At 55.5% G+C, this 115,343-nt stretch carries 106 protein-coding genes (2 of these 106 only partly in view); 58 read left to right on the forward strand and 48 right to left on the reverse strand.

The genetic code is table 11. The features are described 5' to 3' along the window. The 3 genes from C4S59_RS11800 to C4S59_RS11810 form a co-directional block, all read left to right on the forward strand. On the forward strand, positions 1 to 1,040 hold the 3' portion of the coding sequence (locus tag C4S59_RS11800) for an ABC transporter ATP-binding protein (RefSeq protein WP_103910702.1). Its footprint begins 793 nt before the window's first position; only the last 1,040 of its 1,833 coding nucleotides appear in the window; the start codon falls outside the window, past its left edge; it ends in the stop codon at positions 1,038 to 1,040. Positions 1,041 to 1,094: 54 nt separating this feature from the next. Further along, the gene (locus tag C4S59_RS11805) at positions 1,095 to 2,315 is read left to right on the forward strand and encodes a class I SAM-dependent RNA methyltransferase (RefSeq protein WP_103910703.1); all 1,221 of its coding nucleotides are present in this window, start codon (positions 1,095 to 1,097) and stop codon (positions 2,313 to 2,315) included. 90 nt (positions 2,316 to 2,405) lie between these two features. Next, a complete protein-coding gene (locus C4S59_RS11810; protein WP_103910704.1) occupies positions 2,406 to 2,906 on the forward strand; it encodes a L,D-transpeptidase family protein in 501 nt (166 codons plus the stop codon). 27 nt (positions 2,907 to 2,933) lie between these two features. Here the strand turns inward: C4S59_RS11810 and dalA are convergent, their stop codons facing one another. Next, complete coding sequence (dalA, locus tag C4S59_RS11815) at positions 2,934 to 3,512, reverse strand: divisome-associated lipoprotein DalA (RefSeq protein WP_103910705.1); 579 nt, start codon at positions 3,510 to 3,512, stop codon at positions 2,934 to 2,936. A gap of 174 nt (positions 3,513 to 3,686) precedes the next feature. Between dalA and C4S59_RS11820 the strand changes: the two genes are divergently transcribed. Then, positions 3,687 to 4,289 carry a L,D-transpeptidase gene (locus C4S59_RS11820; protein WP_103910706.1) on the forward strand — a complete coding sequence of 201 codons (603 nt, stop codon included), beginning with the start codon at positions 3,687 to 3,689 and terminating at the stop codon, positions 4,287 to 4,289. A gap of 149 nt (positions 4,290 to 4,438) precedes the next feature. Then, entirely contained in the window at positions 4,439 to 4,633 is a 195-nt protein-coding gene (locus C4S59_RS11825; protein ID WP_103910850.1) for a ferrochelatase, read from the forward strand. Between the two features lie 116 nt (positions 4,634 to 4,749). Here C4S59_RS11825 and hemH read toward each other — a convergent pair whose 3' ends face one another. Both hemH and C4S59_RS11835 read right to left on the reverse strand, forming a co-directional pair. Further along, a complete protein-coding gene (hemH, locus tag C4S59_RS11830; RefSeq protein WP_103910851.1) occupies positions 4,750 to 5,814 on the reverse strand; it encodes a ferrochelatase in 1,065 nt (354 codons plus the stop codon). Between the two features lie 56 nt (positions 5,815 to 5,870). Beyond that, on the reverse strand, positions 5,871 to 6,692 hold the full coding sequence (locus C4S59_RS11835; protein WP_103910852.1) for a methyltransferase domain-containing protein: 822 nt from the start codon (positions 6,690 to 6,692) through the stop codon (positions 5,871 to 5,873). Positions 6,693 to 6,707: 15 nt separating this feature from the next. On the opposite strand from C4S59_RS11835, the gene C4S59_RS11840 reads away from it, so the two are divergent. The 4 genes from C4S59_RS11840 to C4S59_RS11855 are packed head-to-tail and all read left to right on the forward strand — an operon-like array spanning position 6,708 to position 8,991. After that, positions 6,708 to 7,436, forward strand: a complete 729-nt coding sequence (locus C4S59_RS11840) for a ComF family protein (protein WP_103910707.1) — start codon at positions 6,708 to 6,710, stop codon at positions 7,434 to 7,436. Between the two features lie 28 nt (positions 7,437 to 7,464). Further along, the gene (gene grxC / locus C4S59_RS11845; protein ID WP_103910708.1) at positions 7,465 to 7,722 is read left to right on the forward strand and encodes a glutaredoxin 3; all 258 of its coding nucleotides are present in this window, start codon (positions 7,465 to 7,467) and stop codon (positions 7,720 to 7,722) included. Continuing rightward, a complete protein-coding gene (locus C4S59_RS11850) occupies positions 7,719 to 8,558 on the forward strand; it encodes a carbon-nitrogen hydrolase family protein (protein WP_103910709.1) in 840 nt (279 codons plus the stop codon). Before grxC ends, C4S59_RS11850 begins: the two co-directional genes overlap by 4 nt. Next, positions 8,551 to 8,991, forward strand: coding sequence for a MarR family winged helix-turn-helix transcriptional regulator (locus C4S59_RS11855; RefSeq protein ID WP_200813215.1), 441 nt, complete (start codon positions 8,551 to 8,553; stop codon positions 8,989 to 8,991). The genes C4S59_RS11850 and C4S59_RS11855 overlap by 8 nt, the downstream gene beginning before the upstream one ends. Here C4S59_RS11855 and ubiG read toward each other — a convergent pair. After that, complete coding sequence (ubiG, locus tag C4S59_RS11860) at positions 8,988 to 9,731, reverse strand: bifunctional 2-polyprenyl-6-hydroxyphenol methylase/3-demethylubiquinol 3-O-methyltransferase UbiG (RefSeq protein ID WP_103910711.1); 744 nt, start codon at positions 9,729 to 9,731, stop codon at positions 8,988 to 8,990. The two genes, C4S59_RS11855 and ubiG, sit on opposite strands and share 4 nt — an antisense overlap. 49 nt (positions 9,732 to 9,780) lie before the next feature. Between ubiG and pip the strand changes: the two genes are divergently transcribed. From pip to C4S59_RS11890, 6 genes are all read left to right on the forward strand, one after another. Then, positions 9,781 to 10,761, forward strand: coding sequence for a prolyl aminopeptidase (gene pip / locus C4S59_RS11865; RefSeq protein ID WP_103910712.1), 981 nt, complete (start codon positions 9,781 to 9,783; stop codon positions 10,759 to 10,761). Positions 10,762 to 10,874: 113 nt separating this feature from the next. Next, on the forward strand, positions 10,875 to 11,870 hold the full coding sequence (locus C4S59_RS11870) for an ABC transporter permease (RefSeq protein WP_103910853.1): 996 nt from the start codon (positions 10,875 to 10,877) through the stop codon (positions 11,868 to 11,870). Further along, entirely contained in the window at positions 11,867 to 13,039 is a 1,173-nt protein-coding gene (locus tag C4S59_RS11875; protein ID WP_103910713.1) for an ABC transporter permease, read from the forward strand. Before C4S59_RS11870 ends, C4S59_RS11875 begins: the two co-directional genes overlap by 4 nt. Positions 13,040 to 13,042: 3 nt before the next feature. After that, positions 13,043 to 14,692, forward strand: a complete 1,650-nt coding sequence (locus C4S59_RS11880) for an ABC transporter ATP-binding protein (RefSeq protein ID WP_103910714.1) — start codon at positions 13,043 to 13,045, stop codon at positions 14,690 to 14,692. A gap of 69 nt (positions 14,693 to 14,761) precedes the next feature. Next, positions 14,762 to 16,306, forward strand: coding sequence for an ABC transporter substrate-binding protein (locus C4S59_RS11885; RefSeq protein WP_103910715.1), 1,545 nt, complete (start codon positions 14,762 to 14,764; stop codon positions 16,304 to 16,306). A gap of 124 nt (positions 16,307 to 16,430) precedes the next feature. Continuing rightward, a complete protein-coding gene (locus tag C4S59_RS11890) occupies positions 16,431 to 17,048 on the forward strand; it encodes a TetR family transcriptional regulator C-terminal domain-containing protein (protein ID WP_103910716.1) in 618 nt (205 codons plus the stop codon). A 52-nt stretch (positions 17,049 to 17,100) separates the two neighbouring features. Here the strand turns inward: C4S59_RS11890 and C4S59_RS11895 are convergent, their stop codons facing one another. From C4S59_RS11895 to C4S59_RS11930, 8 genes are all read right to left on the reverse strand, one after another. Further along, complete coding sequence (locus C4S59_RS11895) at positions 17,101 to 18,096, reverse strand: ABC transporter substrate-binding protein (RefSeq protein ID WP_103910717.1); 996 nt, start codon at positions 18,094 to 18,096, stop codon at positions 17,101 to 17,103. A gap of 45 nt (positions 18,097 to 18,141) precedes the next feature. Continuing rightward, entirely contained in the window at positions 18,142 to 18,993 is an 852-nt protein-coding gene (locus tag C4S59_RS11900; protein ID WP_103910718.1) for an ABC transporter permease, read from the reverse strand. Continuing rightward, positions 18,990 to 19,937 (reverse strand): ABC transporter permease, encoded by a 948-nt coding sequence (locus C4S59_RS11905; RefSeq protein WP_103910719.1) that lies wholly within the window; start codon positions 19,935 to 19,937, stop codon positions 18,990 to 18,992. The genes C4S59_RS11900 and C4S59_RS11905 overlap by 4 nt, the downstream gene beginning before the upstream one ends. A 1-nt stretch (position 19,938) precedes the next feature. Then, a complete protein-coding gene (locus C4S59_RS11910; protein WP_103910720.1) occupies positions 19,939 to 20,715 on the reverse strand; it encodes an ABC transporter ATP-binding protein in 777 nt (258 codons plus the stop codon). 45 nt (positions 20,716 to 20,760) lie between these two features. Beyond that, positions 20,761 to 22,215 carry a dihydropyrimidinase gene (hydA, locus tag C4S59_RS11915; RefSeq protein WP_103910721.1) on the reverse strand — a complete coding sequence of 485 codons (1,455 nt, stop codon included), beginning with the start codon at positions 22,213 to 22,215 and terminating at the stop codon, positions 20,761 to 20,763. A 55-nt stretch (positions 22,216 to 22,270) separates the two neighbouring features. Further along, positions 22,271 to 23,521 (reverse strand): Zn-dependent hydrolase, encoded by a 1,251-nt coding sequence (locus C4S59_RS11920; protein WP_103910854.1) that lies wholly within the window; start codon positions 23,519 to 23,521, stop codon positions 22,271 to 22,273. A gap of 185 nt (positions 23,522 to 23,706) precedes the next feature. Next, complete coding sequence (preA, locus tag C4S59_RS11925) at positions 23,707 to 25,011, reverse strand: NAD-dependent dihydropyrimidine dehydrogenase subunit PreA (RefSeq protein WP_103910722.1); 1,305 nt, start codon at positions 25,009 to 25,011, stop codon at positions 23,707 to 23,709. 3 nt (positions 25,012 to 25,014) lie between these two features. Further along, a complete protein-coding gene (locus C4S59_RS11930) occupies positions 25,015 to 26,349 on the reverse strand; it encodes an NAD(P)-dependent oxidoreductase (RefSeq protein WP_103910723.1) in 1,335 nt (444 codons plus the stop codon). Here C4S59_RS11930 and C4S59_RS19505 point away from each other — a divergent pair. Further along, positions 26,349 to 26,534 carry a hypothetical protein gene (locus C4S59_RS19505; protein ID WP_146064534.1) on the forward strand — a complete coding sequence of 62 codons (186 nt, stop codon included), beginning with the start codon at positions 26,349 to 26,351 and terminating at the stop codon, positions 26,532 to 26,534. The genes C4S59_RS11930 and C4S59_RS19505 overlap by 1 nt on opposite strands. Here C4S59_RS19505 and C4S59_RS11935 read toward each other — a convergent pair. The 3 genes from C4S59_RS11935 to C4S59_RS11945 are packed head-to-tail and all read right to left on the reverse strand — an operon-like array spanning position 26,520 to position 30,246. Beyond that, complete coding sequence (locus tag C4S59_RS11935; protein WP_103910724.1) at positions 26,520 to 27,893, reverse strand: phosphomannomutase; 1,374 nt, start codon at positions 27,891 to 27,893, stop codon at positions 26,520 to 26,522. The genes C4S59_RS19505 and C4S59_RS11935 overlap by 15 nt on opposite strands. Before the next feature lie 34 nt (positions 27,894 to 27,927). Continuing rightward, entirely contained in the window at positions 27,928 to 29,097 is a 1,170-nt protein-coding gene (locus tag C4S59_RS11940) for a glycosyltransferase (protein ID WP_103910725.1), read from the reverse strand. Between the two features lie 3 nt (positions 29,098 to 29,100). Beyond that, a complete protein-coding gene (locus C4S59_RS11945; protein WP_103910726.1) occupies positions 29,101 to 30,246 on the reverse strand; it encodes a polysaccharide biosynthesis/export family protein in 1,146 nt (381 codons plus the stop codon). A gap of 228 nt (positions 30,247 to 30,474) precedes the next feature. Between C4S59_RS11945 and C4S59_RS11950 the strand changes: the two genes are divergently transcribed. Next, the gene (locus tag C4S59_RS11950) at positions 30,475 to 32,799 is read left to right on the forward strand and encodes a hypothetical protein (protein WP_103910727.1); all 2,325 of its coding nucleotides are present in this window, start codon (positions 30,475 to 30,477) and stop codon (positions 32,797 to 32,799) included. Here the strand turns inward: C4S59_RS11950 and C4S59_RS11955 are convergent. Beyond that, positions 32,789 to 33,847, reverse strand: a complete 1,059-nt coding sequence (locus C4S59_RS11955) for a glycosyltransferase family 4 protein (RefSeq protein WP_146064536.1) — start codon at positions 33,845 to 33,847, stop codon at positions 32,789 to 32,791. The two genes, C4S59_RS11950 and C4S59_RS11955, sit on opposite strands and share 11 nt — an antisense overlap. Before the next feature lie 205 nt (positions 33,848 to 34,052). Here C4S59_RS11955 and C4S59_RS11960 point away from each other — a divergent pair, with 205 nt between their 5' ends. From C4S59_RS11960 to C4S59_RS11970, 3 genes are read left to right on the forward strand one after another with little or no spacing between them, the layout of a single operon-like run. Next, the gene (locus C4S59_RS11960) at positions 34,053 to 35,495 is read left to right on the forward strand and encodes a mannose-1-phosphate guanylyltransferase/mannose-6-phosphate isomerase (protein ID WP_103910729.1); all 1,443 of its coding nucleotides are present in this window, start codon (positions 34,053 to 34,055) and stop codon (positions 35,493 to 35,495) included. Continuing rightward, a complete protein-coding gene (locus C4S59_RS11965; RefSeq protein WP_103910730.1) occupies positions 35,467 to 36,504 on the forward strand; it encodes an acyltransferase family protein in 1,038 nt (345 codons plus the stop codon). The genes C4S59_RS11960 and C4S59_RS11965 overlap by 29 nt, the downstream gene beginning before the upstream one ends. Continuing rightward, entirely contained in the window at positions 36,486 to 37,574 is a 1,089-nt protein-coding gene (locus tag C4S59_RS11970) for a glycosyltransferase family 4 protein (RefSeq protein ID WP_103910731.1), read from the forward strand. The genes C4S59_RS11965 and C4S59_RS11970 overlap by 19 nt, the downstream gene beginning before the upstream one ends. Here the strand turns inward: C4S59_RS11970 and C4S59_RS11975 are convergent. Beyond that, on the reverse strand, positions 37,516 to 39,015 hold the full coding sequence (locus C4S59_RS11975; protein ID WP_103910732.1) for an oligosaccharide flippase family protein: 1,500 nt from the start codon (positions 39,013 to 39,015) through the stop codon (positions 37,516 to 37,518). The genes C4S59_RS11970 and C4S59_RS11975 overlap by 59 nt on opposite strands. Before the next feature lie 139 nt (positions 39,016 to 39,154). On the opposite strand from C4S59_RS11975, the gene C4S59_RS11980 reads away from it, so the two are divergent. From C4S59_RS11980 to C4S59_RS11990, 3 genes are all read left to right on the forward strand, one after another. After that, the gene (locus tag C4S59_RS11980; RefSeq protein ID WP_103910733.1) at positions 39,155 to 41,332 is read left to right on the forward strand and encodes a GumC family protein; all 2,178 of its coding nucleotides are present in this window, start codon (positions 39,155 to 39,157) and stop codon (positions 41,330 to 41,332) included. A 74-nt stretch (positions 41,333 to 41,406) separates the two neighbouring features. Beyond that, positions 41,407 to 42,078 carry a sugar transferase gene (locus C4S59_RS11985; protein WP_103910734.1) on the forward strand — a complete coding sequence of 224 codons (672 nt, stop codon included), beginning with the start codon at positions 41,407 to 41,409 and terminating at the stop codon, positions 42,076 to 42,078. Between the two features lie 3 nt (positions 42,079 to 42,081). Beyond that, positions 42,082 to 42,987 carry a glycosyltransferase family 2 protein gene (locus C4S59_RS11990; RefSeq protein WP_103910735.1) on the forward strand — a complete coding sequence of 302 codons (906 nt, stop codon included), beginning with the start codon at positions 42,082 to 42,084 and terminating at the stop codon, positions 42,985 to 42,987. Here C4S59_RS11990 and C4S59_RS11995 read toward each other — a convergent pair. Further along, on the reverse strand, positions 42,932 to 43,729 hold the full coding sequence (locus C4S59_RS11995; protein ID WP_103910736.1) for a sulfotransferase family protein: 798 nt from the start codon (positions 43,727 to 43,729) through the stop codon (positions 42,932 to 42,934). The two genes, C4S59_RS11990 and C4S59_RS11995, sit on opposite strands and share 56 nt — an antisense overlap. 112 nt (positions 43,730 to 43,841) lie before the next feature. On the opposite strand from C4S59_RS11995, the gene C4S59_RS12000 reads away from it, so the two are divergent. Further along, complete coding sequence (locus tag C4S59_RS12000) at positions 43,842 to 45,221, forward strand: hypothetical protein (RefSeq protein WP_103910737.1); 1,380 nt, start codon at positions 43,842 to 43,844, stop codon at positions 45,219 to 45,221. Here the strand turns inward: C4S59_RS12000 and hslU are convergent. From hslU to regB, 10 genes are all read right to left on the reverse strand, one after another. Further along, a complete protein-coding gene (hslU, locus tag C4S59_RS12005) occupies positions 45,183 to 46,490 on the reverse strand; it encodes an ATP-dependent protease ATPase subunit HslU (RefSeq protein WP_103910738.1) in 1,308 nt (435 codons plus the stop codon). The two genes, C4S59_RS12000 and hslU, sit on opposite strands and share 39 nt — an antisense overlap. A 30-nt stretch (positions 46,491 to 46,520) precedes the next feature. After that, positions 46,521 to 47,078: an ATP-dependent protease subunit HslV gene (gene hslV, locus C4S59_RS12010; RefSeq protein WP_103910855.1), complete on the reverse strand. Its 558-nt coding sequence runs from the start codon at positions 47,076 to 47,078 to the stop codon at positions 46,521 to 46,523. 149 nt (positions 47,079 to 47,227) lie between these two features. Next, complete coding sequence (gene trxA / locus C4S59_RS12015) at positions 47,228 to 47,548, reverse strand: thioredoxin (protein ID WP_103910739.1); 321 nt, start codon at positions 47,546 to 47,548, stop codon at positions 47,228 to 47,230. Between the two features lie 66 nt (positions 47,549 to 47,614). Next, positions 47,615 to 50,971 carry a double-strand break repair helicase AddA gene (gene addA, locus C4S59_RS12020; protein WP_103910740.1) on the reverse strand — a complete coding sequence of 1,119 codons (3,357 nt, stop codon included), beginning with the start codon at positions 50,969 to 50,971 and terminating at the stop codon, positions 47,615 to 47,617. Then, positions 50,968 to 53,910, reverse strand: coding sequence for a double-strand break repair protein AddB (gene addB / locus C4S59_RS12025; protein WP_103910856.1), 2,943 nt, complete (start codon positions 53,908 to 53,910; stop codon positions 50,968 to 50,970). The genes addA and addB overlap by 4 nt, the downstream gene beginning before the upstream one ends. Next, positions 53,910 to 54,572 (reverse strand): nucleotidyltransferase family protein, encoded by a 663-nt coding sequence (locus C4S59_RS12030; RefSeq protein WP_234994751.1) that lies wholly within the window; start codon positions 54,570 to 54,572, stop codon positions 53,910 to 53,912. The genes addB and C4S59_RS12030 overlap by 1 nt, the downstream gene beginning before the upstream one ends. Positions 54,573 to 54,579: 7 nt before the next feature. Then, complete coding sequence (locus C4S59_RS12035; protein ID WP_103910742.1) at positions 54,580 to 55,554, reverse strand: aminoglycoside phosphotransferase family protein; 975 nt, start codon at positions 55,552 to 55,554, stop codon at positions 54,580 to 54,582. Then, complete coding sequence (gene tsaE / locus C4S59_RS12040) at positions 55,551 to 56,021, reverse strand: tRNA (adenosine(37)-N6)-threonylcarbamoyltransferase complex ATPase subunit type 1 TsaE (protein WP_103910743.1); 471 nt, start codon at positions 56,019 to 56,021, stop codon at positions 55,551 to 55,553. Before tsaE ends, C4S59_RS12035 begins: the two co-directional genes overlap by 4 nt. A gap of 54 nt (positions 56,022 to 56,075) precedes the next feature. After that, entirely contained in the window at positions 56,076 to 57,584 is a 1,509-nt protein-coding gene (locus C4S59_RS12045) for a PAS-domain containing protein (protein ID WP_160006852.1), read from the reverse strand. Positions 57,585 to 57,656: 72 nt separating this feature from the next. After that, a complete protein-coding gene (gene regB / locus C4S59_RS12050; RefSeq protein ID WP_103910745.1) occupies positions 57,657 to 59,072 on the reverse strand; it encodes a sensor histidine kinase RegB in 1,416 nt (471 codons plus the stop codon). 87 nt (positions 59,073 to 59,159) lie between these two features. Here regB and C4S59_RS12055 point away from each other — a divergent pair, with 87 nt between their 5' ends. Both C4S59_RS12055 and C4S59_RS12060 read left to right on the forward strand, forming a co-directional pair. After that, positions 59,160 to 59,777, forward strand: a complete 618-nt coding sequence (locus C4S59_RS12055; RefSeq protein WP_103910746.1) for an SCO family protein — start codon at positions 59,160 to 59,162, stop codon at positions 59,775 to 59,777. A 40-nt stretch (positions 59,778 to 59,817) separates the two neighbouring features. Next, on the forward strand, positions 59,818 to 60,393 hold the full coding sequence (locus tag C4S59_RS12060; RefSeq protein WP_200813216.1) for an ActR/PrrA/RegA family redox response regulator transcription factor: 576 nt from the start codon (positions 59,818 to 59,820) through the stop codon (positions 60,391 to 60,393). A gap of 1 nt (position 60,394) precedes the next feature. Here the strand turns inward: C4S59_RS12060 and C4S59_RS12065 are convergent, their stop codons facing one another. Continuing rightward, positions 60,395 to 61,039: a hypothetical protein gene (locus C4S59_RS12065; protein WP_146064537.1), complete on the reverse strand. Its 645-nt coding sequence runs from the start codon at positions 61,037 to 61,039 to the stop codon at positions 60,395 to 60,397. 272 nt (positions 61,040 to 61,311) lie between these two features. After that, positions 61,312 to 61,905: a hypothetical protein gene (locus C4S59_RS12070; RefSeq protein WP_103910749.1), complete on the reverse strand. Its 594-nt coding sequence runs from the start codon at positions 61,903 to 61,905 to the stop codon at positions 61,312 to 61,314. Between the two features lie 144 nt (positions 61,906 to 62,049). Here C4S59_RS12070 and ahcY point away from each other — a divergent pair, with 144 nt between their 5' ends. Beyond that, positions 62,050 to 63,438 (forward strand): adenosylhomocysteinase, encoded by a 1,389-nt coding sequence (gene ahcY / locus C4S59_RS12075; RefSeq protein ID WP_103910857.1) that lies wholly within the window; start codon positions 62,050 to 62,052, stop codon positions 63,436 to 63,438. Between the two features lie 242 nt (positions 63,439 to 63,680). Further along, the gene (locus C4S59_RS12080; protein ID WP_103910750.1) at positions 63,681 to 64,022 is read left to right on the forward strand and encodes a DUF2853 family protein; all 342 of its coding nucleotides are present in this window, start codon (positions 63,681 to 63,683) and stop codon (positions 64,020 to 64,022) included. 217 nt (positions 64,023 to 64,239) lie between these two features. On the opposite strand, the gene C4S59_RS12085 is transcribed toward C4S59_RS12080, so the two are convergent. Genes C4S59_RS12085 through tsaD form a run of 4 tightly spaced genes read right to left on the reverse strand, consistent with a single transcriptional unit; the run spans position 64,240 to position 66,979 of the window. Then, a complete protein-coding gene (locus C4S59_RS12085; protein ID WP_103910858.1) occupies positions 64,240 to 64,665 on the reverse strand; it encodes an EVE domain-containing protein in 426 nt (141 codons plus the stop codon). Then, complete coding sequence (locus C4S59_RS12090; RefSeq protein WP_103910751.1) at positions 64,665 to 64,934, reverse strand: YciI family protein; 270 nt, start codon at positions 64,932 to 64,934, stop codon at positions 64,665 to 64,667. The genes C4S59_RS12085 and C4S59_RS12090 overlap by 1 nt, the downstream gene beginning before the upstream one ends. Further along, complete coding sequence (locus tag C4S59_RS12095) at positions 64,935 to 65,897, reverse strand: NAD(P)H-dependent glycerol-3-phosphate dehydrogenase (protein WP_103910752.1); 963 nt, start codon at positions 65,895 to 65,897, stop codon at positions 64,935 to 64,937. Beyond that, complete coding sequence (tsaD, locus tag C4S59_RS12100; protein ID WP_103910753.1) at positions 65,894 to 66,979, reverse strand: tRNA (adenosine(37)-N6)-threonylcarbamoyltransferase complex transferase subunit TsaD; 1,086 nt, start codon at positions 66,977 to 66,979, stop codon at positions 65,894 to 65,896. Before tsaD ends, C4S59_RS12095 begins: the two co-directional genes overlap by 4 nt. Before the next feature lie 100 nt (positions 66,980 to 67,079). Between tsaD and C4S59_RS12105 the strand changes: the two genes are divergently transcribed. From C4S59_RS12105 to C4S59_RS12125, 5 genes are all read left to right on the forward strand, one after another. Then, a complete protein-coding gene (locus tag C4S59_RS12105; RefSeq protein WP_234994752.1) occupies positions 67,080 to 67,790 on the forward strand; it encodes a uroporphyrinogen-III synthase in 711 nt (236 codons plus the stop codon). A 53-nt stretch (positions 67,791 to 67,843) separates the two neighbouring features. Beyond that, complete coding sequence (locus C4S59_RS12110; protein ID WP_103910755.1) at positions 67,844 to 69,337, forward strand: mitofilin family membrane protein; 1,494 nt, start codon at positions 67,844 to 67,846, stop codon at positions 69,335 to 69,337. A gap of 10 nt (positions 69,338 to 69,347) precedes the next feature. Further along, the gene (locus C4S59_RS12115) at positions 69,348 to 70,850 is read left to right on the forward strand and encodes a heme biosynthesis protein HemY (protein WP_103910756.1); all 1,503 of its coding nucleotides are present in this window, start codon (positions 69,348 to 69,350) and stop codon (positions 70,848 to 70,850) included. A 279-nt stretch (positions 70,851 to 71,129) separates the two neighbouring features. Continuing rightward, entirely contained in the window at positions 71,130 to 71,798 is a 669-nt protein-coding gene (locus C4S59_RS12120) for a sugar transferase (protein ID WP_234994753.1), read from the forward strand. 37 nt (positions 71,799 to 71,835) lie between these two features. After that, complete coding sequence (locus tag C4S59_RS12125) at positions 71,836 to 74,049, forward strand: polysaccharide biosynthesis tyrosine autokinase (RefSeq protein ID WP_146064538.1); 2,214 nt, start codon at positions 71,836 to 71,838, stop codon at positions 74,047 to 74,049. On the opposite strand, the gene C4S59_RS12130 is transcribed toward C4S59_RS12125, so the two are convergent. Further along, complete coding sequence (locus C4S59_RS12130) at positions 74,050 to 75,063, reverse strand: GDP-mannose 4,6-dehydratase (protein ID WP_103910758.1); 1,014 nt, start codon at positions 75,061 to 75,063, stop codon at positions 74,050 to 74,052. A gap of 166 nt (positions 75,064 to 75,229) precedes the next feature. Here C4S59_RS12130 and C4S59_RS12135 point away from each other — a divergent pair, with 166 nt between their 5' ends. Continuing rightward, entirely contained in the window at positions 75,230 to 75,658 is a 429-nt protein-coding gene (locus C4S59_RS12135; RefSeq protein ID WP_146064539.1) for a hypothetical protein, read from the forward strand. Positions 75,659 to 75,720: 62 nt separating this feature from the next. Here the strand turns inward: C4S59_RS12135 and C4S59_RS12140 are convergent, their stop codons facing one another. Continuing rightward, the gene (locus C4S59_RS12140) at positions 75,721 to 76,476 is read right to left on the reverse strand and encodes a metallophosphoesterase (RefSeq protein ID WP_234994754.1); all 756 of its coding nucleotides are present in this window, start codon (positions 76,474 to 76,476) and stop codon (positions 75,721 to 75,723) included. A gap of 207 nt (positions 76,477 to 76,683) precedes the next feature. On the opposite strand from C4S59_RS12140, the gene C4S59_RS12145 reads away from it, so the two are divergent. From C4S59_RS12145 to msrA, 4 genes are all read left to right on the forward strand, one after another. Next, positions 76,684 to 78,774: a YjbH domain-containing protein gene (locus C4S59_RS12145; RefSeq protein ID WP_160006855.1), complete on the forward strand. Its 2,091-nt coding sequence runs from the start codon at positions 76,684 to 76,686 to the stop codon at positions 78,772 to 78,774. Next, complete coding sequence (locus C4S59_RS12150; RefSeq protein ID WP_160006858.1) at positions 78,771 to 79,382, forward strand: YjbF family lipoprotein; 612 nt, start codon at positions 78,771 to 78,773, stop codon at positions 79,380 to 79,382. The genes C4S59_RS12145 and C4S59_RS12150 overlap by 4 nt, the downstream gene beginning before the upstream one ends. Before the next feature lie 26 nt (positions 79,383 to 79,408). After that, complete coding sequence (locus tag C4S59_RS12155; RefSeq protein ID WP_103910861.1) at positions 79,409 to 80,767, forward strand: polysaccharide biosynthesis/export family protein; 1,359 nt, start codon at positions 79,409 to 79,411, stop codon at positions 80,765 to 80,767. 137 nt (positions 80,768 to 80,904) lie between these two features. Further along, a complete protein-coding gene (msrA, locus tag C4S59_RS12160; protein WP_103910762.1) occupies positions 80,905 to 81,531 on the forward strand; it encodes a peptide-methionine (S)-S-oxide reductase MsrA in 627 nt (208 codons plus the stop codon). Here the strand turns inward: msrA and C4S59_RS12165 are convergent. Together C4S59_RS12165 and C4S59_RS12170 are read right to left on the reverse strand one after the other, a co-directional pair. Next, positions 81,518 to 82,399 carry a ribokinase gene (locus C4S59_RS12165; protein WP_103910763.1) on the reverse strand — a complete coding sequence of 294 codons (882 nt, stop codon included), beginning with the start codon at positions 82,397 to 82,399 and terminating at the stop codon, positions 81,518 to 81,520. The genes msrA and C4S59_RS12165 overlap by 14 nt on opposite strands. A 62-nt stretch (positions 82,400 to 82,461) precedes the next feature. Further along, a complete protein-coding gene (locus tag C4S59_RS12170; protein ID WP_103910764.1) occupies positions 82,462 to 84,717 on the reverse strand; it encodes an NADP-dependent malic enzyme in 2,256 nt (751 codons plus the stop codon). Positions 84,718 to 84,833: 116 nt separating this feature from the next. Between C4S59_RS12170 and mutS the strand changes: the two genes are divergently transcribed. Next, positions 84,834 to 87,461 (forward strand): DNA mismatch repair protein MutS, encoded by a 2,628-nt coding sequence (mutS, locus tag C4S59_RS12175; RefSeq protein ID WP_103910765.1) that lies wholly within the window; start codon positions 84,834 to 84,836, stop codon positions 87,459 to 87,461. Positions 87,462 to 87,491: 30 nt separating this feature from the next. Here mutS and C4S59_RS12180 read toward each other — a convergent pair whose 3' ends face one another. Next, on the reverse strand, positions 87,492 to 88,064 hold the full coding sequence (locus C4S59_RS12180; protein WP_103910862.1) for a nucleotide exchange factor GrpE: 573 nt from the start codon (positions 88,062 to 88,064) through the stop codon (positions 87,492 to 87,494). A gap of 9 nt (positions 88,065 to 88,073) precedes the next feature. Then, positions 88,074 to 89,138, reverse strand: coding sequence for a heat-inducible transcriptional repressor HrcA (gene hrcA, locus C4S59_RS12185; protein WP_103910766.1), 1,065 nt, complete (start codon positions 89,136 to 89,138; stop codon positions 88,074 to 88,076). A 112-nt stretch (positions 89,139 to 89,250) separates the two neighbouring features. Here hrcA and rph point away from each other — a divergent pair, with 112 nt between their 5' ends. Genes rph through hemW form a run of 3 tightly spaced genes read left to right on the forward strand, consistent with a single transcriptional unit; the run spans position 89,251 to position 91,734 of the window. After that, entirely contained in the window at positions 89,251 to 89,967 is a 717-nt protein-coding gene (gene rph / locus C4S59_RS12190) for a ribonuclease PH (RefSeq protein ID WP_103910767.1), read from the forward strand. Further along, positions 89,967 to 90,575, forward strand: coding sequence for an RdgB/HAM1 family non-canonical purine NTP pyrophosphatase (gene rdgB / locus C4S59_RS12195; protein ID WP_103910768.1), 609 nt, complete (start codon positions 89,967 to 89,969; stop codon positions 90,573 to 90,575). The genes rph and rdgB overlap by 1 nt, the downstream gene beginning before the upstream one ends. Then, the gene (gene hemW / locus C4S59_RS12200; protein WP_103910863.1) at positions 90,571 to 91,734 is read left to right on the forward strand and encodes a radical SAM family heme chaperone HemW; all 1,164 of its coding nucleotides are present in this window, start codon (positions 90,571 to 90,573) and stop codon (positions 91,732 to 91,734) included. Before rdgB ends, hemW begins: the two co-directional genes overlap by 5 nt. Here hemW and C4S59_RS12205 read toward each other — a convergent pair whose 3' ends face one another. Genes C4S59_RS12205 through rho form a run of 6 tightly spaced genes read right to left on the reverse strand, consistent with a single transcriptional unit; the run spans position 91,735 to position 98,506 of the window. Further along, positions 91,735 to 92,637, reverse strand: a complete 903-nt coding sequence (locus C4S59_RS12205) for a ParB/RepB/Spo0J family partition protein (protein WP_103910769.1) — start codon at positions 92,635 to 92,637, stop codon at positions 91,735 to 91,737. It abuts the gene before it with no gap. A 10-nt stretch (positions 92,638 to 92,647) separates the two neighbouring features. Next, positions 92,648 to 93,457 carry a ParA family protein gene (locus C4S59_RS12210; RefSeq protein ID WP_103910770.1) on the reverse strand — a complete coding sequence of 270 codons (810 nt, stop codon included), beginning with the start codon at positions 93,455 to 93,457 and terminating at the stop codon, positions 92,648 to 92,650. Further along, positions 93,450 to 94,040 (reverse strand): 16S rRNA (guanine(527)-N(7))-methyltransferase RsmG, encoded by a 591-nt coding sequence (gene rsmG / locus C4S59_RS12215; RefSeq protein WP_103910771.1) that lies wholly within the window; start codon positions 94,038 to 94,040, stop codon positions 93,450 to 93,452. Before rsmG ends, C4S59_RS12210 begins: the two co-directional genes overlap by 8 nt. Positions 94,041 to 94,052: 12 nt before the next feature. After that, positions 94,053 to 95,921 (reverse strand): tRNA uridine-5-carboxymethylaminomethyl(34) synthesis enzyme MnmG, encoded by a 1,869-nt coding sequence (gene mnmG / locus C4S59_RS12220; protein WP_103910772.1) that lies wholly within the window; start codon positions 95,919 to 95,921, stop codon positions 94,053 to 94,055. A gap of 12 nt (positions 95,922 to 95,933) precedes the next feature. Further along, on the reverse strand, positions 95,934 to 97,217 hold the full coding sequence (gene mnmE, locus C4S59_RS12225) for a tRNA uridine-5-carboxymethylaminomethyl(34) synthesis GTPase MnmE (RefSeq protein WP_103910773.1): 1,284 nt from the start codon (positions 97,215 to 97,217) through the stop codon (positions 95,934 to 95,936). Positions 97,218 to 97,234: 17 nt separating this feature from the next. Next, on the reverse strand, positions 97,235 to 98,506 hold the full coding sequence (gene rho / locus C4S59_RS12230) for a transcription termination factor Rho (protein ID WP_103910774.1): 1,272 nt from the start codon (positions 98,504 to 98,506) through the stop codon (positions 97,235 to 97,237). A gap of 529 nt (positions 98,507 to 99,035) precedes the next feature. Between rho and C4S59_RS12235 the strand changes: the two genes are divergently transcribed. Genes C4S59_RS12235 through dnaQ form a run of 4 tightly spaced genes read left to right on the forward strand, consistent with a single transcriptional unit; the run spans position 99,036 to position 101,737 of the window. Then, complete coding sequence (locus C4S59_RS12235; protein WP_103910775.1) at positions 99,036 to 99,635, forward strand: Maf family protein; 600 nt, start codon at positions 99,036 to 99,038, stop codon at positions 99,633 to 99,635. Then, a complete protein-coding gene (locus C4S59_RS12240; RefSeq protein ID WP_103910776.1) occupies positions 99,632 to 100,465 on the forward strand; it encodes a shikimate dehydrogenase in 834 nt (277 codons plus the stop codon). Before C4S59_RS12235 ends, C4S59_RS12240 begins: the two co-directional genes overlap by 4 nt. Beyond that, positions 100,462 to 101,055 (forward strand): dephospho-CoA kinase, encoded by a 594-nt coding sequence (gene coaE / locus C4S59_RS12245; RefSeq protein ID WP_103910777.1) that lies wholly within the window; start codon positions 100,462 to 100,464, stop codon positions 101,053 to 101,055. The genes C4S59_RS12240 and coaE overlap by 4 nt, the downstream gene beginning before the upstream one ends. Further along, a complete protein-coding gene (dnaQ, locus tag C4S59_RS12250) occupies positions 101,048 to 101,737 on the forward strand; it encodes a DNA polymerase III subunit epsilon (RefSeq protein ID WP_103910778.1) in 690 nt (229 codons plus the stop codon). Before coaE ends, dnaQ begins: the two co-directional genes overlap by 8 nt. A 4-nt stretch (positions 101,738 to 101,741) precedes the next feature. Here dnaQ and secB read toward each other — a convergent pair whose 3' ends face one another. Together secB and C4S59_RS12260 are read right to left on the reverse strand one after the other, a co-directional pair. After that, complete coding sequence (secB, locus tag C4S59_RS12255; RefSeq protein ID WP_103910779.1) at positions 101,742 to 102,242, reverse strand: protein-export chaperone SecB; 501 nt, start codon at positions 102,240 to 102,242, stop codon at positions 101,742 to 101,744. Between the two features lie 56 nt (positions 102,243 to 102,298). Continuing rightward, entirely contained in the window at positions 102,299 to 102,817 is a 519-nt protein-coding gene (locus tag C4S59_RS12260) for an FxsA family protein (RefSeq protein ID WP_103910780.1), read from the reverse strand. A gap of 102 nt (positions 102,818 to 102,919) precedes the next feature. Here C4S59_RS12260 and C4S59_RS12265 point away from each other — a divergent pair, with 102 nt between their 5' ends. The 12 genes from C4S59_RS12265 to flhA form a co-directional block, all read left to right on the forward strand. Then, entirely contained in the window at positions 102,920 to 103,579 is a 660-nt protein-coding gene (locus C4S59_RS12265) for a Tim44/TimA family putative adaptor protein (RefSeq protein WP_103910781.1), read from the forward strand. Further along, positions 103,576 to 104,640 carry a murein transglycosylase A gene (gene mltA, locus C4S59_RS12270; RefSeq protein ID WP_103910782.1) on the forward strand — a complete coding sequence of 355 codons (1,065 nt, stop codon included), beginning with the start codon at positions 103,576 to 103,578 and terminating at the stop codon, positions 104,638 to 104,640. Before C4S59_RS12265 ends, mltA begins: the two co-directional genes overlap by 4 nt. Further along, entirely contained in the window at positions 104,637 to 105,230 is a 594-nt protein-coding gene (locus C4S59_RS19690; RefSeq protein ID WP_200813217.1) for a Smr/MutS family protein, read from the forward strand. Before mltA ends, C4S59_RS19690 begins: the two co-directional genes overlap by 4 nt. Positions 105,231 to 105,397: 167 nt before the next feature. Beyond that, a complete protein-coding gene (locus C4S59_RS12280) occupies positions 105,398 to 105,802 on the forward strand; it encodes a c-type cytochrome (RefSeq protein WP_103910783.1) in 405 nt (134 codons plus the stop codon). 96 nt (positions 105,803 to 105,898) lie between these two features. Continuing rightward, the gene (locus tag C4S59_RS12285) at positions 105,899 to 106,720 is read left to right on the forward strand and encodes a flagellar motor protein MotB (RefSeq protein ID WP_103910784.1); all 822 of its coding nucleotides are present in this window, start codon (positions 105,899 to 105,901) and stop codon (positions 106,718 to 106,720) included. Positions 106,721 to 106,822: 102 nt separating this feature from the next. Beyond that, positions 106,823 to 108,124 carry a flagellar hook protein FlgE gene (locus C4S59_RS12290; protein WP_103910785.1) on the forward strand — a complete coding sequence of 434 codons (1,302 nt, stop codon included), beginning with the start codon at positions 106,823 to 106,825 and terminating at the stop codon, positions 108,122 to 108,124. Positions 108,125 to 108,141: 17 nt separating this feature from the next. Next, entirely contained in the window at positions 108,142 to 109,527 is a 1,386-nt protein-coding gene (gene flgK, locus C4S59_RS12295; protein ID WP_103910786.1) for a flagellar hook-associated protein FlgK, read from the forward strand. Positions 109,528 to 109,537: 10 nt separating this feature from the next. Next, positions 109,538 to 110,539 (forward strand): flagellin, encoded by a 1,002-nt coding sequence (locus C4S59_RS12300; protein ID WP_103910787.1) that lies wholly within the window; start codon positions 109,538 to 109,540, stop codon positions 110,537 to 110,539. Then, on the forward strand, positions 110,539 to 111,639 hold the full coding sequence (locus tag C4S59_RS12305) for a flagellar basal body P-ring protein FlgI (protein WP_103910788.1): 1,101 nt from the start codon (positions 110,539 to 110,541) through the stop codon (positions 111,637 to 111,639). Before C4S59_RS12300 ends, C4S59_RS12305 begins: the two co-directional genes overlap by 1 nt. Positions 111,640 to 111,660: 21 nt before the next feature. Continuing rightward, on the forward strand, positions 111,661 to 112,530 hold the full coding sequence (gene motA / locus C4S59_RS12310) for a flagellar motor stator protein MotA (RefSeq protein ID WP_103910789.1): 870 nt from the start codon (positions 111,661 to 111,663) through the stop codon (positions 112,528 to 112,530). Further along, positions 112,527 to 114,146: a hypothetical protein gene (locus C4S59_RS12315; protein ID WP_103910790.1), complete on the forward strand. Its 1,620-nt coding sequence runs from the start codon at positions 112,527 to 112,529 to the stop codon at positions 114,144 to 114,146. Before motA ends, C4S59_RS12315 begins: the two co-directional genes overlap by 4 nt. Beyond that, positions 114,143 to 115,343: the 5' portion of a flagellar biosynthesis protein FlhA gene (flhA, locus tag C4S59_RS12320; RefSeq protein WP_103910791.1), read on the forward strand. The gene runs 869 nt beyond the window's last position; only the first 1,201 of its 2,070 coding nucleotides appear in the window; it begins with the start codon at positions 114,143 to 114,145; its stop codon lies off the right edge, out of view. The genes C4S59_RS12315 and flhA overlap by 4 nt, the downstream gene beginning before the upstream one ends.

Raw genomic sequence — 115,343 nt, forward strand, 5'->3', positions numbered from 1 at the left:
TCCGATTTACGCTGATGGCGCTGGCGGGGTTCCTGCCTGTGCTGCTGATTGGCGGCGCGCTTTGGTACTGGTCGCGTGGCCTGATTTCTGCGGGCGACATTGCTGCGACCGGCGCTGTTTCCTTGCGATTGGCGCAGATGACAGGATGGGTCAGTTTCACGCTGATGGGCCTTTATGCCAATCTGGGCGAAGTCGAAGACGGCATGCGTACACTTACGCCGCAACACACGCTGATGGACCCGGAAAATCCCAAAGAACTGGTCGTGCCACACGGGCAGATCGACATCACCGACCTGTCCTTTGCTTACGGACAAAAAACTGGTGGGATCGAGAAGATTTCCCTGTCGATCAAGCCGGGAGAAAAGCTGGGTATCGTCGGGGCGTCCGGCGCGGGCAAATCGACGCTCGTTGCATTGCTGCTGCGGCTTTATGATCCTGAAAGCGGCAAGATCGAAATCGACGGCACGGATATTTCCGAGGTGTCCCAAAACAGCCTGCGCAGCAAGATCGGCATGGTCACGCAGGAAACCGCGATGTTCAATCGCTCGGCCTTTGAAAACATCCGCTACGGCAAACCCGACGCAACGCTGGACGAGGTGATTGCCGCTGCCGAAAAGGCCGAAGCGCATGACTTCATCACCGCGATGCAGGATCACAAGGGCCGCACAGGATATGACGCGCATCTGGGTGAACGCGGGGTCAAGCTGTCGGGCGGTCAGCGCCAGCGGATCGCCCTTGCCCGCGCCATCCTGAAAGATGCGCCGATCTTCATTTTGGACGAAGCGACATCGGCGCTGGATTCCGAGGTCGAGGCATCGATCCAGTCTGCTTTGGAACGCGTGATGGAGGGAAAAACCGTTCTGGCAATTGCCCACCGTCTGTCGACCATTTCGCACATGGATCGCATTCTGGTGCTGGATCAGGGTCGCTTGGCCGAAGAAGGCACGCATGACGAACTGCTGGCCAAAGGCGGGCTATATGCGCGCTATTGGGACCGTCAGTCTGGCGGCTTTGTCGCAACGCAGGATGCCGCCGAATAGGCGCTAACCAAATGCCCACTCGACGTGCGGGGCGATTTCGCGCAATAGGCAGGCATGGAACAGTACAAGATCGACCGCTTGGGCCACCAAGGCGATGGCATCGCCGAAGGCCCCGTTTATGTGCCCGGCGCGCTGCCCGGTGAAATCGTTCAGGGCACGCTGGACGGAAGCGTTTTGCGTGACGCGAAAATCATCGAGCCGTCATCGGATCGTGTTCGGCCGCCTTGTTCCCATGCCAAATCCTGCGGCGGCTGTCAGCTACAACACGCCAGCGATGATTTCGTCGCAAAGTGGAAAATGGAAGTGGTCGAACGCGCTTTGGCCGCGCATGGCATCACAACCCAAATGCGCCCGATCCTGACGTCGCCCGCCCAGTCGCGCCGCCGCGCTGCCTTTTCCGCCAAGCGCACCAAGAAGGCAGCGATCGCGGGCTTTCACAAGAAGCAATCCGACATCGTCATCGCAATTCCGAACTGTCAGTTGGTGCACCCCGATGTCATGGCCGCCCTGCCCTTGGTCGAGGAACTGGCCGTCGTGGGTGGCAGCCGCAAAGGCGAAATCAGTGTGTTGGTCACGCTGACGGACAACGGGCTTGATCTGTACGTATCGGGCGGCAAGCCGATCGACGACGCGTTGCGCATCACGCTGTCCGACCTGACCCGAAAATATAACATCGCGCGCATTTCGTGGGACGACGAAATCGCACTCCAGCGGGAAAAGCCAATCTTACGGCTGGGCAATGCACCTGTGTCCCCGCCACCCGGCGCCTTTCTACAGGCGACGAAGGATGGCGAGGCCGCGCTGGTTGCCGCGGTGCGGGAAATTGTAGGCTCTGGCAAACGCGTAGCTGACCTTTTCGCGGGCTGCGGCACCTTTGCCCTGCCCCTTGCCGAAAAGGCCGAAGTTTTGGCCGTCGAAGGCGACAAGGCGATGACCCACGCGTTGGAAGAAGGCTGGCGTCAGGGCAAGAACCTGAAAAAGCTGACCCCCCTTGCGCGCGACCTGTTCCGCAATCCGTTGCTGCCCGACGAGCTGGCCAAAATGGATGCCCTTGTCATCGACCCGCCCCGCGCCGGCGCAGAAGCCCAAGTCGCGCAGATTGCCAAAAGCAATGTGCCCGTGATTGCCCACGTGTCCTGTAACCCGACCACCTTCGCCCGCGACTGCGGCACACTTATTGCAGCCGGTTACCAGCTTGATTGGGTGCAGACGGTCGACCAGTTCCGGTGGTCCACGCATGTGGAAGTTGTCGGGTGTCTTACGAAACGGAAGTGATCCGTTCACTGGTTTGTGAATCCAGCACAGTCGTTCTGTTCCGCATCGGGCAAATCGTGTAAGAACAGAAAAAACATATTGAGCAGCAGCATGCCCGTTTTCAGAATTTTCATGGTCATCGCACTTGCCCTGACGCTGTCAGGCTGCGCGAGCAAATTCAAAACGTATAATGGCCCCGAAGTCACTCAGGTTCTGGTGAAAAAGGGCGAACGCAGAATGTACCTTTTGCACGGAAGCGAAGTGTTGAAATCCTACCGGATCGACCTTGGCTTTGAACCGCAGGGGCACAAGGCGATCGAAGGCGACGGAAAGACACCCGAAGGGCTGTATTTCATCAACCGCCGTAACGCGAATTCAAGGTTCCATTTGTCGCTGGGCATCTCGTACCCCAATCCACAGGACCGCGCTTTGGCGGCCGAATTGGGCAAAAGCGCGGGTGGCGACATCTTTATCCATGGCGGTCCGCCCAAAGGCAGCGGCTACAAGCGTTTCACCGATTGGACATGGGGCTGCATTGCGGTCAGCGACGCGCAAATCGAAGACATCTATGCGATGGTTAAGAACGGCACACCGATCCTGATCCGCCCGTAAATCGGGCGGCCTGATCGGACATACTGCTTAGAACGCGGTCGAGAACGTGTCGGAAATGTCGATCTGCACAGGTGCAGCCGCTGACGTGCCCGTGACCAAAGTCCACCAGATCTTGCCGTTTTCTTCCTGATACCAAGCAAAGCCCATCTCGGTCGCTTCCGGATCAATGATCACCTCTTTGGTGGCCGGATCTTCCATCCACGCAGCCAGCGTTTCCAGTTCTGTTTCGTAGGTTTCCGAGATATTTTCACCCAAGACGCGACCCGAGTACCCAACGCGCTGTGCGCGGATGATTGGCGAAGATCCGTCCGAGCCAAAGTGCCACGGGCGGTTTTGAACGGCCATATCTCGGGAATGCGTTGCAGCGGCCGCTTTCAACTGGGCGCTCAAAGTCAGCGGGGCAACGCCCGCCGCCTGCCGCAGCGAATTGACGGAATCAAACATACGGAATTCGATCCGCGACTCGTCAGCTGCGCGAATTCTGTAAAGCTTCGGCAAAGGTTTGCCATCAGGGCCAAGCGGCTGCTCGACCGGCTCAGTGACTGTGGGCGCACATCCTGCAACGGCTACAGCGACTGAGAGTGCGAGAATGGCGAATAGTTTCATGGTCAATTTTCCACAGTGAGAGAATTCTGCTATTGGAACGCAATAGCGTGACATGCGTTGCTATTCAAACCCACTTGATCGTGAGCACGCCTGATGACAGGGGTTTGAATTGCGACTGAGGCTTTCGGGCCATATGTAAGTCACGAATAAAGTTCATTTGACGGAGTTTTTGCAATGACACAGTCAGCAAAATCACGACTCAGCCGCCGCGCGTTCATGGCAGGCACCGCATCGGTTCTTGCAACGCCAGCGCTTGCGCAGGACGTAAACAGCTCTGCAACAACAGAAATCGAACGCGATATCGGAAACATCGTGCGCCGCAACGCGTCCAGCTTCCGGTCGCTTGATTGGCAGCCGTTTTTCTCGAACACGAAGAACGGGGCGATTCTTGTCGATATCCGCAGCCGCGCCCTGCACTTCTGGTCGGAAGATCAGACGATCTACAAACTGTATCCGACGTCGGTCCCACTGACCGAGGATCTGACACGTCTGGGCCGCACAAAGATCACGCTGAAAGATCCGTCGCCCGATTGGCGCCCGACACCGTCGATGAAGCAGCGTAACCCCGAATGGCCTGACTACGTGGGCCCTGGCCCCGATAACCCGTTGGGCACGCGCGCAATGCACCTGAGCTGGCAGTATTACCGTATTCACGGCACGCACGACACACGCAAAATCGGGCGTCGTTCGTCCAACGGCTGCATTGGCCTGTACAACGAACACATTGAAGAGCTGTACGAATTGGCAAAAGTCGGCACACAGGTGTTGCTAATTTGACGACATATCGGCAGCGCTCTATCCGAAGGGATAAAGTTGGGTTTGCAATCACCTCGGATTGCTGCTTAGTACAAAGTACGAGGTAAGTCTTGGGGCTTGCTTATTCCGCAAAATTGTTTGGAATGGCAGGCAATTATCTGGAGGATAAAATGAAGAAACTCGCTCTCGCAGTCGCACTGACAGCAGCTGGCACATCCGCAATGGCCGGTTCCTACGCAAAAGACGACGTGGTTATGGAACCCGTTGTTGTTGTTGAAGAAACAGCTCAGGCATCGTCCTCTGCTGGCATCCTGGTCCCGCTGATCCTGCTGGCTCTGGTTGCTGCTGCGATCTCCGCTGACTAATCAGCGCGATTAAAGACAAAGAAAGGCGGTGCATTTGCACCGCCTTTTTTCTTTTCCGGATACTGAAATGAAACGCGGCGCCTAAAAATTAAGCGCCAGCGACTCTCATTTTGGATTTAGTCCAGCCAACCCTTCAGGTTTTCTTCGATGACGGCAGACAGCGCTTTGATGTGGGCCGCGTCGTCGTTCAGGCAGGGAATATAGGTGAAATGTTCACCGCCAGCCTCTTCGAAGCTTTCCTTGATCTCTTCGTTGATCTCTTCCAGCGTTTCGATGCAATCGGCCGAGAAGGCAGGCGCACAAACGGCAATATTCTTCTTACCGTCTTCTTCAGCCAGACGCGCGACCTCTTTGACGGTGTAGGGCTTCAGCCACTCCTCGGGGCCGAACTTTGACTGGAAAGTCGTGGTGATCTGCGTGTCATCCCAGCCCAGACGCTCTTTCAGCAATCGAGTCGTTTTCTGGCACTGGCAGTGATAGGGGTCGCCCTCCATCAGATAGCGTTTCGGCACGCCGTGGTAGGAGCAGACCAGAATATCGGGCTTTTTCTCAAGCTTGGCATAGGCCGTCTCGATCGACTGGGCCAACGCCTCGATATATAGCGGATGTTCGAAATACGGATCGACGGTACGCACCGTCGGCTGCCATTTTTCTTCCATCAAGGCACGGAAGAACTGATCATTGGCCGTGGCTGACGTCGCGCCCGCGTAGTGGGGATACAGCGGGAAGAACAGGATGTGGCGGCAGCCCGCATCGATCATCTCGCGCACTTTGGATTTCGTGGACGGATTGCCGTAGCGCATGCAGAAATCGACCATGACCTGATCGCCGTAACGGGCCTGCATCGACTCGGCGATTTTGGATGTCTGATCCTTGGTGATCGTCATCAACGGGCTTTCGCCCTGCTCTTCGTTCCAGATCGATTTATAAGCCTCGCCCGATGAAAACGGGCGTTTGGTCAGGATGATCAACTGCAAAAGCGGCTGCCACAGCCACGGGCTGTAGTCGATGACGCGACGGTCAGACAGGAATTCGTTCAGATAGCGACGCATCGACCAGTAGTCATAATTGTCGGGCGTCCCGAGGTTCGCCAGCAGAATGCCGACTTTACCTGGCATAATCTTGGGGTGGTCGGTGGGTGCGTGTACCGGGCAAACGGCTTTGTTCGATGCATCCAGCATGGGCGGCATGTTCCTTCCTGTCCTTTAACGCCTAAGTATACTGCCTGACGTGTGGGTCAATCTTTCAACGGAATTTCCAAGGTTCCAAGGCTATCAGCGAGCCGTTGTGACGCAGAACCAGGCCGAAGCGGCTTTGGCTGGCTTTCATCAGGGGCCCATCCAGACAGCATAACGATTTCAAAGCTTGCAGGAATCCGGCCATCTTCGGTGGCATAGGAATTTGCGTAAATCTCGGATGCTTTCAGCAGGACGGCCCGCTGCGTGACAGTTTTCAGGCGGGCGTTCAGGGCATTCGTTTCGCCCATCGCCCGCAGATCGCGCATCAGATGCAGGGCACTGTCGTAGTGAACCGTCATCGTCGCTGAGTCGGCCACAGGCATGGCAAAGCCCGCACGTTGCAGCAAAGCACCCAGATCGCGGATATCGCCCATCGGGGCCACACGCGGGCTAAGGCCGCCTGTCACCTCGATTTCCGCCTGCCCGAGCGCAGCCCGCAATTCCGTCAGCGTGTTGCCCCCGAAACAGGGGACAAGGCACAGACCATCAGGTTGAAGCGAACGACGGCATTGGATCAGCTGACCGACCGGATCATTCGCCCAATGCAGCGCCATAGCGTGGATCACCAGATCATGTGCGCCGGGCTCAAGCCTCAGTATGTCATCGTCGGCCACACAAACCGCATCCGGAAACGCCCCTCGCCACACATCGGCAAAAGGAGTGACCACGGCGACCTTGGTAAAGGTTCTGTTAATCATGCTCAGGCGATCCTGAACATCCTCGGCTGCGGCCTGATGCAGGAACAAGGCGGACGGGTCCGTGACACGGGCGCGGTGCATCAGCAAAGCGGCGCGATCAGTGATGTGATTCTGGTCTGACATGGCGAAGGACATAGGATGCAAAGCCCTTGGGTGCAAAGGACACTTGCGATCATTTACCCGCCCCGCTGCCTTGGCTGCGGTGGTTTGGTGGAAAATACCATGGGTCTGTGCGGTGACTGCTGGCGTGATACGTCGTTTATCGCGGGGCTGACCTGCGGGAAGTGTGGAACGCCGCTACCCGGGGAAAGCGACACGGGCGAAACCTGTGATGACTGCCTGCGGATATCCCGCCCTTGGGGTGCTGGCCGCAGCGTTTTTCAGTACCGCGGCACAGGGCGCAAACTGGTTCTGGCGTTGAAGCACGGTGACCAGCACGACATTGTCGGCCCTGCAGCAATCTGGATGGCCCGTGCAGCCCGCGAGTTGATGGAGAACGACACACTGATCATACCTGTGCCGCTACATCCATGGCGGCTGTTGAAACGGCGCTACAACCAGTCGGGACTTCTGGCAAACGCACTGGCCAAACGCACCGGCCATCAATTCTGTGGCGATGCATTGATGCGTGTTCGGCACACCGAAAGCCTTGATGGCAAAAACCGTGATGCACGCTTTGCGACATTGACCAATGCGATCACAGCAAACCCCAAAAGGGCCGCAATGATTGAAGGCCGAAACATCCTGATTGTGGATGACGTGATGACATCCGGCGCGACCCTGGCCGCCGCAACCGAAGCCTGTTTCACAGCAAAAGCAGCCGAAGTGCGCGTTGTCGCACTAGCGCGCGTGGGAAAAGATACCTAAATCAGGGAGAACCGTGACGGAGAACCCAATGCAGCCTGTTGAAATCTACACCTCGCCCCTATGTGGCTTTTGCCACGCCGCCAAAAAGCTTTTGACGGATAAGGGCGTAACATTCACCGAAATCGACGTCTTCGCTAACCCAGATCGCAAACCTGAAATGCTTCAGCGTGCCAACGGTAGCCGCACTGTGCCGCAGATTTTTATCGGCGAAACGCATGTTGGCGGATGTGACGACCTTTATGCGCTGGATCGCGCAGGCAAGCTCGATCCGCTTCTGGCCGCGTGAGCAAGGTCGCCCTTCTACAAATCACGTCTTCGGACGATCCCGTCGCGAACCTGACCATGGTTCGCGACATGATGGCAAACGCCAAAGCCCAAGGTGCCGAGTGGGTGTTGACGCCCGAGGTCACCAACTGCCTATCCGGTTCGCGCACCCACCAGAACGAAGTGCTTAGACCGCAGGCAGATTGCCCTGTTTTGGCAGGCCTTCGCGATGCAGCCAATGACATGGGTCTGTGGGTTCTGGCGGGGTCGCTTGCCGTCAAATCCAACCCACCAGAAACTCGTTTTGCCAACAGGTCTTTCCTGATCAACAACAAAGGCCAGATCGCGGCGCACTACGACAAGATGCACATGTTCGATGTGCAAGTCTCGGAAACCGAAACCTACCGCGAATCTTCGGGCTATGCGCCGGGGGACCGCGCGGTTGTCGCGGACACGCCGTTTGGCAAAGTCGGCATGTCGATTTGCTACGATCTGCGCTTCGCATATCTGTATCGCGCGTTGGCCAAAGCGGGCGCAGACATCCTCACAGTGCCATCTGCGTTCTCGACCGCGACTGGCCCGTCGCACTGGGAACCGCTATTGCGCGCCCGTGCGATTGAAACCGGATGTTTCGTAATCGCCCCAGCCCAAACAGGCACGCACAGCAGCGGCCGCGGCCCGACCCGCAAAACTTATGGGCATTCCATGGTGGTTTCGCCTTGGGGCGACGTTTTGTTGGACGCAGGAACGGACACCGGGGTCTTCGTGGTTGATCTGGACGTTAGCGACGTGCAGAAAGCGCGGAGTAAGATACCCGCATTGACCCACGACAGGACGTTTTCAGGACCTGATGAGTGAACAGAACGCCCTTGCGATTTCGCTGATCAGTGAAATCCTGACTGCCGATCAGCTGTTGCGAAACAGGCTGACGAGGGTTTTGCCGAACAAAATGGAAATCTCGCATTTTTCGGTACTTAACCACTTGGCGGGCATCGGTGATGAACGCACGCCCGCCCAATTGGCCAAAAGCTTTCATGTCACCCGCGGCGCGATGACCAACACGCTGTCCAAACTGGAAATCGCCGGCTACGTGCACATCCGCCCCGATTGGGATGACGCACGCCGCAAACTGGTTGCGATCAGCCCAGCGGGGGCACAGGCCCGGGATGCGGCGTTGGCGGCAATCACGCCGTTGATCAACGAAACTGTGGCTGATCTGGGCGATGATAAGGTGCGGGCCGCGCTGCCCGTGCTGCGCGACCTGCGGGTCAAGCTGGAAACAACGACCTAGGGTTTGACCGAGGCCGTCACGTAGTTGACGCTAAGATCGCGGTCAGACAGCGACCATGACCACGTGATCGGGTTGAACACCATCCCCTTACGATCCACGGGCGTGACACCCGACTTTGACAGCAGATCGAACAGTTCGTCCGGCGTGATGAATTTGGACCATTCATGTGTGCCCTTGGGCAGCCAGCGCATCACATGTTCGGCGCCGACAATCGCCATCATAAAGCTTTTCGGATTGCGGTTCAGGGTCGAACAGATGTGGAGCCCACCAGATTTTAAAAGCTGCGCACAGGCCGTCAGATAGGCCAGCGGATCGGCCACATGTTCGACGACTTCCATGTTCAGAACGATGTCGAACTGTTCACCCGCCGCGGCCAGCGCTTCGGCCGTATTGTGGCGATAGTCGATGTCCAGACCGGACTGCGCCGCATGCGCCTGCGCCACGGGAATATTCCGTTCGGCAGCATCCACGCCCACAACAGTGGCCCCAAGACGTGCCATAGGTTCGGACAGCAAACCGCCCCCACAGCCGATATCCAGCAACCGAAGACCGGCAAAGGGCGATTCCGCCGACAGATCACGATCAAATTCAGCCGCGATCTGCGATGTGATATAATCCAGCCGGCAGGGGTTGAGCATATGAAGCGGCTTGAACTTGCCCTTCGGGTCCCACCATTCGGCGGCCATTGCCTCGAATTTAGCAACTTCTGCCGGGTCAACTGTGGTTTGAGTGTCGGTCATGTCGAGAATCCCATGGTCATCTGCCCTGCTTGTCTCATATAGCTAGGCTATGGACAAAGACTTGGGCCAAAAACGCGCAGTTCAGTATCTTTATTCGCCGATCGATCCGTTCGATCAGCGGATGATGTCCGTTTCTGATGGACACACCATCTATGTCGAACAGTGCGGAAATCCAGAGGGCATCCCCGTGATCGTTCTGCATGGCGGACCGGGCGGGGGCTGTAGCCCTGCGATGCGTCGCTATTTCGATCCGTCTGTCTACCGCGTGATCCTGTTTGACCAGCGCGGCTGCGGGCGATCGCGCCCCCATGCCAGCGTCACGGCGAACACCACATGGGATCTGGTCGCCGACATCGAACACATCCGTGAAGAGCTGGGGATCGAAAAGTTCATTGTCTTTGGCGGGTCTTGGGGTGCGACTTTGGCGCTGATTTACGCCATCAGCCATCCCGAGTCGGTTCGTGCGCTTGTTTTGCGCGGTGTCTTCCTGATGACACAGGCCGAGCTTGATTGGTTCTACGGCGGCGGTGCCGGACAGTTCTGGCCGGAAACTTGGGCGCGCTTTGCCCGCCTGATCCCGCCTGAAGAGCGCGACGACATGATCGGGGCCTATCATCGCCGCCTGTTCAGTGGCGATCTGCGGATCGAAACCCATTTCGCGCGCGCATGGTCGTCGTGGGAAAATGCCTTGGCGTCGGTTGCGTCAAACGGCAATGGCGGCGATGCGCCCGGCGAATATGCCCGCGCCTTTGCGCGGCTTGAAAACCACTACTTCATCAACCGCGGCTTCCTTGAGGAAGACGGTTGGATTCTGAACAACATCGACCGCATCCAGCACATTCCCGGCGTCATTGTGCAAGGCCGGTACGATATGATCTGCCCGCCGCAGCGTGCGTGGGAACTTTCGGAAAGCTGGAAAGCGTCCGAGCTGCGCATGGTCCGCAACGCGGGCCACGCCCTCTCTGAGCCGGGCATCAGCGCCGAACTTGTCCGCGCTATGGATGAATTCGCGCAGACCCTCACCTCTTAGTCTAAAAACGACATTAAAAGTCGCATTTGGTCGTCTTTGCGTTGACGTACCATTCCTGCCGTGTTTCGCTGCGAGTCCACCAGAACCCAATTGGCAAGACCAACGAAGAACACGTGAATTCGGTACCGAAAATCATCGCCCAAAGGTTGCTGTTGGGCCTGCTAACGCTGTTCGTCGTGTCGATCATCATCTTCACTGCTGTGAACATGCTGCCCGGGGATTTTGCGCAAGCCATCCTTGGCCAAAGCGCCACGCCCGAGGCTGTCGCTGCCATCCGCCGCGATCTGGGTTTGGATCAACCACCGATCACACGATACTTCACATGGCTTGCGGGTGTCTTGCAGGGGGATTTGGGCACGTCGTTCGCCCAAGCGAACTTTGCCAGCTTTGTGGGCGAGGATTCAGGCACACGCACCACTGTTGCCGACCAGATCGCCCCGCGCATCAAAAACACCCTGTTCTTGGCTGGCGTCACCGCCGTCATTGCGGTGCCTTTTGCCATAGGGCTTGGCATCTTGGCTGCGCTGTATCGTAACTCGGCCTTTGACAAGGTCAGCAACGTGTTCACGCTGACTTCGATCTCAAGCCCCGAGTTCTTTGTCGCCTACATCCTGATTTTGTTTCTGGCTGTTCTGAACCCGTGGCTACCGTCGTTGTCCAACATTTATGACGGCATGGCGTTCAGCGACCGGTTGGAAAAAACCATGTTGCCGGCTTTGGCCCTGACCCTTGTCGTCACAGCGCACATGATGCGGATGACGCGGGCGGCGATCATCAACCTGCTGGCCAGCCCTTACATCGAAATGGCGCGTCTGAAGGGCATGAAGCCGATGCGCGTGATCGTGCATCACGCCCTGCCCAACGCGCTGGCCCCGATCATCAATGTAGTCGCGCTGAACCTTGCGTACCTTGTCACGGGTGTTGTCGTGGTCGAGGTGGTCTTCGTCTATCCGGGCGTGGGCCAGTTGTTCGTCGATAGCGTCAAGATCAGGGACATTCCCGTGGTTCAGGCCTGCTGCCTGATCTTTGCGGCTGTCTACATCCTGCTGAACCTTCTGGCGGACATCCTGTCGATCCTGTCGAACCCGCGCCTGAGGCATCCGAAATGATCACGTTGCTTTGGATCATAGGCGGGCTCTTGGCCCTTTTGGCGATCAGCTGGGTTTTGCGAAAGCTGGCGCAGGTGGTGTCTGGCAACAAGCCGCTGTTCCGCGATATGCCTTTGGCCGTCGCCTTTGGCTATGTGCTGGGCGTTGTTGTTCTGGCGTTTGGTGTCTGGCTCTGGTTCCAGCCCAACGCAGTGTTCTTCCGCTGGTTTGTGCAGGGTTTGGCCATTTCCGTGGTCGCCGCCTATGCTTTCCGCTTGCTCGGCCGGACGATTGGCACCAAGGCGACTAAGAAAGCTTTCCGCCAGATGCCGCTAACCGCCAGCTTTGGCTTTCTGGTGATCCTGATTTACGCAATCTGCGCCATCTTTGCGGGCGTACTGGCGCCCTACGGTCAGGCCGAGGTGTTCCAGAACGTCAACGTCCTACCAGGCGGCAACCCCGCAACGGGCGGTGACCCTGCGCATCTTCTGGGAACAGACCAGATCGGACGCGATCTGCTGACGCGCCTGATCTATGGCGCGCAGAACACCGTCGGTATCGCCTTTGCGACGGTCTGTCTGGCCTTCCTTGTAGGCGGCAGCCTTGGGTTTCTGGCGGCTGTTTTTGGCGGGTGGCTGGACAATATTCTATCGCGGATCGTTGATGTTCTGATGGCAATCCCGTCGCTGATTTTTGCCTTGCTGTTGATGACAATCGCCAGCGCATGGGCGGGTTCGCAGCAGTGGTTGCTGACCGTTTACATGGTTCTGATTATCGCGCTGATCGATTCCACCCGCGTGTTCCGCCTTGCCCGCGCTGTCGGCCAATCGATTGTTGTGATGGATTACATCGAGGCCGCCAAGCTACGTGGCGAAGGTCTGGGCTATCTGATTTTCCGTGAAATTCTACCCAATGCCACGGCCCCTTTGCTGGCGGAGTTGGGCCTTCGGTTCTGCTTTGTCTTCCTGACGATTTCCGCACTGTCGTTCCTTGGTATCGGCATCCAGCCACCCTTGGCGGACTGGGGCACGATGGTGCGTGATCTGGCGCAGTTCATCAACTTTGCCGCCTTCTCTCCGCTTGCTGCTGCGCTGCCGCTGATGGCCGCTGGCGCGATTGCATTGTTGACCGTTGCGGTGAACTTTGTGGTGGACTGGATGCTGCACAAATCATCCGGGCTGAAGGAGTAAGCGATGTCTGACACCCTTCTGCGCATATCCAACCTGAAGATCGAAGGCCGGTCCGATGAAACGTGGATGCCGATCATCAAGGGCATCGACCTTGAACTGAAAAAGGGCGAGGTGCTGGGCCTGATCGGGGAATCTGGTGCGGGCAAATCCACCGTCGGCCTTGCAGCGATGGGCTACACTCGTGACGGTGTGCGTATCACCGACGGTGAGGTGTTGTTCGACGGTGTCGATCTGGTCAAAGCGTCACTGCCAGACAAACGCGCACTGCTGGGCAAACGGATCGCCTATGTCGCGCAGTCTGCGGCCGCGAGCTTTAATCCAGCGCACAAGCTGATCAACCAGCACGTTGAAGGCCCTGTGCGCCATGGCGTCATGAGCCGTGCCGAAAGCGAAGAAGACGCCATTCGCCTTTATGAACGCCTGCGCCTGCCGAACCCACAGGAAATCGGCTTTCGCTATCCGCATCAGGTATCGGGCGGGCAGTTGCAAAGGGCGATGACCGCGATGGCGATGTCTTGTCGTCCTGACCTGATCATCTTTGATGAACCGACCACTGCGCTGGACGTGACCACACAGATCGAGGTGCTCGCCGCGATCCGCGATATCGTGGATCAGTTCGGAACGGCGGCGATCTACATCACCCACGATCTGGCCGTTGTGGCGCAGATGGCCGACCGCATCAAAGTGCTGCTGCGCGGGGAAGAGGTGGAAGAGGCCAGCACAAAGGAAATGCTGTCCCATCCCAAAGAAGAATACACCAAAAGCCTATGGTCGGTGCGCAGCTTTAAACGCCCCGCCAAGCCCGCCATTCAGACAGACGCCACACCGGTGATCCGCCTGAAAGACGTAAATGCTTCCTATGGCCAGACGCCCGTTCTGCATGACGTAAGCTTTGACATCCATGAAGGTCGGACCGTTGCCGTTGTCGGTGAATCCGGATCGGGCAAATCCACGGCGGCGCGCTGTATCACCGGGCTTTTGCCGCCCACGAACGGTACTGTCGAACTGGATGGAGAGGCGCTGCCTGCCGATTTCCGGAGGCGATCCAAGGACCAGCTACGGCAAATCCAGATGATTTATCAGATGGCGGACACGGCACTGAACCCGCGTAAATCCGTGGGTGAAATTATCGCCCGTCCTGTGGAATTCTACATGGGGCTGAAAGGTCGAGAAAAGCGCAAGCGCGTTGATCAGTTGATGGATCAGATCGAACTGCCGGCCTCTGAATTCTATGATCGTTTGCCCAGTGAATTGTCCGGCGGACAGAAGCAGCGCGTGGGCATTGCCCGTGCTTTGGCAGCCGAACCCAAGTTCATTATTTGCGACGAAGTGACCTCGGCGCTTGATCAACTTGTCGCCGAAGGCATCCTTAAATTGTTGGCACAGCTACAAGATGAGCTAAAACTGTCTTATATGTTTATCACGCACGACCTAGCCACAGTGCGCGCAATCGCGGATGATGTTGTCGTGATGAAGGATGGACGCGTGATCGAACAGGGCCCCAAGGCAGACATGTTCACGCCGCCGCACCATCCGTACACTGACCTGCTGCTGAGTTCGGTTCCGGAAATGGATCCTGACTGGCTGACCAAACTGCTAGAAGAGCGCGGTCGTGACAACGTAGGAGATATGGCCACCGACAAGATGGCCTGAAAGACGCTTCCCAAGAAGTGCACCAAAATTGCGGGAGACCCCCGCCGAGGAAAAACAGGGAGACGATAAATGACACGAATTAGTAGACGCGGATTGTTGAAGTCCGGTGCCGCAGCCGGTGTTCTGGCAGCAACCGGTTTTCCGGTACGCGCCCAAACCGCCAAGCGTGGTGGTCGTCTGGTCGCCGGTCTATCCGGTGCCAACACATCCGACAGCTGGGACGGTCGTACGCATTCCGACCTGTTCATGAACGCCTCGGCGCAAGGTGCGGTGTTCGACAGCCTGACCGAAGTCGCCGCTGACGGCAGCCTGATCGGCGAACTGGCGACGGATTGGGAAGCAACGCCTGACGCGAAGGTCTGGACGTTCAACCTGCGCAAAGGCGTGACCTTCCACAATGGCAAGTCCTTTGGCGCGGACGACGTCATCGAAAGCCTTCAGATGCACGTCGCCGAGGGCGCGAAATCCGGTGCGCAGCCGCTGGTCGCCCCAATCACGGAAATGAAGAAGATCACGGAACATCAGGTGCAGTTCACGCTGGAAGCAGGCAACGCCGACTTCCCCTACCTGATGTCCGATTATCACCTGCTGATCTATCCTGCGGGCCAGATCGAAGAGGCGATTGCCCAAGGCATCGGCACAGGTATCTACCGCGTCAAATCCTTTGACCCTGGCGTGCGCTTTGTCGGTGAACGGGTGGAAAACCACTACAAAGACGGCCGCGCCGGTTGGTTCGACGAAATCGAATACATCGCGATTAACGACAATACAGCACGGATGAATGCCCTGCTGACCGGTCAGGTGGATGCGATCAACCGGATCGATTTCAAAACCGAAGCGCTGCTGAAAGCGAACCCGAATGTCCGCATTCAGGAAGTGACCGGTAACCAGCACTTTACTTTCCCGATGCTGACAGACCTTGAGCCGTTCAATGATGTGAACATACGCAAGGCGCTGAAATTCGGCATCAACCGTCAGGAGATGCTGGATAAGGTTCTTATGGGTCACGGTCGCGTTGCGGCAGACAGCCCGATCGGCCCTGCAAACCAGTACATGGCCGAACTGGACCCGATCCCCTACGATCCCGATCAGGCCAAGTTCTATCTGAAGCAGGCCGGTATGGATTCCATCAACGTCGATCTTTCCGCATCCTCGGCCGCCTTTGAAGGCGCGGTTGATGCGGCGCAGTTGTATCAGGCATCGGCTGCGCGGGGTGGCGTTAACATCAACGTGGTTCAGGAACCCGCAGATGGCTACTGGTCGAACGTCTGGCTGAAAAAGCCGTGGTGTGCATGCTACTGGTCTGGTCGGGCGACCGAGGACTGGATGTTCACATCCGCCTATGCCGCCGGCGCACCGTGGAACGACAGCCACTGGGATCACCCGCGTTTCCAAGAACTGTTGATCACCGCTCGTGCCGAACTCGACAGTGGCAAACGCCGCGATCAATACACCGAAATGCAGATGATCCTGCGTGACGAAGGTGGCGTGATTATCCCGATGTTTGCGAACTGGGTTCAGGCCGTATCGAACAAGATCGCGACACCCGAGAACGTCGGCAACCTTTGGCAGATGGACAACTCGCGTCTGGCAGAACGCTGGTGGAATGCCTGATTTCGCGACCTGATTGCTGAAATGATAGGACGCTCTGCCACACTGGCAGGGCGTTTTTCTTTGTTAGGTCTCGCGCTTGGCCGGATGGGCTGTTAGATTTTGCCTACTTGTATGGAATAGACCTATGACAGAACCCGAAAAAACCTTTAGCCGCATTCAGTTGCGCAACCGCAAACGTATTCTGGATGCCGCGCTTGAGGTTTTTTCCCAGAACGGGTTTCGCGGCTCTACGCTTGATCAAATCGCTTCTGAGGCGGGCCTGTCCAAGCCGAACCTGATCTACTATTTTTCAAGCAAAGAGGACATCCACCGCACGCTTCTGGTGGACTTGCTGGATATCTGGCTGCAACCGCTTCGCGACATCGATGCGACCGGCGAGCCGCGCGAAGAATTGCTGCAATACGTTCAACGCAAGCTGCAGATGAGCAAAGAGATGCCGCGCGAAAGCCGCCTGTTTGCCAACGAAACCCTGCAAGGTGCGCCACGTCTGACGGAAATAATGGAAGGCGGGCTGAAGGATTTGGTCGATGAAAAGGCCGCAATCATCGACGGCTGGATCGCAGAGGGCAAAATTGCCAAGGTCGATCCCGTGCACCTGATCTTTTCGATCTGGGCGCTGACGCAGCACTACGCCGATTTCGAAGTGCAAATCAGGGCAATTCTGGGCAAGAAAGACCCGTTCAAAGGGGCAGAAATTTTCCTGGATATGGTGTTCCGCAAACTGCTTGATCCGAACACCTGAAACGCAAAACGCCCCGAACAAACGGGGCGTTTTTGTTTATCTTGCTTGCTGATTATTCCAGAGCCGCGTCTGTGATATCCAGAGTGTAGGCACCGGTCGGCTCGACCGTGATAACCGGATCGGAACCGCCCGCCAAAAGCGTCTGAACTGTGCGCTCATAATCCGCCGGATCAAGCGCGCCATTCGAACCTGCTGTCAGCTTGGCCACTTCGCCCATCATGCGGATCTGGTGTTCTTCGGTCTGTGCGCCGGCCTCGTCATAATCCAGAACGATCATGGCTGCGTCTTCGGGGTTTTCTTCGGCCCACTTCCAGCCCTTCATCGAGGCCTTCACGAAACGCACCATTTTGTCTTTGAAGGCCGGATCAGCAAGGTTTTCTTCCAGCACGTAAAGGCCGTCTTCCAGTGTGGCGACGCCCTGATCTTCGTACTTGAAGGTGACCAGTTCGTCGGGCGACACGCCCGAGTCGATGACCTGCCAGTATTCGTTATAGGTCATGGTGGAAATGCAGTCCGCCTGACGCTGAAGCAGCGGATCCACGTTGAAGCCCTGCTTCAGAACCTCGACACCGTTTTCGTCTTTACCATCTGTTTCGATGCCAAGTTGCGCCATCCAGCTGAGGAACGGGAATTCGTTGCCAAAGAACCAGACGCCCAGCGTGCGGTCCACCAGCGACTCGGGTCCTTCGATGCCCACATCGCCCCAGCAGGTCAGCATCATGCCAGAGGATTTGAACGGCTGTGCGATGTTCACCAGCGGCAGGCCCTTTTCACGGGCAGCCAGCGCGGCGGGCATCCATTCAACGGTTACATCCGCACCGCCACCTGCGATGACTTGGGTCGGTGCGATATCAGGGCCACCGGGCAGCACGGTGACGTTCAGGCCCTCTTCTTCGTAGAAACCCTGTTCAAGCGCCACATAGTAGCCCGCGAACTGGGCCTGCGTGACCCATTTCAGCTGAAGCGTGACGTCTTCGAGATGACTTGCAGCCATAACTGGGCTTGCCAGCCCCAGTGCAGCCGCTGCAGCGTAGATGTAATTTTTCATGTCGACCTCCTAGTCGGATATGCGTTTTAGCATCGCAGCCTGAACTTATTGTTTTGCCCTCTGACTGGGGTGCCAGAATGTCACCCGTTGTTCGAGGAAAGTCACCGCGCCATAGAAAAGGCTGCCAGCTATTGCGGCGGCGACAATTTCGGCCCAGACCATGTCCAGCGCCAGTTGACCGACCGAAGTCGAGATACGGAACCCCATGCCTCGTGTCGGTGATCCAAAGAACTCGGCCACGATCGCACCGATCAGGGCCAAGGTGGTGGTAATTTTCAGACCGTTGAAGATAAACGGCATCGCGGCGGGCAGGCGCAGTTTGAAGAGCGTCTGGAAATAGCCCGCCCCATAGGTGCGCATCAGATCGCGCTGCATGGCCGTCGTGTCGCGCAAGCCCGCAACGGTGTTCACCAGCATCGGGAAGAAAACCATGATGACAACGACTGCCGCCTTGGACTGCCAGTCGAAACCGAACCACATCACAAGGATGGGTGCAGTCCCAACGATCGGCAGGGCGGCCATGAAGTTGCCAACAGGCAGCAGACCTTCGCGCAGGAACTGGTAACGATCCACAAGGATCGCCAGAAGGAAGCCCGCGCCGCACCCGATCAGATAGCCGGACAGCGCACCCTTGACGAACGTCTGAACGAAATCGCCCCAGACCACGTCCAGATTGGCAACCAGAGTGCTGGCAATCTGTGTAGGCGGCGGCAGGATTACAGCCGGAACCCCCGCACCACGCACGATCAGTTCCCAGCATACAAGAATGGTGACGCCAAAAATTGCAGGCACAGCAATCGACACCCAACGCTGTTTCGCGAAAGGCCCGTTGGCCAGATAGCCATTCAGGCCCCACGCGGCGATCCAGAAGATGAAGGCAAGAACAACAAGGATCATGTCAGCATCCCCATTCTTGTCAGCGTCCGCTTTTCAAGCCAGCCGATCAGCCATACCAGAAGCGCGGCCATACCTGCGGCAACAAACAGCGCTGCCCAGATTTGTTCTGTCTGACCATAGTAAGACCCGCCCAACATGCGTGCGCCAAGGCCGCCGCGTTGAACCGGCAGTTCGCCCACAATGGCACCCACCAAAGACGCCGCGATACCGATTTTCAGCGACGTGAACAGGTAAGGCACTGAGGATGGCAGGCGCAATTTCCAGAAGGTCTGGGACTTTGTGGCGTTGTAGGTTTTCAGCAGGTCCAACTGCATGTGATCCGGTGCGCGCAGGCCTTTGACCATACCCACGACGACAGGAAAGAAACTGAGGTATGCGCTGATGATGGCTTTGGGGATCAGTCCGTTGATGCCGACAGAATACAGCACGACGATAATCATGGGCGCGAGCGCGACGATGGGGATGGTCTGGCTGATGATCGCCCATGGCATCACGCTCATATCCATGACACGGGAATGCACAATGCCGACGGCCAGCAAGACGCCCAGACCGGCACCAATCAGAAAACCGACAAACGTGGCGCTGAGAGTGATCCAGCCGTGATAGATCAAAGACCGCTTCGACAGGCTGCCCGAGCGAACGATGCCGCGACGTCCGTTGACCTCTTCCTCCCACGTGCTTTTCCAAAGCTCGGCGGTGATCTGGTGCGGCGAAGGCAGGCGTGCGCGGTCCTGTGACCAGCTTCCGCTTAAGGCATCGGTATTGCGCAAAACCAGCGCCAGATGCCCCATATCGCGCCGTTCAGCCGCGCTGGGCGGGTCAATGGTGACACCTGCGCGTTCGGCGGTTGTCAGCACCTCTTTCACGTTCATCGGGATACAGGCGATATACCACACCGCCAGAAGCGCGATCACCACGGTCAGGACTGGCAATAGGCGCTTCATCCTAGACCTCCGATCCTGCCTTCAGGCCTTCGCGGACACGGTGAGCGATCTCGATGAATTCCTTTGAATCGCGAATTTCCAAGGGGCGTTCACGGGGCAACGTGCTTTCAATCACATCGGTGATCCGGCCAGGACGCGGCGACATGACGACGATTTTGGTCGAAAGAAACACGGCCTCGGGGATCGAGTGGGTGACAAAGCCCACAGTTTTACCTGTGCGGTCCCACAGCTTAAGCAGTTCTGCGTTCAGGTGGTCGCGCACGATTTCATCCAGTGCGCCAAAGGGTTCGTCCATCAGCAGGATATCGGCATCAAAGGCGAGCGCGCGCGCGATAGACGCGCGTTGCTGCATGCCGCCAGACAACTGCCATGGGAATTTCTTTTCGAAACCCGCAAGGTCGACCAGCTCCAGCGTGCGCTGAACCTGCTCGGCCTGCTTTTGTTTGGAATAGCCCATGATTTCCAGCGGCAAGCGGATGTTGCCGCCGATGGTGCGCCACGGGTACAGACCCGCGGCCTGAAACACATAGCCGTAGGCGCGGGCCTTACGCGCGTTATCGGGCGACATGCCGTTAACGGTCAGTGACCCGCCGGTGGGAGTTTCCAAGCCCGCGATGCAGCGTAGAAACGTGGTCTTGCCGCAGCCAGACGGCCCAATGAAGGAAACAAAATCGCCCTGCTGGATATCAAGGTTCACGCCTTTCAGCGCATGGACAGGTCCGTCATTCGTTTCAAACGTGAGGTTCAGGTCCTTGGCCTGAATCACAGGGGTCTTCATAGGGTCTTCCTTGCTTGGGTGTCTGGCTGGGGATGGGTTTACAGATCAAACACCGGTTGCGGGTATTCCTGTTCGCTCGACCGGACGGGGCGAGGTCAGTTCTTTCCAAGTGCTGAGGGCGCGGTTCACAGGCGTGTTGGGCTCACGTTTGACGAACTCGCCATGGCCTTCCTGCGTCTTGATTTCGCCATCCATCACGGCAACCTGTCCACGGGTCAGCGTGTAGCGCGGCAGGCCTTTAACCTTTTTGCCCTCGAACACGTTGTAATCGATTGCAGACTGCTGGGTGCTGCTGGTGATGGTTTTTTCCTTCTCAGGGTCCCAAACAACAAGGTCTGCATCCGCACCAACCAGAACCGCGCCTTTTTTCGGATAGCAGTTCAGGATTTTCGCGATGTTGGTCGAGGTTACAGCGACGAATTCGTTCGGGGTCAGGCGGCCTGTGCCTACACCGTATGTCCAAAGCATCGGCATTCGGTCCTCAAGCCCGCCGGTTCCGTTCGGGATCTTTGTGAAGTCACCGACGCCATAGCGTTTCTGCTCGGTCGTGAATGCACAGTGGTCGGTTGCCACGACGGAAAGAGAGCCGGACTGAAGACCGGCCCACAGGCTATCCTGATGCTGTTTATTGCGGAACGGGGGCGACATGACGCGGCGCGCGGCATGGTCCCAATCAGTATTGAAGTATTCGCTTTCGTCCAAGGTCAGGTGCTGGATCAGCGGTTCACCCCAAACGCGCTTGCCCTGCTGGCGGGCGCGGCGGATCGCTTCGTGGGATTCCTCGCAAGAGGTGTGGACAACATAGAGCGGCACACCCGCCATATCGGCGATCATGATCGCGCGGTTGGTTGCTTCGCCTTCGACCTGCGGGGGGCGGGAATAGGCGTGGGCTTCGGGGCCTGTGTTGCCCTCTGCCAGAAGCTTGGCGGACAATTCTGCAACCACATCGCCGTTTTCAGCGTGCACCATGGCGATGCCGCCCAGATCGGCGAGACGGTTGAACGATGCGTAAAGTTCATCATCGTTGACCATCAATGCGCCTTTGTAGGCCATGAAATGCTTAAAGGTGTTGATACCGCGATCCTTGATCACGGTTTCCATTTCATCAAAGACCTGTTCGCTCCACCACGTGACGGCCATATGGAAGGAATAGTCACAATTCGCACGGGTCGATTTGTTGTCCCACATCTGGATCGCGTCCAGCAGGCCCTGACCCGGCGACGGCAGCGCGAAGTCGACAACCATAGTGGTGCCACCGGACAGCGCCGCGCGCGTGCCACTTTCGAAATCATCGCTGGAGTATGTGCCCATAAACGGCATCTCGAGATGCGTGTGCGGATCGATACCACCCGGCATTACGTAGCAGCCTGTGGCGTCCAATACCTCATCACCCGAAAGGCCTTGCCCGATTTCAATGATCTGGCCGTTCTCAATCAGAACATCTGCTTTGTAGGTCAGGTCGTGCGTGACGACCGTTCCGTTCTTGATCACAGTGGTCATGGAAATACTCCTCGGATCATTGAATTCGTATAGCTTATCGGTTTGTGCCGTTCTGTCACGATACGATCTCGGCCGTTTCGACCACGGCGTGCAGAAGAACGTCTGCACCTGCGGTGGCCCATTCTTTCGAAATCTCTTCGGCTTCGTTGTGGCTTAGGCCATCGACACAAGGGCACATCACCATCGCGGTCGGTGCCACCTGATTGATCCAGCAGGCATCGTGCCCAGCGCCCGAAATGATGTTCATGTGGGAATACCCCAGACGTTCCGCCGCGCCGCGAATAGCACTAACGCAATCATCGTCAAAAGCTACGGGGTCAAAGCCGCCGACCTTTTCGAATTCAATCGTCAGGCCCATGTCTGCGGCGATTTTTTGGCCCTCTTCATGCAGGCGCTTTTCCATGTCCTGAATGACCGCCAGATCAGGCGAGCGGAAATCGACAGTGAACACGACCTTACCGGGGATCACATTGCGCGAGTTCGGGTAGACATCGATGTGGCCCGCGGCGCCCACAGCGTGGGGTTTGTGGGACCATGCGATTTCATCGACCTTTTCCAGAATGCGCGCCATACCAAGGCCCGCGTTCTTGCGCATCGGCATCGGGGTCGAGCCTGTGTGCGCATCTTTGCCGGTGATCGTGACCTGTATCCACGCCAGGCCCTGGCCATGTGTCACGACGCCGATGTCCTTACCCTCGGCCTCTAGGATCGGGCCCTGTTCGATGTGGAGTTCGAAAAATGCGTGCATCTTGCGGGCACCGACGGGTTCGTCCCCACGCCAGCCGATCCGGTCCAGTTCATCGCCAAACCGTTTTCCCTGAGCATCCGTACGGTCTTCGGCCCAGTCTTGGGTGTGAACACCGGCAAACACACCCGAGGCCAGCATGGCAGGGGCAAAGCGCGTGCCTTCTTCGTTGGTCCAGTTTGTCACGACAATGGGGTGTTTGGTTTTGATGCCCATGTCATTTAGCGACCGGATCACCTCTAGGCCGCCTAAAACGCCCAGAACACCGTCGTATTTGCCGCCGGTGGGCTGTGTATCAAGGTGAGAGCCGACGTAAACAGGCAGCGCGTCCGGATCGGTGCCTTCGCGGCGGGCGAACATGTTGCCCATGGTATCGACGCCCATCGTACAGCCCGCGTCGTCGCACCATTGCTTGAATAGTGCGCGGCCTTCGCCGTCGGCGTCGGTCAGCGTCTGGCGGTTGTTACCACCTGCAACACCTGGGCCGATTTTGGCCATATCCATCAGGCTGTCCCAAAGACGGTCGCCATTGATCCGCAGGTTTTCACCGGGTGCGGGCATAAGCATGTCTCCCTGTTGTCGTGCCCTATGCCTTTTGGCTTGGTCGGGCTTGGATCACTGGATCGCCACTAGGCGAACAGAAACTGACCAGCCGGTCAAGATTTATTCTGTGCGCTCGCGGCCTGAGATTGGTTTGAGTGAGGCACTGCACAAATCTGCATCAAAGCCATGCAGAGCCCTGGTTTTTATTCCGCCGCCTGTGAGGACGGGTTGTTCGGATGCATCGTCCAGTTGGCGTATTCATCCTGAACGGTCTGGCCTGTGCGTGGGTCTGTTGCACCCGCTGGCATCCGTTCCATCGTGATGCAGCCTTCGATCGGGCAAACATCGACACACAGGTTACATGCCACGCATTCGGCATCATTGACCTCGAACACGCGGCCTTCCTTCATCCAGATGGCCTGGTGGCTGGTATCTTCGCACGCGATATAGCAGCGACCGCATTTGATGCAGGCGTCCTGATCGATCTTGGCCTTGGCGATGTAGTTCAGGTTCAGATACTGCCAGTCGGTCACATTGGGCACGGCCTGACCGATGAAGTCAGAGGTCGATGTGTAGCCCTTTTTGTCCATCCATTCAGATAGACCAGTGATCATTTCCTGAACGATCTTGAAGCCATACGTCATCGCCGCCGTGCAGACCTGAACATTGCCTGCACCGAGCGACATGAATTCAGCAGCGTCGCGCCATGTGGTGACCCCGCCGATACCGCTGATGGGCAGACCATGTGTTTCCGGATCGCGGGCAATTTCGGCCACCATATTCATCGCGATAGGCTTCACCGCGGGGCCACAATAGCCACCGTGGCTGCCTTTGCCGTCAATCGACGGTTCAGGGCTGAAGTTATCGAGGTTAACGGACGTGATGGACGAGATCGTGTTGATCAGGCTTACCGCGTCAGCACCGCCATTCTTTGCTGCGCGTGCAGGGTAGCGGACGTCAGTGATGTTCGGCGTCAGCTTCACGATCACGGGACGGTCGTAGTATTTTTTACACCAGCGCGTGACCATCTCTATGTACTCGGGCACCTGACCAACGGCGGCACCCATGCCCCGTTCGCTCATCCCGTGGGGGCAACCAAAGTTCAGTTCGATCCCGTCAGCGTTGGTTTCCTCGACACGCGGCAGGATCGCCTTCCAAGCTTCTTCCTCACACGGGACCATGATCGATGCGATCAGAGCGCGGTCCGGGTAATCGGCTTTGACGCGGGCCATTTCCTCAAGGTTGGTTTCCAAGGGACGGTCTGTGATCAGTTCGATGTTGTTCAGGCCCAGAAGGCGGCGATCAGCGCCATAGATCGCGCCATAGCGGGGGCCGTTCACGTTGACGATTGGGGGGCCTTCCGATCCCAGTGTTTTCCAGACAACACCGCCCCAGCCGGCCTCGAATGCGCGACGGACATTGTATTCTTTGTCCGTGGGAGGGGCAGAGGCCAGCCAGAACGGGTTCGGCGAAGTGATGCCCAAGAAATTGGTCGTAAGATCAGCCATGGTTTACGCCTTTCCCATCAGAGTTTGATGAATGTCTTCTGCGGCATCGCGGCCTTCCGCGACGGCGGTCACTGTCAGGTCTTCACCGCCCAGCGCGCAATCGCCACCGGCCCAGACGCCACCCACACTGGTACGCCCAGCGCCGGTGACAGCGATCTTGCCGCGTTCGATTTTCAGCTGTTCCGAAGTTTCGAGCGTTTGGCCAATCGCCTTGAACACCTGGTCTGCCGGAATTCGCATGGTTTCGCCGGTGCCCTGCAATCCGGTTGGCGTGTCGGCGGTGTACTCAAATTCAACCTCGACCACCGATCCGTTTCCGTGGAAGGCAACGGGCTGCAGATTATAGAGGATGCGAACGCCTTTCGAGGTCGCAAGGTCCTGTTCGAACTCGCTCGCTGCCATCCGATCTCGGCCACGGCGGTAGGCGATGGTAACGTTTTCAGCGCCAAGAAGTTTGGACTGAACAGCCGCATCAACAGCCGTCATACCACCCCCGATCACAACGACGTTTCGACCGATTGGCAGTGTTTTCAAATCATCTGTCTGGCGTAGCAGGCTGATGAAATCGACTGCATCGGTTACGCCGATTTTATCGGCGCCGCTTGCTGCCAGATCGTTTACGCCACCCAAGCCAATGGAAAGGAAGACCGCGTCAAATTCCGAAGTCAGGTCGGACAGGTTCAGGCCCTGACCAAGTGCCTTTCCTGTTTCGATGGTGATGCCGCCGATTTTAAGAAGCCAGTCGACCTCTTTCGCGGCGAAATCATCGGTGGATTTGTAAGCGGCAATGCCAAATTCGTTCAGGCCACCGGCCTTTGTGCTGGCCTCGTAGATGACCACGTCGTGGCCGCGCATCGCCAACCGGTGCGCACAGGCAAGTCCTGACGGGCCGGCCCCGACAACAGCCACGCGCTTGCCCGTATTGCCTTCACGCGCAAACGGATGAATGCCTTGCGCCATCAGCGTGTCGGTCGCAAAGCGCTGAAGCTGGCCGATGATGACTGGTTTGCCCTCGGCCTCTTCCCGAACACATGCCTGTTCGCAAAGCGTTTCAGTGGGGCACACACGGGCGCACATGCCGCCAAGGATGTTCTGCGACAAAATCGTCTTTGCGGCGCCTTCGGGCTGGCCTGTTGCGATCTGGCGGATGAACAGCGGGATGTCGATGTCGGTAGGACAGGCCGTGACGCAAGGGGCGTCGTGGCAGAAATAGCATCGGTCTGCGGCAACTGATGCTTCGTGTGGATCAAGGGGGGCATGCAGGTCGGAAAAATTGTCAGCAAGCTGCTGTTCATTTAACCGTCCCGCAACAATTCCGGATGTTGTCGGACTGTTCATTGGCTTTCCCTGCTAATTTTATTTTGGGTGTTTTAGCTGCACTCAGCTTGCTTCAATTCATTTTTTTATCAAACGGTAAATTTTTGAAATCAGGAAAAATCTTCAAAGATGCTCAAAAGATTGGCAAAAATTCCCGCTCTTTGCCTGCAAAAACAACAGAATTCGACGAATCAAGCAAGATTTGAGCGTAATACGTTAAGCCCAAGCGCCAAAGTCGCGTTTGCTGCGTCCTCGTCCTGCGCTTCGACGTAAAGGCGCAATTCGGGGGCATTTCCTGATGGTCTAACGTGCACGACCCGGCCATCCGTCAGATACATTCGCACGCCATCGGTTAGATCGGTTTTCTGTTCGGTCGAACCTAGCGCCGCCAGAAAACACGCGCGCGCCTCCGGATCTTGCGCCAGCTTGCCAACAAAAGCAGAAGAGCGGACCTGCGGAACGTCCTGAAGCCGGTCAGCGACCGTGATAACCCGCGGTTCGTGGGCGACGCGCTGGGAAACGGGGCCTTCACCCGCCGCGACCAATGTCATGATCAAAGGCAAAACGCAGTCGCGCGTGATAAGCGGCGACAAGGTTCCGATAAGGACCGTGGCCTCGAACCCCAAAAGGAAACCGCCGTTCGCCTCGTAGCCGATAACCTTGCCGCCAGCCGCTTGCATACCGGCAATCACAAACGGCGATCCGATACGGGTCAGGTGGACGTTTGCAAAACCTTTGGCAGAAACACCGCTGTTCGAGGAAATGGGCGTGACGACAGTGTCGGCATCCAATGCCTCGGCTGTGATCTGGCCCATGACGTCGCCAGGAACGATCTTGCCGTTTTCGTCAGCAAGCAGCGGCCTGTCGGAATCGCCATCCATCGACATCACGGCATCGAAGCCGTTCAACTGAACCCACGTACGGATGCTGTCGCGCGTTGCGCTATCGACCGCTTCGGTATCAACAGGAATGAACGTTTCGGAGCGTCCGAGTTCGGTCACCTCGGCCCCCAAAAGCCGCAGGATACTGGCCAGTACGTCGCGACCAACGGCAGAATGTGAGTAAAGCCCGATCCTTTTTCCGGCCAAAGCCGCACTTCCAAAAGCCGTCACGTATCGCAATACATAGCGAGAGTTCACTTCCGGATCGCTGACACGCTGCCCTTGGGCAACGGCCTGCACCGGCTTCTCCAAAGCCGCACAGATCGCTGTTTCATCCTTTTTGGCGATCTCGCCCGCGCGGGAATAGAATTTCAGCCCATTTCGATCCGCAGGTATGTGGCTGCCCGTGATCATGATTGCGCTGGCGTCCTGTTGTTGGGCCGTGAGCGCCAATGCAGGCGTCGGCACTTCGCCCGCGTCGATTGCAGTCATTCCCATGTTTTGGGCCGCAGTCATGACAATGTCGGCCAGGTTCGGAGAAGATGGCCGCAAATCACGGCCGACAAAGAGCTTACTTCCGACATCGCAGGATCGCAGGAAGGCCTGAACGTAGGATGTCACCAATTCCGGCGTCAGTTCCGTTACCAATCCACGAAGCCCGCTGGTTCCAAACTTTGGTGACATAAACACCCCACGATTTACTGCATTCAGATCTTATCTAACCTGATGCAAGCCTGACCGGCAAAGGGAAGTCGCAAACGTTTTCGTCAAATCCAATGTTTTTCAGCGCTTTGACAATGCCAGCGTGAAACCGGGCCTCGGTGAATTTACCAGCCTGTGCGGTGAACAAAGACGAGTCCGCCGACGCCAAACCGGATTTTAGGAACCTGTCTATTGCGCCGACCAAACTGTCGACGGTGGGATCATCAAAGAAAATCCCGGTCTGTCCGTCGATGACCGTATCAAGGACACCACCGCGACCATAGGCAATGACGGGACGACCCGCGGCCATAGCCTCGACAGGCACAATGCCGAAGTCTTCCTCGCCGGGAAAAATCAGCGCCCGACAGCGGCTGAGATAAGCGCGCAAGGTTGGGGCATCGACGTGACCCAGAAATTTCGTGCGTTGCCCTGCCAAAGAGTACAATTGGCGTATCTGCGCCTTGGATCCGCCGATGATGTTCAATGGCAAATCCATCTGTTTAAACGCCCGAAGCATCAGGTCAGGCCGTTTGTACGAGGCGAGATCGCCAACCCATAGATAGCTATCGCTGATTTCTTCTTTCGGGGCGGGCTGAAACGAGGAAACGTCCACCGGTGGCGCGACGACGGTAGCCTCTCGGCGCCAGTATTTCTGGATGCGTTTGGACACATGAGTTGAGTTTGCGACAAAACCATCTACACGCGCGGATGAAGAGACGTCCCACTGACGCAAGCCATGAGCGAAAAGGGGCATCACGGCCCTTTGCAGCGGACTGGCCTGTTCGCGGTACACATGGAACTGATCCCAAATGTAGCGCATCGGTGAATGACAGTAGCACAAGTGCGGCGCATCAGGCGGGGGCAACACACCCTTGGCAGGGCCGGATTCAGACGAAATGACCAAGTCGTATCCCCTGAGATCCAGCGCCTCGAGAGCGCGGGGCATTAAGGGGAGGTAGTTCTGATAGTGGCGCCTCGAGAACGGATATTGGGCAATGTTAGTCTCGATTATTCTATGGCGGCGCAATGTCGGACTAAGCTTTTCTGGAATAGCAACATGCGTGAAGATATCCGCTTGCGGGAACATCCGGCACAGCGATTCCAGAACCTTTTCGCCACCACGCATTCCCACCAGCCAGTAGTGGATCAACGCGACCCGAGGCGCTTTTCTGGACCTGATGTACATCGGTTATCCGTCGAAAAAGCTTAGGTCGTTAAGGCTGATAATCACCGTATCACCTGGCATCAGAGACAGGTTGGTGTCCGCAACCTCCAGCAATTCGCGCCCTGAGCGCGAGCTTTGAACACTGACGGTTTGGGTCGCTTCTTCTGACAGCAGGGCTGCGGCGAATTCCCCGCCGCTGAGCAATGCCAGTTGTTTAGCCAAACGGCGGTAGTTCAGCGTTTCTTGATCCAGCTTGGCCTGTGTCTGCATCAACTCAGTCATCGCTTTTTGACGGCGGTCTTCGACAAAAGAAGACTTCGCCTTCAACACGTCCGACCATGCGCGGTCTGCCAGCAATATTGCCTGTTCGAGTTCCAGCTTTTTCGCCCGCGCATCTGCGTAGCGCTGTTGCGTAATCGCCTGTTGGGTCGAGGTCTGTAGACCCTTGGCAAGCAGCTCTTTCGAACGCGCCATTCCCTGTTCAGCCGTATCCAGAATTTCGTTCTGAACGGCCAGCTTCTGATCGAACAGTTCCTTTTGGCGCCACAGGTCGCCGACCTCTTTTTCCATAAAGGCAAGGGTTTCAGCGTAGTAGGACTGCTCTTGCATAAAGAGTGCTGTGACCTGATCTAACCTGATCTTGAAATTGACCGCAGTCGGTTGAGGAATACGGGAGATATCAGGCTCTAATTTAGCCAAATCCTGCAGTTTTGCGCTCAGCTTAGCTTCTTGCAGAACGAGCGTCGCCAATTCGTAGTTGGACGCCTTTCGTTGGCTTTCCAGCTCGATCTGCGCCCGCTCGAGTTCGATTTTGCTGATACCCCATTCCTGATGGCCTCCAGACATCGCCAAAGCGGTGGCAACGGTCATTCCCGGCGTGAAATCGTAGCGGCCCGGACGTGCGACATCACCGAAGACGGTCACATGCGCATAGTTTGCAATGTCGATGGTGATGTCTGGATTTGAGTATAGGCCACGGTCCGCGAGAGCCGTTTCGATTGTGTGTTCCGCTTGATCCAGACTGAACCCTGAAACGGCGACCCCGCCCAAACCGGACAACCGGATTTCGCCATCCAGATCGACCTTCATAACTGACGGCTCGGTGTCGCCTGGCAAAAGCAACTGCACCTCGTCGCCGACGATCAGCTGATAGTCGCCGGCCACCACCATGCTTGGCAGTGCAAGGGTAAGAGCCGCTAAGAGTGCTGGTTTCAGAGTGACCATAAAAGAACCGGAGCCAGGTTAAGAACTGGCCTCATTAATTCTTGAGCAAGGTTAACAGCCCCTTAAGCAGCGCATACAATCCGTTGCATCCGATGCGGTAGCGCACGGCGGCCTAAAGGCTTTTTAGCCAAACGCCCCAAAATTCGCGGTCAGCTTTTTCATAAGGGGTGCGATATGACCGAGAACGTGGTGGTGCAATTCGGAAACGAAGTCGCACGTAAGGATGTCCGATTTTTCACCGGCGAAGCGCTGGCGTTTCACTTTGACAGCGTTCCGACGGGCGCAAGCGTGGCCATCACGATCGCCGAGCATTCCCACCAATCGCCGCTTCTTCAACACGTGACGCAAGACAGCCAAGCGGTGCTTAGTACAGACGATCTTGCTGCGCTGCCCGAAGGTCAAAGCTGTGTCTACAACATCTGGCTGCTTGCGAACGGAGAGCAGGAACTGGTCCAGTACGGAAGCTTGACGTCCCGTTCGACCATTCTTCCGGAAAACCTTTTGGGCATGACAACGGAAATCTTCTCGGCTGACACGCCGCCTACGCTTTTGATCGATGGAGACAGCGTCATGGCGCATACCGGATTTCGCGATCTTCTGGTGTCGACTACGGGGGATGTCGCGCTGGTTCCGCCGGAATATAATCAGGCGGTCGGCGGTCATACGATCATCGACATGCTGGATAGCGCAGGCAGCGTGATTGAGCGGATTGTCCCAGACAATACGATTGTTGTGGTCGGGCCGATTGGCGCAAATCGTGAACTGAACGCGACTGTTGAAGATCATCGAGCGCAGATTCAGGATCTGTTTGACCGCTATGTCGCGGCTGGCGCGACGGTCGTTGCCGTGCCGACGTTACCGGATGGTCGGACCAGTGCCGAAGACGTCGACCCCAATGGCAATGACGCATATTACGCCGAACTGGCGCAAATCATTCGCGATATCGCAGCGCTCAATCCGTCCGTGATTGCTGTCGATGTCTCTGGCTTTGATCCCGTGACCATGAAGGATGACCGGACACACCCCAATGTGTCCCATGGCGCCGCTTATCTAGCGGGGCAGACTGCCAGCACCATTCGCAGCCTTGTGGCGGGCAACCGGATGGACAATGCGGCGAACCGTTTGGGTGCGCTTGCCACATTTGACGGGGATACACCTGCCGCTGCAACGGGTGTCTCGGGCATCGTTCCGACAGGTTGGCAGGCTACACGCGCAGTGGGTACTGGAAGTTGGACGATTTCACGCGCCGTCAACAACGACCTCATCGTATCGATCACCGATGCGCCGGACAAAGGCCAGCTACAGCTTAGAGTCGACGTCACAATGGAGGCCGCGACAGGCGAAATATTCGACAGCATTTTTGAGGTGTCTGTCGATGCGGCCAGCACCGGTTTCAATGGCATCCAGACGCTGACAGTCGACGGCTCGATCCTGGGCGGGTATTTCGACGTCGCAGTCGCAAATCCACCCACTGAAACTTTGTATCCGCACGCAAAACTGGTCGCCTTGACCGCGGATAGAACCACCGTCCCTGCAATTCTTAGACTGTCTGTCGCAGCGGGTGGTTCGGTCACATATCGTGTGACGAAAGCCGGGCTTTTCAAAGTTGATTATGACCTTGGAACAACGCCTGTCATCTTGGTGCCCCCGACAAACACAAGCCTGCCAACAATCGACAATCTGACACCGGTTGTAGGTGATACGTTGACGGCCTCGAACGGAGCGTGGAGCGGGTCACCAACCGCATATGCGACCCAATGGCTGGCCGATGGTGTGGCGATATCCGGCGCAACCGAGAACATTTTGACGGTTGGGGCAGAACTGGAGGGGACTGCATTATCAGTCTCTGTTATTGCAACAAATGCCGATGGCCAAAGCGCGCCTACGGTTTCTGCCGCAACCTCGGCGGTGACCGCGCCGGTGGCGAGCGCAATCGTCGCTTGGGACAGCCAGATCAACAGCCCTGCGCCCGAGCAGCTGGCTTACAGCGATAGCGACAGGACAGTGTCGGCTACTGCCGCGATCAATGGTATGCGCCATACGCGGGGTGCGACCGCGATTAGCGGAACGGTCTACTTTGAGATTGGCGCAACTGTCGGCGTAAACGGGTTGGGTATTTCCGGCGATACTATCGACTACGCAACCGGCGGCCAAAACGGTGTGTCCCGTTGCTATTGGTCGGGTGCATATGTTTTTCACACCGGCGGCGCGTCCTTTATGGGCAGCGGGAACACCATCGCGGACGGCGACATCATCCAGATCGCCATCGACACGACGACAAGCCAGTTCTGGCTGCGAAAGGCCGGAGACACTGTCTGGAACAACAACGCTGCGGCAGATCCCGCAACATCGACAAGTGGTTTCAGTTGCTCGGGCATGACCGGAGCGATCTATCCCTACGTGAATCTTAAAAATGATGCGGCAGCGCAGGTGGTATTGCACGGGTCCTCTGACAGGATTGCGGGAACTGCGCCTGCTGGGTACGGGCCTATCGGCTAATCCCGCTGACTTCGGACAAATGGTGCCGGATCAGGTCTGCTGATCCGGCCCATGTGTAACTGGCTGCGTGTTCAGTTCCCATGGCTGACAGTTCATCCCAAAGCTGGCTGGAGCCATTCAGCCTTTGGACGCACGTGGTCCATTCGTTGGCATCCGAGGGGTTTGCGAACATGGCCGCGTGACCGCACGTGTCCGGCAATGCCCCGCCGGTCGATGAAATAACCGGCGTGCCCAGCGCCATCGCCTCAAGCGGGGGCAGCCCGAAACCTTCGATGAACGACGGAAACAAAAGGGCCTGAGCAGACGCATAAAGTGCCCTTAGCTCGCCTTCTGAAACGCGCCCGATTGAGACCAGATTTCCCTTGTCAGCGCGCTGTGCGCCGCCTGCGAGAACGATTGGACGGTCTGTTTGAATGGCTTCCAGAAGGTCGATATTCTTATGTTTATGATTGCTGGCAATCGCCAGAAAATAGCCCCTAGATGTCAACCCGTGCCGCGTCAAAACGGTCGTGTCAGGTTGGACACGCAGAATATGATCCGCGCCGTTCGGAATGACATGTGCCTTTCCCCTAGGAACGATGCCGAAGTGTTCCAACATCTTGCGGGAATAATCCGACACCGTGAAAACCACATCGGCGCGGCGGGCGAGTGTTGGCAACAACAGGCGGTACCAATTCCGGAAGGACGCGCTGTAGCTTTCGGGTGCGGACCAGACTTGTGCGTCATGGATCATCACCGCCTGATGCCTGCGCAGCATAGGCCCCGTGTTGCAAAAATTGAGAAGCATCTGATTTTTGGAAAGGGCCGCGAGACTGCTCTGTTCCCAAAACGCGCCACCCCAGTGCTGAACCTTTCCAAACGCCTCTACTGGCATCTCATCGGGTAGCGGAATGATCGTCTGGGCATCCGTTGGCACCACAATCTTTGGCGGCGGCACGCCATTTTGCGCAGACACATCCGCCAACGCGCAGGTTAATTCATAAGCCGTCCGATCAACACCTGTGGGCCTCCGCGTCAGGAAGCGGCCGTTGATTGCCAAATTGTCCAAGGCGTTTTGCACAACGCACCCACTCTGATCTAGACCCGGATGCTGTACTCAGGGTTTAGAGAGGTTTCCAAACCGTTAAATTTTTGATGCGCATTGGCAACGCCTTGGAAGAGAACTGGTTTTTGACCCGTATTTCCTTAATGTGGCCTCTGTTCTCAGAAATGTTCACCACTTGGTAACCATTACAGTCAAAGGCTTGTGCATCATGCAGAGCATCACACCTGTCATTCTTGCCGGCGGATCGGGCACACGGCTTTGGCCTTTGTCCCGCAAAAGCTATCCGAAGCAGTTTTCGCCCCTGATTGGCGACACATCGCTGTTTCAGGCAACGGCCCGCCGTTTGCACGGTACTGCAGGTAAAATCAGGTTCGAAAAGCCTGTCGTGGTCGCCAATTCGGACTTCCGCTTCATCGTGACCGAGCAACTGACCGAAGTCGGGATTGATCCGGGCACAGTGATGATCGAACCCTCGGGCCGGAACACTGCGCCTGCGGTTCTGGCTGCCGCGCTACATCTGATGGATCGCAATCCCGAAGCCGTCATGCTGGTGGCCCCATCCGACCACCTCATTCAGGACAACGCCGCCTTTCACCAAGCCATCGCCAAAGGCATGAAGGCTGTAAACGATGGGCGCATTGTGTTGTTCGGCATTCAACCTGACCGGCCCGAAACGGGCTACGGCTATCTGGAACTGGACACAGGTGGCGACGATTGTCTGCCGCTGAAGGCATTTGTCGAGAAGCCCGATTTGACCACAGCCGAAGCGATGCTTTCGAAGGGGAACTACCTTTGGAATGCGGGTATCTTCCTGTTCCGCGCATCGGACGTTGTCGACGCGTTCCAGAAACACGCGCCCGAAATTGTTCCGCCCGTTCAGGCCTCTGTCAGCAATGCGCAACCTGATCTGGGTTTCTTGCGCCTCGCACCTGCCGACTGGGACCGCGCGCCAAATATCTCTATCGATTACGCGGTTATGGAAAAGGCGAGCGGCCTGGCCGTTGTGCCCTATAACTCGGACTGGTCCGATTTGGGTGGATGGGATGCCGTCTGGCGTGCGTCTGATCAGGACAATTCGGGCGTTGCCGCAATCGGCAATGTGACAGCGATTGAATGCAAAGACAGTATCCTTCGGTCAGAATCCGAACGACTGGAACTGGTCGGAATCGGGGTAGAAAACCTGATTGCCGTTGCCATGAACGACGCCGTCCTGATTGCGTCCAAGGATCGCGCGCAGGATGTAAAGCTGGCCGTTGACCGGCTAAAGGCAAAATCAGCGACACAGGCTGAAGACTTTCCAAAAGAACACCGCCCTTGGGGCTGGTTCGAAAGCCTTGTCATCGGCGGCCGCTTTCAGGTGAAACGTATTCTGGTACACCCCGGCGCGGCGCTATCCCTGCAAAGCCATTACCATAGGTCCGAACACTGGATCGTCGTCGAGGGCACCGCGCGTGTCACTGTGGACGACAAGGTCACTCTGGTGTCGGAAAATGAATCGATCTACGTGCCGCTGGGCGCAAAGCACCGGATGGAAAACCCCGGCAAGGTGCCAATGGTTCTGATCGAGGTTCAGACCGGAAGCTACGTAGGCGAAGACGACATCATTCGCTACGAGGACGTATATGCACGGGGACAAGGCGCAAAGGGCTGAGTTGCTTCCGAACCTGCGCGCAGCACCCCTGACACGGGTCAAAAATCGCGATGCAGGTTTGGACATTGCACGCGGCTTTGCGATGGTCCTTGTCGTCTTTGGCCATGCGCTGGTTGGTGCGCTTGGCGCTGGTCTTATCTCGGACAACGCAGAACGGGTTTTAACCGCGATTTATGCGGTGCACATGCCGCTCTTCTTCATGATCTCGGGCTATCTGGCGCCCAGACTGATCAACCTTCCAACAGATGTTTTTGCAGCAAGGTTCTGGTCCCGATTGGTCTGGCCCTATCTGTTGTGGAGTTTGGTTTTGATGTCGGCCCATTTTCTAATGCGGGCCTATACAAATACCGCGATGACAGGCTTTCATCCTTTCACCATTCTGTGGAAACCGCCCGCAGTGATGTGGTTTCTCTACTATTTGGGCATCGCAATTCTGATTGCCCGCGCGGTGAGAGGGGCGCCAAATACGGTACGTGCAGCACTGGGCATGGCCGTTATCAGCGCGCCATACATCCTACCCGCCTTGCCCGACCAGACCCGTTTCATCGGCTTTTTTATCCTCGGAACGATGATCCCCAACGCGCGGGTTTCCGGAGCCTTCCCGAAATCATCGACAACGGTGGCAGTTATTATCACGGCCCTTAGTTTGCTAATGCTTTGGACCCTGCCAATCGACAATACAGATGCGTATCCTGCGTCACAGATATGGCTATTACCGGCGGCATTTGCAGGGCCGTTTTTACTCTATCGAGCAAGCCAATATGTGGCTCTGAATATGCCGAATGTTCCATTCATGCAGGTGCTTCGACTTATCGGACAGAACACAATGCCGGTTTTCGTTTTGCACATCCTGATAACCGCAGGAACCCGCATCGGATTGCTGAAAATCGGCGTTACAGACTGGGCCGTGATCATCTGCGCAGCGACCCTTCTCGGGCTGATTATTCCACTGTTGGCAGGCCAAATCGCCAATCGTGCAGGTATTGAGAAATGGCTTGGTTGGCGGTGAAGGCACGGTCGATCGTTATCAACGGGCGCTTCCTGAAGGACACAAACAGCGCCGTGAATGCGGTGGCGTTGAACCTGACCAAAGCATTGATCACCTCCGCCGATGAGAACGGATGGAAAGTACATCTTGCCGTGCCGAAACCGCTGGAAAACCGCGCAATGCAACTATCCCGCTCTGTCATCGCTATGGGCCAATCCACGGGTGCAGTGTGGGATCAGGTTTATATGCCCAAACTCCGCGAGGTCGGCGTGCCTGTGGGCCTGTTCAATTCAGTCCCGCTTCGAGGCAGCGGCTATGTCACGATGCTGCACGATGCCCACGTCTTCCGCACGCCGCAGTCTTACCGGTTCCCTGCACGGAAATGGCGGCAGCTGACCTCTCGGCGGGCTGGCGCGAGCGGCAACAGGATTTTAACGGTGTCCGAGCATTCAAAGCAGGCGCTACTTGCGCTCGGGATCGGACATGCGGACACGATAGGGGTGGTCCCAAACGGCCCAAGCACCGTCGTATCCACCAAACCCGACACCGCAGTTCTGAAGCGTTTGGAATTAGCAACCGGCGCACCCTTCTGCCTCGGTTTCAGTTCGCTTCTACCGCATAAAAACGTGGCTTTCCTGATCGATGTATTCAGGGATCAACGGTTGGCCGACATCCCCTTGGTTCTGGTTGGCAACGCAACTTCCAAAGATTTTGAACGTATCGGATTGACCGTTCCTTCGGATGTCATCTTTGCGGGCCGATGCCCCGACGCAGAACTGGCCGCGCTATATCAGGCCGCACAAACCGTTTTGATCCCGTCGCTGGAAGAAGGCTTTGGCCTGCCAGCGCTTGAAGCCATGTACTTTGGAAAGCACCCCATCGTATCGCCCTATGGTGCACTGCCCGAGGTTGTCGGAAAAGCGGGCTATGTCGTGCACGACATGCGCCCATCTGATTGGGCCCGGTACATTGCCAAGATTTGCACAGGCCACGTGACCGCGCGGGATTGCCCACGGCAGCAGGCATCTCGATTTACATGGAACGCTGCCGCACAACGCGTCTGGGAACATCTGGAAGGCTGGGGTTTTTGAAAGATGTACCGCGGGGCAATCCGAAACCCGGCAAAGCCCCGATCAATGCCGCGAAAAGAATAGTGAAAAGCGCAAGGCATATTGCGACGATCCGTTGACCGATAAAGCCCAAGTCAACGCTGTCCAGAATGCCACCCAAGGCAAACGCAAACCCACTAAGTGCAACGACGATTTTGAACAGCGGAACCAGCAAGGGCCGGATCTTCAGGTCAGTGTGCCTTAGGATCAAACCGACCGCGACCACAGCCGAAACAAGCCCGCCGATCGCAAGGGCGACCACCATTGACCCGACACCGTATGGCGCGCTAAGCGTGATCGCCGTCAGCGTTAGAAATGTACTGATCAGGCTGAAATAGACACTTATTTTTGTCTTCTTGAGTGCAGCAAAGACCGGTTCGGTCAGATCCCCGATCGCCATCAAAATGGATCGACAGGCCAGATACCCGACGAGTGTGGCGGCGGGCAGATATTCTGGTCGAAACAAGTCCGCGACGGCGATTTCCGCAAGAAGGGTCACGGTTGCCACTGCGCCGCCACCGAAGAAGGCGAGGTAGATAACAAACACCTCAAACATTCCCTGCAACCCGGCACCCTCACGCGCGGCCTGACCGAAGCGTGACTGAGCAAGCGTTTTGATCGGCAGCGCGACGAAATCGACAGAGGCCGACGCCAGACGATTTGCAAACCTGTAAAGGCCAGACTCTGCCGTCGTAAACATGGCAGCTAGCACAAGGTCAGCGCCGAAATTGCCGAAATACCCAAGAAATCGCGCGGCGTATAAACTGCGTGCGAAAGCAAAGGCCCGTCTGGCCGAGGATCGGTTGAAACCAAGCTTGGGTTTTACGGGCACGGCCCACAAGAAGACTGCCAACCCAATGCAGATACGCACCACACGGTAGGCAAGCAGCGCGAATACAGACGGCCACACCAGTAGACCGAGAACGCCGATAAAAACCGATGCGGCGTTGCTGAATAAAAGACCGGTAAAATAGGTGGTCGTCGCGCCCTTTCGCAACAACACAGCCGAACACCAGCCGATCACCGCGGCAGCGGGCTGCAAAACGGAAAGCACCTGCAACAAAAACGACAACTCGGGGCTTTCGAACCAAACAGCAAGGGATGGAGCCAAACAGAACAGGACAAGGCCGAAAGCCGCGCTGATCCCCACCATCAAACATAAACAGGTTGGCAAAAGAACGGACTCGTCATCGTCTTCAACTGTAATGAAGTGATGAAAGCCGGTGTAGATCAGCAGGATGCCAGCCTCGACAAACACTATGGCCAAGGCGTAGGTCCCGAAATCAGCAACGCTTAAAACCGCAGCAGCGGCCAGAGCGATCAACAGTGATGCGATCTGCTGCGATGCAGGACCCAGCACGGTTAAACCCAGCGATAAGGCCCCCAAGGCCCGAGACTTTGCAGTTGCAATTAAAATGGACATCTAGACGCCGTAAGCCGTGCATTTCGTGGTGAAACCAACCGTCACACACCGGGCTTTAAGCATTCGTTAATCCCGTTTTTAGAAAAGTAAAAACGTGATCCGGAAAGGATTAGGACGGAATACTTAACTCGTTGGGCCCATGGAAAACACGCATCACACCGACACCGGGCAAAGCCCCTACGCTGACCAGCGGAGCACTGACGACCATGGTGAGTTCTTGCGCTTGATTGTCGGTGTTTGGCGTCGGCGGAATCTGGTTCTGGCAATCACACTTGCCGCGACAGTTGCGATGTTTGTTCTGACCGCAATGAAGCCGTCGCAATACACCGCCAGCGCCACTTTGTTACTGGACCCCAGACAACAACAGCTGGCCGCCTCGTCAAATCAGGTCGTGTCTGATCTGGATATTTCCGATCCGGTGATGGCCAACGAAATTGCGATGTTGCGCTCTTCAACTTTGTTGGAACGGGTTGTCCAGCGTATCGGTATTGATGAATTCACCCCCATTGATCCCGGCCTCGCATCGCAGGGACTTAGCACGCGACTGGCCCAGTACATCCGCCGCGCCCTTGGCATCAGTTCTTACGACCAACAGGATTTCGAACTGATTTCGCTCGAAGAACGGCGGCTGAATCGCATCGTTCAGTCGCTGCGAAACGGGTTACGGATCAAACGAATTGATGAGTCTTATGTGATCGAGGTTTCGGTCACGACAGGGCTTGCTCAGTTGTCGGCAGAAGTCGCCAATACGCTTGCCCAGATCTACCTCGAAACCCAGCTTCGCGAACGGCAAAAGGTCATCGAGAAAGCAACGGATTGGCTGTCAGATCAGGTTGCACTGCGCGAAGGCGAACTGACCCAAGCAGAACAGCGGGTTGAGCAGGCGAAAAAGGACAATCTGGACTACGCGGGCGCATCGCCTCAGGTGCTGGAGCAACAGGCCTTGTCGCTAAACCAAGCGCTGTCTTCCGTGCGTGCCGACAAAACACGGATCAAGGAAGAGCTGGAAATATTAGAGTCTATTCCTGCGGAAAACCTGCTTGAGGTCAATCTTCAGCCCAACGCCTATCCGGCCATCGCGGCGCTTCAATCCACGCGCCGCAGCCTTGTTCAGGAAGAAGCACGCCTGTCAATTTTGTACGGACCAAACCACCCGAAACGCAGGCTCTTGGATGCTGAAATCAGCCGTGTTGAATCTGAGTTTGCACGGGAAGTTACCAAACAAAAACGCAATTTGTCGGAAAACATCACGGCCCTCGCCGCGCGCGAGACAAGCCTGTCGGCCGATATTCTGGAAATCGAGCGGGGCATTTCCAATATTTCAGAGCGCTCACTGACCCTGCGCCAGCTTGAAACCGAAGCAAATGCCATCCGGGATGGCTACGAGACGGCGCTGACGCGGCTTGCCGACACCCGTGCACAGCTTCAAATTCAACGGGCCGAGGCCAAGGTCGTCAACGCGGCGGCAATCCCTGCGGGGCCCTCTGCGCCGCGGATCAAACTGATGACAGGATTTGGCGCATCTCTGGGCCTTAGCCTTGGTCTGGTTCTCGCGCTTTTGATGGAGATCCTCGAAAAGGGCTTCCGCCGCGATCCGGACATCGAAAGGGCAACAGGTGTCCGCGTTCTGACACGCCTGCCCATCAAACGTAGCGCCGCATCAGAATGCCTTTACCTTGAACGCATCAGACAGCTTTGGACAGTTCTTTCCAAACGCATGAACGACGAAGCCTCGGTCATTATGATGACGTCCTCGATGCCCGGAGAAGGCAAAACCACAACTGCGATGAACCTTGCTAATGCGGCTGCCAGCATGGGGCGGTCTGTGGTGCTGCTTGATCTGGACACACGCCAGAAAAGCCTGTCACGTCAGGTCGGTTTGTTCTCGGGACCCGACCTACATGCGCACCTGACGCAAGGCTGTGATCTGGATGAGGTTATTCATTCAGCCGATGATCTTAGCTTTGATTTTGCAGGGATCGGGCCGGAAACCGTCGGCGCGCCGATCTACTCGGGTCGCGTTCTGCGCGCTTTGTTCGCCAATCTGAAAAAACGCTACGATATTGTTATCGTCGACGCACCACCCTTGCTTCCTGTGTCTGACAGCCTGAGCATCGCGCCGTTGGTCGATCAGGTTCTTTTCGTCGTTCAATATGGCGCTACGGCACGCGGATCTGTGGCGGATGGATTGGCCACTTTGCGCAATATCGGCGTCGTTCCGGAAGGCATCGTGATGTCATGGACAGACCCGCGCACCGAACCGCGCGGCTACCCGCAACAAGGTGCGATAAAACCTGCATTATCTTCTGGTTTTTAACGCGATAGTAACCACAAGAAACGTCTCCTGAGCGCGCAAACTAGAATTGGAACGCGCGACATCAGGGAACGTCTATGACCGATCTCACTCCCATCCACAGCACCATTGCTTTCCCCGAAAGCCAGACCAGAAACCAGTTTTACAAACGGCACGGCAAACGGTTCCTTGATGTTTGTCTGGCGCTGCTGATGGCGGTGCCAGTGGCATCCGTCGTGGCCCTTTTGTGGGTACTGGCCCGCCTTGATGGCGGCACCGGATTCTACGGTCACAAACGGGTTGGCCGAAACGGCAGGATGTTTACGTGCTGGAAGATCAGAACTATGCGCCCCGATGCCGAGGCGCAGCTTCAAGACCTGTTGAGCCGAAATGCAGCCGCCCGTACCGAATGGACAAAGGGACGGAAGATTACCAACGATCCGCGTGTGACGGTGCTTGGACGCCTGCTCAGGAAAACCAGCCTGGATGAGCTGCCCCAGCTTTGGAATGTCTTGATCGGCGACATGAGCCTTGTCGGCCCACGCCCTGTGCCACTGAACGAACTTCGACTGTATGGAAGCCACAGCAATTTCTACCTCAAACTGCGCCCTGGGATAACCGGCCTTTGGCAGGTTTCGGGCCGCAATGCGGTCGACTACGATACGCGGATCAACATGGATGTACGCTATGCATCCGGCGTCTCGGTCAGCAAAGATCTGGTCATTCTGTTCCGCACGATTGGATGTGTTTTAAAACGGTCCGGTCTGTAAGCCGTGCGCGTTTCCGTTGTCATTTGCACCTGTGGCCGAGCAAGCATACTGCCCGACACACTTGATACTTTGACCGTACAGACGCAGCCCGCACACGAGGTCATCATCGTCGCAACACAGCCCAGCGACATACCCGACCTGACACGATACACGGCCAAAATGCCCCTGCGTGTTGAGTTTGCGGAAAAAGGCCTGCCAAAGCAGCGCAACCATGCTCTGAACATTCTTTCAGACCAATGCGACATCGTCTTTTTCATCGACGATGACTACATGCCCAGCGCCGATGCTCTGGAACAGCTTTCACGCGCGTTCGCCGCCCTGCGCTATGCCGCTGGAATGAATGGTACGCTTTTGGCCGATGGAATCCATTCCCGAGGAATAGACGCTTCTGACGCCCGCAGCATGCTTCGGAACCGCCCGGCAGTCGGGCCGGTGCCAATCGCGATCAAACGCAATCTTGTGGGTTTGTACGGCTGCAACATGGCCTACCGAACAGACGCCATTAGCGACACGCGGTTTGATGAGGCACTGCCGCTTTACGGCTGGCAGGAAGACGTTGATTTTGCCAGTCGCGTCAATGGCGAAATGGTTCAGGTGAATACCGTCAGCGGCGTTCATTGCGGGACAAAGCTGGGTCGTGAAAGCAGTGGCGAAATGCTTGGATACAGTCAGGTCGCCAACCCCATCTACCTGTCCGGTAAGGGGCATATACCGCCGGTGTTTCTGCTGAAACTGACGATGAAAAACATACTCGCAAACCATCTGAAACAGCTTTGTCCCGAAGACTGGATCGATCGCGCCGGGCGGGCGCGCGGTAATCGTGCCGCGCTGAAGGACTGGATACGGGGAAGGGTTAGCCCCGATCGTTTAACGCATGTTCGGCCAAGTCCATCAGGTCCGAAGCCGTAAGATAAGCCTGAACACAGTGCGCGGCCAGTTTTCGATCAACGCCGACAGGCAGAGATAAATCCACATCGACATCTGTCGGCTCGATCCTTGTCAAATCTTGGCTTCGCGTCGGATCACCCGCCCCGTGTCGCGCCTCCCGACCTTCAGCAACATAGCGGTTCTTTAAAGGGTGCGAGACAGGCAAAAACTGCGACAGACGCACCAATGCACCTTCGGGATCGCGCATAAGGTTTTCTGACAGCATCCCGATACGATGCTCTGGCGGGAAGTGGTTCCAATGATGCATCAACCTTGTGATCCGCATCAGATAATACCGCGCTGCCTGTTCAGGGCTTTGCCAATCGGCCAACCCTTGCGCCATGGACAAAGCCTGAATCGACCGGATGGCCGGAGCGGGTGAACGCAACAGGAAGACGGCCCTAGCCCGATAGAACGCAGGCGTGACGGCGCGATCCAGATCGTTATGCAGCACCTTGTCCAAAATTAACCTGCGGCCGATACCCGACCGGTGATGACGAAGCAGATTAAGCCAAAGCCGACCCGGTGCCCGCTCGTCCGTATAAGACACATGTGTTTCACCATATCCCCAGATTTCGGGGTGCGTCGCCAGAACATGGGTCAGCGCGGTGCTGACAGATCGCATATGGGACAGAACAAGGATGCTGTTTTCAAACCGCAGACGCGGCAAAACGGTAACAGCCGTTGCCGCGGCTATGCCCTTGATGTGGTCTGGAACCGACACGTCTTTCCTGCCTTCTTTCGCTCCTATTCAAGAAAATCGAACAACGTAAAGACTTCCTTAATCATGACTAAGGGAGTCTTGCGCGACACTCAGAACACGGACCGCCAAACACTTGCTCACCACCACTCCCATTGCGCTGGTACTATTCGCAGCGATCTTGTTTGCAGGGCCTGTTCGCGGCGTCGTTTTGCTGGCTGCGGTTATGCCGTTTGGAAGCAGCGCCGCTTTTGCACTTGGTCAGGCGGGCACCGTATCGCTGTTGGACTTCGCCATTCTGGCGATGTGGCTGTCGCTGATCGGGCGCACGGGCTTTACCGCCGCCATCGTCCAGTCCGCGCGCCCACATCAGGCGGGCTTCCCGTTATTACTGCTGATCATTCTGGCAGGGCTTGGCGCGTTGTTCCTTCCGCAAATCCTTAGCCACAGAACCGACGTGTTTGTCACCGTTCAGATGCGGGATTATGCAACCATCGCCCTAAGACCTCTTGAACCCACGTCCACGATCACCATCCAGTTTCTGCGTTTCATGGTCGCCTCCTCGATCTTTTTCCTTCTGGCCGGTGTCTTTGCACGCAAACCGCGCGCCGATCTGGCGCTGAAGGCGATGATCACAGCAACGTCTTTACACATTGTGCTGAGCGTGGCTGATATCGCGTCCTATGCGCTGGGATTTCCCGATCTGTTGGACTCGATCCGGACAATGCGGGCGGCCATGCTGGACAACCAGTATCTGGGTGGCATCAAACGGGTCAGCGGCGGGTTTCCAGAACCTTCTGCCTATGCCTATTTCACCATGGCGCTATTCGGTTTCTGGCTTCGGATGACGATGGTCAAATCCCTTGGTGTTTGGCCAAAATTATTTGCCATCGCGATGTTCTTTCTTTTGATCCGCTCCACGTCCAGCGCGGCCTATTTGGGGCTGACTTTGTTCTCGGTTGCCTTTGTGGCCGTGCATCTGAAAACGATTTCGCATCTGAAACCTGCGGCACGGCTGATCCTGCTCTCTGCTGCATTTCTTCCGGTCATGGCAGGCGCGTCTGTGGCGCTTTACAGCCTGAACGCCGAGGTCGCGCATGTGATCGACGCGGTGTTGATCGACAAGGTGTCCAGCGACTCGGCCACTGAGCGTATGTCTTGGAACAATCAGGCTCTGACCAACCTGAAAGATACCATCGGCCTTGGAACAGGCATGGGCGCGGGGCGCGCGTCTGGCTGGTTTTTTGCCTGTCTGGGCGGATTGGGAATTGCGGGAACCGCACTTTATCTTTGGTTCGTGGCCAGGGTCATTTTTGCGCGGCAAGTGACCGACACGTTGAACACCAACGTTTCGGCGGCCCTGAAAACGGGCTGCGCGGCGCTGATCATTCAGGCCGCGCTGACCAAGCCCTATCCGAACCTGGAAGCCGTGTTTTTCATCTTGGCCGGTTTGGCCATGGCACTGGGCCGTGCGGGATCACAGCACGTAGCGGCTGAGGTCCGTCGACCGGCTTAGATCGCCAAGGTGCTTTTCAACAAAGGCGGCATCAACCACCACCGTTTCACCAGCCCGATCAGGCGCGGCAAAAGACAGTTCTTCGAACACGCGCTCCATAATCGTGTAAAGACGACGCGCACCGATGTTTTCTACGGACTGGTTCACCTCGGCCGCAATCTTGGCCAAGGCGGCGATCCCGTCCTGTTCGAACGAAACAGTGACGTCTTCGGTGCCCATCAACGCAGTGTATTGAAGTGTCAGCGCGTTGTCGGTTTCCGTCAGGATGCGCACGAAATCCTCTTCGGTCAGCGCGCGCAGGTTCACACGGATCGGCAGACGGCCCTGCAATTCTGGCAGCAGGTCGGACGGCTTTGCGATGTGGAACGCGCCCGATGCGATGAACAGGACGTGATCGGTTTTAACGGTGCCGTGTTTGGTGCTGACAGTCGTGCCTTCGATCAACGGCAGCAGATCGCGTTGCACGCCTTCACGGCTCACGTCGCCACCGCGAGCATCGGTACGGGCGCAGACTTTGTCGATCTCGTCCAGAAACACGATGCCATTCTGTTCGACCGCTTCGATCGCGGCGTTTTTGACGGTTTCGTCATCCAGAAGCTTATCTGCTTCTTCCGAAATCAGAATGTCGTAGCTTTCGGCAACCGTCATCCGTTTGCGCGTGGTGCGTCCGCCCATCGCCTTGCCGAACAGATCGCCAAGGTTGAACGCCCCCATCCCCATGCCGGGCTGGCCGGGGATATCCATCATCGGGAAGGGCGAGGCCGTATCGGCAACATCCAGTTCGATTTCGGTATTGTCCAATTCGCCTGACTTCAGCTTTTTGCGGAACATCTCGCGCGTGCCTTCACGGGCATCTTCGCCAGCAATGGCAGTGATCACGCGGTCTTCAGCCGACTTCTGGGCCGCAGCCTTCACATCCTCACGCATGTGTTCGCGGGTCATCACGATGGCGGCGTCCACCAGATCACGCACGATCTGTTCCACGTCGCGACCCACGTAACCCACCTCGGTGAACTTGGTTGCCTCAACCTTGATGAACGGCGCGCGGGCAAGTTTCGCCAAGCGGCGGCTGATTTCGGTTTTGCCCACGCCAGTCGGCCCGATCATCAGGATGTTCTTGGGATAAACCTCATCGCGCAGATCATCAGACAGCTGCTTGCGACGCCAGCGATTGCGCAGGGCCACAGCAACGGCGCGCTTGGCGTCCTGCTGGCCGATGATGAAGCGGTCCAGTTCGGAAACGATTTCGCGGGGGGTCAGATCAGTCATGTGTCGTCCTTTTCCGATGTCGCCATTGTCTTAGGCGCCGATCGTTTCAACCGTCAGGTTGCCATTGGTGTAAACGCAGATATCAGCCGCAATCGCCATGGCCTTACGCGCGATTTGTTCTGCGTCACCGTCAGAGTCCATTAGGCCACGTGCAGCCGCCAAAGCGTAGTTGCCACCAGAACCAATGGCTGCCACGTCGTGTTCAGGTTCAAGCACGTCACCTGCGCCCGTGATGACCAGCAACTCTTTGCCGTCTGTCACGATTAGCATCGCTTCCAACTTTTGCAGGTACTTATCGGTGCGCCAATCCTTGGCCAGTTCGACGCTTGCGCGCTGTAGCTGGCCGGGTGTTTGTTCCAGCTTGGATTCCAGACGTTCCAACAGCGTAAAGGCATCTGCGGTCGATCCTGCAAAGCCCGCCACCACATCAAATCCGCCGGGGGAGAGGCGACGCACCTTGCGCGCAGTACCTTTGATTACGGTTTGGCCAAGGCTGACCTGCCCGTCACCGGCAATGACCACCTTACCGCCTTTACGCACACCGATGATTGTGGTGCCGTGCCAGCCCGGAAAATCTGTATCCGCCATGGAAACCTCCTGAATATCCGCCTTGATATGGGTCTTTGCGCCTTTGAACACAAGCGGACGTACCGCCTGCGATGACCACCCTAGTCGCGTCCAAGCCATAAAAAAAACGGCGCCTGCTTGGGCGCCGTTTCTTGGATTGATCACTGTGATCAGATCGACTCGTCGATCCAGCCTTTCAGTGCCGCCTTCGGGGCCGCACCGGCGCGGTTGGACACGACCTGACCATCCTTGAAGATGAACAGTGCCGGAATGCCGCGTACGCCCATGGCCGCAGCCGCATTGGGGTTGCTGTCGACATCGACCTTGGCAATCTTCACCGCGTCGCCGTATTCGGCAGCCAGTTCTTCCAGAGCGGGGCCGATCTGCTTACAGGGGCCACACCATTCAGCCCAGAAATCGACGACAACAGGAACGGACGAGTTTTTGACCTCAGCGTCAAATGTGGCGTCCGTGACAGCTACAGTACCCATGATACATCTCCTCGCATCATATGCGTTGGTTGGTTGACGTGAACGTATGTAGCCACCCGAACGGCGTCAAGATGCGGTCGCACGCCCAAAGGCCGCAGCGGTCTGATCTGTGTCCAGCATCATCAATTGTGACGTCGCCGTCCAAAGGATCGCGGTCTGGATTTTGTGACCGGGATAAATCCGCACCAGCATCGCATGATAGGCTCCCATTTGGCGCAACAGACCTTCAGGGACACGGTCAGACGTATCGGGAACCACACGGTTGGTTTTGAAATCTACCGCAAGGATGCTGTCATCAGTGACAATCAGCCGGTCGATAATCCCATAAAACGGCCCTGCATCGCCTAAATCGGCAGTCAAAGCGACCTCTTCCAACGCGGTATCGTCAAACAGATACGCTAGCTCCGGATCGCTAAGAACAGCTGCGGCTTCTGTCAGGAATGGCTCGGCTTCCTCCACGTCCAGCCCAAGCAATCGTGGCGCGGCGTCGCTCCAATTGTCGCGTGGCACCTCGGGCAGCAATTCCAGCAAGCGGTGAATGAAGGTGCCGCGCTGTTTCGCGACCTCGGTTTCATCGCCTTCCGCACCAGGCAACGCCTTGGGGCCACCAAGGTCGGACGGGCTACGCACCTCGGGAACAGGGGCGGCTTCGGGCGCTGGCTTTGAAAATACATCAGGCAGTTTATGGACGGTCTCTGGTTTGTCCTCGGTCTCTTCAACATCCAGCGCTTCCAGCTGTTCGCCGAACCGCAATCCCAGACCAAAGCCAAAGTTATGCTCTGCCGCGCCCAGCGCAGTCATTCCTTGTTCGACCATGTTGTACCAAGAGGCCTCGGGCGTTTTGCCAACCTCGCCCGCAGCACCGACGATCAACCAGTTTTCGGCCCGCGTCATCCCGACATAAAGCAGCCTGTCACGCTCTTCCGCCTGTGCCTGTTTGATCGCGTTTTCGGCCTGCGCATGGCGTGCGGGTTGTTCGTTTTTCGTGGCTTTCCAGATGACCTCTTCGCCATCAGGGATGATTTTATCCCGCAGGATACCTCTCATCTCGCCACAGTCCGGCATGATCACGACCGGCGCTTCCAAACCCTTCGCGCCGTGGACCGTCATCACGCGAATGCGGTCGCCGGCGCTTTCGGGGCTTCGTTTGATTTCCAGATCGTCGGTGCGCACCCATTCAAGGAAGCCGGTCAGCGAAGGCACCGATGTTTCTTCGTAAATCAGCGCCTGTTGCAGCAATGAATCGATGCCATCCTCGGCCTCATCCCCCAAACGTCCAATCAGTTTCGCACGACCGTCGTGCTGGGTCAGAATGCGTTCGATCAGATCATAGGGGCGCAAGAAATCCACGTTGTCGCGCAGATCGTCGAGAACAGACAATATCGGCTGATATGTGTCTCTGTTATTGCGCAATACTTCCCAAAGCGGCTGACCTGCAGGACGGCCATGAGCCAGAGTGAATAGGTCCTGCTCCGAAATCCCGAACAACGGGGATCGTAGCGTGGTCGCCAGCGACAGATCGTCTTCCGCCGTCGCAAGAAACGACAACAGCGCAACAACATCCCTGACCGCCAGCTCTGCCGTCACTTTAAGCCTATCGGCGCCTGCGATGGGCAAACCACGCACCTTACAGGCACGGATAATTTCGTTGAAAAGCCGTGCGCGCCTGCGGACAAGTATCAGCACATCACCCGCCTTCATTGGCCGCGCGGCTTTTCCACCAGGAAGGGGGGTTTTGGCTTTGATCTGATGATGGATGAAATCCGCGATTTGACCGGCAAGAACCACATCAGCATGGGTTTCACTGACCCGATCTACGGGTTCGAACCAAACGTCCTTGTCTTCCTTTTCGGCTTTCGGAATGGCCGGCCAAAGATCGACACGGCCGGGAAGATCCTCAAAAAACGCGATGTGCTTTTCTTCTTGGGTAAAACCCGACGCATCGCGCCCGTCGAACGTGGCATCGACAACCTTCAGAACAGCACCGGCAGACCGGAACGAATGCGACAGGGATCGCGATGCCAATGGCGTTTCCGTCTGCCCCAAACGTTCGGCAAAATCGGCGCGCATGCGGTCGAATTCACGCGGATCGGCACCTTGGAAAGAATAGATCGACTGCTTTTTGTCACCGACGACAAATATGGTGCGCAGAACATCCGCACGGGCACCTTCACCCGAGGTGAATTCACGCGCCAGCCGTTCGATGACGTCCCACTGGATCGGAGATGTATCCTGTGCCTCGTCCACCAGAATGTGGTCGATGCCGCCATCAAGACGATACAGCACCCATTCAGCCACCAGTTCGTCACTTAGCAGGGCGCGGGCCTTTTCGATCAGGTCGTCAAAATCCAGCCAGCCTTTTAGCAACTTGGCCTCTTCGTACATCGGAAGGAACACCTGAGCAAACTGGTGCAGCGCAATATCGCGCCGCGCGGCAAGCAGAGCGAGCCGCGTTTCGCGAGCAGACGCCACGCGTTCCATAAGCTGGTCAAGCTGATCGCAGGCGCTGTCGATGGGTGCTTTTTTCCGCAAACCTTTGGTTGGCACCGACCCCGTTTTGGGTCCGAAAGGATCCTTCGCTGTGCCACCGTAAAGCAGCACGCCTTCCAGCGCAGTCAGCGCCGCCATGTCAGCCTGCTTGACCGTCGAAAAGACGGCGGCGGCCTTCTGGTCCGTCGATCCACTGCTTTGCATATGTGGCACTAATTCAGCCAGAAACGCGGTTTCTGATCCAAGGAAAACCGATTGCAGTACGCTTTCTTCGGACGCCCCCGCATCAAGACCATAAGACGCAAAGATGTCCTCAGGCTGTCGCGGTGGATTAAACGCAGACTTATGCCCCAACAGCGTTTGGATCATCTGATCAAAGCTGTCTTCGGTATCGGTAAAATAGGACGCCACACGCGTCACCAGATCGCTGTGCTCGCCGTCCGCCATCCGGTCCAGCACCTCGGCCCGAAGCAGTTCGGCAGAGCGGTCATCCATTTCGCGAAACTGCGGGCTGACCTTGGCCTCAAGCGGGAAACGGCGCAGCAAGGCCGCGCAGAACGAGTGGATCGTCTGGATACGCAAACCTCCCGGCGCCTCGATCGCGCGGGCGAACAGAGTACGGGCCTTTTGCATGTAGGTTTTGGTGAACTCGGTTTCGTCACCAAGCTTGGCCAGTTCATCGCGCAATTGGCTGTCGCCAAGCATCGCCCATTCACCCAGACGCACGAACAAACGGTTCTGCATCTCGGTCGCGGCGGCCTTGGTGTAGGTCAGACACAGGATGTTTTCCGGCGCAACGCCCTGCAACAACAAGCGCGCCACGCGGTCGATCAACACGCGCGTTTTACCCGAACCCGCATTAGCCGACAGCCAGACAGATTGGTCCGGTTGGGCCGCTGCGATCTGGCGTAGGGTGGCCTCGTCCCGCTTCATTTCAGGATCTCCTGCACGGGTTCATCCGATGGCTGCCATTCACCCAGACGGGCAAGGTGATCGTAATCGCCTTCCTGACCTTCCATCTGCACCGCCCTGCGCGAGGTGAAGCCCTGTGCTTCGTCCAGATAGGCGGCGATCAACGTGGTCAGCTCCTGCCAGACCTGCGCAGGTGGAATTTTGTCGGTCGGGGCCTCTTGCTCACCAGTACCGGCCTTTAGCCCGATGTGAATGGCGCGCTCAAAATGCGCCCCTTCAAAGGCCTCGAACCCGTTTCGTTCGACCAAGGCGGCCTCAAGCAACATCTGTTTGTCAAAATGCTCTTGCTCGGCGACCGAGGGCGGTTTTCCGGTTTTATAGTCATAAATCCACGCACCACCGCGTTCATCGATATCAACGCGGTCGGCTTTGGCTGTCAGAGTGAAACCAAGCTCGTTGATCGTGCTCTTGCCGGTGACTTCAAAGTGCTTAGGCCGCGCGCGGTTCTGGCGGGCGATTTCTTCGGTAACAAAGCTGGTCGCCACATGGTCAAGCCGCGCTTCCCATAGCTTGCGAACCAATGGGAAGGGAATTTCAGCCAACCGCGCCTTGGCCTCGGCCATGAATTGATCGCGCGTCAGGATCGACGGATCAGCCACTGTGCGTTTGATATAGGTTTCCAGAATGTCATGCACCGCGATCCCCCGCATCAACGCGTCGGGGATACGTTGCAGCGGGTTCAAAGGACGCAGTTTCAAAACGCGCTGGGCATAGACCGCGTAGGGGTCGCGGATAAGCGTTTTGATCTGTGTAACGGGCAGCTCGCGCGGGCGGGCAGAAACAGGCGGACGCGGCGAAGGGCGGTGCGCGCGCAACGCGGGGATCGGCGCATCCATCTGGCGGGCATAATCCAGCCAAGGCTTGGCACGGCTTCGCATTTCCTTGACTGCGTCGGGTCCGCCATTCCCCGGAAGACCGTTCATCAGGTTCAGCAAGCGGTTTACCCAACGCGACGGGACGGTTTCCACATCATCGGATTTCGCAGCGCGCGTCAGCCAAACATCTTTACCCGCGATCGCCTGCTGAAAATCGTGTGCGGACAGGCCGATGGACCGTTCAGGCAGTAACAGGCCGGAATCGGCCCTCATCCTGCGGTTTAACCACGGATCAGCAGGCGGAACCTGCGGCCATGTGCCTTCGTTCAGGCTGGATAGGATCAACAGGTCTGCGCCCATAACCCGCGCTTCCATCGTGCCCCAGATACGGATGTGCGGATGGGGTTCATCACGATCCCGAACCTCACCTTTGGCAAGAACAGAGCCGAATAATGAACCATAGTCAGAGGCCGACAGATCTGTGCCATAGGGCGCCTCAGCGATCAGATCATCGACGATCTCGCGCACCTTGCGCCCTGCCTTTTTATCCCAGAGAGCGCTGGAATCTTCACTGTGTGAACCCGCAACAATCTGTTCAGTCAGGCTGATATGATGGTCCAGCCAAACCGACAGCGCCCTTTCGCCGTGCCCGCGTTGGTCCATAAATGACCGCACGATCCACTCGCCCCAGTCAGCGCGTTCTTGGGTCGCGCACCACGCAAGCAATTCTTCTGCCTTGGGATAAGCCCACCCTTCACGCCTGATCTTCAGTTCAAGCTTGTTGGTCATCAGCACATGATCACCACGCTCGGCGCCTGCGTGACACAACGGATGCTTCAGGATCGTCAGCAGGGCTTCGGCGGTCAGATCGCCTTCGAACAGCTTTGCAACATGGCGCAGCAGGCGCCCGGGCGGGGACAGTTGAACCGGAGTACCGGCACTGTCATCGGGGACGATGCCCCAACGCCCCAAGGCCGCCGTGACCTGACGGGTCAACACCCTGTCAGGTGTGATCAGGGCGGCCGTAACGCCGTCTTCCGCTGCCTGACGCAGACGCAGGGCAATGGCCAACGCCTCTTCCCGTTTCGTGGTCGCTTCAAGCAGGGTCAGGCCCTGTGTCGCAACGGCGAGTGACGGCAACGACGGGCCATCCGCTAGCCATTGATCCGTAACTGGCGCGGGCCGCAACGCAAGCGACACCAGCTTGTTCCTCTCAGGACTTGGCGCACGATCATCGGTCCAACGATATACATCCTGAGGCGTCGCATTCACGTCGGCCAGAAGCTTGCCAAAGCGGTACTGCGGATGATCTTCGGCAGGCATAATGCGACCCGGTTCACCCACGCCGTCCATCAACTGATCCCAGACATGACGGGGCATATCGAAATCGAAACCGGGTAAGACCACAGCACCGTTCGGCAGCGCGGCGACCGCCTGCATCAGACGATGTGTGGTGCCCCGCGAACCTGTGGAACCCGCAATAATAATCGGATGCATAGGCGGCTTTTCGGCCCACATTGCAAGGCGAAGATCGATGGCCCGCTTTTGCAAGGCAGCGGCATCAGGCGTCGGGTCTGCCGCATCAAAATACCGGTTCACGATGCGCAAAAATGTCAGGGCGCGTTCCCAATGGCCGGACTGATCCGTGACATCAAGATCCTCAAGGACCGATGTCGGCACGTCTTCGATCTGCATTTCGTCCATCAAAGCAGACAGAGAGTCAGCCAGATCAAACAGAGCGGCACGGGGTGCCAGATCGGGCGAGGTGTCCAACAGCTTTGAAATCAGGCCCGTCAGTTCCAACCGTCGGCGCAGGCCGGACACAGGGCGCGGAAGCGCGGCTTCGACTTCGGGCGGGCCGGGGTGTGTGATCAGCCGGATTTTAGGCAGGAAACTGGCCGAGTCTTTACGGAAAAGCGCTTCGATTCGGCGGGCCATGCGCTGGGTGTTTACGATCAGTTCGACCTTGGCGATGGCATGCGGCGGCTGACCTGCCATACGTGCCCTGAGGCCAGCAACCAAAGCGGCAGGAAAATCGATGCCCGGATCAATCCCGAAAAGATGTGCGCCTTGTTTTTCAAACATCAGGCGCAATCCAACATGGTTTCAGCCAGCGTGATGCCGTCAGGATGGCCAACATCACACCACTTTCCCGGATACCGCGCACCGAAAAGGCGTCCGTTTTCCAGCATCCGGTTCCAAAGCACATTCAGGGAAAAAACATCGTCTGAAATATCTAGAAGTCCGTCAGTTTTGATAATCTGGACCCCAGTATAGACCATATCCCCTTTCCGGATCAGCCTATCGTTGTCATCCAGCGCAAAATCGCCACCACCCTGTCGCCCGATCGCGTTTTCCAGCGGGACACAAAGCAAAAGCGCATCCATATCGTCGGGCCGCCATGCCTGCTTTAACAGCGTCAAAGGGTTGGGGCCCGACCAAACTGCATCGGTGTTACTTGTAAAAACAGGCGCGTTTCCCAACAGGGGCAAAGCGTTCTTCAATCCACCACCTGTATCCAGAACTCGGGGGTGTTCAACGATCACTTTTGCAGCGCTCGGGTCCACATGGGCCGTGATCTGCTCGGCCAGATAATGGGCATTCACGTACTTCCGAAGCGGTCCATAGTTGTCGGCCAACTCAAGCGCATGATCCAGCAAAGGCCGACCTGCAACAGGGATCAGCGGCTTTGGTGTGTCTTTGGTCAGCGCACCCATGCGCGTTCCGAAGCCGGCTGCAAAAAACATGATGGCGTCACACATTGGTTTTGAGCCTTTCCAGAACCGCGTCAGTCGGTGCAGGCAGATGCGCCGAAACAATGCTTGCGATATTGCCCAGCGCGGGATGGGCCAGATCACGCTGAATGTGCGCCCAAACACGCGGCACCAGATCGATGTAACCGGGTTTGCCCCTGACCTTCGCCAGTCGGGCAAACACCCCAAGGATACGCAGATTACGTTGAGCGCCCAGAACGCAAAGCTGGATTCTGAATTCTGCCTCATCCGCGCCGGTCCGCGACAGGTAGTAATCGATGACCTGGTCGCGCGTTTCATCGGACACATCCCGCCGCGCGTCTTCGAGAAGTGAAATAAGATCATAGGCACGATGGCCAAGAAGCGCGTCCTGAAAATCAAGCACGCCTGCCCGCCTCACTCCGTCGCGATCCGGCATCCAAAGAAGATTTTCAGCATGGTAGTCCCGCAAGATCATCACATCAGCCACATCGGCATGCTGGCTGAGTGCATCCTGAAACGCGGCGCGCAGATCGGCTTTTGCTTGGTCGTTTTGTGTGCCGCCAGCGCCTGTCAGATAGCAATCAAAAACAAGGTCCGTTGCCGTCGCAAGATGATCAACACTCGCGACCGGAAGTGTCTCGGGCGGCGTTTGGTCATGCAGGTGCAACAGAACGTCGGTCGCAAGCTGGTAAAGCATCCCCTCTTGGTCGGGTTCATCCTTCAATATGGCCGCAAACAGATCGCTGCCGAGGTCTTCGATCAATAGCAGCCCCTTGGCCGCATCAATTGCCAGAATACGTGGCGCGCTCAGGCCGATGGCTGTCAGATACTCGGCCAGCCGCGCAAAAAGCGCGACATCGCCTTCGGGGTCTTGCATCAGGATGGCTGTGTCTTTGCCCCGACGCAGGCGCGTGTAGCTGCGCGAAGATGCATCGCCCGCCACAGGCTCGTGTCGGGCCTCGGACCAACCAGAAAACAGCAGAAAATCCTTCATGCGGTCACCTGCTGCATCAGGTCATCCCAACGGCTATCCGACCAACTGAAATGCGCAACGCGGGCATCGTCGTTGTCGCCGTCTGTAAATGTCGCTGATAACGCCGATGACGGAGTGAGATCCCCAAGACGATCCGGCCACTCTACCAAGCAAACGGCGGTTTCGAATGCGTCTGCCAGCCCTAGTTCGAACACCTGATCCGGTCCGGAAAGGCGGTAAAGGTCGCTGTGCCATATCTCGACTTCGGGCGCGTCATAGACCTGCACCAAGGTAAAGGTGGGCGACGGCACATCTTCGGGTTCAGCAAGGCGCGACTGGATCAGGCTGCGGGCGAAATGCGTTTTGCCCGCACCAACGTCGCCAGACAAAAGGATAACGTCACCGCCATTCAGATGGGCGCCGATCGCCACGGCAAGGCGCTCCGTTGCATCTGCAGAAGGCAGAAGAATTTCGGCAGTTTTTTCCATGCGCGGAGATTACTCAAGGGGCGGTTCTCCGCAACCGCTATTCCCTGTCAGACGTCAGGCTTGTTCCAGCGAATTATCGTTGGGTCCTGCGATAAGCACCCTTCGGGCGTCCTGCCGAAATCTGACGACCGTCGCGCCAGCAGACAAAGGTGTCACGGTCGCAATCAAACGACCGAACCGCCGTCCGGTCAGTTCGCAGTCCCATTCAGCGCGCGAGTCAAAGCTGGCTGTAAAATCGCGTAGATCAGACCAGAACGGTGTCGGGTCGCACTTCTTACGCAGGGCCTTAACCACGTCCAGCACGGTCAGCGCCTCAAGCCCGCCATCCGGATCAAGGTTCCAAAGCTGGCGATAGGACAGGTTTGAAAACACGGTGCGCCCTGCATTGTCAAAGACGATCAGACCATCTGCATCGGCATCCATGACGGCCTGGGTCATCTCCAGCTCGGCGCGAAATTTGCGGGTCAATGACACCTCGGCGCTGATATCTTCCAGCAGAAAAGCTACCGCGCCATCAGGATGCGGGCGGCCGGTGATGCGGTACGTCAGACCGCCAGGCAACGTCCATGTTTCGCGAAACCTGTCTTTCTGCGCGTCACTGATCAACCGTTCCAGATTTTGCCGCCAATCCACATACCGTTTGGGTTCCGGCATAATCCGGAGTTCACGCAACTGGTCAAAGAAGGTCGTGATGGTGGGCCTGTTTGACAGAAACTCAGCCGAAAGCTCGGTCAGATCCAAAAGCGCCGGATTGAACAGAACCAGTTGGCTTTTCCGGTCAAAGATCGCGATCCCGGTGGGTAGATAGGCAAAGGTTTTTGCCAGCGTTTGCACAAAGTTTCTCTGCGCATCCTCGGCCCGCATCAATGCGCTGATTTCCTGCGCAAAGAATATGTTTCCAGAGTCGAGCTCGCGGCTATGCACCTCGTACCATTCATCTGCCTGCGAGGCGTTGGAAAACAACCGGTATCGGCGCGATGACTGGATGGTGTTCTTGCCCGACGGCACATCAAAGGGTTGTTCGTCGCCCGATCGTTCAACAAGACTTTGGAAATGCTTGTTGCACCAATTCACCGTTCCATCCTGATCCGTCTTCCAGATCGGCATGGAAACCGCATCGGTCACGCGCATCAGAAAGGCCAGTTTGCTTTGGCTAAGCTCAAGCAAAAGACGCTGACCGTTGTCCTTATCAAGGCCGGTCAACGAAATGCGATGCCCCCGCCTGTTCGGAACAATCCGTAGGGCAAGGGCATCGACACGCGTAGATGCGAACGTGCGTGTTTCACTAGGTAAAGTAACGGGCAGATCCGGAATAAGGTTAGCCAGAACCTCTCGGACGTCGGCCCATCCCTTGGCCCCCTGAACGCCACCAAGCTGCAAAAGGCGCGTTCCGATGTCGCTGGAATCGATGACAAAGCCATTGCGGATCAAAAATAACGGCTCGCTCGACCGTTTCCGGTTTGCACTGCGTCGCCTGAACAGGATGCATGCAGCAACGCAGGTGATCAGCACCCCTACAATCAAGGCGAAAAGCACCGGCTGAAGCGCAACAATCTGGACCATCCGCATTTTCCTTTAGACAAGGAAAACACTAATGAACAAATGCTTAAGATTTTGTTAAATACTTGATTACAATCAGCTTCTAAATTGCTGGTTCTCTCCCAAGGGACCGCGGGCGCTGTCAGGATCAACCGTGATTGCGGAAGACGGCCAAACAACCTCGACAATGGCGCCCTGCCCCGATGCCGATTGCATCGCGCTATGCATGTCACCACCGCCATTGGCAAAACTCAGCGATGCGCCTGTTCGTTCAAGCAGGGTCTTGGCGATGAAAAGGCCCAAACCCATGCCTTCATATCCGGGGCGGTCTTTTCTATCGCGCTCGGATCTTCTGCGCCGGACAAACGGGTCACCGATCCGACCAATCAAATGGGGCGGAAACCCGCGACCATCGTCAATAATCCGGATCGAGATCTGATCCGCGCTCCACGACACCTCGACCCAGATAGTGCTGCGCGCAAAGTCGACGGCATTTTGGATAAGGTTACGTAGGCCGTGAATGACCTCGGGTTTTCTACGGATATCTGGTTCGTCTACGTCCACATCTTCGACGGACCCGAGAAGAATAATGTCGATTTCTTTCCCGCGATCCTGATGGGGCTCGGCTGCCTCGCGGATCACTTCTGACAGGGGGGCAAATCGGAGTTGCAAGTCATCCTTACCGGCACGCCCCATGGAACGCAGAATATCGCGACAGCGGTCTGCCTGTTCGCGGATCAGGCGTGCATCATCCTGAAGATCATCACGGCCCTCAAGCTCTTCTATCAGCTCGGAGGAGGTCAGTTTGATCGTGGCCAAAGGCGTGCCCAGTTCATGCGCCGCAGCGGCCACGACACCGCCGAGGTCATTCAGCTTCTGCGTCCGCTCAAGCGCCATTTGGGTGGCAGTCAAAGCATCGGACATATTGTGCATCTCACTGACCGAGCGGTGGGCGTAGACCGAAATGAATACCTGCGCGATTGTGATAGCGACCCATTGGCCGAACACAAACAAATCGGGAATACGCAGTTCGACCCCGTCCTTTGTGACCAGCGGCAAATGGAAAAAAACCAACCCAGTCACCAGCAAAAACGCAAATACGTTCAGGATCACGGTAGACCGCACTGTCAAAACTGCCGCCGAAACCGTGACAGGCGCAACCACCAGCAGCGAGAACGGATTGCTAAGACCGCCCGTCAGGAACAAAAGGAATGCCAGCTGGAAGACATCGAACAAAACCATCAACAGGTTTTCGAACTCGGTCAGGCGCTTGTTTTCCGGAAAGATGAAACTGGCGATCAGGTTGCCCACAACCGACACACCGACGGCCAGAATGCAAAGACCCGTTTCCAGATCCAGATCATAAAGCCATGTGCCAATGACAATTGCAGCCAACTGGCCCGCAATCGCAAACCACCGCAGAATGATCATCGTCCGAAGGCGGATCCAGTTTGACCAACGGCTTTCGTTAAAAATGCCGTTATCGACGTCGTCTGTCGCGATTTGCGCCATTGTGCCCCCTTGTCCAGGCTTCCTAAATTGATAGGTGGCCTATCAATGATGCGCAATTGTTCCCGCACCCTACCAAAGGACCGAGCCATGCAAAAACTTGTCGTTGCCGCTGCCTGCACTGCCATTGCCGGAATGATCGGCGGGCTTTGGTATGTCACAGGGCCCGGTGCCGGGGGCGATCAGTTTGCCGATTGCAGAACGTCGCGCGTGGCCGGAAACGGCGCTTTGGGGGGCGAATTCAACCTAACCGATCATCGCGGCATGACCGTGACTGATAAGGATGTTTTCACAAAGCCCGCCCTTTTGTATTACGGCTATACATTCTGTCCCGACATCTGCCCTTTCGATATGGCCCGAAATGCCGATGCAATCGATGTTCTGGCGGAAATGGGATACGATGTGGCTCCTCTTTTCGTCTCGGTTGACCCGCGCCGCGATACACAAGAGGTGTTGTCCGATTACGTGGACATGATGCACCCCGATCTGATCGCGATGACAGGGACGGAAGAGCAAGTAAAACAAGCCGCTGAGGCCTTTCGCGTCTACTATCGTGTGCCTGAAACCGATGATGACAGCTATCTCGTGGACCACATGACATTCACCTACCTCGTGCTGCCGGAACATGGTTTCGTTGATTTCTTCCGCCGCGACCTAAGTCCTGAACAGATAGCCAAACAGACCGCCTGTTTTATTGACGCAGCTTGAAAGTTTGACCGACTTTAAAAGGCAAGTTAACAATTTAGGCATGGGGATAAGGGAGATCACGGTGAGCGAGCAAACTTTGGAAGCCTTGGGGGATGACCGCTCTTTACTGTTGGTCGACGATGACGAACCTTTTCTGAAACGCCTTGCCAAAGCGATGGAGAAACGCGGTTTCGAGGTCGAGACGGCGGGTTCTGTTGCAGCCGGCACTGCCATCGCTACGGCGCGCCCACCGGCCTATGCCGTGGTTGACCTGCGGCTTACTGACGGCAACGGGTTGGACGTGGTTGAAACACTGCGTGAAAAGCGCCCCGATTGTCGTGTTGTTGTCCTGACAGGTTACGGTGCAATTGCGACGGCGGTGGCCGCCGTGAAAATTGGCGCGACCGACTATCTGTCCAAACCTGCCGATGCGACCGACATCACAAATGCGCTTTTGGCGACTGGTGACGACCTGCCGCCACCGCCAGAAAACCCCATGAGCGCGGATCGCGTGCGCTGGGAACACATTCAACGGGTATATGAGCTGTGTGACCGGAACGTGTCAGAAACGGCGCGGCGTCTGAACATGCACCGCCGCACCCTTCAGCGTATTCTGGCGAAACGCTCGCCGCGTTAAATCAGAACAGCGACACCGCTTCGCGCGCCGAGACCGAGTTTTCGCTCAGGCGCTGCGACGCAAGCAGGTGCCATTCCAGTTTTTCCTGACCAAGCGCCTGCGCTTCTTGCAGCGATGCGTGAACCTGCTTGGCCTGCTTGTCGGTCAGGGTCAAAGCCTCGACCAGTTCCGCGCGCACTTTGCGGATGGCTTCAACGCGGTTTGCGTATTCAGCCTCAGAAATGCGGCCCTCTTTCCGGGCTTCCGCAAGCACCAAAAGCTCCATGCTCTGGCTTTCGATCAGATCATCCAGATCAAGCTGCATGGCTGCCAGATCGGCTTCGGCCTTTTGCAGGCCACGACCAACGCCGTTGTGCGACACGATCTCGACTCGCTTCTTTACTTTGGCTTTTCCCGTCGCATGACCGATCAGCCCGCCAACTGTTGCGCCAACGACTGCCGAGCCTACGCATTTGTTAATACCTGCAGAAGCAATCGCAGCCGCGGCGCAGCCACCAATCGCGCCCATCGTCGCGCCTTGAACGGTTGATTGTCGGACCAGTTGTGCCGTCAGCTCGTTTAGGGCGGTCGCCTGTTGTTGTAGATTTTCTTCGGGCGTCAGCGTGCTTTCTGCCAGACTAAGCTGACCAACATCGTTTTTTGACACTTCGAAGGTTTTGGAAGACTGCGCGCAGCCACTTGTTATCACGAGCGCTGCGATACACGCAGCGACTTTGAATCCTGTACTCACTACCCTGGCCTCATCTGCCTATGTTCAGCCCCTATCGTTTGCGAACAATGGGGCCGTATTTTGTTTTTTGTTTACAATTCTTATGTTTGCACAATGCGATATGACTTGGAATTCTCGTGTGAGACCCCCTAGCACACTGGCTTTCGTGGCGTTGCTTTTTAGACGCAGGTCTGTTGACCCGATTGCGCTTACATCTGGGCGAGCAGCGTTTCGTGCCTTGCGACAAATTCCTCGCGCACCTCAACTGGCGGCCTGAGGGATATTTCCAATCCCGCAATCAGCGCAGGATCAGGGCGCCCGAAGAAGCGGTTCGCCTCGGATTCATCGAAACCCGCGATTTGCGTGGCTTCCATCCATGCGCTGACCTTATCGGCCTTTTTGATCTGCGCCTTCAGCCGTTTCGGCGTTACCGCGGCCAATCCGAACCGTATGTGGATAGCCCCAGCCAGACGATCATCAAGAACGCCGTAGTCTGGGCCAACCGCCGCTTTGACCGGTGAAATCATATCCCCAATTACGTATTCCGGCGCGTCGTGCAAAAGCGCGGTCAGGCGGGCTGCAACGCTAGAACTTGGGTAAAGGCGCTGAAACAGCTTTTCGACAAGGATCGAATGTTCGGCGACCGAATAGGGGAAATCACCCTTGGTTTGGCCATTCCAGCGGGCAACAAAAGCAAGACCATGCGCGATATCTTCGATTTCGATATCGACAGGCGTCGGATCCAAAAGGTCCAATCGGCGGCCCGACAACATTTTTTGCCATGCTCTTGGCTGTTTCGACATTCCCACTGCTCCGGACGTGACATTCTTGCCGACTGGTTCGCACAGAGCCGCGGATCACGCAACGAACCAGATGCTAGAAGTTGCCGAAATAGGGAAACGGTGCTACCTGCCACTCCAAACTCGGATTAATGAATGGAGGCCGTTGTGGCCAACGATTACATCGTAAAAGACATCTCCTTGGCCGAATTCGGCCGTAAGGAACTGGATATCGCTGAAACAGAAATGCCGGGCCTGATGGCGCTGCGCGCAGAATACGGCGAAGCAAAACCCCTGAAAGGCGCGCGCATTGTTGGTTCGTTGCACATGACGATCCAGACAGCGGTTCTGATTGAAACACTGGTTGCGCTGGGCGCGGACGTGCGCTGGGCGTCGTGCAACATCTTCTCGACCCAAGACCACGCAGCGGCGGCAATCGCGGCAGGCGGCACGCCCGTCTTCGCGATCAAGGGCCAGACGCTGGAAGAGCATTGGGACTATCTGGACAAGTCCTTCATGTTCCCTGAGGGCGCGAACATGATCCTCGACGACGGTGGCGACGCGACACTGTACGTTCTGCTCGGCGCACGCGCCGAAGCGGGTGAAGATATCATCCCCGTGCCGCAGTCCGAAGAAGAGGCCGTCATCAAAGCGCAGATCAAAAAGCGCATGGAACAGTCCCCGGGCTGGTTCACCAAAACACGCGACGCGATCAAAGGCGTTTCTGAGGAAACAACCACAGGCGTTCACCGCCTTTACGATCTGCACAAGAAAGGCCAGCTGCCCTTCCCTGCGATCAACGTGAACGACAGCGTCACCAAGTCGAAGTTCGACAACAAATACGGCTGTAAGGAATCGCTGGTTGACGGCATCCGCCGCGCCACAGACACCATGCTGGCCGGTAAGGTCGCGGTTGTGTGTGGTTACGGCGACGTTGGCAAAGGCTCTGCCGCATCGCTGGCAGGTGCAGGTGCCCGCGTGAAGGTGACAGAAGTCGACCCGATCTGCGCGCTTCAGGCCGCAATGGACGGTTTCGAAGTTACCGTTCTGGAAGACGTTGTTTCCACCGCTGACGTGTTCATCACGACAACAGGCAACAAAGACGTCATCCGCATCGAGCATATGCGCGAGATGAAAGATATGGCGATCGTTGGCAACATCGGTCACTTCGACAACGAAATTCAGGTCGCTGCGCTGAAGAACCACAAGTGGACCAACATCAAAGAGCAGGTCGACATGATCGAAATGCCCTCTGGTTCGCGCATCATCCTGTTGTCCGAAGGTCGTCTGCTGAACCTTGGTAACGCCACAGGTCACCCGTCGTTCGTAATGTCTGCGTCCTTCACCAACCAAGTACTGGCGCAGATCGAACTGTGGACCAACGGCGAAAGCTACAACAACGAAGTGTACATCCTGCCCAAGCATCTGGATGAAAAGGTCGCGCGCCTGCACCTGGATCGCATCGGCGTGAAGCTGACCAAGCTGAACAACGATCAGGCAGCTTACATCGGCGTTACGCCGGAAGGCCCCTTCAAGCCGGAACACTACCGTTACTAATCAGCGGAAACGCATTATCAGGAGAAGCCGTCAGTTTCGCACTGGCGGCTTTTTTATGCCTTTCGACGTCAACACTTTTGGAAAACAAAATGTGTTGGGTCGATTTTACCTGTAGAACGGCAGATTTTTGCATGGTGGGAATTGTGATGTGTCTTTTCCCTTGTTTGGAGTGCAAACCGCGCCTTAGGTTCTTTGCAGACACCATTTTGGGGTGATCGCAATAAAAACCAGGGGACTGATTTATGGGTAAAAGAGACGAATTGATCGCGAAATATGCGGACGATCTGCGCGGCAAGTGCGGCATGGAACCGGATATGGACCTTCTGACCAAAGTCACAATCGGCTGCGGCCCGGCAATTTATAACGCCGACGCGTCCACAGTTGCGGGCTCTCAGGCTGCGGAACTGGAAACAGTGAAAACAAACTTCCTGATGAAAAAGCTGGGCCTGAAAGACAGCCCCGAACTGATGGACGCCATCAACTCGGTCATCGAGACATACGGCAAATCCGAGCGCAACAAGTACCGCGCCGTAATCTACTACATGCTGACCAAACATTTCGGCAAAGAAAGCGTCTACAGCTAAGCTGTACGCCTACTGGCTATTGAAAGGCGTCCTTCGGGGCGCCTTTTTTGTTGCGGCGGTTTTTACTTAATTGCCGGATGCTTAGTGCTTCGCGAAACGCGATGTGCATGCTACGTTCTTTTCAGTTCGCCAGAAGGCCGATCTGACTGTTTCACGTGTTGTGTATGGGAGTGCACAGGGTGAGCAGGGGGCCGCCTTCTTGCGCGGTCCCCTGATACTATTTCCCGCCGGAATATCCGCCCATCTGACAGACTTTTGCCCATTCGGCTTCTGTCACAGGCTGCACAGACAAACGGGATTGCTTGACCAATGCCATGTCTGCCAATTCTTCGGTCTCTTTGACCTGATCCAGCGTTACAGGTTTTGGAAAGGCGGCAACCGCTTTGATGTCGACGCATTCCCAGCGCGGATCATCGGCCTTGCTGTCTGGGTGGGCTTCGGCAATCACCTCGACCACACCAACCACGGCCTTTTCAGACTGGGAATGGTAGAAAAAGCCCAGATCACCGACTGACATCTCGCGCATGAAGTTGCGCGCCTGATAATTGCGCACGCCGTCCCACTCTTCGCCTTCGTCGCCTTTGGCAACCTGCTGGTCCCATGACCATGTGGACGGCTCGGATTTGAACAGCCAGTAGCGCATCAGCCGATGACCTTTTTCCATTCAACCAGTTCGACCGACGCGAACAGGCCAGCCTTTGCATAGGGGTCGTTTGCCGCCCATGCCTCGGCCGCAGCCATATCTTCGACGTCCAGAATAACCAGCGATCCGGCCATGTCGCCGTCTACGATCAGCGGGCCCGCCTGCGCGACCACGCCTGTGTCCTTGATGTATCCAAGATGCGCTTCGCGGTTGTCTTTGCGAACCTGAAGTGCGCCGGCTTTGTCTTTGGCAAAAAGTGCAACGAGCATTTATTCCTCCTTCAATGGGCGCGAGAGCAGCTGATTAAGCGCCTCGGGCACCGTGATATGTCCTTCGCAGATGGCATTGACCGTTGTGCAAATCGGCAGGTCGAGCCCCTCTTTCTGCGCAATGTCTGCCATTGCCTTGGCCGTGGCAACACCTTCGACGGTTGTCGTTTTGTCAAACTCCGTGCCTGCGCCCAGCGCCATGCCAAAGCGATAGTTGCGCGACTGATCGGAGCAACAGGTCAGCGCCAGATCGCCCAGACCGGATAGGCCCACCAACGTCGTCGGATTGGCCCCCATGCGCTCAGCCACGCGCTGCATTTCGGCAAAGCCACGGGTCATCAGGGCGGCACGTGCGCTCACGCCAAGCTTTGCACCGATCACGATGCCACAGGCCACGGCAACTACGTTCTTAAGCGCACCACCAAGTTCGGCGCCGATCACATCCTTGCTGCGATAAATGCGCAGAACCGCGCAGGCCAGTTCGTTCTGAAGCTGTTCGCCCAGCGCCTCATCCGCGCAGGCAAGCGTCAGAGCCGTGGGCAGGCCCTGAGCAATATCGCTGGCAAAACTTGGACCGGTCAGAACAGCGGGAACGGCATCAGGCTTTTGGCGGGCGATTAACTGGGATGGGCCCGTGCCCGTCGTCAGGTCAATCCCCTTACAGCAGGCCACCACGCGCTGACCGTTCAGCGAAGCGTCGATGTTATCCAGAAGCCCCGAGACGGTTTGCATAGGCACCGCAACCAAAAGGGTCGGCGACTGCGCAGCCAATTCCAGATCCGGCTGGATCAACAGACCCTCAGGCAGGGTCGCATCGGGCAATTTCGGATTGACCCGAGTGCGCGCCATTTCAGCCAATGCATCCGGGTTCCGTCCCCAAAGCTGCACATCGCGGCCTTCACGCGCCAATGCGATTGCCAGCGCCGTTCCGAACGCGCCTGCCCCAAGTACCGAAATCGTCATGCCTTCGCGCCCTTTTTCCCCGACCCCAACAAGGGCGATGCTGCTTTGTCCAAAGGCCACCGCGGACGTGCCGACAGCGACATGTCATGCGTGACACCCTTGGAGAACAACTCTTGCCCAGCGTAGGCGATCATCGCCGCGTTGTCTGTGCAAAGCGCAAGGGGCGGCGCAATAAACGCGACGCCTTTTTCATCACACAGTGCCTGAAGTTTTTCACGGATCGCGCCATTGGCGGCGACGCCACCGGCAATGGCAAACGCGGGCTTGGCAGGAGCCATTTCAAGATAGACCTCTAGCGCGCGGCGCGTCTTTTCGGCCAACACGTCACGCACGGCCGCCTGAAACCCAGCGCAAAGGTCAAAACGATCCTGTTCGTAAAGCCCGTCTTGTTCCTTAACCAGCTTATCGCGCTGGCGAAGCAAAGCGGTCTTCAGACCGGAAAACGACATATCGCAGCCCTCTTGATCCAGCAGGGGCCGTGGCAGTCTAAAGCGTTTTTCGTCACCTGTACGGGCGTTCTGTTCAACCGAAGGGCCACCCGGTTGCGGTAGCCCAAGAAGACGCGCGGTTTTGTCGAATGCCTCGCCCGGGGCATCGTCGATGGTGCCGCCGAGACGCTGAAACTCTTCCACTGATTTGACGATCAGAAACTGGCAATGGCCGCCGGACACCAGCAGCATGAGGTAAGGAAATTCCAAACCATCGGTCAGACGCGGCGTCAGCGCGTGGCCCGCCAAATGGTTTACCCCGACAAGCGGCTTGCCAGACCCCGCCGACAGCCCTTTTGCCGTCATCACACCCGACAGAACGCCGCCAATCAGACCAGGGCCTGATGTGACTGCGATGGCATCGATTTCAGACAACGACGTATCAGCGGCCTTCAGTGCCTCGGCCACCGCGATATCAAGTTTTTCGGCATGCGCGCGCGCCGCGATTTCGGGAACGACGCCACCAAAAGCTGCATGCAGCTCTGTTTGCCCCAGCACAATGGACGACAGAATATTCCGCCCTCTGACTACCGCTGCTGCGGTGTCATCACAGCTGCTTTCGATCCCGAGCACTGTAAATGAAGGTTGATCCATGGGTCCTTCCCATTGCGCGACGCCAGCCTTGCAGGTAGCACCTGAAGCAACGCCTCACAATCCCGACAGGTTCATGTCCACACCCCGCGCCATAGTTTTGATGACCCGCCCCGAACCCGCTGCGCGCCAGTTCATCGCGGATTTGGGGGATTTGATTGACGGAACCGATGTCATTTATGCACCGCTGATCGACATCACATTTACTGGACCCCTGCCTGACCTCGATGGGATCAACGGCCTGATCTTTTCGTCAAAGAACGGGGTTGCTGCGTGGAAATATCTGGGCGGGCCCGTTTTGGAAACCTGTTATACCGTCGGCGATGCAACGCGTGATGCCGCCGCTGAACTGGGCTTCAATCCCATGTCTGCGTCGGGTGCGGCCAAGAATTTGGTCGATCACATCATCGCCGACCAGCCCAAAGCCCCTTTGCTGCATGTTCACGGCACGCACACGCGCGGCGCGATCGCCCAGACGCTGTCCCAACATGGGATAGAAACGCAGCAAGCCGTGATTTACGACCAGCCGCTTTTGCCTCTGAGTCCCGAGGCCATTCAGGCATTGGCCGGCGATATTCCCGTGATTGTGCCACTTTTTTCACCCAGAACGGCCCAGCAATTTATTGCCCAAGGTCCGTTCAAGGCAAAAATTTACATTGCGGCGATGAGTGAATCTGTCGCTAAACCATTAGAGAACAATGATTTTAGTGGCGTAGTGATTGCGGACAAACCCAATTCCCCTAGCATGACGAAAGCAGTAGCGCGACTATTGGCGCAGGTGCAGATGCTTGAGGGTCGCCCGACGGGGCACTAAGTTATCAACGCGCTCGGCATTCATCTGCCCATGGATTCGAAAGGTACCTACGCGTGGCCAAAGCAACGACCCCCAGAAAAACCACACGAACCACAAAGGCACGTACAACCAAGCCACGCTCAACCGCAGCGAAAACCACCGCAGCGGCTAAAAAGGCGACAGCAGAGGCCGAAGAGGTTGTAAAGGACGCGGTAGAGGCTGTTGAGCAGATGGAAAAGTCTGCCACCGAGGAAACAAAATCCGAGGCCCCTTCCGAGACAGAAGACGCAAGCGCGCCCGAGGACAAAGCCGAAGACGCGGCTGTAAGCGAAGATACCACTGACGCAGTGCCTGCATCTGACGATCAAAACGTTCAGGCGGAAGAAAGCACCGATAGCCCTGCTGACGACAATGCCGCCAAGGACGATTCCGAAACTGGTGAAAGCGCAACCGACACCACGCCAGAGCCTGTAGAGGAAGTTGAACAGCCCTCGGATGAGCTCAAAGACACCACGCCCACACCTGCACCGGTCATCAAAGAAACGATCGTTGAGCGGAAGGCGGGCTTTTTCCCGATGCTTTTGGGCGGCGTCGCCGCTGCGGTCGCTGGCTTTGGACTGTCCCAGTACCTTGGACCAAACGGCTGGCCGTTTAGCGATGGCGCAGGGTTCGAGGCCGAGATCACGGAAAAGCTGTCCGATCAGGAACAGCAAATCAACGCACTCGAAAGCCAACTGGCAGACCTAACGCCCCGTTTTGACGGTGTTGACGGGGGCTTTGCTGAAATTCAGACGTCACTTGGCGATATCGCAAGCCAAGCTGACGCACTCGAGACGACACTCGTCGCTACCGAAGCACAGATTTCGGCCCTATCCGAACGCATGGTCGAACTTGAGAAGCGCCCCATGGAGGATGCAGTTTCTCCTGCAACTATTGCTGCCTATCAAGCCGAACTTGATAAACTCGTTGCGTCCGTTGACGCCGAACGCGCTGAAATGGAAAAACAGCGTCAGGAAGTGGCCGATCTTGCCCAACGTGCTGTCGAAGCCGAACAAAGCGCCCAGCGCGAAGCTTTGGTTTCTGACCTGAAAATCGCCACCGCTACTGTGATCGCCGACGTGAACGCAGGCAAACCTTTCGCAGCATCGCTGGAACCTTTGATCGCGTCGAACATTGTGTCTGTACCCGAGGGCCTGACTTCGGTCGCAGATACCGGAGTACCAACGCAATCCGATCTTTTGAACAGTTTCCCCAAAGCCGCGCGACAGGCGCTGGCAACAGCACGAGCCAGCGAAGACGACGGAACACGGCCCAGCCTGACGTCCTATTTCGCGGCGCAGTTGGGCGCCCGTTCCGTGCAGCCGCGTGAAGGCGATGACGCTGATGCGGTGCTGTCACGCGCAGAAGCCGCAGTCGCGAACGGCGATCTGGAAGCTGCCTTCAAGGAAATCGAAGGTCTTTCGGATGACGCAAAGGCAGACATGGCCGAATGGGTGGCTGCCGCAAAAACCCGCTTTGACGCTGTATCTGCCATTCAGGCAATCAGCGCCGAATTGAATAAGGAATAAGGGTCACCACATGCTTTGGTCTTTGCTTAAAATCGTGATTTTCGTCACCATCGTGGCGGCCCTGACACTTGGCGCAAGCTATCTGATGGACTCGACCGGCGGTATTCAAGTGACCGTCGCCGGCGTCGAATACACCTTTGGCCCGCTGCAGTCGGTGATTGCTGCACTGGTCTTTCTGCTTGCTGCTTGGGTGCTTTTCAAACTCGTCGCATTGCTGGTTGCTGTCCTGCATTTCATTAACGGTGACGAAACGGCAATCTCGCGTTATTTCGATCGCAATCGCGAACGCAAAGGCTATGCCGCGCTGGCCGAGGGCCTGACAGCCCTGGCATCGGGCGAGGGTCGTCAGGCCATGGCCAAAGCCCAAAAAGCCGAGCGCTATTTACACAAGCCCGAGTTAACCAACCTTCTGACGGCACAAGCCGCCGAAATGACGGGCGATCGCAAGAAAGCAGAGGACGTCTACAAACGTCTTCTAGAACATGACTCGACCCGTTTTGTTGGTATTCGCGGCGTGATGAAACAACGTCTTGCCGACGGCGATACCGACACGGCGCTGAAACTGGCAGAACGTGCTTTTGCGATCAAACCCAAGCACGAAGAAATTCAGGACACCCTTCTGACCCTGCAAGCACAGGGTGGTGACTGGGCCGGTGCACGCAACACGCTGAATGCCAAGCTGAAGCACGGCACATTGCCACGCGATGTCCACAAACGCCGCGACGCTGTCCTGGCGCTGTCTCAGGCAAAGGCAATTCTGGAAGACGGCAACTCCATCGAAGCCCGCGAAGCTGCGATTGCCGCGAACAAGAACTCTCCGGATCTTATTCCTGCTGCTGCGATGGCTGCACGTGGCTATATCGAAGACGGTCGCAAGAAACACGCCACGCGTCTTCTGAAAAAGACATGGAGCGTTCAGCCCCACCCCGATCTTGCCGCTGCTTTTGCTGAAATCGAGCCGGAAGAGACCCCGCAAGAGCGCCTTAAAAGGTTCAATCTGCTTCTGAACGTGAACAGCGAACACCGCGAGGCGAAGCTTTTGAATGCTGAACTACATCTTGCAGCCGAGGATTTCCCCGGCGCGCGGAAAGCACTTGGCGATCTGGCAGAAACAGAACCGGATGCACGCGTACTGACTATCATGGCAGCAATCGAACGGGGCGAAGGCGCAAATGATGCGATTGTTCGCGGCTGGTTGGCCAAAGCACTTGCCGCACCGCGTGGCCCGCAGTGGGTCTGCGACAACTGTTCGAATATTCAAGCTGAATGGGCACCGGTCTGCGGCAACTGTGGTGCGTTCGATACGCTAAGCTGGAAAACGCCACCGAAAAACGAGGGCGCGATGCCCGTCGGTGCCGAAATGCTTCCGCTTTTGGTTGGGCAACCGGATATTCAAGAAGCTTCTGAAAATCCGTTGGTAAATCCTGAACAGCAAAAGCTGGATGAAGAAGTGTTGGAAGTTATCGCCACACCGGACGCGGAAGAAGATACCACGTCGGACAAGCTTCACTAAAAATCAATGATAACCAATAAACCGCGCCGAATTACGGCGCGGCTTATTGAGTAATAGCAATGTGAAAAGTGATTCTATCTTTAGTTAAACTGAGTGCAAACTTTAGATATATATTTATCCAAATATGTTCGCTGATTTATTCACAAGTCACTGAAACCCAATTTCTTTTTGCGCTTGGCAAAATCTGTCCTAACCGGAATTTGTGACTTCCTGCATACCACCCAAAATGGTAGGGATGTAGGGACGGGTACGCCTAAACCTGTCTGGGGGAATATTTTAGTGTTTGATCAAACCAACACATTCGAACCACAGATTGTTACCAAGCCTGTAGACTTGGCCGTTAAAAAGAACGCCAGCCCGCATTGGTTCTTTTTGGCGTGCAAACGACCTTTTGACATACTTTTCTGTATTGTTCTTTTTCCGATTTTCTTGGTCGTTGCGCTGGCTTTGCTCATCGCGAACCCGTTCTTAAACCAAGGTCCTCTTTTCTATTTCCAGCCGCGTATGGGCAAAAATTGCCGTGCATTCCGCCTGGTCAAATTCCGCAGCATGCGATGCACGGATAAGCTTAGCCGCAGCTCTAATGATCCACTTGAAACAGACCGCATCACGCCACTGGGTCGTTTTATGCGGAAATCGCGAATTGATGAACTCCCGCAGATCTTGAACGTACTTGCAGGCGACATGAGCCTTATCGGTCCGCGCCCAGATTACTTCCATCATGCCCGCCGTTTTGTGCAATCCGTTCCCGGCTATCGCGAACGTCACACCGTTCGACCCGGCATTAGTGGTCTGGCACAGATCGAACTTGGCTACATTGAGGGCCACGACGCGACTGAACGTAAGGTTAAATCGGACCTGCACTACATCAGAAATGCTGGCTTCCGTATGGAAATGTGGATTTTTTGGAAAACTATTTTAACGGTCCTTTTGCGCCGCGGTAGTTAAACAATAGCCCAGTATTGCCGCTTTCTATGGTTCAAGCTTGGCTGAGTTGCCTGCTATTGCTTTTTATGGCAATGATCGCCGCGAAACTACCTGGCCAGAAGATATGCTCGAAAACGTTCAAACCAATACGAAAATGCTATCAAGGTCACATTCTTCCACATTAGCCGAGAATGATGAGATCGACCTAGTCGAGCTTTTTACAGCCCTATGGCGCGGCAAGTGGCTGATCATAGCTGTCGCTGTTTTGTTCATAGTTGTTGGTGGATTTTATGCATTTCGCTTTGCGGTTCCTAAATACACGTCAACTACAAGCATTGCCCTACAGCTTAACGTTGAGACTTTTGTGGATATCGAAAGTGTTGTTTCTGGAGTCTCAAAAGAAGCGTCCAGCATGAACACAGAGCTGCATGTGATCCGTTCAAGAGGCCTGATTGAGAAGCTGGTTAACAAATTGAATTTGGTTGATGATCCTGAGTTCAATGAAGCCTTGAGACCAGAAGCAAGGTTTTCGCTTGGGCGTCTTTTGGGATTCATAAGCGCTTTAACTAGCGGAAATGAAGACCAGCAACCGTCTAATTCCGAGCTTACTTCTACCGTTACAGCCGCTCGAGAGGCGATCTCAGCGGTGCTCGTAAGGAACACTTATATCTTTGATATCTCTGCGACGACAACTGACCCTGAAAAATCCAAACTTATCGCAAATACGCTGGCTGATTTGTACATTGCGGACCAAGTTGAAACAAAATTTCAGGCCACCGAACAGGCGGTTACCTGGTTATCCGAGAAAGTGACCGAACTTGAAATTGAAATTCGGAAACAAGAAAACGACATTAAGGTTCTACGGTCGAACACAGAACTGATGGGCGAAGAAAGCCTTCAGGCTTTGAACCGTCAGTTGATCGATGTACGGGATCGACTGAATGAGACACGAGCGGACCTTGCCCTAAGCGAAACGCGTCTTGGTAAGATTGATGAATTTCGGCAGTCAGATAATCTGGAAGCCTTGGTAAATTTGTTGGGCGACCCAACCCTTAGACGTATTTACAGCCAACTCGGCACGGCGGACAGCTCGTCAAATAAACTTTTCGATGATCGCCTTTCGCTTTTGGCTGCACGTGAACAGACTGCAGTGGCTCGGCTGGAGCAGCAAATTGTAGCTCTGCAAGACGCAGTAGAGCGCCAGCAAAGATCAATTGAAGTTCAGTCAGCAGATTTTGTTCAGCTTCAAGAGCTTGAGCGCCAGATCGAAGCGACAAAAATCTTGTATGAAACATTTCTGACGCGACTAAAAGAAACAACAGTGCAACGCGGCCTTCAACAAGCAGACAGTCGTGTGTTGTCAGAAGCGCTCCTTGGTCAGTATGTCGAGCCTAAGAAACCACTCATTTTGATGTTGTCGGCTATTCTTGGCGTCATGATTGGCTCGGGCATTGTTCTTCTCAAGCAGTTTGTGCATTCCGGCTTTCGTACTGCTGAAGAGCTGGAGCAATATGCGGAATTGCCTATCTTGGGTCAAATTCCCAAAATGGAGTTCTCAAAGCGCGATCAACTCATCGATTACTTGAACACCAAGTCCACTTCAGCAGCCTCAGAAGCGGTCAGGAACCTACGTACATCCGTTTTGCTTTCAAACATCGACACACCTCCAAAAGTGATTATGTCGACGTCGTCTGTCCCGGGCGAAGGCAAGACCACGCAGGCGATCTCTCTAGCGCACAATTTAGCCGGAATGGACAAGAAGGTACTTTTGATTGAGGGCGACATCCGTCGCCGTACCTTCAATGAGTATTTCGATGGCTCAGGGAAACGAGGCGGTATTCTTTCCGCCATGACCGGCAATGCCCAACTTGAAGATCTTATCATCAGGGATTCACGCATGAATGTGGATATCTTGATGGGTGAGAAATCTTCAGTAAATGCGGCAGATATTTTTGCGTCAGAAAAGTTTAAACATTTTATTGATGATGTGCGAAGCCGCTATGACATCGTTATCATCGATACCCCGCCCGTTTTGGTTGTTCCGGATGCTCGCCTGATCGGTCAATTCGTAGATGCGATCATCTTCACAGTAGCATGGGACCGGACGACCAAAGCGCAAATCGCCGAGTCAATTCGCCAATTTGCGACAGCAAATCTGTCTTTGACCGGGCTTGTTCTGTCACAAATCGATCCGAAGGGTATGCGCCGTTACGGCTATGGCGGGCGTTATGGCGCCTATGCTGCTTATGGAGAGGGTTACTACGACACGTAATTACTTGTCGTAGTATTCGCGGAACCAGCTTACGAACCGATCAATTCCGTCTTTAAACGCGGTTTGAGGACGATATCCTGTCAAATGCTGCAGAAGGCTCGCATCCGCCCAAGTCGCAGGTACATCGCCCATCTGCATCGGCATGTAATTGCGGATCGCCTTTTTATCCAAAGACTCTTCGATCGCATCCACAAAATCGAGAAGTCGTACTTTCTCTGAATTGCCGATGTTCACCACGCGGAAGGGCGCGACCGGTGAAATGCTGTCGAAAGCGGGAACATCCGTGCGTTGGTCTGGCATTTCCGGGGCCGCGTCGATCAGCAATCTGATCGCGCGCACCAGATCGTCGACGTAGGTAAAGTCTCGGTACATGTCACCGTGATTGTAGATATCAATCGGACGATCTTCGAGGATTGCATCCACAAATTTATATAGCGCTAGGTCGGGACGACCCCATGGTCCATAAACTGTGAAGAAACGGAACATGGTTGTCGGCAGATCCCAAAGGTGCGCGTAGGAATGCGCCATCGACTCGTTGGCCTTTTTGGTCGCAGCATAGATCGTTAGCTGTGTGTCGGCCTTTTCGGTTTCCGTGAACGGCATAACCTCGTTCGCACCATAAACCGACGACGTCGAAGCCATCAGCAAATGCTGCACTTTAAGCCTGCGAGCAGCATCCATGATGTTGAACGTGCCGATCACATTCGAATCCAGATAGGCCCGCGGATTTTCAAGACTGTACCGAACGCCGGCCTGAGCCGCCAAATGCACGATCACATCGGGTTGGAAATTATCAATGGTTTTGTCCACCAGTTCCTGATCTTCCAGCATCCCTTCGGTGGCTGAAAAATTGCCATTCTGCAGAAGCATCCCATGACGTCGCTGTTTCAGCGCTACGTCATAGTAATCGGTCATCCCGTCATAGCCATGAACGACGAAGCCCTCTGAAAGCAAAAGCTTTGCGAGATGAAAACCGATAAATCCGGCCGTTCCTGTTATGAAAACTCTGGTCATTATTCCGATTTCCAATGCCGCTGAGATCAAACAAAACGAGGTGCGCTTTGATTTGCCGTCGGGCTAGCAGGTAAGCCCCTTGGACACAAGTTTGACCCAAAATGATTCACCTGACGCAACATGGGTTTTGAATAGCACCGGTCATATTCTTTCGGCATGATTTCAAATGTCCAAAATTATCCCGAAAATAGGAACAATTCCGCCTTTTCAGCTTAGTTTCACAAATTTTTGCTGGCTTGAGTTGTACCGTTCGCCTATGAATATACTAAACCACAAAGCTTTTTTTGGAGTGCTTGAAATGAAACTTGGCAACTACCTGGCGGCAGCCTTGATCGCATCTTCTGCAACATCTGCATTCGCCGGTGGCGAAAGCACAGCAATGGAAGTCGCAATCGCGTCCGACGCATGCAACGGCGGCGTTATCACATCTGCAGAGTTCCTGCCGAACGGTGAAGTTGGCGTAACATGTGCTCAAGAAGTTGCAGCAAAAGGCAGCCTGAGCGGCGGCGGTGCTGGTGTAGTAATCGGCGGTCTTGTTCTGGGTGCTCTTCTCTTGGGCGGCGGCGACTCCAGCTCCAGCAGCGGCACAAACTAATCACTTCTCTAAAAGTGTAGGATTAGAAAGCGCGCCCTTCGGCGCGCTTTTATTTTGCATGATCAACTTTGCACAAACGTTACTGTCCCATCTACCGAGATCAGACCAGCCGTTAATCTGCCTGTCGCAAATGCACCCGTATCAAGGGAGATACGCCCCTTTTCGCAGGATGGTTGATCAAAGATCGTGTGCCCATGCGCAACCCACACCCCATCGGTGCGTTCATTGACGAAGAACTCTCGATGGCCCCAGATCAGATGGCGCTGCTTTTGCTCATCAATTGATTTGGCAGGATCTGCGCCCGCATGGACAACAACGATATTTCCAGACGCATGAATGACAGGAAGCTGTTCGATCCAACCCGCAAGATCTTCGCCCAGCGCGTCGTACATCTTGTTTTGCGCCTCAAAAAGCTTCATGCCGCCAGACATTTCGGTCAGGCCGTTCACACCGATTTCCGCAAGCGTCTGCAGCCCACCATTCCGGACCCAGCGGCGCCCCTTTTCATCAGGGTCTGACAGGAAATCCAGCATCATCGCTTCGTGGTTTCCTTTAAGGCAGATGATGTCGTCACGCTCGGATAAAAAGCGAAGAACCTCGACGCTGCTTGGGCCGCGATCAATGTAATCACCAACGCAAACGACTTGGTAACCGTCAGGAATTTGCGCCAGAAGGTCCCGCAGAAGATCTAGCCTGCCATGAATATCACCGATAACAGCAAGCGGCGTTTCGGGCTTAGGTGGCGTCAAAGACCAGTCCATCGATACCGGCTTGGGTTCCTTGCCGAACAAACGGGACAACAAAGACTTTTTCTTCATATTCTTATGGCTCCGGCCGCCGTTGGGTAACCTGTGTTTTATCTTGAAAGCACCCGTAAATAGGGTCTTTCCACATCCCTTCCTACATACTGTTGTTGCCGTTTGACCACAATTTGGAATCCTGCTTTTGTATGGTATCCGCTAGGGTCAAATCTGGTTCGGTAATGGCCTAAACCGAATCCCAAATAAGCCATGGGGGGCTTTCGATTGAAGCGCGTTTCGTGCATTGCAGGCGTCCTGATGGGCGCGGCGTCAGCCAGTCATGCGACCGAGCTGACCACTGGGTATAACTCTTACGGGTTTCCCGGCCTGATCGAAATGCCCGCAGCCCATAGTCTGCCCGATGCCGAGCTTTCGCTCTCGACAAGTCACTTTGCGGGACAGACAAGAAACACGCTTACGTTTCAGGTCACTCCCCGATTGTCGGCGAGTTTCCGATACTCTCGGATGTCGCAGTACCCGATTTCTGACGGCACCGAGACAACCCGTTTTGACCGTAGTTTCTCGATCCACTACCGATTGATGGACGAAGGCAAATACCGCCCAGCGCTGGCGTTTGGATTGAACGATTTTCTGGGCACCGGCATTTACCGATCCGAGTACCTCGTCGCATCAAAAACACTAACGAACCAACTACGTGCCACAGCGGGAATCGGCTGGGGACGGCTGGGCACAGCAAATAATTTCAAAAACCCGCTAGGCATTCTGGATGAGCGCTTTGAAGACCGCGGTTCACGGGATGGAAATCTGGGTGGTGAAGTCGAATTCGACCAGATTTTCCAAGGTGATGCGGGCCTCTTCGGTGGCATTGAATACCAGCTGAACGACAAGCTTAGCTTTGCTGTTGAACTGTCTTCCGATGGGTACCCCCTGGAAAGTACCACTGCCTTTGATCTGAAGTCTCAGGTGAACTACGGGGTTACCTATACGCCGCGTCCCGGCGTGCATCTAAGCGCGCATTATCTTTACGGGTCACAATTCGGTGCACAGATCACCTTTGCGGTTGATCCCAAGACATCGAAGGCACCCAGCGGCCTCGAGGGCACACCGCCAGCGATTTCGCCCGCATCAGCCGTAGCTTTGGGTTGGGGAACCGAAGTTGCCCGATCAAATGTGCGCCTGCTTACAAAGCGCCGCCTTAGTGCGACCGGCATCACGCTGCACGCGCTTGATATTCGCGGCGCAACAGCCACGGTTGAAATCGAGAACGACACATATCGCGCCCTTCCTCAGGCAATCGGGCGCACAGCGCGTGTCCTGACCGGAACGATACCGAATTCCGTGGACACGTTCGAAATTGTGCCCGTCGTAAACGGCGTTCCCACCACGCGGGTCACCATTCGCAGAGCAGATATGGAAAGCCTTGCGCATGATCTGGATAACGTTTGGCTAAGCTATGCCCGCGCTGACATCGCGCCCGAATCCACGTCGATTGAGTCGCTGGAAGAGTTCTATCCCAAGCTCGACTTAGGCTTTGGACCCTACATCACAACCAGCCTTTTCGATCCGGATGCACCTATCCGTGCCGATCTAGGGGTCGAGGCACGCGCAACCTATCGGCCTGCGCCCGGATTTTTGCTAAAGGGGCGCGTCCGGAAGACGCTTCTGGGCAACAAGAATGAATCAACGCGTGAATCGGATTCGGTTATCCAACGTGTTCGGTCAGACACCAACCTTTATGAAAAGGAAGGCGATCCATCCATTCCGGAACTGACCGCCGCGTATTTCTTTAGGCCATCTGACAACGTCTATGGCCGTGTGACGGTCGGATATCTTGAGCCCCAGTATGCCGGTGTTTCAGGCGAGCTTTTGTGGAAACCCGTCGACAGCAATCTTGCGCTTGGGTTTGAGCTGAACCATGTGAAACAACGCGAGTTCGAACAGCTTTTCGGATTCCGCGAATACGAAGTCACAACCGGTCACGCATCTCTGTACTATGACTTTGACAACGGTTTTTCGACACAGATTGATGCCGGCCGTTATCTTGCCGGCGATTGGGGTGCCACACTGGCAGTCGACCGTACATTTGAAAACGGGTGGAGCGTCGGTGCCTTCGCCACCCTGACCGATATTCCCTTTGAAGACTTCGGCGAAGGCTCTTTTGATAAGGGTATTCGCCTTAGCGTACCGATGTCGTGGATCACCGGCAAACCGACCAAGCAAACATATTCGACCGTCCTACGCCCGCTGACACGGGATGGTGGCGCGCGGTTGAATGTATCGGATCGTTTGTATGAAACGGTTGCGGAAACCCACCGTCCCGACCTTCAGGATAAATGGGGGCGGTTCTGGCGATGAAACCTACCTTCGCAATTGTCATCGCCGCCCTGTCATTGTCTGCTTGCAGTGGCTTGCCCGCGCTACCGACGCGGGCAAAAGCCAGCAACAAGGTCGTTGTGCTGAACACACAGAAGGTAGCCACACCCACGATCAGGGTCTTTCTTGAATCGCGCGGTGCGTCTGCGGTCTTGACCGCCGATAGCACCCTTGGTGCCGTCACAAACTGGACCGATGCCTCGGGTGTGTCTGTTGCGCTGAATCAGGGCCTTGTCGTCGAAACGCGGGGGTTGGGCGACGACATGATGTCATCCGACGTCTCGAATAGCCTGATGGCGCTTAAAGGCGCTTTCGGCGACGCATACTATGAACGATTTCAAACCACACTTGGTGGTGAGTTAGAGACGGAATTCCGGGCATTCCAATGTCAGGTTTCAGACCGATCTGCCACCACGATTAAAATCAGCTCAAACACCGTGCCGGTGACAAGAATTGTTGAAACTTGTTCTTCGATCGGGTTTTCCGTTTCCAATACCTACTGGCAGGGGGCCAACGGCACGCTCTGGCGGTCTCGCCAATGGATCAGCGAAGGTGTCGGGCACATGACAATCGAACGACAGCCGCGATAGGCCGCACGCTTTTAGAAGGAATGACCATGATACGTCTTTGGAAAACACTCGTACTTGGCACGTGCCTTGTGACCGCGGGCTGCGGTGTAACCTACACTTCCCCAACCGTAAAAAGCCAATCTGCAGGCGCAGAGGTTCGCGTTGTCGATCTGGACGCACAAACCGTTCTGGTCGCCAACCGCGCCCCTTATACGCCTAAAGCGCTGCCAGCAGCGTTTTTCCAACAAGCAGGCGGCGGTCAACTGCGTGGCGCTGGCGCCCTGCCCGAAGCGCCGTATGTTCCCAACGAAACACGCAAACCGCTTGAGTTGCGCATTCCGCCGACACCGCCGGTCGAAGCCTACCGTATCGGTGTAAGCGATGTTCTGTTGCTGGCAACGAAGTCCGGCGGCACAACAATCGAAGAACTCAGCGGTCTTTTGACGGCCCAAAACAAGCGGCAGGGGTATACCGTCCGTGACGACGGCTCGATCTCGATCCCTGATCTTGGTCAGGTGATGGTCGCTGGCCTGACACTGGAAGAAGCTGAAGCGCGTGTTTTTCAAGCGCTGGTAGAGAACGGAATTGATCCCGCCTTCTCGCTTGAGGTCGCCGAGTTCAATTCGAAACGTGTCGTTGTAGGCGGCGCCGTCGGAAGTGCAAAAATCCTGCCCTTAACACTGAACCAGATTGACCTGAGTGAAGCGCTGACTGCGTCGGGCGGCGTTCAGGTTAAGAACGAAGAATTTGCCTCAGTCCGTATTTACCGTGACGGCACGCTCTACCAAATTCCGCTGGAAACGTTCTTTGCCCGCCCTGATCTTCAAAAACTGAAGCTGCAGGATGGCGATGCTGTTTACGTCGACACAAACTACGACCTGGATCAGGCGCTTGCCTTCTATAATAGCCAGGTCGAAGTCATCCAGATGCGCCAGCAGGCGCGTAGCAATGCCCTGAACGAACTGCAGGCCGAGATTTCGATCCGCAGTGCAGCCCTGAACGAACAGCGTACGAATTTCCAAAGCCGTCTCGATCTGGGCGCGGAAAAACGTGACTACGTTTATCTGGCAGGCGAGGTTTCAAACCAAAGCCGTGTGGCCCTGCCCTTCGGCCAGCAGGCAACTTTGGCCGATGTACTTTATGAAAAAGGCGGATTTAACGTAACAACGGGCGACCCGTCCGACATCTACGTTCTGCGTCCTTCCAGCAACCCTGCTGAATTCGGCGCGGTGACCGCATGGCATTTGGATGCAGGAAACGCCATCAACCTGACCCTGGCAACACGGTTCGAAATGCGCCCGAACGACATCATCTTTATCGAAGAACAGCCGATTACATCGTGGAACCGCGCAATGCAGCAGTTCTTCCCGGTGCTGATCAACAGCGCACAGCAAGCGGTTCGGTAATCAAAATATCCCCCGCTCATCACGGTGGGCGGGGATTTCTATTCTTCACGACGCTTCATCAACACGTGAAGTCGCGATCTTTCATTTGCAATAATCCCCCGCGAACAGAAAAGTCTGCCCTAAACAGGAGACCGCACATGTTCCGCATTATCAGCGCCCTTTTTATTGCATTGGCCCCCGCTTCAGCCGTTCAGGCCGACCAGATCATCGTAGCGGGTGGATGTTTTTGGTGCGTAGAGGCCGATTTCGAAAAGGTGACCGGAGTGTCGTCTGTCGTGTCAGGCTACACCGGTGGAGCAAAGGCAAACCCGAGCTACAAGGACGTTTCCGCTGATGGCTCTGGCCACTTTGAGGCCGTCAAAATCACCTATGATCCGAAAATCGTGTCACGCCGTACGCTGTACGATATGTTCCTGCGCTCCATCGATCCACTGGATGCCGGAGGCCAGTTTTGTGATCGTGGAGACAGCTATCGCACCGCGATATTTGTCAAAAACGATGCAGAAAAGGCCGATGCGATCGCGGCGTTGAAGGATGGCATGCAAGTCTTGGGACAGCAAATTGTGACACCCGTCCTATCCGCCAAACCGTTTTACAAGGCCGAGAAGTATCATCAGGACTACTACAAGAGTTCCGAAAAAACGCTGACACGGTTCGGGTACATCACCCGTTCTGACGCCTACAAAAAATATCGTAGCGCCTGCGGACGTGATCAGCGGGTTAAACAGGTCTGGGGGTCAAACGCGGCCTTCACAGGCGGTTGAACCGCGCGTCTTCGATGTCTTTCAAGTCAGGGATCACATCCGCCGTGCCTTGACGAGTAACCATGATAGCAGCGGCCTTTGTTGCCAGATCAAGCGATTGCCGCATGGAAAATCCACGGTCCAAACCGGCGACCAGATACCCCGTGAACGTGTCCCCAGCACCCGTCGTGTCCACAGGATCAACCTGAATGGCGGGCACGTCGATCTGTTCGCCCTTGTCGGTTTCGTACCAACGACACCCCTTTGAGCCCAGCGTCACAACGATGTCTTTGACCGGCAGGTTTTCGGGGCTTAGGCCTGTCGCCTCTTCCAACTGTGCTGCCTCGACCTCGTTCAGAACCAGCATGTCGATCAGGGGCATAACATCCTGAACCGCGTCAGCATCAAAGGGCGCTGCGGCATAAATGATGCGCATTCCGCGCAAGGACGCGGCCTCGGCTGCTTCGCGCTGTGCGTTGGTTTCGTTCTGGAACAGAAAGCTGTCTTCTGCAGTGGCCTGGGCCAACGCGCCTGAAATCTCTTCCGGGTCCAGACAGGTGTTTGCACCATGAAAGAGAAGAATGCTGTTCTCACCGTGATCGTCGACTGCAATCACTGCATGGCCGGATTCCCCTGAAACAGTGACAATCTCGCGGGTATCGACGCCATATTCGGTTAGGCGATCAACCATCCAGTCACCACCATGCCCAACGGCGCCGATGTGGACCACCCGCGCAGCGGCGCGCGCAGCCGCGACGGACATATTCGAGCCCTTGCCACCCAGAAAACGGGTGAACGACGTCGATGCCAGCGTTTCACCGGGTTCGGGAAGGTGCGGCACACGGTACACCAGATCGGCGTTGATGGATCCGAGGTTGAAGACAGTCATGGATTTGGTCCCGTAAAATCTACGGGACCAAAGTGCATCACAATGTCAGGCAGTGCCAGCGATTAACCGACTTTGCAGGCGGCCAGAATGGCCATGTTCAGGATGTCGTTCGCTGTTGCGCCTGTCGAACACAGCTGGATCGACTGCCCGACACCAGCAAGGATCGGACCGATCACGGTCGCGCCGGCCATTTCTTGCACCAGCTTAACGCTGATCGATGCGCTGTGGCGTGCGGGTACAACAAGAATGTTCGCCGGGCCAGTCAGACGCTGGAAGGGATAGGCCTCTTGCGCGCGAGAATTTAGCGCCACGTCGACGGTCATTTCCCCTTCGTATTCGAAATCAACGCCGCGACGGTCCAGCACGCTTGGGGCAAGGTGCATCTTTTCGGCGCGTTCAGACACCGGATACCCGAAGGTCGAGAACGATACGAACGCGACACGAGGTTCAAGACCTAGGTGGCGAGCAACGCCTGCAGCACGCTCTGCGATGTTTGCGAGATCTTCCTCGTTCGGCCATTCATGGACCAGCGTATCCGAGATCAGAACGATACGGCCTTTGTGCATCACGGCTGTTACACCTGCGGCACCCGTATCGGCATCCGCGTCAAACACACGGTTGATACGTGACATAACATGTGCGGATTTACGTGTAGCGCCCGTGACCAACGCATCGCCATGGCCGTGGGCCAGCATCAGGGACGAGAAGATGTGGCGATCGCGCGCTGCCATCCGGTGCACGTCGGATTTGTCGATGCCCTTACGCTGAAGGCGCGAATACAGAAGCTCTTTGTAGGAATCGAGGTGCTCAGTATTCGCCGCATTGACGACCTCGATCTCATTCACGGCATCGCCCAGACCAGCTGCCTCAAGCTTTGCTTTCACGTCATCGACACGGCCAACAACCAAGGATTTACCGTAACCGGACCGCTGGTAGGACACGGCCGCCCGCAGAACACGCGGGTCGTCGCCTTCGGCAAAGATCATGCGGGCTTGGGCCGCGCGTGCTCGTGCGCTCAGACCCTGCAGGATCGAGGCCGTCGGATCGAGGCGCGTCTTTAGGTTCAGCTCGTAAGCGTCCATATCGATGATCGGACGACGCGCGGCACCGGTATCCATACCAGCCTTCGCAACTGCGGGTGGAATGCGATAGATCAGACGGGGGTCAAACGGCGTCGGGATGATATAGTCGCGACCGAACTTCAGGGTTTTGCCATAAGCAACCGCAACCTCATCCGGCACGTCTTCGCGTGCCAGTTGGGCCAATGCATGGGCACAGGCAATCTTCATTTCGTCGTTGATGGCGCGCGCATGGATGTCCAGCGCACCGCGGAACAGATAGGGGAAGCCCAGAACGTTGTTTACCTGGTTCGGGTAGTCAGAACGGCCTGTAGCAACGATCGCGTCGGGGCGAACCTCGTGCGCTTCTTCCGGTGTGATTTCCGGATCGGGGTTGGCCATCGCGAAGATAACGGGATTCGGGGCCATCGCCTCGACCATAGCCTGAGTCACCGCACCTTTGACCGAAACACCGAGGAAAACGTCCGCGCCTTTCATGGCCTCTTCTAGGGTACGCAGTTCAGTGGTGATGGCGTGGGCCGATTTCCACTGGTTCATACCTTCGGTACGGCCCTGATAAATCACGCCCTTCGTATCGCAAACGATGCAGTTGTCGTGACGCGCGCCCATGCTTTTCAGCAATTCGATACAGGCAATCCCCGCAGCGCCCGCACCGTTCAGAACGATCTTAACGTCTTCGATCTTTTTGCCCGAGATATGCAGCGCGTTCAGCAGGCCCGCTGCACAGATAACCGCAGTGCCGTGCTGGTCATCGTGGAAGACAGGAATGTCCATCTCTTCCTTTAGGCGCTGTTCGATGATGAAGCATTCCGGCGCTTTGATGTCTTCAAGGTTGATTCCACCAAACGTCGGGCCCATCAGCTTAACCGCTTTGCAGAATTCGTCCGGATCTTCAGTATCCAGTTCGATGTCGATCGAATTCACATCGGCAAAGCGTTTGAACAGAACCGACTTACCTTCCATCACTGGCTTGCCGCCCAGCGCACCCAGATTGCCAAGGCCAAGAACCGCTGTGCCGTTGGAAATGACCGCAACAAGGTTGCCCTTGTTTGTATAATCATAAGCCAATTCAGGGTTTTGCGCGATTTCTTCGCATGGAACAGCCACACCCGGCGAATAGGCCAGCGACAAATCCCGCTGGGTTGTCATGGGTACGGTCGCTTGCACCTCCCACTTGCCGGGGGTCGGCTCTAGGTGGAAATTAAGCGCTTCTTCGCGGGTCAGTTTTGATTTCGACATGGCACTCTGGTTTTTTGCTGGAAATTCGGGTTTTACCCGAAGTTTGGCCGCCTTAATGTCATGCCAAATCCTCTGGGGGAAGGCTCGTGAGCGCTAACACTACTGCTGTCACGCCAATGATGGCGCAATATCTTGAAATAAAACAACAATATCCTGATGCTTTGTTGTTTTATCGCATGGGTGATTTTTACGAGCTGTTCTTCGACGATGCAGCGGCCGCTGCAGAGGCGCTTGATATCGCTCTGACAAAGCGCGGAAAGCACAACGGAGATGACATCCCGATGTGCGGCGTTCCAGTGCATGCCGCCGAAGGATATTTGCTGACGCTGATCCGGAAGGGATTTCGCGTTGCCGTTTGTGAACAAATGGAAAGCCCCGCAGAGGCGAAAAAACGCGGCTCAAAGTCTGTTGTGAAGCGCGATGTGGTGCGTCTGGTCACACCTGGCACATTGACCGAAGAAAGCCTGCTAGAGGCACGGCGCCACAATTATCTAGCGGCCATCAGCAACGTGCGCGGCGCTTGGGCAATTGCGTACACGGATATTTCCACAGGGGCGTTTCATGCGTTGTCACTGCCGCAGGCCCGTGTCGGATCCGAACTCGCTCGGTTAGCGCCTTCTGAAGTTTTGATTTCCGAAAGTATGGATGAAGGCTTCGCCACGGTTCTGGATGATATCGGCGTGGTTCCGACATTCCTTGGTCGGGCGTCATTCGACTCTACTTCGGCGGAAAAGCGGCTTTGTGACGTATTTGGTGTCGCCTCGTCCGATGCATTTGGGAACTTCGAACGTACTGAGCTTTCCGCGCTTGGTGCCGTTGTCGATTACCTTGAGATTACGCAAAAGGGGAACCTTCCCTTGCTGCAACCGCCGCGTCAGGAAAACGTGTCGCGTCTTTTGCAGATCGACAATGCCACACGCAAAAACCTTGAACTGACGCAATCCATGCAAGGGGGTCGCGCGGGTTCTTTGCTGTCTGTCATTGACCGCACGGTCACTGCTGCGGGCGCGCGCTTGCTCGAACGCCGCCTGTCTTCGCCATCCCGCGATTTGGATACGATTCACCAAAGGCAAGACGGCGTTAGTTGGGCGGTTGAGGCCGCTGACCTTTCTGAAAGGCTGATCTCGGCTTTAAAGAAAGTGCCCGACATCGACCGCGCGCTGTCGCGATTGGGTCTGGATCGAGGTGGACCCCGTGACCTGGCCGCCGTGCGCAATTCGCTTGGCCAAGCCGAGGAAATCGCTGCGCTGGTAGAATGTAGCGACCTGCCCGAGTTGTTGCAGAACGCCCGCGCCGCTTTGGTCGGCCATGACGATCTGAGCAGTCTGCTTGATAACGCACTTGTCGCAGAACCGCCGTTGCTAGCCCGTGACGGTGGATTTATTGCCGAAGGCTACGATGCCGAGTTGGACGAAGTTCGCACACTGCGCGACGAGGGTCGTGGCGTGATTGCGCGCCTTCAGTCGGAATATGCAGAAAAAGCCGGCGTATCGTCGCTCAAGATCAAGCACAACAACGTGCTCGGCTACTTCATCGAAACCACCGCGCTCCACGCCGAAAAGATGATGTCTGCACCGCTGTCAGAAACTTTCATTCATCGGCAAACCACAGCCAATCAGGTGCGCTTTACAACCGTTGAACTGTCAGAGCTTGAGACCAAAATTCTGAACGCTGGCGGACGCGCGATCGAGATTGAAAAAGCCCATTTTCAGGCGCTACAGAGCCGAATTACCGAAAACGCACCCGCCCTGACCCAGCTTTCCCTGGCACTGGCCGAGTTCGATGTCGCAACGGCCATGGCCAAACTCGCGAAATCGGAAGACTGGGTGAAACCGACGGTTGATGACAGCCGCGCGTTTCACGTGGAACAGGGGCGCCATCCTGTTGTGGAACATGCCCTGCGAAATGCCGGTGGCGCCCCATTCATTGCTAATGACTGCGAACTGTCGCCCAATGCCGACGGCCCAGCGCTACAATTGCTGACCGGTCCGAACATGGCGGGTAAGTCGACCTACCTCCGACAAAACGCGCTGATCGCCATTCTGGCACAGATGGGGGCTTATATTCCCGCCAAGGCGGCCCATATCGGCCTTGTCGGACAAATCTTTAGCCGCGTTGGTGCGTCAGACGATTTGGCGAAAGGGCGTTCGACCTTCATGGTGGAAATGGTCGAAACTGCCGCCATTCTGAACCAGTCGGATGATCGAGCGTTGGTCATTCTGGATGAAATCGGCCGAGGCACAGCGACCTATGACGGCCTGTCCATTGCGTGGGCAACGCTAGAGCATCTGGCCGAGGTCAATCGCGTGCGCGGGTTGTTCGCAACGCACTATCACGAAATGACCGCCCTTGCCGACAAACTGCCCGGCGTGTCCAACGCCACGGTCACTGTGAAAGAATGGGAAGGTGAGGTCATCTTCCTGCACGAAGTGCGTGCCGGTGCAGCCGACCGGTCCTATGGTGTGCAGGTGGCGCAACTGGCTGGTCTGCCGAAAGCGGTGATTTCCCGCGCGAAGTCTGTGCTAGAGTCGCTTGAGCAAGGCGAACGCGAAAAGACGTCCCCTGCCCGTTTGATCGACGACCTGCCTTTGTTCTCTGTTGTGACTGAGACTGTAAAACAGGAGACTGTTGCCGCCAAACCTTCTGCAGCTGAAGAGCGGTTAAAGGAAATTGTGCCTGACGATCTGACGCCGCGCGAGGCGCTACAAATTTTGTATGAACTTCGCGAACTGGCGAACGGATAAAAAAGGCGGCCAGTGGCCGCCTTTTCCATTTTAGCTTGCTGGCATCGAACTGACGCCGACTTGCGCGGGGCGCAGCAGGCGGTCGTACAGCATAAACCCTTCGGCAGAGACCTGAATGATCTCGCCCGCTTTGGTGCCCGGCACGGGCGCTTCGAACATCGCCTCGTGGTGCGTCGGATCGAATTTGTCGCCAACTTCCGGCGCGATTTTTTCGATGCCGTGCTTTTTGAAGACGTTCAGAAGTTCGCGCAGCGTAAGCTCGATCCCCTCAACCAATGCATCAGACGCAGGCGTCTGTTCTTCTTTTGCAGCCATCAGCGCGCGGCTTAGGTTGTCGTAGACAGACAGAATATCGCGGCTCATGCGTGTCGAGCCGTATTGCTCGGCTTCGCGGCGATCCTTGTCTGCGCGCTTCCGTGCGTTTTCGGCATCGGCCAAAGCACGCATGAAACGGTCTTTGTATTCGTCGCGCTCTGCTTCCAGCTCTTCGATGCGCGCTTCGGGGGAGTCCGCGTATTCTGCGTCTGCCTCTTCCTGCGCTGTCGCTTCAGCTTCGAGATCGTCGATATCATCGAGGAATTCGTCGTTCGTCGAGTTTGCCATGTTCATCCTCTATCTCCGGTCGGAGAGGAGCCTTCCGACCAACTGTGCGGTGTAATCCACGATCGGAACAATCCGGCCGTAGTTCAGGCGTGTCGGACCAATGACCCCGACCGCGCCAATAATCTTTCGGTCAGCGTTCATATAAGGAGACACGACCAGAGAGGAACCCGATAAAGAAAAAAGTTTGTTCTCAGAGCCGATAAAAATGCGCACACCGTCGCCATCTTCGGTCAATTGCAGGAATTCGGCGATGTCCCGCTTACGTTCAAGGTCGTCAAACAGTACGCGGATGCGATCAATCTCTTGTTCTTGGCCGTCCTGCCCCAAAAGATTCGACCTGCCCCGAACGATCAAACGTTCGGCCTGATCGTCATCGTCAGCCCACACTGCCAGCCCGCTTTGAACCAGATCATGGGCAAGCCCGTCGATCTGCCGCCGCTTCGCTTCAATCTGGCCTTTCAGATCGCGCTGGATTTCCGTCAGGGTTTTGCCCTCGGCCAGCGCGTTCAGAAAATTCGCAGCCTCGCGCATAGAGCTTGGCGTCTGCCCCGGAGGCGGAACAAATATGCGGTTTTCGACGTGTCCATCAGAGAAAACCAGAACCACCAAAGCCCTGTCGTGGGCAAGGCTGACGAACTCAATATGCTTGATCGCCGCTTCGTGCTTCGGTGTCAAAACCAGTGACGCGCCCTGCGTAACGCCCGACAAAGCGGAACCCACGCGATCCATGATGTCGCCGACGTCGTTCGCTTCTTTGCCCAACGTCGCGTCGATCTTTTCGCGGTCGTTGTCGTCCAGATGCTGAACCTCAAGCAGGCCATCGACAAACATCCGCAGCCCCGCCTGCGTCGGGATACGCCCCGCGCTGGTGTGGGGGCTGTCCAGTAGGCCCAGAAACTCCAGATCCTGCATGACGTTCCGGATGGTCGCGGCAGAGATTTTCTCGGACAGGGTACGTGTGAGCGTCCGTGAACCTATCGGCTCTCCGGTTTGTAGATACCCCTCAACGACCTGGCGAAATACCTCGCGCGAGCGGTCGTTCATCTGGTTCAGAATGGAAGTTCCGTCATTCATTGCTCAAACGCTCTTTCCTAAGCATTAAAGTCGGTTCCATCGAAAGGTCAATCGGGGTTGCGTGACCTGTGCCTGCGGCTATATCCCCGAACCAACCCCTAAGGAGAATTTCATGCGACCGTCCGGAAGACAACTAAACGAGATGCGCAGCGTTTCAATTGAAACAGATGTGACCAAGCACGCCGAAGGATCCTGCATGATCCGCATGGGCGACACCCACGTTCTGTGCACCGCGACGATCGAAGACCGCGTTCCGCCGTTTATCAAAGGCTCTGGTTTGGGCTGGGTTACCGCCGAATACGGCATGCTGCCCCGTTCGACATCCAGCCGTATGCGCCGTGAGGCCGCGACCGGTAAACAAGGCGGTCGTACCGTTGAAATTCAGCGCCTGATTGGTCGTTCCCTGCGCGCTGGCGTGGACCGCGTTGCCATGGGTGAACGCCAGATCACAATCGACTGTGATGTTATTCAAGCCGATGGCGGGACACGTTGCGCATCTATCACTGGCGGTTGGGTTGCGCTGCGTTTGGCTGTGAATAAACTGATGAAGGCTGGCGATATCGTAACCGATCCGCTGATTTCGCCCGTCGCGGCGGTTAGCTGCGGTATCTACGCCGGCCAGCCGGTGCTTGATCTGGACTACCCAGAAGACAGCGAAGCGGGCGTTGATGGTAACTTCATCCTGCGTGCTGACGGCCAAATGATCGAAGTGCAGATGTCCGCAGAAGGTGCCACATTCTCGCGTGCTCAGATGAACGAACTGCTTGATCTGGCTGACAAGGGCATTGGCGAACTGGTCGAGGCACAACTGAAAGCCGTGGGTGCGTAATGCCTAAGTTTAGCGAAAAGCGTCTTCTTGTTGCGACCCACAATGCTGGCAAGCTTGAAGAGATGAAGGCGCTTTTCGCGCCCTTCGGTGTTGAGGTTGTGGGCGCGAAGGAAATGAACCTTCCCGAACCCGAAGAAACCGGCACCACATTTGTCGAAAACGCCCGCATCAAGGCGCACGCTGCCGCCAAGGCAACAGGCCTCCCTGCCCTGTCTGATGACAGCGGAATCGAGGTTGATGCATTGGACAAAGCGCCGGGCGTATATACGGCTGACTGGTCTGAAACGCCGAATGGCCGCGACTTTGTAATGGCGATGACCAAAACCCATGATCTCTTGGTCGCTAAAGGCGCTCCTGAGCCGTGGACAGCGCGGTTTTGCTGTACTTTGGTCCTTGCTTGGCCCGATGGCCATGACGAGGTTTTCCCCGGTGTGATGGAGGGTAAGGTTGTCTGGCCAATGCGTGGCGATCAGGGTCACGGCTACGACCCGATCTTTGTTCCCGAAGGCTATGACATCACGTTCGGCGAAATGGATCGTTGGGAAAAGAACGAGATCAGCCACCGTGCCGATGCGTTTCGCAAGCTGACAGGTGCCCTGTTTGATTGAAGATTGGCGCAATGGGGGGTTTGGCCTGTACGTGCATTGGCCGTTCTGCGAAGCCAAGTGCCCCTACTGCGATTTCAATTCCCATGTTTCACGTGAAATAGACGAAGATCGCTGGCGCGCGGCGTATTTGTCCGAAATCGACCGGATCGCAGAGCTAACACCGGATCGCGTTCTGAACTCGGTTTTCTTCGGTGGTGGAACGCCCAGCCTGATGTCACCCGAGCTGGTGAATGCGTTGATTGAGCGTATTCGCGAAAAATGGACGTTCGCTAACAACATCGAAATCACGCTTGAGGCCAATCCAAGGTCTGTTGAGGCCGGACGTTTTCGCGGTTTTGCAGATGCCGGTGTCAACCGTGTTTCGATGGGTATTCAGGCTCTGAATAACCCTGATTTGGCCAAATTGGGGCGTTTGCATTCGGTCGAGGAAGCCCGCAAAGCCTTTGATACCGCGCGTTCGGTTTTCAAAAGGATCAGCTTTGATCTGATCTACGCTAGACAGGGCCAAAGCCTGAATGATTGGCGCAAAGAACTGACCGAAGCACTGGCGATGTCAGTGGATCATTTGTCGCTTTACCAGCTGACAATTGAGCAAGGCACCGCGTTCTGGGAACGACAGCGCCGTGGTCAACTGTCCGGCCTACCAGACGAAGACCTGTCCGCAGACATGTACGAACTGACGCAAGAGATTTGCGATCAGCACGGGATGCCGGCCTATGAGGTTTCAAACCACGCCGAACCCGGCGCGGAATCGCAGCACAACCTGATCTATTGGCGATACGGCGATTACGGCGGGATCGGTCCCGGTGCGCATGGCAGACTGTCTTTGAATGGACGGAAACACGCGACTGTGGCTTGGCGCAATCCAGGTGCTTGGCTGGAGAATGCTGAACAAGGTAACGGGGACCGCATCAACGATATCGTTTCCAACATTGATCAGGCTGGAGAATACCTGATGATGGGGCTTCGACTTCAGGAAGGCATAGATGTGGTGCGTGTTCGTGATCTGGATCCCGCCGCACTTTCACCCGAACAAACGAACAAAATGGCCGATCTCGGGTTAATTTGGCAGAACGGAAATCGTCTGGGAGCAACCCCACAGGGGCGGATGGTCCTGAATTCGCTGATTACCGAATTGCTGCCGGACCATCCTGAATAATTAGCGCGACGTGCTCAGCAACATGCAAAGTTCGTCCAACTGCTCAAGCGTATCATAGGAGATGCTGACCGAGCCCGCCTCTTGGCCGGGCTTGTGATCGATCCGAACCTTCATGCGCAGAGCGGCCGATAGATCGCCTTCAAGTGCTTTTGTGTCTGCATCTTTATCATCGCGCGGCTTCGCTTTGATCTTGGCGCTGTCCGGCGCGGCAACTGTTTTGGCCAGACGTTCGGTTTCACGCACAGAAAGCTGCTTTTCCACAACCAGCTTGGCAAGCTCGGAAGGGTTTTCAGCTGTGATCAATGCGCGCGCATGACCCGCGCTAAGCTTTCCCTCAACAAGAAGCGCCTGAACATCTTCGGGCAAGTTCAAAAGACGAAGTAAGTTTGCGATATAGCTCCGGCTTTTACCCAAGGCTTCTGCCAGCTTTTCTTGGGTATGGCCGAATTTCATCATCAGTTGACGATAGCCAGCCGCTTCTTCGATGGCATTCAGGTCAGCGCGCTGAATGTTTTCGATGATCGCGATTTCAAGCACCTCAGTGTCGGTGAATTCGCGAACTAAAACCGGCATTTCGTGCAACTGCGCCAGCTGCGAGGCACGCCACCGGCGTTCACCAGCTACGATTTCAAAACTGCCAGCTTCACCCGGTTTTTCCCGAACAATGATCGGCTGGATAACGCCTTTTTCCTTGATAGACGCCGCCAGTTCTTCCAACTGGTCCTGCGTAAAGGTGCGACGCGGCTGGTCCGGATTAGGGAAAATCCGTTCAATCGGTACCATGCGGTCCGCGCGTGCTGGCGTGGCGGCAGTCTGATCAGCCGGTGCCGACGGGGCCACATCCGACATCAGAGCAGAAAGACCGCGGCCCAACCCCCGACGTGTATCTTTTTTCGTAGTCATGATGCTCTCCTCATGCGGCCAATTTTCTGTTTTTCTTGATTAGTTCACGGGCAAGGGCGCGGTATGCCTGCGCACCCTTGGACATGCCATCATAGGATGTGACGGGCATCGCAAAAGACGGCGCCTCGCTGACCCTGACGTTTCTGGGAATAACTGTCTGGAAAACAAGATCCCCAAGATTGTCACGCGCATCCTCTTCTACCTGCAATGACAAGTTATTCCGCGCATCGTACATGGTCAGAACAATACCTTCGATCCTGAGCGCGGAATTCGCCGTTTCCCTCACCTCTCTGACCGTCAGCATTAGCTGAGACAGGCCCTCAAGCGCGAAGAATTCGCTTTGTAAGGGCACGAGGACGGAATGTGCGGCGACCATCGCATTCACCGTCAGCAAATTGAGCGAAGGCGGACAGTCGATCAGGATGTAATCAAAGCCGAAATCATCCATTGCAGGCTGGCGAAGCGCGTCGTGAAGCAAAAAGCTACGCTTTTCGGTCGAATAGAGCTCAATATCAGCCGAGCTCAGGTCAACGGTGGCTGGTACTACAAAGACACCTTCGGTTTCCGTCTTGCGGATTACCTCCTTCAACGGAACGTCCTCGAGCAGCAGTTCGTAAGAGGTGTATTCGCGCTCTGTGGGTTCAACACCAATGCCAGTGGACGCGTTTCCCTGGGGATCAAGATCAACAAGAAGGATCGACAGCCCCTCTTCCGCTAGCGCCGCGGCCAGATTGATAGAAGTCGTCGTTTTGCCGACCCCGCCCTTTTGGTTGGCGATTGCGATAATCTTCGGACCAACGGGACGCGTCGGATCAGACATGTTTGACCTCACTTATTTCCAGCACAACGGCGTCTGGATGTGTCGTACTGGGGTGCATTTTTGCTTGGAAATCCCAGTGTTCTTTTGCTGCTTCAACTTCTTTTTGCCACGTCGCCCCTTTCGGGAAAAGGGCTATTCCCTGTTCGGCCATATGTTGTTTTGCAAAGCCCAACAAACCATCAAGCGACGTCAATGCGCGGGCAGTTAGGATGTCTGCCCCCTGCCCTGGAACGTTCTCAATCCTGTCGGTAATAACTGTTCCTTCGACACCGATTTCCCGAAGTGCTGTGCGTAGAAAAGCAGATTTTCTGGCGTCACTCTCAACGAGAGTCACATCATGATCTCGATCCGTCTCCATCGCGCAAATCGCAGCAACGATACCGGGGAATCCCCCGCCACTACCTAAATCCACCCATTTACCGGATTTCGGGGCCAACTCGATAACTTGGAGGGAATCGACAATGTGCCGCTCCCAAGTATCAGCCAGCGTGCCCTTGGAAACGAGGTTGATCTTTGGTGACCACTTCAGAACCAGTGCTTCATAGGCGCGCAATCGGTCTAGTGTTTCACGTGAAACATTCATCTTGGGAACCTGTTACGCAGTTTTTTGACGGCTGGCTTGGCGAAGTTTGGACAGTAGCAGCGACAGAGCGGCCGGCGTCATTCCTTCGACCCGAGCAGCCTGAGCAAGGTTATCCGGACGTGCCCGCGTCAGCTTATCCTTCAGCTCGTTCGACAAACCACTCAGCACCCCGAAATCGAAATCGGACGGAATAGCCTGCTTCTCGTCTTTTCGAAGTGCTTCCACGTCTTTCTTCTGACGCTCGATGTAGCTTGCGTACGTCGCGTCTTTTTCAAGCTGGCGGCGAATACCATCAGGTACACTTTCAAGCGAAGAATCCGCTGCAAGCAGCGACTCAAAGGACGTATCCGGGAACGCAAGAATTTCCATACCATTCCGGCGGGCACCGTCCTGATTCACAGTTAAACCAATCTCACTCAGCTCCTTTGGAGTCAGGCTGAGTGCTTCCAGTGACTCTTTCGCAGAATGCAAAGCTTCCATCTTTGATTGGAACGCGGACTTTCTGACATCGCCCACAAGTCGAAAATCCAGACCAATCTGTGTAAGGCGTTGGTCCGCATTATCAGCCCGCAGTGACAGGCGGAACTCTGCGCGGGACGTAAACATCCGGTAAGGTTCGCTAACGCCACGCGTGGTTAGATCATCAATCATCACGCCAATATAGCTGTCAGACCGGCTTAGAATGAATGGGTCTTTCCCCGAAGAACGAAGCGCCGCGTTTGTACCGGCGATCAAACCCTGTGCGGCTGCTTCTTCATAACCGGTTGTGCCGTTGATTTGGCCAGCCAAGAACAGGCCATTCACACCTTTGACCGCCAACTGCAGATCAAGCGCACGGGGATCTACATAGTCATATTCAATCGCGTAACCCGGTTGTAGGATTTCTGTCTTTTCCAAACCCTCGATCGAGTGGACATAATCCTCTTGCACATCAGCCGGTAAGGACGTCGAAATCCCGTTGGGGTAAACGGTGTGATCATCGACGCCCTCAGGTTCAAGAAAAATCTGATGCGATGTTTTATCAGCAAAACGGACGACTTTGTCTTCGATCGAGGGGCAGTATCGCGGCCCGACGCCTTCGATATGGCCACCGTACATCGCTGAGCGTTCTAGGTTAGAGCGGATGATCTCATGCGTTTTTTCATTCGTGTGCGTGATGCCACAAGAAATCTGCTTTGCTGTCGGTGACTTGGATAAGAACGAAAACATTACCGGTTCATCGTCGCCGGGTTGCGTATCCAAGCGATCCCAATCAATTGTACGACCATCAAGTCGCGGAGGCGTGCCAGTTTTCAGTCGACCCAACGGTAAACCAAATTCATCAATACGCTCGGCCAGTCGTACAGAAGCTTGGTCACCCATACGACCCCCGGCATAGGACGTATCCCCAATGTGGATTACGCCACGTAGGAAAGTTCCCGAGGTCAAGACAACGGATTTAGAGCTAATCGTTGTTCCGTCGGCCAGAGCAACGCCCGACACAGTATCGCCATTCAGAAGAAGGTCGATGACCTCACCTTCAATAATCGTCAAGTTCTCTTGGCTTTTAGTCAGCGCAAGCATCTCTCGTCGATAGATCTTTCTATCGGCTTGCGCACGTGGCCCCTGTACTGCCGGCCCTTTCCGGCGGTTCAGAAGCCGAAATTGAATGCCTGCAAGGTCAGCGGCCCGCCCCATCACGCCATCCAACGCATCGATTTCGCGGACAAGGTGACCCTTACCCAAACCACCGATTGCTGGGTTACAAGACATCACGCCGATATCCGCCTCGCGCATGGTTATCAGAGCGGTCTTTGCGCCTGTACGTGCTGATGCGTGGGCCGCTTCTGTCCCGGCGTGGCCACCGCCAACAACGATCACATCAAAGTCCAAATGTTTCACGTGAAACACTCCTTACTTTCCAAGACAGAAACTTGAGAAGATTTCGTCCAACAGGTCTTCAACGCCAACTTTACCAACAAGACTTTCAAGTCCACGTACGGCGGTTCGAATCTCTTCAGCAGCGATATCATAAATTTCGGAGCCTTCCGAAACCAATCTTTCAGCAGTTTCCAGATGTTTAACACCCTGGACAAGTGCGACGCGATGACGTTCTCGGGTGGCAAGACCAGCACCAGCAACTTTCTGCTGCAAAGCATAGGTTATCGATTGAATGACTTTATCCAGCCCCTCACCTGATTTGGCCGAGATAGCGTCGGCCTTTCCGGTTAAATCAGCCTTTGTTTCAAAAACCAAATCTTCTGCTTCGATGAAGTCCGGAACAGCTTCATCACCGGATTTCAGAAACACACGAAGGTCTGCAGCCGAAGCCCTATCTTTTGCTCGCGCGATACCAAGTGCTTCAATTGTATCCTCGGTCTCTCGTAAGCCAGCCGTATCCAACAAGGTTACGGGGATACCGGAGAGGTCCATTCGCACCTCGATCACATCGCGCGTCGTTCCCGCAATTTCAGACGTGATGGCTGCGTCGCGACCAGCAAGCGCGTTGAGCAAAGTGGATTTACCCACATTCGGGGCGCCTATGATTGCAACCTCGAAACCGGACCGAATTCGTTCAGCGCTTTGAAAACCAGTCAGCTCTTTATTTAAAGCGCCGATTACCATTTTCAGAAGCTCGGAAACTTCTGCTGAAACATCCTCTGGTACTTCTTCATCAGCGAAGTCGATAACCGCTTCTAGCAAAGAAGCCGCCCGGATCAGCGATTGCCGCCACGATAGAACGCGTTCACCGAACGCGCCGTCGAACATTCGCAAAGCTTGTTTTCTTTGCAGCTCTGTTTCGGCCTCGATCAGATCAGAAAGAGCTTCGACCTGAACAAGATCAAGGCGCCCACTCTCCATTGCGCGACGTGTAAACTCACCAGGTTCAGCCAATCTACAGTCACTAAACCCGCCCAACTCTTTCAAAATAGAGTTTACGACTGCAATACTTCCGTGGGTCTGAAGCTCGACCGTTTTTTCACCAGTGAAGCTTTCTTTGTCCTCAAAAGTAAGAACCAAAGCTTCATCAAGATAGGTTCCATCAGTCGCTGTAAGACGTCGTAGACCAGCTTTACGCGGCTTAGGCAGGCTACCGGCAAGCGCGGTGCCTACATCCCACGACTGAGGACCTGAAATACGGATTACAGCAACGCCAGCGCGCCCCTGCGCGGTGGCAAGGGCAAAGATCGTATCCATCCGCTAGCGCCCCTGATTTAGGTGTTCATAGAATCGAAGAATTCAGAGTTCGTTTTAGTCTGTTTCAGCTTCGATTGCAGGAATTCGATCGCGTCCGTTGTGCCCATCGGGTTCAGGATACGGCGGAGAACGAATGTTTTCTGCAGATCTGCCTTATCGACCAACAGATCTTCCTTACGCGTACCGGACTTGAGAATATCCATCGCCGGGAAGACGCGTTTATCCGCGACCTTGCGATCCAGAACGATTTCAGAGTTACCCGTACCTTTGAATTCTTCAAAGATGACTTCGTCCATACGGCTGCCTGTGTCGATCAGTGCCGTTGCGATGATGGTCAGAGAGCCGCCCTCTTCGATGTTACGCGCGGCACCGAAGAAGCGCTTGGGGCGCTGCAGGGCGTTTGCGTCAACACCACCAGTCAGAACCTTACCAGAGGAAGGTACGACAGTGTTAAAGGCGCGGCCAAGGCGTGTGATCGAGTCGAGCAGGATCACGACGTCACGCTTATGTTCAACAAGGCGCTTGGCTTTCTCGATAACCATTTCGCTGACGGCCACGTGACGTGTCGCAGGTTCGTCGAAGGTCGAGGAAATAACCTCACCCTTAACAGAACGCTGCATGTCGGTAACTTCTTCCGGACGTTCATCGATCAGAAGAACGATCAGATAGCATTCCGGATGGTTCTTTTCGATGCTGGACGCGATGTTCTGCAGCAGAACGGTTTTACCAGTCCGCGGCGGCGCAACGATCAAAGAACGCTGACCTTTACCGATCGGCGCGACCAGGTCGATGATACGCGCGGATTTGTCTTTGATGGTTGGATCTTCGATTTCCATCTTCAGGCGCTCATCTGGATAGAGCGGTGTCAGGTTATCGAATGCGATCTTGTGACGTGCTTTCTCAGGATCTTCAAAGTTGATCTGCGATACGTCCATCAAAGCAAAGTAACGTTCTTCACCCTCAGGTGCTTTGATCTGACCTTCGATTGTATCGCCTGTTCTCAGAGAAAATTTGCGGATCATGTCGGGCGATACATAAATATCGTCAGGACCCGGCAGGTAGTTCGCTTCCGGAGAACGCAAGAAACCAAAACCGTCCTGAAGAACTTCAAGAACGCCATCACCATAAATGTCCCAGCCTTCATCTGCGCGTTCACGCAGAATTTGGAACATCATTTCGCCTTTTCGCATGGTCGAGGCGTTTTCGATCTCAAGCTCTTCAGCAAGCGCCAAAAGGTTCTTGGGGCTTTGGGCCTTAAGATCGGACAGGTTCAGTTTTTCGAGATTCATCGCACACTCTCTGCACCTGATCGATGCAGTTCAAAGCAGTTATTTTGGAAAACACGTTCCTCAGGACTGAGGCGTTGGAACACAGGTAAGAAAGTTACCGTGTGAAGTCAATCGTCGAGGTCAGGCAGGTAATCTTTATAAAATAAAGAAAATATTTAAGAGATGATTTTGTTTGTTGGGGATTTGTTAAGCTTGGGATTAATGAGTTTCTGGCCGTTTTTCCACACTCAGCACAGATTGTGGAAAACTTGGTGTACCAAAATTCTTGTATACTAGATTAATCAAGGAAAAATGTTATTTAACAAAGTCTTATTGTGATTCTGGATTTCATTATTTCTTGTACATATCTTGGTAGAGATACAAGAAATTTTAGCTTACGCACATCGGTAAAGTTATCCCGTCCCCAAACTGATAATCTTACTGAACGTCGGGAAAAACATGGAAGTTGTCCACGGCTTGCATGATCGTGTTAATTTTCCCATGAACGATCCAACCACATTTACCCGCGGTTATTCGACGAGTTTTCCACATGAAAAATCCGCTCATCCTCGCTTCAGGATCAAAAATCCGCACCGAACTGCTGTCGTCGGCTGGAATCACCCACTCAGTACACGTCGCACGGATTGATGAAGATTCGGTTCGCGGTGCCTTGGAAGCCGAGCAGGCCAAACCCCGTGACGTGGCTGATACGCTGGCCGAATTGAAGGCACGGAAGATTTCACAGAAGAACCCTGGCGCGTTTGTTCTGGGGTGTGACCAGATTTTGCAAATCGATGATCGTATCCTGTCCAAACCGGAAACCATCGAACAGGCGAAGGAACAGCTGACTTTTCTAAGCGGGAAAAAGCACATGCTGCTTTCAGCTGCGGTTCTTTACCAAGATGGCGAGCCGAAATGGCGCCATATAGGGATGGTGCGCCTTTATATGCGCGAACTGTCAGATGGGTTCATTGATGATTATCTCGGGCGGAACTGGCCCTCGGTTGCAGACTCTGTCGGTGCGTACAAATTGGAAGAGGAAGGTGTTCGATTGTTCACGCGGATTGAAGGTGATCATTTCAATGTGCTTGGTCTTCCGCTTATAGAGTTTATCAATCATCTGACGTTGATCGGAGAACTGGCATCATGACCGCAAATCGTATCCCGTTGGCGGGTGTTATCGGGTCCCCTATTGCGCATTCGAAATCGCCTCAGCTTCATGGCTATTGGCTACGGAAATACGGTTTGCCTGGCTATTACATCCCGATGGAGATTGCCGCTGACAAACTGGAAAGCGCCTTGAAAACGCTGCCAGAGCTGGGGTTTGTGGGCGTCAATGTGACCATCCCTTATAAGGAAAAGGTGCTTGAGATTGCTGATCTGATTACAGATCGGGCAGCGGTGATCGGGGCTGCCAACACATTGATTTTCCGCAGTGATGGTAAAATTCACGCCGATAATACAGATGGTTACGGATTTATCGCCAACCTGCGCCAGAAAGCACCGACTTGGGAACCAAAGGCAGGGCCGGCTGTCGTTCTTGGGGCGGGCGGCGCGGCTCGTGCGATTGTTGCGTCATTGATCGAGGCTGGATGCCCAGAGATTTGGATCACCAACAGAACGCGGGCACGGGCCGATAAGCTACGCGAAGATTTCGGCAAACGCCTGAGCGTTATCGAATGGGTGCAGGCAGGAAATGTGATGGAAGACGCCGCGACTGTTGTGAACACGACGTCGCTTGGCATGGTCGGAAAGCCCGAGTTGCGCGTGCCGCTTGACGGGTTGCGGCCGACAACTTTGGTTACAGACATCGTATACACACCGCTGGAAACCAAGCTTCTCAAAACTGCGCGCGAAATCGGCTGCCCGACTGTCGATGGCTTGGGCATGTTGCTGCATCAGGCGGTTCCGGGGTTTGAACGCTGGTTCAACAAGCGCCCTGAAGTGGATGATGCACTGCGCGCGGCCGTTTTGCGATGACACTTAAAATCGGTCTGACCGGATCTATCGGCATGGGTAAGTCGACAACGTCCAAGATTTTCAAAGATCTTGGATGCGACGTATGGGATGCTGATGCAGCCGTTCACCGCCTCTACGAACAAGGCGGCGCGGCGGTAGCCCCAATTCAGAACCTGTGGCCACAAGCAATCTCTGACGGCGCTGTTTCCAGAGACCGGTTGAAAGATATCATTTCTACGGAAAGTGATGCCTTGTCCAAACTGGAAAAGATCGTGCACCCGTTGGTCAGACAGGATCGGGCGGAATTCGCAGCGCATTCGAAAGCGGACTGCATCGTTTTTGACATCCCCCTGTTGTTCGAAACGAACTCAGAGGGTGAATTTGACGCTGTTGTCTGCGTTGACGTGAATCCAACCATTCAACGGGAACGCGTTATGGCGCGGGGCACGATGACAGAAGCGCAGTTTGAACAAATTCTGTCCAAGCAGATGCCGAACGACGAAAAAGTTCGGAGATCTAATTTCAGGGTTCGGGCAGATACCCTTGAAATGGCGGAAAACGACGTCAAAACTGTGCTTGAAACCCTGAAAAGTGGCTCTGACAATGCGTGAAATCGTTCTGGATACCGAAACCACAGGCTTTGACCCCGAGTCCGGCGATCGGATCGTAGAAATCGGTGCTGTCGAGCTGTGGAACCATGTGGCCACGGGCAATACGTATCACCAATACATCAACCCAGAACGGTCGATGCCGCAGGAAGCGTTTGAAGTTCACGGGCTGGGCGACGATTTTCTGCGTGATAAACCTGTCTTCGCCCAAATTGCGGATGCATTTCTGGAATTCGTTGGGGATTCCAAAATGATCATCCACAACGCCAGCTTCGACATGAAGTTCCTGAATGCCGAGCTGAAGTGGCTGAACAAGCGCCAGCTGCCTTGGGAACAGGCGCTGGATACGCTTGCCATCGCGCGCAAACGTTTCCCGGGGTCGCCTGCGTCGCTTGATGCTCTGTGTCGCCGTTTTAACATCGACAACTCATCGCGGACATTGCACGGCGCTTTGCTCGACTCTGAAATTCTGGCCGAGGTTTATCTTGAGCTGATCGGCGGCAAGCAGCCCGATTTTGCGCTTTCCGTTTCAAAGGAAAAGACGGCTGGTGCATCAGTGGATACCGATTGGCGCCCCACCCGCCGCCCAACACCCTTGCCTTCGCGGATCACAGAAAACGAAAAGGCGGCACATGCCGCCTTTGTCGAAAAGCTCGGGGACAACGCCCTTTGGAATAAGGGCTGATATCTTAGGCTGTGCCTTGGGGCTCGGCCTGAGATGCCGCTGCGCGACGCTGAAGTTCCGCACGGTAAAGTGCAAGGAAATCAATCGTTTCAAGGTTCAGCGGCGGGAAGCCACCGTCACGTGTGACGTCGGCAACGATGCGGCGCACAAACGGGAACAGCATGCGCGGGCATTCGATCAGAAGGAACGGGTGGATCTGTTCCTCGGGTACGTTTTCAACGACGAAGACGCCTGCATATTCGATCTCAAGCAGGAACAGCTGGTCGCCGGATTCCTTGGCCTTGCTGTCGATCTTCAGCTTCATGACAACTTCGTACTGGTTTTCCGGAGCGCGTTTGCGCGCATCCAGATTTACCTGAACCTGAACGTCCGGCTGCGTGTCACCCTGCGCACCCTTTTGTGCGAGGATGTTTTCAAACGACATGTCCCGAATGAATTGGGCCAGTACGTTCATTTTAACCTGAGGTGCTGCTTCCGGTGCACCGTTCGTATTCGCATCACCCATGCGCTAAACTCCCTTAAATGGCTTTTGTTACCGCTTATCAGTGACGCGCGGTATCCTCAATGCTTAGTCCAGCCCGAACCGGGATGGGTGGGTTTGGGCGTTTTTGAAATATCTTCGTAATCGCCTTCGATGATTTCCCCCTGCCCGCGACCGGCGTTTGTGCGCGGATCATGTCGTTTGTGGCTGCTGTGCGAATAGCTGGCTGACTGACCCATAGAAAATTGGGTCACTTTGATGTTCTTGCGCGCCCAGCGCAAAACCGCGATGCGCACCGGCGGCGCCAGAAGTGCGAAACCAACCGCGTCGGTGAAAAAGCCGGGGGTTAGCAGCAGCGCACCAGCGATCAAGATCATCGCACCGTGGGCCAAAGGTTCGGTCGGGTCGCGAAGTTCAGAGAATGACGACTGTAGATTTCGTAGAGCTTGGGACCCCTGCGATCTAACCAGCCACGTGCCCAAAATCGCGGTAATCACCACGATTGCCAGTGTCGGGAAAAGGCCAATTAGGCCGCCAACCTGAATGAAAAGGGCAATCTCGATGATTGGGATGGCTAGAAATGCCAAAAAGAGCCACATTAATCTGATCTCCTAAGTCGTCGCGTACGGTGGACAGCTACGCGTGCACTCCCTACATAAGGTTTCAACACGTCCATTCAAAGAACCCAGCATGAGGTCTTGATGAATTTGCCTATTTTACAGCTGCTCGTACTTGCAGCTATCGCTGTGTTCCTGATCATTCGCCTGAAGAATGTTCTGGGGACACGTGAGGGCTTTGAAAAGCCCCCTGCCCCGCTTGATGCGGCGCCCCGCAAAGATCGTCGCAATTTCGAAGTGATCGATGGCGGTCCGGATCGGGATATCACCGATCACGTTGAAGAAGGCAGCGAAAGCGCCAAAGCTTTGGAGCAGATGAAGCGGGTCGAGCCCGCCTTTTCGGTTTCGGAATTCCTTGGTGGTGCCCGCGGTGCTTACGAAATGATCCTGATGGGTTTCGAAAATGGCCAGATCGAAGATTTGCGCCCCTATCTGGATGAGGATGTTTTTGAAAGCTTCGAAGAGGTGATCAAATCCCGTGAAGAACAGGGTCTGACAATCGAGGCAGAGTTTATCGGCGTGCGCGAAACCAAGCTGACCGAAGCCACCTTCGACGCTGCAACAGGTTTGGCGGAGCTGACCGTTCGTTTCTTTGGCGAACTGACCTTCGCAGTGAGCAATGCTGAGGGCGAGATCGTTGAAGGCGGCCCGACCGAAGTTAAGCGTCAGCGCGATGTCTGGACGTTCGCACGCAACATGGGCAGCGACGATCCGAACTGGCAACTTGTCGCAACGGGCGAATGATCCAAAGGATCGCTGCGGTCATATTAGCGGGGCTCGCTTTGGTAGGGACACAAGCCAGTGCTCAGGGGGACGATGGCGAAGACATCGTCTACTCGATCCTGTCGTTCGATGACCTCGAGGGCTGGGATCAGGATGACCATAGCGCCGCTCTTAAAGTGTTTCTGAACACGTGCAGCGATTTTGACGATCCTGACTGGCGAAATCTGTGTGCGGCTGCGAAAGATCAAAATCCCGCTTCAGCGAAAGAGTTCTTTGAACTGTTTTTCCGACCTGTGATGATCACGATCCCGGATCAGGAGCCACTTTTCACCGGCTATTTCGAACCGGAACTGACTGGCGCGCCCACACGCGGCGGGCCGTATCAGTATCCGATTTACAAAATGCCCCCGGAAGCGCGCCGAAACCAACCGTGGTATTCGCGCAGGGATATTCTGACATCTGGCGTTATGGATGGCCGCGGGCTTGAGATTGCCTGGGTTGATGATCCGGTCGAGCTTTTCTTTTTGCAAGTTCAAGGGTCAGGCCGTGTGCGCTTCCCCGACGGGCGCACGATCCGCGTCGGTTACGGCGGCGCCAATGGTCATGAATACCGGTCAATCGGGGTCGAACTGATCCGGCGTGGTACCTACAAATCGCATCAGGTGTCTGCCGACGTCATCAAGAACTGGGTGCGGCGCAATCCTGCGGACGGGACTGAACTTTTGTACCACAACCCGTCTTACGTGTTCTTTCGCGAAGTAAGTGAAGTGCCCGCCGATAAAGGCCCTTTGGGTGCCATGAACCGGTCTATCACCACGCTGCGCTCGATCGCGGTGGATAAGCGGTACACACCGCTTGGGGCCCCTGTCTGGGTCGAAAAGGATGGTGAGTCTCCGATGCGCAGGCTCATGATCGCGCAGGACACTGGTTCGGCCATCAAGGGTGCTCAGCGCGCTGATATTTTCATGGGTACTGGTGACAAAGCGGGAAAAGCGGCGGGCAAGCTGAAGGATCCGGGCCGGATGGTGGTGTTTCTACCAATCCAGCGGGCCTACGCGATGTTGCCGGATGTTTCCCAGTGAAACGTCGCAAGCTGGATCAGGAAGACGCCGATCTATGGTCGAGGGTCGCCAAAACGACTGAAAAGCTCGATAGGCGGGATTACTTTGCGCCGATATCCGGCGAAGAGGCTCCTGCCAAAAAGCCTGCGCCCAAACCAAAGCCCACACCCTTCAAAAGTTTCCGACTAGGTCAGTCGGCGACGCGGCTTCCCGAAGCTATCAAAGCGCCGGAAACCACTCATAAAAGATTGGCAAAGGATCCGGTGTCGATGGACGCCAAGGCCTTTGGCAAAATGAAGCGCGGTAAGCTGGTGCCCGAGGGGCGGATCGACCTTCATGGAATGACGCTTGATCAGGCGCATCCCGCGCTCAACCGTTTTGTCATGACATCCTTCTCACGGGGTCTTCGGCTGGTTCTGGTGATCACCGGTAAAGGCAGCCGCGAAGACCCGTACGATCCGATGCCACGCCGACGGGGTGTTTTGAAAACGCAGGTTCCGCTCTGGCTAAAGCTACCGCCTTTGGCACAGGTCGTGCTGCAGGTGACGCCCGCGCATATCCGCCACGGGGGCGAAGGTGCCTACTACGTGTATCTAAAGCGCCAACGCTAATCAGGTTTGTGCCTTAGGCGATTGGGACACATACGTCTGCCCGCATACAGTGTCATTTCCGGGCGTTTTGTGGCACAAGTTCATCGAACACTTTTAATTTTATAGATTCGACCTGTGCATTTGCAGAAAATCACATAGGTAGTCAGTTACCGACTACGGACGCCATTATGACACTCAAAGCCCTCATTGCGCTTGTACTTTTCCTTCCTGTTTTAGCGAATGCGCAGGACGCTGATCGTGGGCGCGCAGCGTTTGCAGATTGTGCTGCATGTCATATGGTCAAGGCACCGGATGGTCGTGCCCTGTTTCAGGGTGCCAAGGTTGGGCCGAACCTGTACGGGATTGCCGGTCGCACGGCAGGCAGCAGCAAAGGCTTCAATTATAGCCCTTCGTTGCGTCAGGCAGGCCAGCAAGGGCTGGTGTGGACGCCCGAAACGCTTGAGGCCTACCTGAAGAATCCTACGACGTTCCTGAAGAAGTGGCTTAAGGACGATACCGCGCGCGCACGGATGGCATACCGCCAAAGCCATAGCGCCAGAGACATCTACGCGTTTCTGAAATCCGCGAAGTAACGAAGACCCGAAAATTTCCCTTAAATTAGAGACTTAACCCTTGGTTAGAGTCTCGCCAAATAATCTGGTCCCGGGTGAGTAACGGGAGTGGATGCAATGGCATCTGGAAATGAATCTGCGCCGATTATTATCAAGCGCAAAAAGGTTGTCGCGGGCGATGGCCACCACGGCGGCGCGTGGAAAGTGGCCTACGCGGATTTCGTGACCGCGATGATGGCCTTTTTCATGCTGATGTGGCTGTTGAATGCGACGACGGAAAAGCAGCGGAAAGGTTTGGCTGACTATTTCAGCCCAAATATTTCGATCAGCCGCGTCTCTGGCGGCGGCGAAAAGGACCTTAGGGGGGATTCGGTTTTTGCCGAAGATACCCTGCCGCAGAACGGCACCGGAGCAACCGATCAAAAGCAGTCGAAATTCCAATCTGAATTGATCGAGGATCAAAGACTTCACCTCTCCGGTGCAGGTCCTAAAACGCAAGAAGAGCTGGATAAAATCCTGCGCGCAACGCTTGTCGAAAGTCTGGATGGCAACAGTTTGATGCCGCACGTCTCGGCGCGATTCACCGATGAGGGCTACGCAATCAGGCTGAATGATCTTCCTACGGCCGAACTATTCGACGGAACGACCCCGAGCGATCTTTTGGTAAAACTGTCTGGTGCTTTGACTGAGTTTGCTGAACTGACAAACCAGCAGATCGCATTGAAGGCAGGTGTGGCCAGTTTTCCGGTTGTGTTGGACAAAGATCCCACATGGTCCGTCTCTCAGGCACGCGCGGAGGCATTTTATACCCAACTTCTGGACGCCGGACTTAACGAGGCGCGCATCGCGCGGATGACCGCGCTGGGCGATCGATATCCGTTTCAGGAAAACCCGATGAACATCCGCAACAACCGGTTGGAGTTTGTCCTTTTGAAATAGGGTCGTCGTCGCGGAAAAGGAAAGATTTTTCCTATTAGGCTGCCGTTAAGACAGCGTGCGTAAGGGTAAGAGGAACAGTCGGAAACAGCAGAAAGGCGTTCCATGACCATCTCCTCCTCCCTGAACGCAGGTGTCGCGGGCCTGACGGCGAATGCCAGTAAATTGTCGTCGATTTCCGACAACATCGCGAACTCGGCAACGTATGGATACAAGCGGGTGGAAACAGATTTTCACTCGATGGTTATGTCGAATTCTGGCGGCACCTATACAGCTGGTGGCGTGCGTGCGACGTCGCAGCGCGTTGTCGATCAAAGTGGCTCGCTTGTCAGTACGTCTAATGCGACCGACATGGCAGTCCGCGGACGCGGCTTTCTTCCTGTAGCAGAGACATCTGATATCGAAGCTGGAAATGGCGCACCACAGATGCAGCTTATCACAACGGGGTCATTCCGGACGGATGCCAATGGGTATTTGGTAACGGAAACAGGCTTGGTTCTTCTTGGCTGGCCGGCAAGCACCGATGGCACTGTTCCTGTCTATCCCCGAGACACAAGTGACGGTCTTGAACCCGTCCAGATCAATGTGAACCAGTTTTCCGGTGAACCTACGACACGAGTGTCTTTGGGCCTGAACCTGCCTGCGACAGAGACGTATTCAACGGCTTCAGGCGATCCGCTGAACTTGTCGGTTGAATATTACGATAACCTCGGTGTTTCCGAGACGATCGATATCAACTTTACCCCGGTCCTGCTCGCATCCGGTGCCTCCAACACATGGCGTATGGAAATCACCGATAGTGCGACAGGCGGAACGTTGATCGGCGAATACGAACTGGTGTTCGATGACTCCCGATCAAGCGGTGGTACACTGTTGTCAGTCACTACCTTGTCCGGCGGTGCGTATGATCCTTCGTCCGGCTCTTTCGTGGCCAATGTTGCTAGTGGTCCGATCGAAGTCTCAATCGGTAACATTGGTGAAAACGATGGGATCACCCAGCTTTCCGACAGTTTCGCACCACTGAATATCTCAAAAGACGGCTCGCCAGTGGGCAACATGACATCTGTTGAAATTGACGAAAACGGCTTTGTTCATGCCTATTTCGATACCGGCATCACGCGCACAATCTACCAGGTTCCTTTGGTTGATCTGCCCAACCCCAACGGGCTGATCGCGCTGGATAACCAAGTTTATATCCCATCGCCCGAAAGCGGCAGCTACTTCCTATGGAACGCGGCGGATGGCCCGACGGGCGACATCGTTTCCTATGCACGAGAGGAATCCACAACTGATGTTGCAAGCGAGCTCACCAATCTGATCCAGACCCAGCGGGCGTATTCGTCGAACGCCAAAGTCATTCAGACGGTGGATGAAATGCTTCAGGAAACCACGAATATCAAACGCTGATCTGAAGGGGGCCTGAGATGACCATTTCATCAGCCATGTCCAATGCGCTGGGCGGCATGACCTATAATGTCCGCACGGCAGAGGTCATCGCGTCTAACGTCGCGAACGCAAGCAATGACGCCTACAGCAAGCGGGAGTTTGACAACGGATTGGTCAAACGGATCACCAACCCTGTCCTGCTGTCCGACCGCAGGCTCTCTGACGCCGAAGTGGGGTTGGCATCCGGTGGTCTAAAGGGCGCCCAGAAAATCGAACAGGTCTTCGGCACGATCGAGGATGCTGGTTCGATCAGCAGCTCGTTGGCTGCCTTTGATTCCGCGCTTGTCCTGGCCGCAAGCGATCCATCCTCAACCTTGCGTCTCGAGGCCGTTGTCGACGCGGCGAACGATCTGACAGCCGCGTTTAATGCGAAAGAGGCTGAGCTGCAGGATATCCGACGTCAGTCGGATTCAACAATTGCGTCTCAAGTTGAGCACCTCAACGCCAAGTTGGAAGAGGTGGCAAACCTGAACCACAGCATCTCGGTGGCCAAACATGGCGATGTCGAAGTGTCCGGCCTTATGGATCAAAGGCAAAAGGCCTTGGATGAGATTGCTGAACTCGTTCCGATCCGGACAGTTGCCCGTGATCGTGGCGAACTCACTGTCTACACAGAGGGCGGTGCCATACTGGTGGGTGATCAGGTTGCTGTAGTAGGTTTCGATAAAACGCCGACAATCGCAGCCCACATGACCCAAGCGAATGGATTGCTTGGCGGCTTAACGTTGAACGGCAGGCCAGTTTCTTTAACGGACAAAGGCCCCTTTGCAGGTGGCGCAATCGCTGCGCAGTTCCTTCTCAGGGATGAGACCGTTCCAGAATATCAGCAATCACTGGACGCCGCCGCTCAAGAGCTTGCTCTGCGGTTTGAAAGTGGCGGTCCAGATGGCACCATCGCAGCTAGTGCACCGGGCCTATTCACGGATATGGGCAACGTAACCGCCCCCCCTTCAACCGGACTTGCTGGTAGATTGCAGTTGAATTCGGCCGTCACAGCAGAAGATGCGTGGCGCATCAGGGATGGCATCTACGCGCCTGCAAATGGTGAGGTAGGCGACCCCACGGTCCTGAATTCAATGCTTTCATCGCTCAACGGAACAAGCGGCCCACAAAGTGTTTCGGGGTCTTTGTCCGACATGGTGATGGATCTTGAAAATCGTGCGGTATCGGCTCGGGTCCGCTTTGAAACACAGCAATCCGCAGCCACCGACAGAAATACTTCCCTTCGCGAAATCGAACTTTCTGAAGGGGTGGATACGGATCAAGAGCTTCAGAATTTGATGCTGGTTGAACGGGCTTATGCGGCCAACGCTCAGGTGCTCCAGACCTTGGACGACCTGATTACGCGCCTTCTCGAAATGTGAGGAACGGACAATGATTTCTATTGGTGATTTATCCCAGACTTTGGTCATGAAACGCTGGCAGGCGCAGCTGAAGTCCGACGTTCTGACAAGCGGTGCCGAGGTCACAACCGGAGTTGCAGAGGATACTGGAAAGCACCTGAAAGGCGATCTGACGTCCCTTGGTCGGATTTCCGCAGATCTTTCAAATCGGGAGAGCCGCAGTATCGCGCTGAGTGAACTGGGTATTCGCGCGACGTCTACCCAGCAAAGTCTGACCTCAATCAATTCGGCGTGGTCCGAACTGAAATCAAGCCTTCAGCACGTTGAATTCGCGCAGGCGACTGTGGACAGAAACGCTTTGTCGGAAAGCGCACGAGCTGCCTTTGGTCTGACCATTTCCAACCTGAACACACAGGTCGCGGGCCGTTCGCTTTTCTCGGGTGTTGCAACTGACCGGCAGCCTTTGGCGGGCGAAAATGACATGCTTAATGAGATTTCACAGGTGTTGCAGGGCGCAACGACCGCTGATGAAGTCGAAATGCGTTTGGATGATTGGTTCAGCGACACAGGCGGGTTTGCTGCTTTGGGCTATTTAGGGTCCCAAACGGATGTCCCGCCACTGGATTTGGGAAATGGGCAGCGCATCGGGCTATCTGTTCGCGCCGACGACAATGTGTTCCGCGATGGCTTGAAGGCGATGGCTATGTCGATCTTCGCGACCGACAGTTCTCTGAACCTCGCGCCCTCAGAGCAGATCAAACTTCTTTCGCGGACGGCTGACGCGCTGAACGGCGCGGAATCCAACCTGATCAATTCCATGGCAAAGGTGGGGAACGTCGAAAGCCGCATTGATCGCATGCAGCAGGTTCAAGAAGCTGAGGTTCAAAATCTGGAAGCCGCCAAATTGGCGCTGACCGAAATCGATCAATACGAAGCGGCGACGAAACTCGAACAGGCCCAGACCCAGCTCGAGGCGCTTTATACAATCGTGTCGCGCAGGTCTCAGCTTTCGTTTCTAGAGGTTATGCGCTGATGTTTCGCGTCGTTTTACTCATCGCCTTTTGCGCAGTGTCATCGCTTGCTCATGCCCAATCTGTTCGTATCAAGGACCTGGTCGAGTTCGAGGGCTTTCGCGGGAATGATTTGGTTGGTTACGGCCTGGTTGTTGGCTTGAATGGCACAGGTGATGGCCTGCGCAATGCGCCCTACACCGAAGAAATCATGACAACCCTACTCGAGCGGCTTGGCGTAAACGTAAATGGCGAACAGTTTCGGCCAAAAAACGTAGCAGCAGTTTTCGTAACCGCTGAATTGCCCCCGTTCGCCAGAAACGGATCAAAAATCGATGTGACCGTATCAGCCATTGGCGATGCCAAAAGCCTGCTTGGCGGCACGTTGATCATGACTCCTTTGAACGCAGCGGATGGTGAAATCTATGCGGTCGCACAGGGAACCGTGATCGCGGGGGGTGTGTCCAATGAGGGGCAGGGCGCACGCGTTGTTCAAGGCGTCCCGACGTCTGGGTCAATTCCGTCTGGCGCGCGGGTCGAGCGAGAAGTGCAGTACAACTTTGCAGCGCTGAAATCCCTGCGTTTGGCATTGCGTGAACCGGATTTCACAACCGCGGTTCGCATCGAGACACAAATCAACAAACATCTCGGGCGACCGGCCGCGGTGATGCTGGATGCCGGAACCGTCGATGTTGATGTCGCGGCAGCAGGCAGCAACTCTCCTGCGCATCTGTTGGTGAATATCGAGTCTCTGGCGATCGCTCCGGAGCGCCGGGCAAAGGTTGTGGTCGACCAAAGATCAGGAACAATCGTGATTGGCGAATCCGTTCGTATCTCAAGGGTCGCGGTTTCACAGGGTGGGCTAACCCTGCGTATTCAGGAAGCACCCGTGGTTAGCCAGCCCAACCCGTTCTCAGATGGCGAGACGGTCGAACTTCCAAGAACGAACGCGCAGATTGATCAGGCCGAAGGAACAGGTTTGGCCGAAGTGTCTGGCGGAACGACTCTGTCGCAAATTGTTGAAGGATTGAATGCCTTGGGGGTCGCACCCCACGACATGATTGATGTTCTGAAAACGATACATGCCGCCGGTGCTTTGCACGCCGAACTTGTTGTTATGTAACCAAAAACTGCGGGAAAAACTATGTTTGGTTTGATCGGAATTGTAACCATTTTTGCCATGGTGTTCGGGGGTTACCTTTTGGCCGGCGGCAAGATGGGGATCATCATGAAATCGCTGCCGTTCGAGATGATGATGATTGGCGGCGCTGCAATTGGCGCTTTCTTGATTGCGAACGACAAACACGTTCTGAAGCACACCGGCAAGGACATCAAAAAGGTCTTCAAAGGGCCCAAGTGGGTGTCTGAAGACTATCGTGATCTGCTGTGTTTGCTCTCCGAACTTCTAAAAGTTGCCCGACAGAGCCCTATCGAGTTGGAAGCTCATATAGAAGAGCCTGATACCTCTTCGATTTTCGGGAAATATCCTAAAATTCAGGGCGACACAGAGGCGGTTTCGCTGATCTGCGACACGCTTCGATCCGGTTCCATGAACTACGATGACCCCCATCAAGTTGAAGAAATCCTCGAGAAGCGATTGGAGGCCAAGCTCCACTCAGATCTTCATTCAAGCCATGCATTGCAAACGGTCGCAGATGGTCTGCCGGCTCTGGGGATTGTGGCTGCCGTTCTTGGTGTGATCAAAACGATGGGTTCGATCGACCAGCCGCCGGAAGTTCTCGGTAAACTTATCGGCGGCGCGCTGGTTGGAACATTTCTTGGTGTTTTCTTGGCGTATGGCTTGGTGGCGCCCTTCGCGTCGCGTGTTCGGGCCGTCGTTGAGGAAGATAGCCATTTCTACAAGCTGATCAGAGAGGTGCTCGTTGCCAATCTCTTCAATCACCCAACCAATATGTGCATCGAAGTGGGGCGCCAGAACGCGCCTTCTGCGATCAGGCCGTCATTCGGTGACTTGGCAGAGGCATTGAAGCAGACGAAACAGGATGCAGCATGAAGTGTTTTCTTGCCGCATTCTTCTTGATTTTCGCACGTTCGGTTGCGGCTGAGGGCATCGTGGTCAAATCTGGATCACACGACGGTTTTGTCCGCTTGGTTGTGGAAATGCCGGATGGAAAAAAACCTATAATAATTCATAAAACGCGTAGATTGGTAGAGGTGAGGTTTCCGAAAGAAACCCTTTTCAATGTTGATCACGTTTTCGACTATATAAGTAACGAAAGACTAGATTCTATCTCTCAAGATAATGGGGCGATTAATCTACGCCTTAATTGTGATTGTGAGTTGTCCACTCACATATTTAATAGATCTCATTTTGTAATAGATATCCAAGACGGTGAAAATGACGTTTCGGTTTCAAGTTCTGGAAACTTCCTAAAGACTAAAAATTTTTGGAAATTTGATACAAGCAAAATCCCCGAAATAAATATTTTTAATGAATCAGAAGAACGCCATGAATCGAAAGCCATGCCAGATTCGACATCTACTCCTACCCAAAATGTTTGCCCAAGTACTAGCATTGTAAAGAATATTACAAAGCTTCCAATTGATTTCTCCTATGGAGACCTTCTGATCTCTAGAACCAATTTATCGGAAAAAGTGGGCAACGAACTATCCGACCAGGATGTAACTGAAATCATAGCGAAGTACCTTGCTTTGGGATTGTTCGCAGAGGCGGAGTCTTTGATGATCTCTTTGAATCTGGAGGAAAAGCGCGAAGCGCGCGCAGTTCTGAATGTGTCGGACGATCCAAACAGCTCTGGCTACGACTTCTCCAATTACGAAAAATGCCACGAAGCCTATGTTTTCTGGTCCATCTTCTCAGATCCACCCAGCCAAACCTCTGCAGACTACAAGGCTGCCTTGCGAATGATGGACAGTTTTCCAGAAGTCACGCGGCACTGGATTGAACCGCATTTTAAAGAAAGGTTGCTGCATCTTGGAGAGGCCAGTTTGGTCGACGAATTTTGGCCCGAAGAAGAAATTCCCCAGCTGGAAATGGATGTAAAAATTGCTACCCTAGGCACCATAAATGAGGAATCTTTGGTAGAAGTACCAATATCTCTTTTGGATCAGTTGACTGTTGTCGCTCAGAACATGAATGAGCTCGAAGAGTTGACGAAGATCAAATTATCCAAACGCTTATCCGAGAACGATCTTCTATCGTCGATCAAGATCATAGATGAAGCTGAACTCAGCTACGATACAAAGCTGTCCATGTTTAAATCGATTGTAAGTTATGCTGTCGAGTATGGAAGTGAAGAAGATGTATTATTGCTATCTTCGGCGGCTTTCTGGCAAAAAATTAACGAAGAAGACCAGGGCCAAGATGAGTTCACTCGCCTTAGGGAGGCAATTGACGCCATCGGACTTCCGGAATTTGATCCAAAATTCTCGATACCGAAATCTTATCCGGCAATGAGTGAAACATTAACGGATTCAAAACAATCGAGCTCACCATCAACAACGGAAGCTCCTTTAGGCACAGATTATTCTAAATTTTTAGAGGTAGTTAACGAAGTTGATGATCTTCTGAAGTCCGTAGTGACATCCGAGGGACGCATCGTTCCCTTGGATAATAAGCAGCGGGAACAGACGGCATTAACCCAATGACTACAAACATATCAAAGTTCTTGCTGCCAGGAGCACTTCTGGCCGTCATCATCATCATGGTGATGCCCCTTCCGTCATGGGTGCTTGATATCGGGCTTTCGCTGTCGTTCGCCTTGGCGATTTTGATATTTGCGGTCACTCTTTTCATTGAGCGACCATTGGATTTTTCGATTTTTCCTACCGTACTTCTTGCGACCCTGATGCTCCGGCTGTCGCTGAATGTCAGTTCAACAAAACTGATAATCGGACAGGGCCATGAGGGCATCAGCGCCGCCGGCAAGGTCATCGAAGGCTTTGCCCTTTTTGTGATGGGCGGCAGCATATTTCTGGGGCTGGTTGTCTTTCTTGTTCTGCTGATCGTGAACTTTGTTGTTATCACAAAGGGCGCGACGCGGATGGCCGAGGTCGGGGCGCGTTTTGCTTTGGATGGCATGCCGGGCAAGCAGTTGGCCATCGATAGCGATATGGCGGCCGGAGCCATTGATCACGAAACAGCAAAAGCGCGGCGTGAGACGGAGCTACAGGAAACAACTTTCTACGGGTCTCTGGACGGCGCTTCGAAATTCGTCAAAGGCGATGCCATTGCGGGCCTTTTGATCACGATGCTCAACCTCGTCATGGGGCTTATCATGGGCGTCGGTGTTCATGGAATGGAGTTCGGCGCTGCGGCCGAAACCTATGCCATTCTGACGGTTGGCGACAGTTTGGTGTCGCAAATTCCCGCTGTTATCGTGTCCATTGCTTCCGCTCTTTTGCTGGCGCGCGGCGGGGCAAAAGGCACGACAGACAGCGGTATCGTAGAGCAGCTTGGGCGCTATCCTGACGCACTTGTGCTTGTCTCCGCATTCATGGCGGTCCTCGCGTTTTTCCCGGGAATGCCGTTTCTGCCCTTCCTTTTTGGCAGCGGGGTTGTCGGCGTTTTTGCTTGGCTCAGAAAGGCAGCAATCCGGAAAGAGTCCGAACAAAGTTTGGAGGTAGAAGAGCTGTCGTCCGAACCGCCGACCAAACCGTTGGGTGACATTCTGGATTTGGACGAAATCCATATCGAGTTTGCGCCGGATCTGGTGCCAATGGCTTTGAATGCTGACACGGGCATGGATTCACGGATTACCAACCTCAGACGCCACATCGCTACGGATTTCGGGTTCATTTTGCCCGAGATCAGGTTGACCGACGGCTTGGATTTAGCGCCAGGCA

The sequence above is a fragment of the Thalassococcus halodurans genome, assembly GCF_900108225.1.
GTDB lineage: Bacteria > Pseudomonadota > Alphaproteobacteria > Rhodobacterales > Rhodobacteraceae > Thalassococcus > Thalassococcus halodurans.

Bases quoted from the DNA above. Each gene is read 5' to 3' on its own strand.
- C4S59_RS11805 (WP_103910703.1), top strand. From the start codon at position 1,095: ATGGAACAGTACAAGATCGACCGCTTGGGCCACCAAGGCGATGGCATC.
- C4S59_RS11810 (WP_103910704.1), top strand. From the start codon at position 2,406: ATGCCCGTTTTCAGAATTTTCATGGTCATCGCACTTGCCCTGACGCTG.
- dalA (WP_103910705.1), bottom strand. From the start codon at position 3,512: ATGAAACTATTCGCCATTCTCGCACTCTCAGTCGCTGTAGCCGTTGCA.
- C4S59_RS11820 (WP_103910706.1), top strand. From the start codon at position 3,687: ATGACACAGTCAGCAAAATCACGACTCAGCCGCCGCGCGTTCATGGCA.
- C4S59_RS11825 (WP_103910850.1), top strand. From the start codon at position 4,439: ATGAAGAAACTCGCTCTCGCAGTCGCACTGACAGCAGCTGGCACATCC.
- hemH (WP_103910851.1), bottom strand. From the start codon at position 5,814: ATGCTGGATGCATCGAACAAAGCCGTTTGCCCGGTACACGCACCCACC.
- C4S59_RS11835 (WP_103910852.1), bottom strand. From the start codon at position 6,692: ATGTCAGACCAGAATCACATCACTGATCGCGCCGCTTTGCTGATGCAC.
- C4S59_RS11840 (WP_103910707.1), top strand. From the start codon at position 6,708: ATGCAAAGCCCTTGGGTGCAAAGGACACTTGCGATCATTTACCCGCCC.
- grxC (WP_103910708.1), top strand. From the start codon at position 7,465: ATGCAGCCTGTTGAAATCTACACCTCGCCCCTATGTGGCTTTTGCCAC.
- C4S59_RS11855 (WP_200813215.1), top strand. From the start codon at position 8,551: ATGAGTGAACAGAACGCCCTTGCGATTTCGCTGATCAGTGAAATCCTG.
- ubiG (WP_103910711.1), bottom strand. From the start codon at position 9,731: ATGACCGACACTCAAACCACAGTTGACCCGGCAGAAGTTGCTAAATTC.
- pip (WP_103910712.1), top strand. From the start codon at position 9,781: ATGGACAAAGACTTGGGCCAAAAACGCGCAGTTCAGTATCTTTATTCG.
- C4S59_RS11875 (WP_103910713.1), top strand. From the start codon at position 11,867: ATGATCACGTTGCTTTGGATCATAGGCGGGCTCTTGGCCCTTTTGGCG.
- C4S59_RS11880 (WP_103910714.1), top strand. From the start codon at position 13,043: ATGTCTGACACCCTTCTGCGCATATCCAACCTGAAGATCGAAGGCCGG.
- C4S59_RS11885 (WP_103910715.1), top strand. From the start codon at position 14,762: ATGACACGAATTAGTAGACGCGGATTGTTGAAGTCCGGTGCCGCAGCC.
- C4S59_RS11890 (WP_103910716.1), top strand. From the start codon at position 16,431: ATGACAGAACCCGAAAAAACCTTTAGCCGCATTCAGTTGCGCAACCGC.
- C4S59_RS11895 (WP_103910717.1), bottom strand. From the start codon at position 18,096: ATGAAAAATTACATCTACGCTGCAGCGGCTGCACTGGGGCTGGCAAGC.
- C4S59_RS11900 (WP_103910718.1), bottom strand. From the start codon at position 18,993: ATGATCCTTGTTGTTCTTGCCTTCATCTTCTGGATCGCCGCGTGGGGC.
- C4S59_RS11905 (WP_103910719.1), bottom strand. From the start codon at position 19,937: ATGAAGCGCCTATTGCCAGTCCTGACCGTGGTGATCGCGCTTCTGGCG.
- C4S59_RS11910 (WP_103910720.1), bottom strand. From the start codon at position 20,715: ATGAAGACCCCTGTGATTCAGGCCAAGGACCTGAACCTCACGTTTGAA.
- hydA (WP_103910721.1), bottom strand. From the start codon at position 22,215: ATGACCACTGTGATCAAGAACGGAACGGTCGTCACGCACGACCTGACC.
- C4S59_RS11920 (WP_103910854.1), bottom strand. From the start codon at position 23,521: ATGCCCGCACCCGGTGAAAACCTGCGGATCAATGGCGACCGTCTTTGG.
- preA (WP_103910722.1), bottom strand. From the start codon at position 25,011: ATGGCTGATCTTACGACCAATTTCTTGGGCATCACTTCGCCGAACCCG.
- C4S59_RS11930 (WP_103910723.1), bottom strand. From the start codon at position 26,349: ATGAACAGTCCGACAACATCCGGAATTGTTGCGGGACGGTTAAATGAA.
- C4S59_RS11935 (WP_103910724.1), bottom strand. From the start codon at position 27,893: ATGTCACCAAAGTTTGGAACCAGCGGGCTTCGTGGATTGGTAACGGAA.
- C4S59_RS11940 (WP_103910725.1), bottom strand. From the start codon at position 29,097: ATGTACATCAGGTCCAGAAAAGCGCCTCGGGTCGCGTTGATCCACTAC.
- C4S59_RS11945 (WP_103910726.1), bottom strand. From the start codon at position 30,246: ATGGTGGTGGCCGGCGACTATCAGCTGATCGTCGGCGACGAGGTGCAG.
- C4S59_RS11950 (WP_103910727.1), top strand. From the start codon at position 30,475: ATGACCGAGAACGTGGTGGTGCAATTCGGAAACGAAGTCGCACGTAAG.
- C4S59_RS11960 (WP_103910729.1), top strand. From the start codon at position 34,053: ATGCAGAGCATCACACCTGTCATTCTTGCCGGCGGATCGGGCACACGG.
- C4S59_RS11965 (WP_103910730.1), top strand. From the start codon at position 35,467: ATGCACGGGGACAAGGCGCAAAGGGCTGAGTTGCTTCCGAACCTGCGC.
- C4S59_RS11970 (WP_103910731.1), top strand. From the start codon at position 36,486: ATGGCTTGGTTGGCGGTGAAGGCACGGTCGATCGTTATCAACGGGCGC.
- C4S59_RS11975 (WP_103910732.1), bottom strand. From the start codon at position 39,015: ATGTCCATTTTAATTGCAACTGCAAAGTCTCGGGCCTTGGGGGCCTTA.
- C4S59_RS11980 (WP_103910733.1), top strand. From the start codon at position 39,155: ATGGAAAACACGCATCACACCGACACCGGGCAAAGCCCCTACGCTGAC.
- C4S59_RS11985 (WP_103910734.1), top strand. From the start codon at position 41,407: ATGACCGATCTCACTCCCATCCACAGCACCATTGCTTTCCCCGAAAGC.
- hslU (WP_103910738.1), bottom strand. From the start codon at position 46,490: ATGACTGATCTGACCCCCCGCGAAATCGTTTCCGAACTGGACCGCTTC.
- hslV (WP_103910855.1), bottom strand. From the start codon at position 47,078: ATGGCGGATACAGATTTTCCGGGCTGGCACGGCACCACAATCATCGGT.
- trxA (WP_103910739.1), bottom strand. From the start codon at position 47,548: ATGGGTACTGTAGCTGTCACGGACGCCACATTTGACGCTGAGGTCAAA.
- addA (WP_103910740.1), bottom strand. From the start codon at position 50,971: ATGAAGCGGGACGAGGCCACCCTACGCCAGATCGCAGCGGCCCAACCG.
- addB (WP_103910856.1), bottom strand. From the start codon at position 53,910: ATGTTTGAAAAACAAGGCGCACATCTTTTCGGGATTGATCCGGGCATC.
- C4S59_RS12030 (WP_234994751.1), bottom strand. From the start codon at position 54,572: ATGTTTTTTGCAGCCGGCTTCGGAACGCGCATGGGTGCGCTGACCAAA.
- C4S59_RS12035 (WP_103910742.1), bottom strand. From the start codon at position 55,554: ATGAAGGATTTTCTGCTGTTTTCTGGTTGGTCCGAGGCCCGACACGAG.
- tsaE (WP_103910743.1), bottom strand. From the start codon at position 56,021: ATGGAAAAAACTGCCGAAATTCTTCTGCCTTCTGCAGATGCAACGGAG.
- C4S59_RS12045 (WP_160006852.1), bottom strand. From the start codon at position 57,584: ATGGTCCAGATTGTTGCGCTTCAGCCGGTGCTTTTCGCCTTGATTGTA.
- regB (WP_103910745.1), bottom strand. From the start codon at position 59,072: ATGGCGCAAATCGCGACAGACGACGTCGATAACGGCATTTTTAACGAA.
- C4S59_RS12055 (WP_103910746.1), top strand. From the start codon at position 59,160: ATGCAAAAACTTGTCGTTGCCGCTGCCTGCACTGCCATTGCCGGAATG.
- C4S59_RS12060 (WP_200813216.1), top strand. From the start codon at position 59,818: ATGGGGATAAGGGAGATCACGGTGAGCGAGCAAACTTTGGAAGCCTTG.
- C4S59_RS12070 (WP_103910749.1), bottom strand. From the start codon at position 61,905: ATGTCGAAACAGCCAAGAGCATGGCAAAAAATGTTGTCGGGCCGCCGA.
- C4S59_RS12080 (WP_103910750.1), top strand. From the start codon at position 63,681: ATGGGTAAAAGAGACGAATTGATCGCGAAATATGCGGACGATCTGCGC.
- C4S59_RS12085 (WP_103910858.1), bottom strand. From the start codon at position 64,665: ATGCGCTACTGGCTGTTCAAATCCGAGCCGTCCACATGGTCATGGGAC.
- C4S59_RS12090 (WP_103910751.1), bottom strand. From the start codon at position 64,934: ATGCTCGTTGCACTTTTTGCCAAAGACAAAGCCGGCGCACTTCAGGTT.
- C4S59_RS12095 (WP_103910752.1), bottom strand. From the start codon at position 65,897: ATGACGATTTCGGTACTTGGGGCAGGCGCGTTCGGAACGGCGCTGGCA.
- tsaD (WP_103910753.1), bottom strand. From the start codon at position 66,979: ATGGATCAACCTTCATTTACAGTGCTCGGGATCGAAAGCAGCTGTGAT.
- C4S59_RS12105 (WP_234994752.1), top strand. From the start codon at position 67,080: ATGACCCGCCCCGAACCCGCTGCGCGCCAGTTCATCGCGGATTTGGGG.
- C4S59_RS12115 (WP_103910756.1), top strand. From the start codon at position 69,348: ATGCTTTGGTCTTTGCTTAAAATCGTGATTTTCGTCACCATCGTGGCG.
- C4S59_RS12130 (WP_103910758.1), bottom strand. From the start codon at position 75,063: ATGACCAGAGTTTTCATAACAGGAACGGCCGGATTTATCGGTTTTCAT.
- C4S59_RS12135 (WP_146064539.1), top strand. From the start codon at position 75,230: ATGTCCAAAATTATCCCGAAAATAGGAACAATTCCGCCTTTTCAGCTT.
- C4S59_RS12140 (WP_234994754.1), bottom strand. From the start codon at position 76,476: ATGAAGAAAAAGTCTTTGTTGTCCCGTTTGTTCGGCAAGGAACCCAAG.
- C4S59_RS12150 (WP_160006858.1), top strand. From the start codon at position 78,771: ATGAAACCTACCTTCGCAATTGTCATCGCCGCCCTGTCATTGTCTGCT.
- C4S59_RS12155 (WP_103910861.1), top strand. From the start codon at position 79,409: ATGATACGTCTTTGGAAAACACTCGTACTTGGCACGTGCCTTGTGACC.
- msrA (WP_103910762.1), top strand. From the start codon at position 80,905: ATGTTCCGCATTATCAGCGCCCTTTTTATTGCATTGGCCCCCGCTTCA.
- C4S59_RS12165 (WP_103910763.1), bottom strand. From the start codon at position 82,399: ATGACTGTCTTCAACCTCGGATCCATCAACGCCGATCTGGTGTACCGT.
- C4S59_RS12170 (WP_103910764.1), bottom strand. From the start codon at position 84,717: ATGTCGAAATCAAAACTGACCCGCGAAGAAGCGCTTAATTTCCACCTA.
- mutS (WP_103910765.1), top strand. From the start codon at position 84,834: ATGATGGCGCAATATCTTGAAATAAAACAACAATATCCTGATGCTTTG.
- C4S59_RS12180 (WP_103910862.1), bottom strand. From the start codon at position 88,064: ATGGCAAACTCGACGAACGACGAATTCCTCGATGATATCGACGATCTC.
- hrcA (WP_103910766.1), bottom strand. From the start codon at position 89,138: ATGAATGACGGAACTTCCATTCTGAACCAGATGAACGACCGCTCGCGC.
- rph (WP_103910767.1), top strand. From the start codon at position 89,251: ATGCGACCGTCCGGAAGACAACTAAACGAGATGCGCAGCGTTTCAATT.
- rdgB (WP_103910768.1), top strand. From the start codon at position 89,967: ATGCCTAAGTTTAGCGAAAAGCGTCTTCTTGTTGCGACCCACAATGCT.
- C4S59_RS12205 (WP_103910769.1), bottom strand. From the start codon at position 92,637: ATGACTACGAAAAAAGATACACGTCGGGGGTTGGGCCGCGGTCTTTCT.
- C4S59_RS12210 (WP_103910770.1), bottom strand. From the start codon at position 93,457: ATGTCTGATCCGACGCGTCCCGTTGGTCCGAAGATTATCGCAATCGCC.
- rsmG (WP_103910771.1), bottom strand. From the start codon at position 94,040: ATGAATGTTTCACGTGAAACACTAGACCGATTGCGCGCCTATGAAGCA.
- mnmE (WP_103910773.1), bottom strand. From the start codon at position 97,217: ATGGATACGATCTTTGCCCTTGCCACCGCGCAGGGGCGCGCTGGCGTT.
- rho (WP_103910774.1), bottom strand. From the start codon at position 98,506: ATGAATCTCGAAAAACTGAACCTGTCCGATCTTAAGGCCCAAAGCCCC.
- C4S59_RS12235 (WP_103910775.1), top strand. From the start codon at position 99,036: ATGAAAAATCCGCTCATCCTCGCTTCAGGATCAAAAATCCGCACCGAA.
- C4S59_RS12240 (WP_103910776.1), top strand. From the start codon at position 99,632: ATGACCGCAAATCGTATCCCGTTGGCGGGTGTTATCGGGTCCCCTATT.
- coaE (WP_103910777.1), top strand. From the start codon at position 100,462: ATGACACTTAAAATCGGTCTGACCGGATCTATCGGCATGGGTAAGTCG.
- dnaQ (WP_103910778.1), top strand. From the start codon at position 101,048: ATGCGTGAAATCGTTCTGGATACCGAAACCACAGGCTTTGACCCCGAG.
- secB (WP_103910779.1), bottom strand. From the start codon at position 102,242: ATGGGTGATGCGAATACGAACGGTGCACCGGAAGCAGCACCTCAGGTT.
- C4S59_RS12260 (WP_103910780.1), bottom strand. From the start codon at position 102,817: ATGTGGCTCTTTTTGGCATTTCTAGCCATCCCAATCATCGAGATTGCC.
- C4S59_RS12265 (WP_103910781.1), top strand. From the start codon at position 102,920: ATGAATTTGCCTATTTTACAGCTGCTCGTACTTGCAGCTATCGCTGTG.
- mltA (WP_103910782.1), top strand. From the start codon at position 103,576: ATGATCCAAAGGATCGCTGCGGTCATATTAGCGGGGCTCGCTTTGGTA.
- C4S59_RS12280 (WP_103910783.1), top strand. From the start codon at position 105,398: ATGACACTCAAAGCCCTCATTGCGCTTGTACTTTTCCTTCCTGTTTTA.
- C4S59_RS12285 (WP_103910784.1), top strand. From the start codon at position 105,899: ATGGCATCTGGAAATGAATCTGCGCCGATTATTATCAAGCGCAAAAAG.
- C4S59_RS12290 (WP_103910785.1), top strand. From the start codon at position 106,823: ATGACCATCTCCTCCTCCCTGAACGCAGGTGTCGCGGGCCTGACGGCG.
- flgK (WP_103910786.1), top strand. From the start codon at position 108,142: ATGACCATTTCATCAGCCATGTCCAATGCGCTGGGCGGCATGACCTAT.
- C4S59_RS12300 (WP_103910787.1), top strand. From the start codon at position 109,538: ATGATTTCTATTGGTGATTTATCCCAGACTTTGGTCATGAAACGCTGG.
- C4S59_RS12305 (WP_103910788.1), top strand. From the start codon at position 110,539: ATGTTTCGCGTCGTTTTACTCATCGCCTTTTGCGCAGTGTCATCGCTT.
- motA (WP_103910789.1), top strand. From the start codon at position 111,661: ATGTTTGGTTTGATCGGAATTGTAACCATTTTTGCCATGGTGTTCGGG.
- C4S59_RS12315 (WP_103910790.1), top strand. From the start codon at position 112,527: ATGAAGTGTTTTCTTGCCGCATTCTTCTTGATTTTCGCACGTTCGGTT.